Below are 113,508 nucleotides of genomic sequence, written 5' to 3'. Positions count from 1 at the left end.
GTCACCGTGTGCCGACGCAGATCGACCTCGACGGCACCGGATCGCAGCGTACCGGGCCCGGGGGGATCGCCGGCCGGAGCGTCCAGGTGCTGCCGGGCGCGGCGTTTGAGCACATTGCGTATCCGGGCCATCAGTTCACGAGGGCTGTACGGTTTGGTCATGTATTCGTCCGCGCCGAGGTCGAAGGCCAGCAGCAGGTCGTCCTCGGCGGTGCGGGCGGTGAGCATGAGGACCGGGAGGTCGGAATCCCGGCGCAGGATGCGGCAGACGTCGAGACCGTCCACCCTCGGCATCATCACGTCGAGGACGACCAGGTCGGGTGCCCGGCGCCGGACCTCCTCCAGCGCGGCGCGTCCGTCATGGACCACTCGGGCGGTGTGGCCTTCCCGCCGTAGGTAGTGGCCGATGATCTCGGCCTGTTTGACATCGTCTTCCGCAACCAGGACATCCGCGCACATGGCCAGGACAGTAATCGGGCGGACGGGACGCTGACAGCGGCCTGACCAGACCTTCATATCCGCTGGCGAGGCTGGACCGCATGGTTCCTCTCACCCTTGGCCGGTCCGCCCGGCGCCCGCAGGCGTTCCGCCTTCTCTCCTCCCTCTGCCTCGGTGCCACGGCGCTGGCCCTGCTGACAGCCTGCTCGCAGAGTGACGGCACCGGTCCGGGCGTCGTCTCGGTACCGGCGGCCACGTCCGACGCCACCTCCTCGTCCGGTGCCGAAGCCTCGTCCCCCACGACCGACGCCGTCGGCGACTCGGGGCGACCGCAGCTGCGCCTGGACACCTCCGACGAGGAGCGGGTCCGGCTGAGCAACGCCTGGTCGGCGTGCATGCACAAGAACGGAGTGGACTACCAGTCGGTGGTGAAGGACGGCATCCACGTTCCGGACAACACCGATCCCGACTTCGCGGCGGCCGGCCGGAAGTGTCTGTCGAAAGCGCCGCTCCCGCCGCCCGAGTTGAGTCCCGAAACCAATCCCCGCTACTTGGACGACTACCGCGAGCAGATCGACTGCCTGCACGAGCACGGCCTGATGGTCGAGGCCCTGCCCGACGGCGGCGGATACAACTATCCAGCGGGGCCCATGCCTCCCAACTCGCGTGACATCGAGGACCGTTGCGTGCTGGAGGCGTTCGGTGAACGCTAAGCACCGGCGGCGCACGGTGGTCGCGGCCGCTGCCGTACTGGCTGGCGGCACGCTGCTCGCGGCGGGCTTCTGGCCCCGCGGCAGCGCCCCCGCAACGGTACGGCCCGCGGCGACCACGCGTCAGGTGACCATCGCCAGGACCGATCTGAGCACCTCGTTCATCACCGACGGGACGCTCGGCCACGGCACCCCCCGCACCCTGCGCGGCGCCACCGACGGACGGGTTACCTGGCTGCCCGCGCAGGGCGTCACCATCACCCGCGGACACCAGCTCTACCGGGTCGACGACCGCCCCGCAGTGCTCTTCTACGGCTCCACCCCGCTGTACCGGCGGCTGGACACGGTGGGGCTGGTGGGGCCGGACGTGCGGGTCGTCGCGGACAACCTGCGGGCGCTGGGCTACGACATCGGGCCCCAGCCGGCGGTCGGCACCATGGTCACTCCCTCTTCCGCGCCGGCCGCCCAGAGCTCGGGTGCGGACTCCAAGACCTCGGCCGACGGCGCGCGGGAACCGAGCGCCGAGCCGGGACCGTCGGACGGCGAAGCGGCCGTGGAACCGACGCCCACGCCGACCGCCACCGCCGTACCGCAGCCGGTCGAACAGGGGGACGCGGTGCTCACATCCACTCTGCTGGCCGCCATCGGGCGCTGGCAGGCCGCGCTGCGGCTGCCCGCGACCTCCGTCCTCGACATCGGGGACATCGCGGTGAGCGCGGGCGCGGTCCGGGTGGACTCGCTGAAGGCACAGACCGGGGACGACGCCGCGGCGGACCTGATGACCGTGACGGGCACCCGAAAGGTCGTCACCGTGGAGCTGTCCGCCGACCGGTTCACCTCGCTCCGGCGCGGTGACCGCGTCACGGTGACACTGCCCGACGGCGCCGACACTCCAGGACGCGTCGACACCGTCGGCACCACACTGACCGGCGCCGATGACGCCGACGGGGCGGACACCGCCCCCACCCGCACCGTGACGGTCACTCTCGACCAGGCGAGCACCGCCGCTGGTGTGGACGCGGCACCCGTGCGGGTGCGGTTCGCCGGCACCACGAGGAAGGACGTCCTGGTCGTTCCGGTGGGCGCCCTCGTGGTGCCGGCCGGGGGCGGATACGCCGTGCAGCGGCCGGACGGCGGCTTCGTCAGGGTCACGACCGGGCTGTTCGCCGAGGGACAGGTCGAGATCAAGGGACCAGTGAAGGCGGGGCAGCGGGTGGTGACCACCTCATGAGCCGTGCCGACGGTCAGCGGGTGCTGATGGTCCGTCACATCGTCAGGACCTACGGCATGGTCACGGCGTTGGACGACGTCTCCCTGACGATCCACCGCGGGGAGTTCGTCGCTGTCCTGGGCCCTTCCGGTTCGGGGAAGTCCACCCTCCTGAACATCATGGGCACGCTGGACCGCCCCACCCAGGGCACGGTCGAGCTCGCCGGTCACGTGATCGCCGGACTCGACGACCGCGCACTGTCCGCGCTGCGCGGTCGTCGGCTCGGGTTCGTCTTCCAGCACTTCCACCTCACCGACGGGCTGACCGCCGCCGAGAACGTCGCCACGGGCCTGCTGTACGCCGGCGTGCCGCGCCGCCGACGCCGGTCGCTGGCCCGCGAGGCGCTGGCCCGGGTGGGTCTCGCCCGGCGTACCGAGCACCTCCCGGGCCAGTTGTCCGGCGGGGAGAAGCAGCGGGTGGCCATCGCCCGCGCGCTCGTCCACCACCCCGAACTCGTCCTGGCCGACGAACCGACCGGCGCCCTCGACACGGCCAACGGCCAGGCGGTGCTGGATCTGCTCGACGCACTCAACGCCCAGGGCACGACCATCGCCCTGATCACGCACGACCTCGACATCGCCCGGCAGTTGCCGAGGCGGCTGGAAATCCGCGACGGAAAGCTTGTCGCCGACACCTCATGGACCTGCTTTGACGACCACGACCCGACCCGCACCGGCACCCGAACCCCAGGCGCTGCCGGGCGGGACGACGCCCCCGCGCCCCGTCCGCCTGTCGGTCCTCGACATCCTGGGGCTCGGCCTGGTCGGCATCCGCACCCGTAAGGCACGCACCGTCCTGTCGGCGCTGGGGATCTCGCTCGGACTCGCCACGATGATCGTCGTGACCGCGATTCCCGCCTCCAGCCAACGGGCCCTGCTGGAGCGGCTGTCCGCGCTGGGCACCGACATGCTGCGGGTCCAGCCCCAGCCCGGCCACGACCCACCCGTCGCCCTCCCGGCGGAGTCCCTCGCGATGACCGGGCGCATCGGCCCGGTGACCGCGGTGAGCGCCGTCGCGAACACCCACGCCGAGGTGCACCGCTCCGACCGGTACGACCGCGCCGACTACACGGGCCTGAGCGTGCTGGCCGCCAAATCCGACCTGCTGCCCCTGATCAACGGGCGGGTAGCGGCGGGACGGTTCCTCGACCGCGGCTCCGGCGACTTCCCCACGGCCGTGCTGGGCTCGGTCGCGGCGGCCCGGCTGGGGTTCCCGGGCATCGAGCCCGATGCCCCGGCCCCGCAGATCCTCATCGACCACAGCTGGTTCACCGTCGTAGGGGTTCTGGAGCGCACCCCGCTCTCACCGGACATCGACCGCTCGGTCCTGGTCGGCTGGAACCCCGCAAGGGCCGAGCTGGGCTTCGACGGTCGTCCGACGGTCATCTACGTCAAGGCCGAGGAGGAGCACATCGAGGCCGTCAGCCAGGTCCTGCCCGCGACGGTCCATCCGGAGCTGCCCGGCATGGTCACCGTCAGCCGCCCCTCGGACGCCCTGACCGCCAAACAGCAGACCAGGAGCACCTTCTCCGCGCTCTTCCTGGGACTGGCCCTCGTCGCTCTGCTGGTCGGCGGGGTCGGTATCGCCAACACCATGGTCATCTCGGTGATCGAACGCCGCCGGGAGATCGGACTGCGGCGGGCCCTCGGTGCGAGTCGAGGTCAGATCCGGCTCCAGTTCCTCACCGAGTCGGTGGTGCTGTCCACCCTCGGCGGGCTGGCGGGCACGGCGTTCGGCGTCCTGGCCGCGCTCGCCTACGCCGCCTTCCACCAATGGCCTGTGGTCGTCCCCCTGCCGGTACTCACCGCCGGTCTGTCGGCCACCGTTCTCGTCGGTGCCCTCGCCGGCGTCTACCCCTCGGTGAGAGCTTCCCGCCTGTCCCCGACCGAGGCGCTCGGCGCGTCCGCATAGCTGTCCCGTTCAAGCCGGGTAATGGGCGTGACCGGCACGCATGGCCCTCTGGCCCACCCCGTAGGCTGAGGCTCCGCGTTGACACCCATGAGGAGAAACGATGGCGGGCATACTCGAACTGCCCCCGGACGACGTCCTGGTACAGCAACTGCGTGATGGTGACGAGCGGACCTTCGCGTTGGTGCTGGACAGTTGGTCCGGTGGCATGTTGAGGGTCGCGATGTCGTTCGTGTCGACGAGGGACTCCGCCGAAGAGGCCGTTCAGGACACCTGGCTGGCGGTCATCAAGGGCATTGCCGACTTCGAGGGACGCTCGAGTCTGAAGACCTGGGTCTACCGTATTCTGGTCAACACGGCCAAAGCGCGCGGCACGAAGGAGAGCAGGACCGTTCCCTTCGGTGATCTCCTGGCCGAGGAGGAGGGCCCGACGGTGGATCCCGCTCGGTTCCGCGGCCGTGGTGAACCGTATGCGGGGCACTGGGCCGTCGGGCAGGAGCCGCGCCCCTGGCACTTTCCCGAGGACCATGTGCTGCGTGGTGAGGTCCGCGGTGTGATCGAGGACGCGATAGACGGGCTTCCGCCGCGTCTCCGCACCGTGATCACGTTGCGCGATGTCGAGGGGTACGGCTCCGAGGAGGTGTGCTCCCTGCTGGACATCTCGCCCGGGAACCAGCGTGTTCTCCTGCACCGGGCGAGAGCTTTGCTGCGCGGCAAGTTGGAAACGTATCTGTCGGGAGCCCACGAGGTCGCGATCGGGAGGGAGCAGGCGTGAACTGCGATGAGTTCGTGGAGTTGGTGACTGATTTTCTGGACGGCTCCCTGTCCGAGGAGGACGAGCAGCGCTTCGTGGGCCACCTGGCCGAGTGCTCCAAGTGCGAGCTGTATCTGGATCAGTTCCGGCAGACGATCGCCACGACGGGTGAGCTGACCCCGGAAAGCATCTCTGACGATGCCCGGGGCCTGTTGCTCACCGCGTTCCGGGACTGGCGACGGTCGTGAACCGGGCCTGAAGCGTCCGTCAGGCCGCCTGGTTCAGTTCGGCCGCGCCGAAGGACACGCTGAAGCGTTCGCACCAGATCGTCACCGTGGAGAACCTGCCGAGGTCGGCGGTCGACGGAATCAGGTAGTTCTGGTTGCCCTCGTTGCCCTTCAGCGAGCCGAGGTCGATGTGCTCACCGTCGTCGAGGTTGCCACCGTCGCCCTCGACGCGCTGGTCGCTGAGCCACACGTGCAGAGCCGGGCCGTCGGAGGTGCGCAGGTTCGTCAGGCGCAGCGTCCGCACCCCGTCTCCGGACTCTAGAACCGCCACTGAGCCGCTGGTCTCGTGCTCGTGTGAGACGAACGTACCGCTCAGCGGTCGTGCCGCGGCGACGACGCCCGGCGGCGCCTCGTCCACCCGGACCGTGGTGAACGCCCGCCACGGCTGGAAGACGTAGAGACCGACGGCCGCGGCCACGACGACCAGTGCGGTGATGATCCAGAGAGCGGGGCGGCGGCGCTTGGTTCGGCACATTGGAGTTTCCGTTTCTGTTCGGTGGTCGCTGTGACCCGGCGTCATGGTCACTGCGCCTTCAGAGACGGAAGGGGCGCCGAACGTTACACACCCCTCGCGGAATTCGCCCCGCGAGGCATACGCGGAACCCGACGCCGGATCGGCTTGTAACGTTCGGCGGCTTCGGCGCACTGAGTAGGCACAAGCGACGACGCCCCCGGTCGCGCCGGACTGAACAACCGGGCACAGGGCGGAAGTTCAGCTTCGTGACGTACGACCTCCGGAAAACCCCCGAGCCAGCGACGAGAGGCAGAACCATGAGCACCAACGCCGTCGAGACCGCCGCCCCCACCTGTTCGTACCCGGACTGCACCCAGCCGGCCGACCCGGGCGCCCAGGGAGCGGGGCCCCACTTCTGCGGGCACCCGGAGCACAACGCGCTCGGCGCGTTCCGGAAGTTCCGCGCCAAGCGGCAGCAGCGCAAGGAGGAGAAGCGCGCGGCCGCCATGGCCAAGGAAGCGGCGAAGTTCGTACAGGCGCCGGCCGTCGAGGAGGCCCAGTCGGCGTCCCAGGGCCACCCGCATGGCTACGCGCAGGCGCCGGGCGCCTCCCAGGTCCCGGCGCAGGTCACGACTCCGGTGGAGGCCTCGGTCGCGATGGAGGCCCTGGTCGCGATGGAGGCCGCGGTCGCGATGGAGGCCGTGGACAGCGAGACGATGGAGCTCATGGCCTCGATGTCGGCGGCGGACGACAGCGGCCGGGCCGCGCAGTCCCGTGACGACCTGGTCGCCCTCATCAAGCAGCTCTCGGCCGAACTCCCCGCCCACATCGAGGAGTTGGCGATCTTCACCGACTCGGCCGCGGCCGAGGCCCGCATCGACACCGTCACCCGAGCCTCGGCACAGCGCATCCTGGCCGCCGAGGAACGGACCGCGCTCGCCGAGGCTGCGGCCGACATGGCCGTCACCGCCCTGGACGCCGCGGAGCAGAAGTTCGCGGAGGAGACCGCCGCGATCCGCGAGGACGCGGCCCGCCAGGTGGCGGACGCCGAGTTCGTCCGGGCCGAGCTGGAGCGCTACCGCGAGCGAGTGAGCATGTTGGAGGTCAGGCTCGACGCGGTCCGCGACGAGGCCGACGAACTGCGCCACGCGAGGGCTGCCCACTCCGACATGGCTTCCACCGCCCCCGAGAACCAGCCGAGCTCCACCGAGACCTGCTGACAACCGGCAGCCCCGAGGTAGCGCGGGGGCGCTTTCGGGGCGCTCGGGAAGGCGGCGAAGGCGGTCAGGTCGTCCTTCGCCGCCGGCAGCAGCCCCTTGACCTTGGGGAACTTGAATCTGTAAGGCAGGCCACAGAGGAACATGGGGGCAGAGTGAGTGGTATGTCGGGCACCTCGGACACCGGTTCGGCCGGGACCACGGGCAGGGAACCGGACCGTTCCGGGCACCGGATCGGCGTCGTGGTCCACGCGCGGGACCCAATCTCCGGGGCGGGGGCGGTCAGTCAGCTGCGGCAGCATCCGGTGATCGACCTTCGTGACGAGGCCCGGCCCGGGGCCGGGGCCGTGGCAGTGCTGGTCGAGGAGACACCGGACGAGACGACCTTCGCGCGGCTGCGCCGACTCGTGCGCGGAGAGGCCGCCCGCACGGTCCTTGTGGTGAGCGCACTTCGGGAGAGTGACCTCCTCACGGTCATCGAGTGCGGTGTCGGAGCCGTCGTCTGGCGTCACGAGGCGACCGCGCAGCGGCTGTTGCAGGCCGTCATCGCGGCATCGCGGGGCGACGGCGACCTGCCCGCCGATCTGCTCGGCCGGCTGATGAGTCAGGTGGGAACGCTCCAGCGCAGCGCCGCGGGAAACACCGGCGCCCCCGTGACGGGGCTGACGGCACGCGAGGCGGACGTGCTGCGGCTGGTCGCCGATGGACTGGACACCACGGAGATCGCCGCCAAGCTCGCGTACTCCGAACGTACCGTCAAGAACGTGCTGCACGGGCTGACCACCCGTCTCCACCTGCGCAACCGGGCACATGCCGTGGCCTATGCCCTGCGCGAGGGTTTCATCTGACCGCGAGGGCAACGACGCACGGCCGCCCGGGCAGGCCGCTCCACCCCGGCATTGTCCCTCCCGTGCCTGGGCACCTGGTGCGCGGACGCGAAGAATCGGACGCACACGCCCGTTCGGCGGACTCGACGGAGCGGCATGGCGGTACCTGAGCCAGGAACGGGAGACGACGGTGATCCACGAGGTGGACGAGGTCATCGAACGGCTTCTCAAGGGGGGCGCGTTGGCCGGTTCCGGCGTCGACGTCTCCTTCGAGGCCCCGACCCGCGACTGGGCCGCCCGACGCAACACCACCGCGGTCAACGCCTACCTGTACGACATCCGTGAGGACGTGCGACGACGGCACCGTGGCTCGGCTCCGGTCGAGGACGGCCGTGGAATCGTGCTGAAACGGCGCCAGCCGCCGCGCTGGTTCCGGCTGTCGTACCTCGTCACGGCCTGGACGAAGCAGCCGAAGGACGAACACAGACTGCTTTCCGCGGTGTTGGCGACCCTGCTCCCCCGTGAGCTCATTCCAGCCGACGAACTCCCGGGCGCGCTGCGTGCGTTGGGTTTGTCGATGCCCCTCACGGTCGCCGGTCTCCAGACCGAGGCACGGTCGCTGGCGGAGATCTGGTCCGCGCTCGGCGGCGAACTCAAGCCGTCCCTGGACCTGGTGGTGACCGCGCCGTTCCCGGCCTACCCCGAGTACGACGTCGGGCCGCCGGTCACGGAGGGCGCCGCCGTGCGGGTACGCGCGGTTGACGGCAGCGCGGAGGACTCGCCGGAGCGGCGGCACCGGCCGCGCCAGGTGGCGCAGGCCGCGGCGGCCAGGACGGCCGCACGTGGTCTGCCGGGCGAACACGGGTCGAACGCGACGGCGGCCGGCCACCCGAATCCGGAGCCGGCACAGAAATGACCCCGTACACCTCCGCGCTCCCCGAAGACGCGCCGACGTACTCCTGCGACCCCGTACCGGACGTCTCCCGCGCGCTGCTCGCCCGGCTGGACCTGATCCGTGACCGGGCCGCCCTGCTGGTGGAGCGGCGCAGCGCCACCGACCCCACCGCGGACGACCCACTGCGCGGCATGTGCCTCACCGAGGACGCGGTACGGCATCTGCTGGGCCGCGCGGACGCGGAGCCGGTGGACGCGCCCGTGCCTGCGCCCCCGGCCACGGCGTCGGGAAGCGACCGACTAGCGCTCATCGTGGAGCGGCACGCGCTCACCGAACTGGACACCGCCCTGCTCCTGATCGCCCTGGCGCCCGACGTCGACCGCGTCTTCGAGGCGCTGTACGGATACCTGAATGACGACGTGAGCCGCCGCCGAGCCACCACCGGACTGGCTCTCGACGTGTGCGGGGCACCCGTGCACCTGGCGTGGGCGCGGGCCAGGTTCCATCCGTCGGCCCCGCTGTGCGCGCTCGGACTGGTCGAGGTCGAGGAACCGGAACGGCCCTTCCTCAGCCGGACGTTGCGCGTCCCCGACCGCCTCGTGGCCCATCTGCTGGGCGACGACACCCCGGACGCCGCCCTCGCCGCGCACCTGCGCCCGCTCGACGAGCCCTCGGGCCCCTACGACGAGGAGTTCACGCGCAGACTCGCCGCGCGCCTGACCGTCGCTCCACTCGTCGCCTACCTGCGCGAACGCCGCGCGGGCGACGGACCGGCCCTCGCCGCGGCGGCGCTGGGCGCGGCGGGACTCAACGCGCTGCACGTCATCGCCTCCGGTGGGCTGCCGCTCCCGGAGCTGCTCCGCGAGGCCCGGCTGCGCGGCTGCGCGCTCGTCGTGTCCCGGCTCCCCGACGATCCGGCCCCACTGATCCGGGAGTTGACCACCCCCGACGTCCCGGTGCTGTTCGTCGGTGAGCGGCCCTACGATCCCCAGTGGTGTGACCGTGACCCACTGGTTCTGGAGGTGCCGCGCCGCTCGGCGGGGGCCGGGGCCGAGTGGTCGGCCGCGCTCGGCGAGGCACCGGCGTTCGAGCTGGCGGCGGCCGTGGCGCCGTACCGTCTCGGCGCCGACGGGATCGCCCGCGTCGCGCGGGCCGCCCAGGAGCTCGCCGCGTTCGACGGCACCCCCATGACCGCCGCCCACCTGCGGCTCGCCGCCCGCCAGCAGTCCGCGTCCGGTCTGGAGCGGCACGCCCGCCGGATCAGGCCCGACGTCGGCTGGGCGGACCTCGTCCTGCCGGACCAGCCGCTGGCCCAGCTGCGTGAACTGGCCCTGCGCGCCCGCCACCGCGACCGGGTCCTCGGTGACTGGCGGCTCAGCGCGGGCGGCGGGCGGGGCCGCGGCGTGCTGGGGCTCTTCGCCGGCGAGTCCGGCACCGGAAAGACGCTGTCGGCCGAGGTCGTCGCCGCCGAACTGGGCCTCGACCTGTACGTCGTCCAGCTCTCCTCGATCGTCGACAAGTACGTGGGCGAGACCGAGAAGAACCTGGAGCGGATCTTCACCGAGGCCGACCGCACCGACGCCGTCCTGCTGTTCGACGAGGCCGACGCCGTCTTCGGCCGACGCTCCGAAGTCAAGGACTCGCACGACCGCTACGCCAACATGGAGAGCGCGTATCTGCTGCAGCGCCTGGAGTCGTTCGACGGAATCGCGCTGCTGACCACCAATCTGCGGGCGAACATCGACGAGGCGTTCACCCGGAGACTGGACCTGGTGGTCGACTTCCCGTTCCCCGACGCGCAGCAACGACTGGCGCTGTGGCGGCACAGCCTGGCCGGGGTGCCCTGTGCGGCGGACGCCGACCCGGGCGGGTGCGCCCGCGACTTCGAGCTGGCCGGCGGGTCGATCCGCAGCGCCGTCGTCACCGCGGCCTACGCCGCCGCCGGCCGCGGTGAACCGGTCACCACGGCCGACTTGCTGGAGGGGGCCCGCCGCGAGTACCGCAAGGCGGGCCGCCTGGTGCCGGGCGAGGGCGGCTGGTAGCGGAGGCGGACCTCAGGGGTGCGCAGACCTCAGGGGTGGACGATCGTCCAGTTCGGGACGGTCGGGTTGACGATCTGCCACCTCTGGGCCTCGCCCTCGACGCAATCCCTGATGACGAGCCTGTCGGGATTCCCCCTGACGCTGCTGCCCGCCATGTCCAGGCAGGCACCGTGGCTGGCGAAGTTGCGGATCCAGTAGGTGTCCTCGTCCTGCTGGTCGAGCCACCACAGTTGGTTGTCCCCGGTGGTTCCATTGCAGCCGTACGTGAACACCGCGCTGGCCGCGGGCTTGGCCCCCAGCCCGTTGAGGTCCATGCAGAGCCCGCCTTTGACCTGGCGTATCTGGAAGAGGGCGGTGTCCCCGGGACCGGCCTTCGGTTTCACCACCTCGACGTTCCAGCGTTCGTTCTTCTCGGAGCTCGGGTTGCAGGTGCTCGCCGTGGCCAGATCGCCCCGCTCAGGCTCGTCTGTGCCCGGGACGTCCGCGCACCGCTTGACCGACCTGAGTCTGAGCAGGACGTTGTTCACGGTCCGCTGACCGGATTCCTTCTCGGCCCTCGGGGAGGTGGCTTCGCCTCCGCCGCTTCCCCCACCTTCCTTGCCGCCGCCCCCGCCTCCGCCTCCGCCTCCGCCTCCGCTGCCCCGCGGAGAGTCTTCGGGAGCCTCCTCCAGCGGCGGTTCGGCGGTCGGCTCCGAGCCTGGCGGCGAAGGCTCGCCGGCCACGTCGGTCTCCTCGGCGTCGGGCGGCGGCAGGGTGCTGACGCCGGCTTCCTGGAGCTGCTCCACGGCCGCGGTGCGGACCTGCGGTTTGTACGCGATCCAGAGCATCACGAAGGTGATGGCCAGTGCCAGGGCCACGCCCAGGGAGGTGGCGAGCCAGCCGGGCAGGAACCCGCGCTGGACATAGGTGCCGTCGACCTCCAGCGGCGTCGTCCCCGACCGTTGCACGGTCAGCGTGTAGGGGCGCCGCTGCTTCGAGCCGAACCAGATGATCTGGCGCGGCTTGAGCGTCGCCCGCACGAACGCGGCACGTCCCGGCTCGATCTGCACGTTGCTCGGAACAATGTCGTACGACAGTTCGTCACCGTTGTCGCCGCCGCTGACGGACGCCGTCAGGGTGGTGTTGCCGAGGTTGTCGACGGCGAGCCTGGGCCGTCCGCGGAAGCGGCCTTTGACGGTGGGCGGCACCAGCTCCGCGCGGACCTCGCTGAACGGGGTGATGGTGAGGTTGCCCTCGGGGACGGTGACCGCCTCGGGATGCTCGGTCGGCGTGATGCGTACGGCGTACGGGTTGGGGCCCGCTGTCGCGTCGGGTGTGCGCGGCGGCGCGAACGTCAGCTCCACCGTCCCCGTGGTCCCTGGATAGAGTCGGAGCGTGGCCGGTTCCACGGTGGTCCACGGTGCGATGTCGCCGACCGCCTCGAAGCGGTACTCGTCGACGACGTCACCGGTGTTGCGCAGCCGCAGCCGCACGGTGGTGCTGGTGCCCGGGTCCACGGTTGCGGAGGCGGGTTCCAGGGAAGTCCATAGGCTCACGCCGCGACGCTACGCGGACGCACCGAGCGTCGGTCAGAGGCCATGGGGCAGCCTTCGCTGCCCCTACGGGCACGGGAGAGCCGGGCCCTGGCCGAGCCGGGCGGGTCCGCGGGGCGTCGAACCCGGCGGGCAGCCGCGCGGGCAACGCCGCTGCCCGCGAAGAGGTACCCGAGGACGTTCCCGGGGAGCGGCCCGCGACCGACTCTTAATGACGACCTGTCGCGAACCCCGAGGAGAGCCGAGCATGCCGTCCTACCTGTCGCCGGGCGTCTACGTCGAGGAGGTGGCCAGCGGCTCCCGCCCCATCGAGGGGGTGGGCACCTCGGTGGCGGCCTTCGTGGGTCTCGCGCCGACCGGCCCGCTCAACGAGCCGACGCTCGTGACCAACTGGACCCAGTACGTCGCGTCCTTCGGCGACTTCACCGAGGGGTACTACCTGGCGCACAGTGTCTACGGCTTCTTCAACAACGGCGGTTCGGCCGCCTACGTCGTCCGGGTCGGCGGCGCCCCCGAAGGCGCGTCCGGCGACTCGGCCGCCCCCGCCGCGGCATTGAAGGGCTCCTCGACCCCCGCGGCGCTGCCGCCGGGCGAGCCGCAGCGGCTGGGCACCTTCACGGTGACGGCCGCCGCTCCCGGTTCGCTGAGCGTCGAGGTGGCCGACCCGGAGGGCGACGGCCCCGCCGAGCGGTTCAGGCTGATCGTCAAGGACGGCGGCAAGGTAGCCGAGACCTTCGACGTGACCGCCAAGAAGGGCGGCCGCAACTACGTCGTCACGCAGGTGAAGGAGCAGTCCAAGCTCATCACCGTGCAGGAGGCGGCGCCCGCCGGACAGTTGACCCGGCCCGAGAACCAGACGGTGTCCCTGCCGGCCCCGGCGCCCGCGCCGATCGCCCCGTCCGAGACGGACACCGCGCACCCCGGCCCCGCCGAGTACCTCGGCGACTCCGCCGACCGCACCGGCTTCGGTGGTCTGGAGGCGGTGGACGAGGTCTCGATGGTCGCGGTTCCCGACCTGATGGCCGCCTACCAGCGTGGCGCGATCGACCTGGAAGCGGTCAAGGCCGTGCAGCTCGGACTGATCGCGCACTGCGAGCTGATGGGCGACCGCGTCGCCGTCATCGACCCGCCGCCCGGCCTGAATGCCCGTCAGATCCGCGTCTGGCGCCAGGAAACGGCCGGCTACGACTCCAAGTACGCGGCCCTGTACTACCCCTGGATCAAGGTGTTCGACCCGGCCACCGGCCAGTCCCGGACGATGCCTCCGAGCGGCCACATCGCCGGGATCTGGGCCCGCAACGACTTCGAGCGCGGCGTGCACAAGGCGCCCGCCAACGAGGTCGTACGAGGTGCGGTGGACCTGGAGATGCAGATCACCCGCGGCGAGCAGGACCTGCTCAACCCCGTCGGCGTCAACTGCATCCGCGCCTTCCCGGGGCGCGGCATCCGCGTCTGGGGCGCCCGCACGCTCTCTTCCGACCCGGCCTGGCGGTACCTGAACGTGCGCCGCTACTTCAACTACCTGGAGGAGTCGATCCTGATCGGCACCCAGTGGGTGGTGTTCGAGCCCAACGACCAGCACCTGTGGGCCCGCATCCGGCGCAACATCTCCGCCTTCCTCGTCAACGAGTGGCGCAACGGCGCCCTCTTCGGCTCCCGGGCCGAAGAGGCCTACTACGTCAAGTGCGACGAGGAGACCAACCCGCCGGAGTCGGTCGATCTCGGCCGGGTCGTCTGCGAGATCGGCATCGCACCGGTCAAGCCGGCCGAGTTCGTGATCTTCCGGCTGGCCCAGTTCTCCAGCGGCAGCGGGGAGCTGGAGGAGTAGCGGATGACCACCCGTCCCAGCCCCCGCACCGCAAGTACCAAGTACCCCTCGGAAGGACAGAACACGGATGAGTCTGCAGCCGGGTGACGCCCTCACCTCACACAATTTCGGCCTCCAGATCGACGGCGTGATGGTGGAGTACCTCGCGGAGGTCAGTGGCCTCAGCCTCGAACAGGACGTCATCGAGTACCAGCAGGTCTCGTCGCAGGGCAGGGCGGTGACGAAGAAGCTGCCGGGCGTGAAGAAGGCGGGCACGTGCACCGTCGTCCGCGGTATGACACAGTCGGCCGCCTTCAACCAGTGGATCAGCGAGTCGGTCGCCGGGAACATGGGCAGCGCCCGCAAGAACGCCACCATCCTGGTGATGGACTACCAGGACAACCCCGTCAAGCGCTACAACATGCGCAACGCCTGGTGCAGCAAGGTCGACACCAGCACGGTGAAGGCCGGTGAGGCCGCCGCGCTCACCGAGACCGTGACCATCACGTTCGAAGAACTGGTCATCGAGTAATGCGTCGTTCGGCACGCGGGGCCGGGGCGACGATCGCCGAGCCGGGCCCGGCCACGGATGCGGTCCCGGCCGCCGGAGCCGTACCGGAAGAGGCCGTGGCGGCGACGGTGCCGGGGCAGCGGACCGGCGCTCCGGCCGCCGCCCCGGCACCGCAGCGGCTGCTCACGGAGTTCGCCTTCGAGCTGCCCCGCGGATTCGTCGACGAGGCCGGAGTCGTGCACCGCGAGGGAACCATGCGGCTCGCGACCGCGCGGGACGAGCTGATCCCGCTGCGGGACCTGCGGGTGCAGGAGAACCCGGCCTATCTGTCGGTGGTGCTGCTCGGCCGGGTGATCACCCGCCTGGGCACGCTGGCGGTGGTGCACGACGGCGTGGTGGAGAACATGTTCGCCTCCGACCTCGCGTTCCTCCAGGACTTCTACCGGCAGATCAACGCCGAGGGCCACACACGGGCGGGTGTCACCTGCCCGCACTGCGAGCAGCCGTTCGAGGTCGAACTCGGCGGGAGCCGCCTGGGGGAATCATGACGTACGCGACCGACCGGCTGCACGAGGAGATCGCGTACATCGCCTACCACTTCCACTGGAGCCTGGAGGAGATCCTGGACCTCGAACACCGTGACCGCCGCCGGTACACCGAGCAGATCGCCGGGTTCGTCGCCCGTGCCTCGGCGGAGGGGTGACGGCGTGGGACTTCTCGGTTTGCTGAGGAACGCCCTGACAGGTGAACCGGCGAAGGGCCGGGAGCGGTCGACGGGCGCGGCGGAACCGGACACCGGAGCGGTTCGGCCCGCTCCCGAGACACCCCGGTCGGCCGCATGGCCCACGCTGCCCCCCATTCAGCGGGCGATCACCGACGCGGCCGGGCCGGTCGCGGACGCGGGGTTCGGCGGCCGGCTGACGACCTGGCGCAACCCGTCGTTCCGCAGCGGAATGTCCCACGCCGTGCTCGACGACGCGCCGGGCGGCCTGGTCAAGGACGCGCTCACGGCGTCGGCGGTACCCGGCGCCGGGCTCGAACTGCCCTCTCTCGCCCTGCCCGTTGTGCCCTACGGCGAGACGCCCACTCTCTCCTCCGACACCACACCGGTCCAACGGGCGGCCCTTCCGGTCCCGGTGCCCCGCCCGACCGGCGTCGCGGTCACCCCGGCAGAGCCCTCGCTCACCCCGCCGACCACACTGACCAGGTCCCGGCAGGCGCCCCCGGTGCAGCGCCGGGCGCTGGAGGTGGTCCGCCGGGCGGCGTCGGCTGCCGGCAGCCAGGGTGCACCGGCACCCTCGGCTGCTACGACCTCCGGCCCGGACCGGGAGCCCTCGGACGGCCCCGCCACGGCCCCGGCGGCGGGTGCGTCCCGCTCCTCGGGCACATCGTCGGCCACCGTCCAGCGGAGTGCCTCCACCCCCGCCCAGGGGTCCTCCGGCAACCCGCTCCGAACTCCGATCCCTGACGTGGCGTCGCCTGGAGGTTCGGCCTCGGTCCAGCGGAGCGCGGTAGTGGGGCGTACGCCTTCCTCGGCGTCTGGGGGTACCTCCGCAGACTCGTTCCGGCCCCCGATGGCCGACAGTGAGTCGGACTCCGTCCAGCGGCGTACGCCCGCCGTGGGCCCAACGCGGGAGTCGTCCAGTGGCTCGGGCGCGGTTCCCGTTGCCGGCGTGTCCTCCTCCGCCTCCCTGTCAGGAAGGGCGCCGTCCGCCGGTGCGGTTGCGCCGGTTCAGCGGAGCGCGGCAGGTCGGACAGGGAGTACCCCGGTCGACTCGGCGGCCTCGGACCTCGGTCCGGCTCCCGATGCCCGTGTGGCCCGCGCGACCACGCCCGGGAATGAACCAACAGCGGGTACGACGGCCCCGGTCCAGCGAAACGCTGTCGACAGGGCTGCCGGGGCCAGGCCCCCGTCTTCGGCATCCGTCGGCTCCGCCTCGGCATCCGCGACCGCGTCCCACCACACATCGTCAGCCGGTCGGCAGGCCCCCGCAGGGCCCGGTCCCATCGGCCGCGTGCGGCGCGCGGGACTCGGCACACCGACGTCCGGCGGCCCGCCTCCGGCCGCGCCCGTGCCCGCGACCGTGCCTGGGGGGCGGCCGAATGCCCGGCCCGCCGACGAGGCGACTCCCCCGGTTTCTCCGTCACCCAGTACGGCGGCCCCGATCCAGCGCAGTGTGCCCGCCAGCCAGCGCAGTGTGCCCGTCAGTACGAGGCCCCAGACAGAACCGCCCACGGCACCGACCCATGCCGTACGGCGCTCGGGACTCGGCACACCGACGTCCGGCGGCCCGGCCCGGGTGACGGCCGAGGGTGTGGCCGTGTCCCGCGACACGCCATCAGCCGGTCAGGCCGCTCCGGTTCAGCGCCGTGCTGTCGACGACGTGCGGCGCGCGGGACTCGGCGCGCCGATAGCCGCCGACTCGGCCTCGATCCCGGTCCTGTCGGCGGCTTCCGAGCCGTTGTCCGGGCAGCCCGGCAACGCTTCCACGTCCCGGAGCTCTTCGGCACCCGCTGGGCCCTCGGTCCAGCGGACCGCCGTCGGCGGTGGGACACAGGCAGCACCCGGTCTCCCGCTGCCCACCGCCCCGACACCTGCGCCCACGCCGACCACGGGTCCAGGTCCGCAGTCGCACACGGCTCCAGCGGTCGGCACGGCCCCGATTCAGCGGAGCACCGCCGACGACACGCGGTTCGCCGGACCGGCCCCGGACGGGGCCAAGGCACCGACGCGCCCTACGCCGGGCGGGCAGACAGGCGTGCCGATCAGCGCCGCCGCCCTCACCACCAAGCCCGGCGAGGGCCACGCCGGAGAACCCCACCAGCAGACGCCGCGCGAACCCCGCACCGTCCAACGCGCGGTGAGTGGATCGGAGCGCCCGCCATCGGGCACCCCGCACAAGACCCACCGCACCGGAACACCCCTCCCCGCACCCGCGCCACCAACACGGCCGCACAGGCCCGGACACGCCGTTCAACGTGCTGCCACTCCAGGCGCCCCCGTCGTGTCCGAACACGATGCAGACCACCGGACGAGGAAGACCGGTGGAGGCACGGGTCACCCCCAGCCCGTGCCTCCACCCTTGCGTGCGCTCACTCCCGAACGGGCACTGACCTCCCTCGTCCCGACCACACCGGCCCCCGTTTCCCTTGCCCCGCCCCACCGCCAGGCCGGGGCAGCCGTACCACTGCGCCGCACCGCTCCCGGTCCGACGGTGCAGCGCGCCCCCGCGCCAGGCGTCGGCTCTGCCACCCCTGCCGTCCCCTCGAGTACCGGTCCCGCAGTCCGACAGGCCGACGCAACCGCCCCATTGCCACGCGCCGGTGCGCATCCAACAGTGCAGCGCACCCTCACCCCGGGCGCCGGTTCCCGTTCCCCTGCCGTCCCGCCGGGCGGGGGTTCCGCTGCCCCCGCCTTCCCCGTCCAGCGCATGGCCTCCGCCACGTCTCCGGTGACGCCCCGCACCGACGCGCACCCCGACGCCCACCTCAGCGGCGTCTTCGGCGGCAGGGAACGCCGACAGGTCGGCACCGCCCCCACTCCGATGAACCGCCCGGCCCTGGCGCCGTCCGGCGAGCCCGAGCCGTCCGCCCGGCGTCCGGCCGTTCAGCGGCTCGCTCACCCCGAGCGGCCGACGCGCGGCGACGCGGTTCCGGTCCGGTCGGCAGGTCCACGCGCACCCGTGCGACCGCCCGTCGGCGGCGTGGTACCCGTCTCCGTGCAGCGCGCCCCGATGCCCGTCGTCACACCTGTGCCGCCTCAGCCCGCCACCCCCGTCATGCCGGTGCAGCGGTTCCCGTCCACCCCGCACGTGCCGCCGCCGGTCACCCGTCCAGCGCCGGCTCCCGCACCTCCGCCGAGTCCTCCGGTCGTTCAGCGCGCCCCCGAACCCGGGCCGAACAGAACATCGGCCGCACCCACCTCGCGCAAAACGCCCCAGTCGCCGCCGAGGCACACCGACTCCCCTGCGTCCATGGCCGATCCGAGCGATCGGACCGGGGCGCCCGGCCCCGCCTTCGACCCCCGTTCCCTGACCGACTTCCAGCTCGACGACCTGACGCACCGGCTCGTCGGCCGGATCACACGGCACCTGCGTACCGAACTCCGGCTCGACCGGGAGCGCGTCGGAAGGCTCCGAGATCCGCGCGACTGACCCGCCCCCGCCCCTGCCCCCGTCCCCGTCCCCGCCCCACGGCTCGACCGACCAGCTACGTCCCAGAAAGGCCACCCGATGCCCCGCGATCTCGACCCGGGATCCACCATCTTCTTCACCCTCACCATCGACGGCGAAAGCCTCGGCTACTTCAACGGGTGCGAAGGGCTGGCCTCCACCGTGGAGATCGAGCAGCGCCAGGAGGGCGGGAACAACGGGTTCGTCTGGCAGCTCCCGTCCCGGGTGACGTTCTCAACGATCCGGCTGACCCGGCCCCTGACTCCGGACACGGCGAAGGTCGCGGCCTGGATCTCCTCCGTGAGCACGGGCATCACCCGGCCCACCGGCCAGATCGCGGCATTGCGCGCGGACGGCTCGGAGGTGGCGCGCTGGGGGCTGATCGACGTGCTGCCGGTCAGCTGGCAGGGGCCCTCCCTCGATCCGGCGAGTCCCGCCGTGGCGACGGAGGTTCTGGAAATCACGCATCACGGGTTCACGGACTAGGGGCGAGCGCACATGGCAGGCAAGGCAGGAAGAGGCGGCGCGGGCAAGAGCCTGGTGCGGGCCTCGCTGGCCATTCACGAGCCGCCGATCGGCCGCAGCACCACCCCGGGCGCGCTGATCAAGAACTTCACCTTCGAGTTCAACCCGTCCCAGCTCGCGCTCAGCCGGCAGGCCCAGTGGAAGAGCACCCCGACCGCCGCGGTGCGCGACGGTTCCGTACCGGAGTTCATGGGGCCCGAGCCACGGCAGATGACGGTGGAGATCTTCCTGGACTCCTCCACCGACCCGGGCGGCAACAGCGTGCTGAAGAAAGTGGAGGCACTGTTCTCGTGCTGTGAGGTGACCGCGAAGAGCATCGCCGCCAAACAGCCCTCCACCCCCTGGGTCGTCTTCCAGTGGGGGTCCTTCTCGACGGCCCGCTTCACCGCGTACGTCTCCTCCGTGGAAGCCGCCTACTCGCTGTTCGGCACGACAGGAGTACCGATCCGGGCCACCTGTCAGGTGCGGCTGCACGAGATCCCCAGCCGGACCAGGGGACAGAACCCCACCTCGGGAGCGCTCACCGCACGGCGGGTGCACCGCGTCGTCGCGGGCGACACGCTGCAGTCGCTGGCGTGGCGGGAGTACGGCGACGCGAACGTCTGGCGGGCGATCGCCGAGGCCAACGGCATCGACGACCCGTCCCGGCTGCGGACCGGCACTCAAGTGGTGCTTCCGGCGGCCGAAGAGGTGGGCGGTCACTGATGGCGCAGGCGTCCTTCTCCAACGTCGTCCATGTCTCGATCGGCGGCGGCAAGCTCCCGGACCACATCGCCGACGATCTCGTCGGGGCGTGGGTGGACCTCGGGTCCGGCGTCCCCGGCGCGTTCCGGCTCACCTTCCGGGACCCGCACGGCCTGCTGCTCGGCGAGCTGAACGTACGGTTCGGCACGAAGGTGGTCGTGGCGCCGGTCTCGGACAGCCAGGGCGCGGCATCGCCGTTGCTCACGGGCGAGGTGACCGGCATGGAGACCGACTACGACGGCACCGGCACGTTCACCGTGATCCGCGGATACGACCTGGGCCACCGTCTGATGCGGCAGCGCCGGGTCGCCGCGTACCGCAACCAGACCGCCGCCGACATCGCCCGCAAACTGGCCGCGCGCAGCGGCATCGCGATCGGCAGGGTGCGGTCGACCAAGACTGTCTATGAGTTCATCAGCCAGTCGAACGTCACCGACTGGGACTTCCTCTCCCGGCTCGCCGGCGAGAACGGCATGGTGATGTCGCTGGACTCCCGGGGCAAATTCCAGTTCGTCGAGGCGGCGCCGGCGTCCGGAGCTCCACCGACCAGCACCGACGGCGACAAGAGCCCGTTCGTGCTGCACGCCGGGCAGGACGTGCTGCGCTGCCGGGCCGCGGTCACCTCCGCGGACCAGATCGGCAGGGTCGAGTCGCGGGGCTGGGACGTCACCACGAAGAAGACCCTCACCGCGACGGCGCCCACGACCAGGACCCCGGCCGTCGCCATCGGCACCACCCCGGGCGCGGCAGCCTCGGCGTTCCCGCCCGGGAAACTGGTGGAGACCGAGACGCCGTACGACCGCCAGTCCGAGGTCCGCCACGCCGCCGACGCGCTCGCCGACGACATCGCGTCCTCCTTCGCCGAGCTGGAGGTCACCGTGCGCGGCAACCCGAAGCTGCGCCCCGGTGTGCCGGTCACGCTCAGGGACGTGGGCGTCCCCTTCGAGGGCAAGTACACGGTCACCTCCGTACGGCACGTCTTCGGCGACGACAGCCACTATCAGACCTGGGTGACCGTCAGCGGCCGGCAGTGGCGTTCCCTGTACGGGCTCGCCTCCGGCGCCGGCGGCACCACCGCGCCAAGGCTGCCGAGCGTGGCCAACGCCCTCGTCACCGACGTACAGGACCCGCTGAAGCAGGGCCGGGTGAAGCTGCGGTTCCCGTGGCTGGACGACACCTACGTCAGCGACTGGACCCGCACCGTGCAGTGGGGCGGCAAGTCGGGCGGCGGGATCTTCCCGCTGGACGTCGGTGATGAGGTGCTGGTGGCCTTCGACCGAGGGGCATTGGACCATCCGTTCGTCATCGGCGGCCTCTACAACGGCCGGGACGTGCCGACCCCGGTCCCGGACGTGCCCCTGCACGACGGACTGCGGCAGAAGGCCATCCGGCACACGCTGTCCGACCGGGACGGGAACCGGGTGGACCTGCTCAGCCAGACCACCGGCGCCCGCCAGCAGGGCGTGCGCGTCGCGAGCGGCGACGACCGGCTCACCATCAATCTCGACCGGACGAAGACCGAGATCACGGTGGACAGCAAGGGCTCCGTCACCATCAAGGGCGGCCGGTCGGTGTCGGTGGAGGCGGGCACGGACCTCACCCTGAGCGCGCGGCGATCCCTGACCATCAAGAGCGGCGGCCCCCTCACCCTCCAGGGCAGAGGTCTGGTCAACCTCAAGTCGCTCGCCGGGGCCGTCAACGTGGACGCGCTCGGCGCGCTCAGCCTCAAGGCAGCGGGCGCGGCAACGGTCACCGCGGGAGGGACCGTCCAGGTCAACGCCACCGCCAACGTGGGCATCCGGGCCGCCACGCTCATGCTGCAGGGCGTCGTGCTGGTCAACAACAAGCCGTATCCGATCCCGTGACGGCGGGAGTCCGGTGCGGTCCGCGCAGTACATGAGAGTCGTCGGGTCCGTGAAGTCCATGAAGTCCGTGAAGTTCATGACGTTCGTGATGTTGGTGAAGTCCGCCAGGAGCGGGAGAAGGCGGGTGGTCTGCTGATGGCCGAGCAGTTCGTCGGGGCCGGCTGGGCGTTCCCCCTGCGCATCGGGCCGACCGGGGGCATCGCCCTGGTCAGCGGGGAACGGGAGATCGAGGAGGCCATCCGGCTGGTGCTGTCCACGGCGCCGGGGGAACGGCCGATGCGGCCGGAGTTCGGCTGCGCCATCCACGACCTGGTGTTCGCGCCGGTCAACGAGGCGACCGCGGGCCGCATCCAGCACGAGGTGTACGTCAGCCTCGACCGGTGGGAGCCACGGATCGAGGTCACCGAGGTGGAGGTCACGGCGAGCACCGGCCAAGGGGTGCTCTTCATCGACGTCCGCTATGCGATCCGCGGCACCAACAACCCGCGCAGCCTGGTCTTCCCGTTCTACGTCATCCCGTCCCACGACGAGCCCGGCGACGACGGCTCGGACATCTCCCCGGAAGGCGCCCGCTGATGGCCCTGCCCTCCCCGAACCTCGACGACCGGCGCTTCCAGCAGTTCGTCGACGACGCCAAGCGCTACATCCAGCGGCGCGCCCCCGAGTGGACCGACCACAACGTCTCCGACCCGGGCATCACCTTCGTCGAGACGGTCGCCCACATGGCGGACCAGATCGTCTACCGGCTGAACCGGGTGCCGGAGAAGAACCACGTGGCCTTCCTCGACCTGGTCGGCATCCGGCTGTTCCCGCCGTCGGCCGCCCGGACCGAGGTCACCTTCTGGCTCTCCGCCCCGCAGGACGAACCGGTGGTGCTGCCCGTCGGCACCGAGGTCGCCACCGCTCGCACCGAGAGCGAGGAGGCGGTCGTCTTCGCGACCGAGCGTGAACTGGTCGTCGTACCCAGCGCGTTGCGCCATCTCATGGTGCAGCGACAGGGCGAGCCCGTCACCGACCTGACCGCCGATCTCGCCGAGGCGAAGGACGTGATGTGCTTCGCCGAAGCCCCACGCCCTGGTGACTGCATGCTGCTCGGGCTGGACGCCGCCGTGCCGCACTGCGCGGTGGCGCTGGGTCTGGACAGCCGGGTCGACGGCGTCGGCGTCGACCCGCGGCAGCCGCCGCTGGTGTGGGAGGCGTGGACCGAGGACGGCTGGGCCGCCTGTGAAGTGGACCGGGACGGCACCGGCGGCCTCAACCGGCCGGGCGAGGCCGTGCTGCACGTTCCCGGCGGGCATGTGCTGTCCCGTACCGGCGGGCGGGAGGCCGGCTGGTTGCGCTGCCGGGTCACCGAGCCGCTGCCGGGCCAGCCCTTTTACACCACCTCGCCGACCGTGCGTGCCGCCGAGGCGTTCACCGTGGGCGGCACCACCGGCGTGGTGCACGCCGAGACCGTGTACGACGAGTCCCTGGGCGAGTCCACCGGTCTGCCCGGCCAGCGGCTCCGGCTGGCTCACGCGCCCGTCGTGGGCGACGATCCGCCGGTGCTGTTGCAGACGGCCGAGGACGACGGCTGGCGGGACTGGGACGTCGTACCCCACTTCGCCGCCTCCGGACCGCACGACCGGCACATCACCGTCGACGCCACGACCGGGGAGGTCGCCTTCGGCCCGGCGGTCCGGGAACCCGACGGCACCCTACGCCAGTACGGGATGGTGCCTGCGCAGGGCGCGGTCGTACGGGTGCGCCGCTACCGGGTCGGCGGCGGCCGGGCCGGGAACGTGGCCCGCGGCGCGGTGCGGGTGCTGCGCACCTCCGTCCCGTACGTCTCCTCGGTCGTCAACCGGGAGGCGGCGCGGGGCGGGGTCGAGGGCGAGACGGTGGAGGAGGCCAAGACCCGGGCGCCGATCACCCTGCGGGCCCAGGAGCGCGCGGTGACCCTGCGCGACTACGAGGAACTCGCGCGGCGTGCCGCCCCGGAGACGGCCCGTATCTCCTGCCTGGAGGGCGAGGAGAGCGAGCACGGGGCGTACGCGGTACGGGTGCTGGTGGTCCCGCAGGCGGTGCCGGACCCGGGCGGCAGGCTGCGATTCGAGCAACTGGTCCCCGGGGACGGCCTGTTGCGACGCATCACCCGCTTCCTCGACGAGCGCAGGCTCATCGGGACCCGGCTGGCGGTGGGGCCGCCGTTCTACCAGGGCGTGACCGTCGTCGCGACCGTGCACGCCTTCCGGGGCGTGGACGCCGACCGGGTGCGGCGGCAGGCGCAGGACGCCCTCTACCGCCACCTCGACCCGCTGACCGGGGGTGCCGACGGGACGGGCTGGCCGTTCGGCCGACGGGTCCAGGCGGGCGAGATCTTCGCTGTGCTGCAGCGCGTGGCCGGTGTGGAACTGGTCGACGAGGTGCTGCTGCACCCGGCCGACCCACTGACCGGAAAACGGGGCGAGACGACGGACCGGATCGACCTGGACCCGGCGGCGCTGGTGTTCTCCTTCGACCACCGGGTGCGCGTGATGGGGGACGGCGCATGAGTGCGAGGGGTTCCGTCGACGGGCTGAGGTCCTCCGCACCGCTCGGCGAGATGCTGCCCGCCGTGTTCGCCGACGACGACCTGGCACAGCGTTTCGTCGCGGGTCTCGACGAGGTGCTCGCTCCGATCCTGAACGTCCTGGACTGCCTGGACTCCTACTTCACCCCCGCGCTCGCCCCGGCGGACTTCACCCGCTGGCTCGGCGGCTGGGTCGGCGCCGAGACCGACGGCACGGAGCCCGAGGAGTGGCTGCGGGCCGCCGTGGCGACCGCCGCGCATCTGCACCGGGTACGCGGCACGCGACGCGGACTGGCCGAGACGGTCCGGCTGGCCTTCGGTGTGGAGCCAGAGATCAGCGAGAGCGGAGCCGCCGACTGGAGCGCCGGGCCACTCGGCCCCGTCCCCGGCGAGCCCCGGCCACGGCTGCACGTCACCCTGCGGCTGCCCGACCCGGCCCCCGCGGACACACACCGGCTCGACAGCCTCGTGGCCGCGGCCCGCCCCGCCCATATGCCCTACACGGTCCAGGTGACCGCCGCGGAAAGGATTCCCGAGAGATGACCAGCCAGCCCCCCGCCACCGGTTCCGGCAGGGACGGGGCAGCGCGCTGCGCCGACTGCGGCACCCGGGCGGCGCCCGGCCAGTTCTTCTGCGACTCCTGCGGCGCCGTGCTGCGCTGGGCCCGCCACATGGCGGCGCGCGGTGAGACGGCCCAAGACACCCACGCCCGCGAGTCGGACGCCCCGCGCACCGAGGAGCCGACGTCCGGGCAGTTCGCCACCCGGACCGGCAACGCCCGTGGAACGGACGACGCGCACACCGCCGAAGCCCGCCCGCCGGCCGGGCGATCGGACTCCCGGGCCGAAGGCGACCGGGCAGCCGCGGGTGGGGTTGGCCGGGACACGGACCCGGACGACCGGGGCGGAAGTCGGTCGGTTGATCTCGGGGCGTCCGCGACCGGGAGCACTGAGCCGTCGCCTGGATCGGGGCGGGCCACCGGGCGGTACGCCGATGCCGAGGACAACGCGTACGCCGATCTCGTGGCCTCGTTCGGGCAGGCCCCGTCGACCGCGACGCGAACCTCGGAAACGGACGGCACCCCGTCCGGCACGCGCACCTCTGGAGAGCCTGGGCCGGACCCGGACCGTCCGAGCCCCGGCCGACCGGACACCAGCGCGTCGAGCACCGAGGACCCCGGCACGAGCGCGTCGCGCCGCAGCGAGCCGCTCACCCCAGATCCGCACACGACTGGGGCAACCGACGGGCCCACCCGCACCGGCGGGGCGGAAGCCGCCCCTACCTCACCGCGTCCCTCGGCGTCCTCCGCAACCTCCGCAACCTCCGCCGCCGGAGACGACACGGTCGCGCGGGCCAGGTCTCTGATCGTGCCGGTCGCCGACAGCGACCGCCGGGACGCGCCGACAGCGTCCGTCCCGCCTGTGTTGCCGGGCCGCCCGGTCGCGGACCGCCCGCAGGTCCGCAACCCCGGCCGGGAGCCCGGCGCCGACGGCGGCGTGCCCTGCCCTTGGTGCGGCACGTCCAACCGGCCGGACCGGCACTACTGCGTCCTGTGTGCCATGCCGCAATCCGGCGGCCCCGCGGTCCCCGGACGCCGCCCATGGTGGCGCCGCGTGCTGGACTTCCGTCAGCGGGAGGCACCGTGGGCCGGTGACCGGCCGCGTCTGAAGCGGGGTCTGGGCTACCTCATGACCTGGGCGCTCTGGGCGGTGCTGCTCACTGTGCTGATCACCGCCGTCGTCAACGCCGACGACGCCGTCAGCGCGGTCCGCGACCACTTCTCCAAGCGCGGCCCGGTCGGACCGGACAGCGTCAAAGCCTCGCGCTCCTATCCGCGGCACGGTCCGGAACTCGCTTTCGACAAGCTCAACAACACCTGGTGGGGGCCGGGGGTCAACCAGTCCGGTGAGGGCGAATGGGTCGAGGCCCGCTTCGACCAGCCCACCCGACTGCTCGACGTCATCATCACCCCCGGCGTCTCCGTGCGCGCCGACGAGCTCTCCGAGTCGGCACTCCCCCGGCGCGTCGAGGCCGTGATCACCACCGCGGACGGCAAGAAGGAATCCCGCTTCCTCACCCTCGACCAGGCCGCCGGGGGCCAGCGCCGCGCCTTCCGGGCCGATGAGGTCACCGCCGTACGTTTCATCGTGCGCTCGGCCTACGCGGCCTCCGCCGACAAACAGGTCGCCATCGCCGAGATCGAGTTCTTCGGCCCGTCCAACAGCGGCAGATCCCGGTAGCCCGGTCGTCCCGCCAAGGGGAAGCGAGACAGCGTGCGCAGTCACCAGCAGCCGGGAAGCGGCCGGAGCGGCGCTTCCCCACAGCGGTCCGGCTCCCGCCCCGATGCCCAGGAGAAGGGAATCGAGAGACCGGGGAGGGCTCCCCTCGCCGTGCGCGCCGTCCAGCAGACGGCGGGCAACAGGGCAGCCGCTGAGGCGATTCGGGCCGCGCGGAACGGGCAGGGGCAGCAACCGCGCTCAGGCAGCTGGAGCGGGTTCTCCGAGCGGCAGCCCGGCTCCGAGGAGGTCGGCGTCGGCCCGGACAAGGGAAAGGGCAGGGCGGGCGTTCTTCCGCCGGAAAAGCCGTTCGGCTTACCGGAAGAGCCGCATCTGACGGCGGTGTCCGGCATCAGGCCCGCCGCCCCCCAGGCCAAAGAGAAGGGGAAACCGAGCCCGCCCGCACCGAAGCGGTTCGAACTGCCGTCGTACCTGTTGAACCTGGAGGCGGGCGGGCTCTCCATGACGTACGGGCTGACCGGCGACGATCTGGTGCGATCCCGGATCGCCGCCCTCGTCGGACAGGACGACGGCGCCCTCGCCGACATCGAGGCGGAGCTGGCCGGGCGGCCGGAGAGCTTCTTCGGGGCGGGCCGCGCCTTCCCCGTCCCGGGCACCAGCGGCGCCGAGTGGTACGACGTCACCGTCAGCATCTCCCGGGCCCCCGACGACCGCCCTCCCCTCTTCCAGGCGGGACTCCCGGCCGACGTCACGGCGCAGCCGCTCGCCGAACTGGAGGATCCCGAGGGCAAGGACACCAAGCTCGACGTCCACCACACCAGCGCCGCCACCGTGAGCAGCACCGGCGGAGGCTCCTCCAGCAAGGGCGCCGGTGGCGTGGCCTTCGGTCTCGCGCCCGTCGTGCCGGGACTGTGGCTCGGCGGCGCCGTCACCGGCAACGTCCAGCCCTGGCAGTCCTCCCGCGAGTCCCGTCACCAGCGGAACGTGGCGGAGATCCGCGTACTGCGCAGCGAAAAGGGGACGGTCGAGGTGCACCGAAAGGTGCGGTACACGGTGCGGGTGCGCAAGGTCGGCGACGGGTTGACGCAGACCGCCCAGGTCCCGGGCGGGCTCACCCACCGGGTCCCGGTCGAGCACCTCACCCCGGCGGGCACCGGCGGGCCCGGAACGACACAGCGCTCCCGGCGTCCGGTGGGGTCGACCGCCCAGGCTCGGGTCGTCTCCCTCTCGGACTCCCTGGCCCCCATCGGGGTGACCGAGACGGCCGCACCCCATGAAGGCGGCGGCGGACTCTTCGACACGGTCGCCTCCGTCATGCATCCCGCCGTCACCTCACCCGGCGCCCCCGGCAGGGCCCGGCTGTACGCGGCGACCGCCACGGCGACGGTCCTGGAGGACCTGCCCCGGCTGCTGCGCGACGGCGTCGTCGGCGAAGACCTCGTGGCCAAGGACGGTAAGACGGTGGGCAGCTACCACCTGCGGGCGACGCTCGACCGGGTCGTCCCGGCCTGGGGAACCGGCAACACCCAGCTCCGCAACCACCAGCAGGCCCAGACGTCGGTCGCTCAGAGCGCGGGCAAGGGGCGTGCGCTCCAGGCCGGAGCGGGCCCGGCGATCGGGGTCGGGGCCGTGGCCAACGCGGCCGTCGTCCGTGGGAGCGCGATGCCGGTCGGCGGTGCCCGCAAGGCGCGCGGCTCCGCGGCCGAACAGGCCGTCTCCAGCCGGCAGGGCGCCGAGGTCCGCGGGGCGAAGGCCCTGTACTTCGGCAGGATGACCCTCACCGCGGAGGGCACGGGCCAACGCGCGGGGGACATGGCCCTGCGTCCCGGGCCCCGGGTGGCCCGTCACTCGATGGACGTCTGGTTCAGTCTGCGAGCCGACGAGGCCAAGGCACTGGGTCTGCCCCTGCCGCAGGGAATGACCGCCGGTGAGTTCACCGAGAAGCCGAGGACGACCGACGCACACGGCGCCGAGGTCGAAGTCGAGCGGTTCCTGCCCTTCGGCGGCAAGGGAGCGAACGTCGCGCTCAGCCGACTCGACACCGGGCCCATGGTGCGGACCGTACGCCAACTGTTCGCCACCGACCCCCGGCTCGCCGGCTACCTCCCCGCCTTCGGCACCGATCCCGCGCCCGCGGAGATCGGCCAGGAGGAGGCCGAGACCCAGCGGCAGAACTACCGTGCGCTGATGGCCGCCATGTCGGAGACCAACCTCCGGGTCAACAAGGACCAGCTGCTGTCCACCGGCATCCGGGTACGGCTGCGCCGCAAGACGAGCCTGCACGCGCACGACGTGCAACTCCTCTTCAAGGGCGCGCTGGGCGAGACCGCCTTCGAGGGCGACGTCAAGGACTGGTCGGTGCGCAGCCACGCCGGCGTCACCAGCAACTCGCAGAGCGGCCGGGGCAGTTCACGGTCCATCGGCGGTCTGCTCCTGGGCCAGGCACGGGTGGTTCCCGGCATCATGACCATGGGAGCCCGCTACGAGCATCACCGTAGCGGCGCCCGCCGCAATCAGGCCGGCCCCACCAGCCGTACGGACATCGTGTCCAACGGCTCCGACAGCGCGAGCGCGTTCACGGCGGCCCTGCGACTCGATGTGGAGGTCACCATGACCTCCAGGCCGCGCAAACTCGCCCGTGGTGTCACCCCGGGCACACCGGGCCGGGACGTGCCGGAGGCCGAGACGGTCGCCTACATCAACCTTGGTCCACAGGACATACGGCTGCTCACCCCGACCGAATTCACCGTGGACAGGGCGGACATGAACCGGATCGCCGCCGTGTCCGCCGCTCGCCGGAGCGCGCCCGCCGCCGCCGAGCACCAGTTCGAGGCCAAGGGGATCGGCGATCTGGCCGAGCTCACTCCGCGGCCGTCCGTCGGAGCACTGCTGACGCAGTGGCAGCTGGTGGAGTCGCTCGACGGGGAACCCGTACGGGACCTCGCCTTCCAGCTGCTGGCCCGGGCGGCGGCCCGCGACAAGGGTCTACGCGAGGACCCGGCGCTCGCGACGGAGGGGCTCGCGCCTCGACAGGCGATCGAGGAGCGGTTCGGCGAGCGGGCGATCCAGGGCGCGCTGCGGCAGGCCGCGTCCGCCGGCTGGGTCGTGAAGAACCTCACCTATCCGCGGCGCCTCGCCGGGCTCAACGGCGCGGTGGGGACCCGGATCTCCCTGGCCAACCCGAAGTTCCTGCACCTGGCGGAGGGGCCGGGCACCGAGACCTTCGTGCTCGGCGGGCACCAGTCCACCGGCCTGAAGGGCAAGGGCACCTCCCACGTCTTCCAATACGCGGTCGGTGGTGTGGAGACCGGTGCCAGCTGGCGCGCGGGCCAGGGCCTGGCGGTTTCCCACACCTCGGGCAGGAGCAACGCCGACGCGCTCACCGTGGCCGGTACGGTGGAGCGCAACGCCCACACCCCGAAGAAGGGCAAGCTGTACCTGGTGCAGTGCGATGTGCTGCTGAACATGGTCGCGGAGGTCAAGGTCACCGGGGCGGGCCCCTATGTCACCAAGGGCGTACGCACCCTGCCCGCGGCGGCGGGCGTATGGCTGACGGAGGCACAGCTGCCGGAGTCGGTACGGCAGGAGGTGGCCGCTCGGACAACGCCGCCCGCCGACCATGGCCACACGGCTCCGCATCCGAGCGGTGAGACGCAGGCGGAGAGTTCCCGGGCGGCCGCCGCCCGCACACCGGCCGCCCACACGGACACCGCGACGGCGACGGCGACGACCACGACCACCTCATCCGCACCGGCGCTCGCGGCGAACCGCGCCCTCGGCTTCGGCATCATCGAGGACCTGCCGGACTTCGTCCCCCTGCTCGCACAGCTGCGCGGCCGCCTCGCCCGGGGCCCGCACGCGAGCCTCGTGGAACGCCTGCTGCCCCGCCGCCAGACCGACGACCGCAACGACAACGTGCAACGGCTGTTGCGTGTTCTCGACCGGGACGGTTCCGCCGGGCTGCTGTCCAGTGCGATGGACGGCGGAGTCACCGTCGAGCTCCTCGACGACCGCAGGACACCGTACTGGGCGGTGTTCAAGATCGGCAGGGCGGGCGACGGCATGTCGACGGCGCCCGCGAGCGACGGCCGGGACATGGAGTACATCACCTCGGCCGTCGCGCAGCAGGCCACCTCCCGCGACAAGGGACACACCACCGGCGTCGAGGGCGTCCTCGCCGGATCCCTCAGACCCGAGAACGGCACCAGTCGGCTGAGGAACGTCGGCGGAGCGGGGGGCATGGGCTACGCGTCCGGCCACTCACGACGCGACGCCGACGTGCGCCGCGGCCAGCTCGGCATGAAGTCCGTCGCGGACAGCTCCTTGACCTCGGAGAAGGTGCGGGTGCCGATCCGTGCGAGCCTCGAACTCTACAAGGGCGACAAGCGGCTGGCCCGCGCCGATCTCGGCAGGACCGCACTGACCCATCGCATCCTGCGCTCGGACCTGGAGGCGCTCTCCCGGGTGCGGATGCCGGTGGAGGACCATGCTCTCTCCTCGCGGGGAAGCCGCGACGGCGGCGCCACGGCGTTCACCCCCGCCTGGCGGGACGCGGGTGTGAAGCTGCCCTTGGAAGCACAGGTCAACGGCTTCCAGGGGGCGCCCCAGGTCCGGGAGCTGGTCAGCTCCGCCGTACGGGCGGCCGGCGGCGGCGACCGGTTCCGCTCCAAGGGACAGGCGGCGGCCTACGCCCTCGACGAGGCGGTGTCCACCGAGTGGATGATCAGCGCGCTGCCGCTGCTCACCGCCGCCGGGGCCGACCTGCCGCCCGTGTACGCGACCGGCCTGGAGGGGCAGGACCTGCGCGCTTCCGTGCACGCGCGGTTGCGCAACGGGCAGGTCCTCGGTCTCGGCGGCAAGATGACCTTCGAAACTCTCGGGCAGAGCGATCTGGCCGCTCCCCGGCCGACCCAGGCCGACGGCCAGAGCAGCACCGATCACAGCAGGACCGCCCGTGCGCTGGTCGGCGCAGGAGTGCTCAACGCCACCGAGTTCCGCCTCAACCAGCTGATCGGCAACGCGGGCGGCGCCGGCGGCCCGAACGACGCCATGGCGAACTCCTCCGGCTCGATGCCCGTGACCAAACCGAAGATGAAGGCGGTCCTGGTGCAGTTCACCCTGGATGTCAGAGTGCAGGCCACCGTGACGGGCCGGGCGCGGGACCGCGCCGGCACGGCGGTACGGGAGCTGACCCTGCCGCACCCGGTGGTGATCCGTATGCCGGAGCCCGTCGTCCGCCACATGCTGGCCACCCAGGGCGACCGAGTGAAGGACGACGGCCACCACCTGGACCCGGCCGCACCGGCGCCCACTTCCTGAGTTCCGGCCCGAGCCGCCCGCTGAGGTCCCAACCAGGCGTCCCCACACGGCAGATGAGTAGGCGTACTCATGCCGGGCTTCGCGACGACCCCGAGGATGGCGGCACCACACAGACACGAGGAGCACACGATGTCCGCCATCCACATGTCCCTCAACCCCTCACCATCGGACGCACCGCCGGCCCCCGGCGGTACCGGTCGCCGACTGCCCGCCGTTCTCGTGGCCGTCGTGGCCGCGGCGCTCATGGCCTCGGCGTGGGGTGCCAAGGACCCGACCACCTGGCTGCTGGAGACGGTGTGGGTGATGGTGGGCCTGCCCCTGGCGATCCTGCTGCGGCGGCGGTTCCCGCTGAGCGGCCTGCTGTGCGGTCTGCTCGCCGTGCACGCACTGGTCCTGACCGTGGGCGGGCACTACACCTACGCGGAGGTCCCGGCCGGAGACTGGGTGCGCGACTGGTTCGGCCTGGAGCGCAACCCCTACGACCGCTTCGGCCACCTCATGCAGGGCTTCGTCCCGGCGATCCTGGTCCGGGAACTCCTCGTCCGCACCTCGCCGTTGCGCGGCAGCCGCTGGCTCGCCCCGCTGGCCGTCTGCGCCTGCCTCGCCTTCAGCGCCGTCTTCGAGATGCTGGAGTGGGCGGCGGCCGTGATCGGCGGACAGGCCGCCGACGCGTTCCTGGCCACCCAGGGCGATGTCTGGGACACCCAGTGGGACATGTTCTGCGCGCTGATCGGCGCCACCTGCTCACTGCTGCTCCTCAGCCGCCTGCACGACCGCAGCCTCACCCGCCTGCCGTTCGCGACGAAGGACTGAACCGGTCCCTCAGCCCGGCGTGCTGTGCGGAGCGAGGAGCCTCGCGGTGAAGGCCACGAGGTGTGCCCGCATCCGCTCACGGGACATGCTCTCCCCGAATACCGTCGCTGCACACAGGGGATCCGCTGCGCATCTTCTGTCACGTCCGTGTCACGAGCCCCATGGACGCTTGCGTGTCACAGGGCTCCGGCCTGGACTTACGCGCCCGTCCTGGACCAGCGGGACGCCCAGAGACGGCTTCTACGACATGTGCCGTGTCGTACCTCAGGACTCGCACGCCATCCACCACAGATCACGCACCAAGATCCGGACCAGGTGCGGACCAACTCGGCTCAGCAGCAGACGATTCCACCCTTTTGCCGCAGGTCAGAGGCGACGGTGAGCGTGTACCACCAACAGACCAAGAATCGGCTGGGACGAACGCGCACCACACCCAGTCGCAGCGCTTTGTCCGTGCCCGCAGAGCCGAGCGGCAATGCCAGACGGGAGTCAGTGCAACCACCGTTCCCCCACCACCCGGCAAAGTTGCGCGGTTGGCGACCTGACTGATGGGCCAACCCGGCCCTGAGTCGAATCAGCCCCAAGATGTCCGAATCTCAAGCGCATCGTCGCCGCCGGCCTCATCGGCACCACCATCGAGCGGTACGACTTCTTCCTGTAGGGCGAAGCGATTTGTGGCCATTTGAGCGTAGGCCCTGAGGCTGCGTAAACAGCGTTGCTTGCACAGCAGCTGGCGGGACCCGTCCGGGGCGAGCCGGGGTTGCGGCCGGACACCCAGTTCTCGATCGCCGGGTCCTGCGCGGTCTTCGTCACTGGAAGTAGGGCCGTCATCAGCTGCCGACTGGCCGTGTCGATGATGACGCACAGGGTGATGATGCGCTGGGAGTTGACGTCAGAGCGGGCGATGTCGGTCCACGCTCCGTAGGCCAGTCATCGGCGAGCTCGGCCAAATCAAGACTGAGTCGAGGAATCGACACCTGAGGGGCGGCTGGCGAGGTCACGCGCCGGTTGGCCGACCGGGTGGCCAACCGGCGCTCGAGCGCTCCCTGCGGGCGTGCGTCAGACCAGTTCGGGCTGCGGTTCCGGCTGCGGCACCGGTACTGCCTTCGGCTCCCACCGGCCGGTGGTGCGGAGGTAGGCGTAGATCACCGAGGCCATGGCCAGGACCACCAGCGGTCCGAACAGCCACGGATACGTGGCCATCTCCATCGGCAGGTAGCGGTAGGACAGCAGGAGTGCGGCGAAGACCGCCGTGCCGTGGGCGACCAGTTGGATCCCCGCCCGGTCCCAGCCTCGGTCGAGCGCGCGCAGGGCTGCCTCGATGGTGAGCGTGAACACCACGCCTGCCACGATGTCCACGCCGTAGTGGTAGCCGAATCCCAGGGTGGCGCCGAGGGTCGCGATCAGCCAGAAGGTGCCCGCGTAGCGCAGCAGCCGCGGGCCCTTGCGGGAGTGGATGAACAGCGCGGTGGCCCACGCGGTGTGCAGGCTGGGCATGCAGTTGCGCGGGGTGATCCCGTCGAAGGGGATGGAGTGGAGGGTTGTGAGCGGTGGTGGCGTCTCGGGCCAGAGGTTGCTCACCGCCCACTGTCCGCCGTCGGCGCCGTAGGCGAAGATCGGCCCGACCACCGGGAAGATCATGTAGATGCCGGGCCCCAGGAGGCCGATCACCAGGAAGGTGCGCACCAGATGGTGGCCGGGGAAGCGGCGCTCGGCCGCCACATGGCGCAGCTGGTACAGCGCGACGCAGACCGCGGCCAGCGCCAGTTGCACATAGACGTAGTCCAGCACATGGGCGCCGACGGGACCGGTGGCCCGTACGATCCGGCCGACCACCCAGGACGGGTTGCCGAGTGCGTGGTCGGCGGTCGCCACGTACGGGTCGAGGACCGTCGGGCGGGTCTTGGACGTGATCAGCAGCCAGGTGTCGCCGGTCTTGCGGCCGGCCACGAGCAGCAGGCCCAGCCCGACCCCCTTGAGCAGCAGCATCCGCTCCCGGCCGGTGCGGTGCGTGACGGCGATCACGGCGCACCCCACCATCACCCACAACGCGCCGTTCCCGAACGGGTGGCCCCCGGTCATCTTCACACCGAGCGCCAACCGCACCAGCAGCAGGACGATATCGATGCCGATCGCGGCGGCGAACGCGAGGAGCCTCTGCCGCCAGGTGAGCACGACCGTCATCAACGCCAGGCTGCCGTAAAGGAGAAAGCCCGACTTGGGCGGAAATATCACCTCTCGCGCCTGATTGGTGAGAGGCCCGCGCTCACCGTAGCGACGCGCGGCGACCTCCAGCGCGATCAGGAACCCGAGGGCGATCACGGCCGCCGCGCCCCACCCGAGTATTCGCGGTTGGCGCCATATGGAAATTTGGTTATTGCGGTCTATTCGCGGCTTTTGCGACAACAACCGCCTTGATCTATATATCAATTGTTAGCCATGGGTGTGTGAAGTTAGCCGGCAGGTAACTCGTTCGTAAGTTCGATCATGCTAACGGACTAACACACAAGAACCCCACAGCCCGGACGTACTCCGGCTGAATCAGTCGACCAGGACGCCCGGATTGAGGATGTGGCGAGGGTCCAGGGCGTCCTTGGCCGCGCGGAGAGCCAGCGCGAAGGGCTCCGGGCGCTGGAGGTCGTAACCGGGGCGGTGGTCGCGGCCGACGGCGTGGTGGTGGGTGATCGAAGCGCGGTGCCGGTGCAGGACATCGCTCGCGGCGGCCTTGATGTCGTCCCAGACCTCGACCTCGTCGCCGGGGCGGCCCGCGACGGCCACGGTGAAATAAGGGGCCGCTCCGTCGGGATAGACGTGGGTCAGACGGCAGTTGACGGTGGCCTCGTGTCCGGTGCACTTCAGCGCCGCGGCTTTGACCTCCTCGCGAACCGCCTCGATCAATGCGGGGATCCTGTCCCAGGTGGCTGCGGTTTCGAAGGTGTCGACGACCGCGCCCATACGGGCCAGGCCGTCCCGGAGGTAGGGCATGCGCAGGAACGCCGAGCGCCAGGCACTCACGGCCGCGTCAGCCGGGGCGTCGCCGGACATGCTCGGAGCCTCGCCGCGTCCGCCGTGTCCGCGGGCCATGTCCAGGGCCGTCGCGAGACGGTCACCGACGGGGGCGGTGGCGGATTCGAAGCCCAGGACCAGGACGGAGGATCCGTCGTGCGAGGCGCCGGAGAACAGCGCCTCACCGGGGTCCAGCAGCCGGCAGTTGGCCGGGGCGAGGTCGGACTGGGCGATGGCCCTCACGGCGTCGAGCGCACGGTGGAAGTCGGCGAAGGTCACGGATGCGGAGGCCTTGTGCCGGGGGCGTTCCTGGAGGCGCATCCATGCCTCGGTGATGACGCCGAGGGCCCCTTCGCTGCCGAGGAACATCCGGTCGGGCGACGGTCCGGCGCCGGAGGCGGGCAGCCGCCAGGACGTGCCGGTGCCTGCGGGTGTGACGACGCGCAGGGACTGCACGAAGTCGTCGATGTGGGTGTGAACGGTGGCGTAGTGGCCGCCGGCCCGCGTGGCCAGCCAGCCGCCGAGCGTGGAGAACTCGAAGCTCTGCGGGAAGTGGCGCAGGGTCAGGCCGTGCGGCCGCAACTGCTCCTCCAGCACCGGGCCGAGCGCCCCTGCCTGGATGAGGGCCGAGCGACTCGCGGTGTCGATCTCCACGACCCGGTCCATGGAGGTCAGGTCGAGCGACAGCACGGCGCGGTGCGCGTCGCCTCGGTACTCCACGCCGCCGACCACCGAGGAGCCACCACCGAAGGGGATGACCGCCACGCCCTGCTCGCCGGCCCACTCCAGCAGGTCGGCCACGTCCTGTTCGTCCGTCGGGCGGGCGACGAGGTCGGGGATGCGGCCGGGGCGTCCGCGCAGGGCCCTGGCGATATCGCGGTAGGCCTTGCCCATCGCATGGGCGGCGCGCGATTCGGGATCGGCGGTGACCACGTGCGCCAGGGCGGGCGGTGCGGTCACGCCGGGGCTGCCGATGGCGAGGTCGGCGACCCGGGGTACGGGCAGCGGCCGGGGCAGGGCGCCCGGCAACAGGGCGCCCAGCGCGAGGCATTCGTCGTCGTCCGGGTGGGAGTCGGCGTACCCCCAGCCCCACCAGGAGCGTGCGCGGGAGGCGGCGGGGTCGGGCGCGGTGGCGGGCATGAGGGTGCTCCCAGCGAGGTTCAGAGGAATTTACCTGACGGTAAATTACCGTAGGGTAAGATGGTGGCCATGACAATGCCCTCGCCCCCGTCCAAGGCCGGCACCAAGGGGGTGCCGAGGGCCGCGCGCGAACGACAGGTCCTGGCGGCGGCCACCGAGGAGTTCGGCCGCCACGGCTACGAGGCCACCACCGTCGCCGCGATCGCCGCGCGCGTGGGGGTCACCAAGCCGCTGCTGCACCAGTACTTCGGCAGCAAGCAGGACCTCTACCTCGCATGCCTGGAACCGATCGGCGACCGGCTGCTGAACGTCGTCCGCGACGCGATGGCCGACAGCGACAGCGGTGCGCCGCCCACCTCCCTGCGCGTACTGGACGCGCTGTTCACCGCGCTGGACGGGCGGCGCGAGGCCTGGTTCGTCCTCTACGACGCCACGCTGCCGCCCGGCAGCGACGCGGCCCGCCGCGCGGCGTACTACCGCGGCGCCATCGACGACCTCGCCGCGAGCGGCACGGCCGACCTCCTGCACACGGCCGGATCCGCGGACCCGCTCGACGCCGACGCCCTCAAATACGCCTGGCGCGGCCTGTGCACGGCCCTGGTCCGCTGGTGGATCAACCACCCCGACCAGTCACCCGAGGCCATGACGCGGCGGTGCGCGCGGATCTTCGCCGTGGCCCGCTCCATCGGGGGCGACGACGACCACACCTCGCCTCCTGGGGGCGTATGACGGCTGGCCGATGACGGCTGGGCTGACAACGGCTGGGCCGATGAACTCCCCTGGGCTATAGATGAAGTGAAGGAAGGCCGACGGGACGACATGGGGAGGGGGAAGACCCATGCGCAGGATCATCCGGGCGCGCCTGATCGTGCTGGCGCTGCTGATCGGGGCGCTCGCCTCGCTCGCGCCGGTCAGCCACGGCGGATAGCGGGCGGGTCGGGGAACCGCCGGCGCAGGCGCCGGGCCTCCTCGAAGAGGCGGTTCGTGTGGTCGGCGAGGACTCCGCCCAGGAGCAGCTCCGGCGTGTAGAAGGACCGTGCGGAGGCGGCCACCTGCCGTGCGGTCAGGTCGATCTGGACGATGTCGGTCCGCCGGATCTCGTCGATCGAACTGGCCCACACGACGCGGCGCAGATTCGCCCACGCCATCGCGCTCATGCACATCGAGCAGGGCTCACCGGTCGTATAGAGGGTGGTGTCGGCCCAGCCCTGGTTGCCCTGCCGACGTACGTAGTCGTTCATGGCGACCACCTCGCCGTGCAGCAGGGGGCTGTCCGCGCCGGTGTTGACACCGCTCCCCCGGACCTCGCCGGTGCGGGTGTCGACGATCACCGCGCCGAAGGGCCACTTGGGGTTCTTACGGGCCTGCTCGACGGCCAGCCACATGAAGCGCTCGTGCTGCCTGCCGCTCTCGTGTGCGTGACCCTGCTGGAGCGCGGGGCCAGGGAGTACGAACGGCGCCGCCGCCCCCGTAAGCGCGGCACCACACCTGCCCAGGAACTGCCGTCTGCCCGAGTCCATATGCTTCCTCTCACCCGACGTCAACGACTCCGCAAGGTATCCAAACCACTACGGATGGTGTCCAGTCAGGGAGGGGCTCATGCGGTCGGGGGCGACCTCAGCCCACCGCCTTCCTCACCAGCGCGTCAATGCGCTCTTCGGTCGCTGCCGTCAACTCGGTTAGGCCGAACGCGACCGGCCACATGGCGCCGTCGTCGAGCGCCGCCTGGTCGCTGAAACCGAGCGTGGCGTACCTCGTGCCGAACTTGTGCGCGCCCTGGAAGTGGCAGACGACCTTGCCGTTCCTGGCGTAGGCCGGCATTCCGTACCAGAGCTTCGGCGTGAGTTCGGGGGCGGCCGCCCTGACGATGGCGTGGATCCGCTCGGCGAGCACCCGGTCCGCCTCCGGCATCTCGGCGACCTTCGCGAGCACATCGCGCTCCGCCGCCGCCTCCTTCTCCGCCCTCGAACCGCGCCGCGCGGCCGCCTTCTTCTGCTCCTGCGCGTGTTCCTTCATCGCGGCGCGTTCCTCGGCGGTGAATCCGGTGTACCGCTCCTCGGCCGTGCCGGACTTCTCGGTCAAATCAGTGGTGATCGACTTCGTACGCTGCATCGCTGGTTTCCTCTCGTGCGAGATGAGGGGGCTCTGTGTCGGGGTGGTTCAGGCTTCCCTGGACGGCGCGGGGGAGTGCGACTCACCTCTCCCAGGCGAATCCGTCCGGGTCGGTGAACGATTCGGCGGTGCTGCCGAGGACTATGCGGTGGGAGCCGGAACCGTCCACGGGGACGCCGAGGTCCTTGGCCAGGCCGCGGCGCTTGTACAGCGCCAGCTTGACGGGGGCGGACGCGCCGGAGTCGAACTCGGCGTACTTGCCGCCGAAGCTCTTGGCCACGGTCAGGCCCCGGCCGACGTAGTACTGCTTGCTGGCCTTCACGTCGGCCACGCCCAGCAGCAGGACGACCTCGTCGATCTCGGTCGTGGCCGGGCCGTTGTCCTTCTTCGCCGGGGTCGCGACCTTCCAGATCGTCCCGTCCGGGGCCTGGACGACGCCGCCGTAGCCCCAGAGCGACTTCGCGGCAGGCTTCAGTACCGTGGCGCCGGCGTCGATCGCAGCGCCGAGGAAGTGGTCGACGGTGGCGGGGCCGGACACGGTCAGCGCCAGGGTGAAGCCGCGGAAGCCGGTGGACGGGGCTTCGGATGCCCGGAGGCGGATGTGCTTGTCCACGCCGAAGACGGCGTAGAAACGGTGGGCCGCCTCGACGTCGGCGACCTCGACCGTGACATAGGCGAGGGACTCGGTGGATGCGGTAGGTGCCTTGGTTTCTTCCATGGCCAACACGCTAGGCGCGGCCCTGTGGCCGGAGCTTCTCGATTCCTGACCGGTCGCGTGGCCGACGCCTCCAGCCCATACGGACACCACGGTCCGCAAGCGGAGGCGTCGGCCACGGCGCTCCGGGGCACGGATGCCGAGAAGGAGGTACACCTCGATGGAGCCACCAGCGGCACGAAGGCCATCCGGACTGTTCGTCGGCCTGTGCACCCTGGATGTCATCCAGCTCGTCGATCACGTCCCGGCCCCCGACGAGAAGCTCACCGCCCGCGAACAGACCGTGGCCGCGGGCGGCCCGGCGACGAACGCGGCCGTGACCTTCGCCCACCTCGGCGGCGCCGCCGGACTGGTCACCGCCATCGGCTCCCACCCGCTGTCCCTCGCCATCACGGCCGACCTGGACCGGGCGGACGTGTACGTGACGGACCTGGCGCGCGACTCGGCCGACCCGCCCGCCGTGTCCTCCATCATGGTCACCGCCTCCAGCGGGCAACGCGCCGTCGCCTCGACCAACGCCTCGGCGCATCGGCTCGCCCCGCCCGAGGACCTGGACGCGCTGGTGGCGGCCTGCGACATCGTCCAACTCGACGGCCACCACCGGGAACTGGCCACGGCCACCGCCCGCGCGGCGCGTGCCGCCGGGCGCCGCACCGTCCTGGACGCGGGCAGTTGGAAGCCGGGCACACCGGACCTGCTGCCCTGGATCGACGTAGCCGTCTGCTCCGCCGACTTCCACCCGCCCGGCATCCACTCCCCCGCCGACACCCTGCGCTTCCTCCGACAGCAGGGGGTCGCCTGGGCCGCGGTCACCCAGGGAGAACGGCCCATCGTGTGGGCGGGCCCCGACGGGGACGGGACCATCGAGGTGCCCCGCGTGCCGGTGGCGGACACGCTCGGCGCCGGGGACGTCCTGCACGGAGCGCTCACCCATCACCTCGCCGGCCTGCAGGAGCTGACCTCGGAGCGCTTCGCACAGGCGCTGCGCGCCTCCGCCCTGGTGGCCTCACGGGCGTGCGGTTCGTTTGGTACGCGGGCCTGGATGCGCTGAGCGCGTCGGGCAGGTTGCCCAAGAGCGCGGACGGATATCTGAGCGCTCGACTGTCGCGGCTGACGACTCCGGGGACCGCGGCCGCACTGTCCGAGGCACTCGGGCGGGTCTTCCGGCTTCCGTAGGGCCGTGGGTCCTCGCGGCCGCGTGCAGGAACCGCAGGAAGATCAGCCGACGTCTCCCAAGTGATCAAGCTTCGAGGAGGCTGCGCGGTGCGGATCTACATCAGTGTGGACATGGAAGGCGTGACAGGGCTCGTGGATGCCGACGATGTCCAGCCGGGCGGACGCGACTACGAGCGTGGTCGGCTGATGATGGCGGAGGACGTCAACGCCGCCATCAGGGGTGCCGTCGCGGCCGGTGCCACCGACATCACCGTCAACGACGCGCACGGCCCGATGCGCAACCTCCTGCCCGAGTCGCTGCACCCGGCCGCGCGCCTCATCCGCGGCAAGCCCAAGCAGATGGGCATGCTTGAAGGCCTCACCCCCGAGCACGACGCCGTGATCTGCGTCGGCTACCACTCGCGGGCCGGGGCGCTCGGCGTCCTGAGCCACAGCTTCATGGGGCACGAGATCGAGGACATGTGGCTGGACGGCCGACCCGTGGGTGAGATCGGCCTGGCTCACGCCACCGCGGGGGCGATCGGCATGCCGGTGGCGGTGCTCACCGGTGACGACTGTGCCTGCGCGGAGATGGCGGAATGGGATCCCTCCGTGACGACGGTGGCCGTGAAGTACGCGCGAGATCGGTTTGCGGCGGAGCTACGACCGGCCGACGAAGCGCGTGGGGCGATCGAGGAAGCGGTCGCTGCCAGTCTCTCCGTGCCGCCGAAGTCCTCAGCCCCCGCGGCGGGCCCGTCCACTCTCGCCGTCCGCTGGCAGTCCGCCTCGGTGGCCTCGATGCTCCTGGGAATTCCCGGAGTTACCGCGACAGACTCCCGGACCGTCGAGGCGCAGGGCGGTGTGCCCGGCCTGTATCGGCTGTTCGGCGTGTGGATGCGCGTGGCGGCGTCCCTGACCAACCAGGCGCCGTACTGCTGAGAAGAGCTCAACCGGTCGGTGTGACCGGCGACCACATGCCGAACCACTGCTCGGCGCCGTACTCCTCGAACCGCTCCACCTCGGTGAATCCCAGCTTCGCCGCGAGGCGCATCGCGCGGTCGTTGGCGGTCTGGGTGCAGAGCACCACCGGCTCGCCGGGAAGCGCGTCGGCGAACCAGTCGAGTGCCGCCGCGCACGCCTCGGCGGCGTAGCCGCGTCCCCACGCCTGCGGCAGGAGCATGTAGCCGAGCTCGGCCGTTTCGGCGTCGCGCCGTACGTGACCGGGGCGTTGTCCGTCACGCCGTTCGAGCGTGATCATGCCGATCATCGCCCCGTCGAGATCGATCACGAACGTGCCGGGGCCCCGTCCGGGCACCTCGGGCACCGCGCGTTCGAGCTCAGTACGTGGTCGAGGGCCGCCGATGTAGGTGCCGACCTCGGGTGAGGCGAACAGCTCGATGAACGCCGCACGGTCGCCGGCCTCGGACTCGCGGAGCACGAGCCGTTCGGTCCTGATCGGGGCAGGTGGCCAGGCGACGGGTAGAGGTCCAGGCACGGCGTGCAACCTATCGCACGCCCGTCGGAGTGATCGGGCGTCGGTGCGGGCGCCGGGGCGCGGCAGGGTGTATCCAGAACATATGGTTCCGAGACGCCTCAAAGATCTTCGTTGGTCACAGGAGCCACCTCAGGCACTGTTGGCGGTGCCGCTCGCGCTGATCGTGATCGTCACGGTGGTCGACATCCTGGCTCCGTCCGACGTCCATCTCGGGCCGTTCCTGGTGGCGGCGCCCGCCGTCACCGCGTCGTTCGCCGGTCCCCGGGCGACGGCGTGCGTCGGGGCGATCGCCGTCCTGGCTCAGGCCGTGGTGGCGGTGGTGCGCACCACGCTCATCGACATGAACCACTCGGTTCAGCTGATCACCCTGATCCTGATGTCGGCGTTCGTGACCTCTTTCGCCGCCCGGCGGGAACGTCATGAGAAGGAACTGATGCAGTTGCGGTCGGTGGCGACGGCCGCGCAGGAGGTCGTGCTCAAACCGCTCCCCCAACGGGTCGGCCCCCTGCGTATCGCTTCGGTCTACCTGGCCGCCGAGTCCGAGGCGCAGATCGGCGGTGACCTGTACGCCGCCGCACGCACCGAGCACGCGACCCGGCTCGTCATCGGCGACGTCCGGGGCAAGGGTCTGGAGGCGGTCGGGGACGCCGCCCTGCTGCTGGGCGCCTTCCGGGGAGCGGCCCACAGACAGGCGGATCTCCCGGCGCTCATGACCTTCCTGGAGGGAACCGTCTCCTCGGACCTGGATGACCCCGCGGCCCCTGCCGCGGCTGAGGATCGTGGCGAGGCGTTCATCACCGCCGCCGCGCTGGACATCCCGGACGACGACCCGGTCCTGCACCTGATCAACTGCGGCCACCCTCCGCCGCTGCTCCTGCGTCATGGCCGGGTCACCGCGCTCGAAGTGGGCCGGCCGGCTCCGCCGCTGGGCCTCACCGAATTCGTGGAGACCGAGCTGTCCGAGGAGACCTTCTCCTTCGAGTACGGCGACATCGCCCTCCTCTACACGGACGGTGTCATCGAGGCCCGCGACCACGAGGGCACGTTCTACCCGCTCGCGGAACGGCTGGCCGACATGGGCGGCAAGGGGCCGGACGCTCTCCTGACCCACCTGTGCAAGGACCTGCGGCGGCACGCGGGCGGGTATCTGGGGGACGACGCCGCGATGGTGGCCATCGAGCGGGTGCCGGGGACCGTCTGAAGGTGCCTGCGCGGGCGGTTCGGTCCCAGGGGCAAGCGTTCACACTCAGGTTCCGTCATCAGTTCCGTCATCAGTTCGGTCATCCGTTCCGTCATCCGACCTGCGGCTCGGGTGGCCGGTACCGGCCTTCGGGGGAATTCCGGGTCGGTTCCGCGGTCCGAGGGTCGGTGGGTGGTAACGGGGATGAGATGTCCACGTCCCCTGACCCGCCAGCCCCTGATCCGCCGCCTCGTGATTCACCACCCCTTGATCCGCCATCCCGTGATTGGGCCGCCTCGCCGCCCGGACCCCTCGGCGGCGCGGAGTCGCGTGTACCGGGCCTGCTGCGGACCGCAGCCGCGTACGCGTGGCGGATCATCGTCGTGGGCATCGTCGTGCAGGCTCTCTTCTCCGTGCTCGGGCAGTTCCACCGGATCGCCGTCGCGGTGTTCCTCGGTCTCGTCCTCACCGCCGTGCTCCGCCCCGTGGCCGACCTCTTCGCCCGGTTCGTGCCCAGGCTGCTCGCGGTTGCCGGGGCGGTCATCGGCGGCATCGTCCTCGTCCTCGGGGTGCTGGCCCTGGTGGGTGAGATCGTGGCGGATCAGCGGGCCGGGCTGCAGAGGGAGTTCGTCGCGGGGATCGACCGGATCGAACGGCGGCTGGAGGACCCGCCCTTCCGGCTTCCCGCCAACGTGTTCGACGATCTGCAGTCCCGGATCGGCAAGCTCCTGTCGAGCCACCGCTCCACGCTGATCAGTGAGGCCGTCAGCGGGGCGAGCCGCCTGCTCGAAGTGCTGACGGTGCTCGCCTTGGCCCTGTTCTGCGCGGTCTTCTTCACGCACTCCGGCGACCGGCAGTGGCAGTGGCTGTGCGACCAGCTTCCCCCGGCGGCGCGGCAGCGGTCCACGGTCGCAGGCCAGGCCGCCTGGCGGACTTTTACGGGTTACACGCGTGGCATTCTGCTGGTGGCGGGCACCAACGCGATCCTCGTGGGCATCGCTTTGTCCATCCTCGGTGTGCCGCTCGCCATGCCGTTGGCGCTGCTGGAGTTCGTGGCCGCCTTCGTCCCGCTGATCGGTTCGCCGATCGCCCTCGCGGTCGCGGCCGTCGTCGCGCTGGCGACGAAGGGCCCGCTGATCGCCCTGCTCGTCGTGGCCCTGATCGTGATCATCGGGCAGATCGAGGGGCACGTACTGCACCCCGTCGTAATGAGCTGGGCGGTCCGGCTGCACCCTGTCGTGGTCGCGCTGGCGGTCGTCGGGGGCGCGGTCGCGGCGGGGGTGATCGGTGCGGTGGTGGCCGTACCGCTGGTGGCCGTGCTGTGGTCGGTGTGCCAGACACTGCGGGGTCGTTCCGGTGACGCGGCGGGGCGTGAGGTCGTCCGGGCCGAGGGCGGGGGTTTCTAGGCGCGGTGGGGGATGCCGGTGCCACGTCGAGCGCGGGGGTTTCTAGGCGCGGTGCGGAGTGCCGGTGCCACGTCGAGCGCGGGGGTTTCTAGGCGCGGTGCGGAGTGCCGGTGCCACGTCGAGCGCGGGGGTGCCTTGGCGCTGTGGGGGTGCCCGTGCCACGTCGAGCGCGGGGGTGCCTAGGCGCGGTGGGGGTGCCGGTGCCACGTCGAGCGCGGCGTGGCGGACGCCGTACTGTTGCGGTGATCACCATCGCACACCAAGTACACACGGGGGCGCGCATGACCATTCACCGTCCGGGGCTGCCGGAGGACCTTCCGCCGGGCCAGGTGCTGTGGGCCCGCTGGGCGCTGCTCGCCGCCGTGGAGGCGACCGCCGAGAAGGAGCAGACCCCGAGCCACCACCGCATCGGTCGCTGGATCGACGAGGCGGGTCTGCACTGGGACGACGCCGGGTGCACCTGGTGGATCCTGTCCGACAGGGGCGAGGGCAGGTTCGTGCTCTACGGCGAGGACGAGTCGAGCGACGTGAAGTGGCACGAGCCGCCGGTCGACATGCTGGCCGGCGCTCCGAACTGGCTGCCTTACGAGGAACTGCGCGACCGGCTCGAAGGGAACGAGCTGGGCTGCGTCTACTGGTACGAGAACGGCGCCTGGAGTCGCGCGTCTTACCCCGACACCCTCCAGGACGACGGTCTGGACTGCGGCGTGAGCTGCTTCGTCGACCGGGGTCGTCTGCTGGGCGAACTGGAGGACCACATCGACGACAGCGGCGACGGGCCGAGCGCCGACAGCCTTCTGGCCGACGCCGAGGAAGGACGGCTGGAGCCGCGGGCGCTGATGGAGCGTCTGCGTCCCGTCGACCCCGACGGTGATCCGCGCGACCTGCCGGCGGTCGCGAGGTCACTCGCGCGGGCGGGGTTCGCCGAGCGGGCCGCGGCCCAGTAGGCGCAGGCCTGGTGGACCGCGGCTCAGCAGGGTCAGGCCGCAGTATGTAACGGGCGCCTACGAGGAAGGGACCGACCCCGCCGCAGAAGTCGCCGGCTCGTCGGTCCCGTCCCCTCGGCGCGTCATCACACGCAGGGTCACCGCGGCCGCCGCTCCCGCAAGCAACCCGAAGGTCACGGCGGCCGGCACGCCGCCGCCCAGGCCGGCGAACAGGTGCAACGGGCCGTACGCCAGGGCGTACCTGTCCGTCGCCATCCTCAGCAACTGCCCCACCAGCAACCCCAGGACGACCACGCACACCGCGCACACGGCCATCGCCGGGAGCGTGGGGCGCGAGAGCAGGGCGGGCAGCCGTCGTAGGGACCACCACACCAGTACGAGCAGCAGCACATCGGCGGCCCGGTACAGCAGCCAGTCGCCGAGTTCCGCGCCCGACGGACCCGACCACGCCCCCAACAGCAACCACTGGCGCAGCAGATCGCCCGGTTCGGCGAACAGCCCGCTGGTGCCCGAGATGGTCTGGATGGAGGCGGCGACCGGCTGGTACGACAGCACGAGCAGCGACACGGCGACCACCGCGGTCCCCACGGTGGCGGCCAGACGGGCGGCCCGTGCCGAGATGGCCTGGCGCACGACTTGCGCGGTGTCGTCGACGGAGACACGGGCGACGAGCACCGTGCCCAGCGCCGCCACCAGCGCGGCCACGACGAGGACCGGTCGCCCGGAAGCGGCCGTACTCGCCAGATTGGGCAGGAAGCGATAGCTGCCGTGCCCCTGCGCGGCGATCCACCACGGTGCGGAAACGGTCAGTGCCACCACCCCGGCCACCAGACCCCACGCCCACAGAGCGAGGAAGGCCGCCGTCATCCGGCCCTTCACCGGCGGCAGTCGGCGCACCAGGAGCACTGTCCCGGCGGCGAAGAAGGCGAAGACCGCGGCGAACCGGATCTGCAGGGCCGTGTGATGCAGATCCGTGTAGTGCCCGGCGCCGACCCCGGAACCGCCGGTCCCCCTGTCGAAGCCGGCCGAGGTCGGCGGATCGTAGGACCAGGGGCCGAGCCATCCTCTGAGTTCGCCGACGGACTGGGCGCCGAACACACTCGAGGCCCCCGGCAGATCCAGCGCGTTGGTGCTCGCCCCCGCCCACCACAGGAGGACCGTCAGCAACAGCCCTCCTACCAACGCCGGTATTAACGCACGCCGATACGTCATTTGTCCGTCCCCCGCCTTCGGTACCGCATCCCCGTTTCCCCTGATTCACCGAAGACTACGGGCTGTTGATCACACCCAGATCACGGCTTGCGCCCCCGCGTCGACCGGGCGCGGTCCGCACCACCACCGCCGAGGCCGGCCCATCAGGCGCGCAGAGTGACGCCGAAACGGGTCCTCATGCGCCGCAGTTCCCACAGCGAGACCGCGGTCACCGTCAGCGGCCCGCCCAGCGTGGAGCACAACTGGACGATGGGCGGGCCTGACGGCATGCCGTCGCCGATCGCGTTGAAGGCCGCGAAGACCCACACCAGGGCCACGGTGAGGATGGGCGGCAGCATCGGGTGGACCTGGGCGCTGTTGAAGGCACTGCGGGCCGAGTAGAGCGACGCCATGAAGAAGAAGGGAAAACCCCACACGATCACGATCAGTGACGCGACGGCCAGGGCGTACTCCCACCAGTCCTTCCCGTCGTTGGCGTCGACGGTCAGGGCCGTCGGGACGAGGACTCCGCCGATGACGACCAACGTCAGCACGTACCAGCCGACCGCCTTGAGTGGAGCGCGCAGCCGGGAGCGCAGATGCGGCCGCAGGTGCGGGGGCGCGTAGTAGATGAATCCGATGATGACCAGGGGCGCGGCGATCATCAGCACGAACGGGGCGACGATGAGTTGGGCGGCACCGCTCCACGCGGCGTCCTCCCAGCGGTTCGGGTCGACGTTGTAGGCGAGGACCAGGGCGATGGTGGCGAAGGCACCGAGCACGGTGCGGGCCACCTGGACCCGGTCCACGGTGCGGTCCTCGATCCGGCCTTCACCCTCCTGCGCGAAGAGCCTGGTGGCGGCGCGGTGCGCGGAGCGCAGGATCACGCCGACGAGTCCGAAGCGGAAACCGAACGACAGGCAGCCGCCGCGGCGCCGGGCGGCGGGCCTCGCGGGCTGGGGGCCGTAGGGGTACGGAGGCTGGTTCGGGTACGGGCCCGGATGCGGTGGTGGCGGACCGTACGGGCCGCCCTGCGGTGGTCCGTACGGAGGGCCCTGCGGTGGTCCGTAGGGAGCCCCCTGCGGTGGTCCGTACGGAGCGCCCCAACCGCCTTGGCCTCCCGGGCCGTTGCCGCCAGGCTGACCCTGGCCGTTTCCCGGCCCCCATGCCCCCGTAGCCATGCCTCTCCCCGTTCACTTCCGGCCAGTTGCCGTGTGTGTCCTGTGGTGCCACGGCGCAGTGTAGTGACACGCCGGTTGACGGAGGCCGCGCGCGTTGCCGGTCACGCCACCTAGCCCGTCGCGCCACATGCGTGCATACCCGTCAGCCCTCCGGCGAAGCGCCGAGGGCGGTCAAGGTGCCTGGCGACTCAGGTCAAGGGTGGCAGTTCTCCGCCAGAGGTGCCGCCGCTCTCCGATGACAGCGACTCCTTGATGGCGCGCAGGAACGACCGCCGCTCCACCACCTGCGCCCCTCGAGCCTCGGCCAAAGCCTCCGGTCGGTGCCCGAAGCCGGCGGGGAGGGGCGGCAGCCCCAGCGCGGCGAAGGCCTCGTCGAGGTGGTGCCGTGGATCGCCGGTGCCGCGCAATGCGGCGGCCAGGGGCCGGTGGTCCTTCTTCCCGTAAGCCGCCGTCAGCGCGGTGGCCCGCTCAGCCGCTTCCTGTTGTGTAGGCATCTCCGCGGGGTCCGCCCACCACACGTGGGCGGCCACCAGACGGCCGTCGCGGTAGAGCTGGAGCGTGTAGTCGGCTCCCTCCTTGGCCGCGACCAGGACGGGCCATTTCTCACCCCGGCTGAACGTGGCGGCCAGGCGGGGCAGTCCGCCTTCCCCGAGCAGCGTCGTACGCATGCCCTTGCGCCGGCCCGGAGGGTCGACCGAGGGTGCCGTCTCGACGAACGTGCCGCCGCCCGGCGCCGGCGCGAGACGCATGGTGGTGCCGGTGATCAGAACAGCCTCGCGGACGTCACGCAGCGGCGCACCGGCGTGCGCGACGGCCGGGGCAGCGGCAGGAAGCTTTGCGGCGGTCGCCGCGTCCGTGGGTTCCGACGGGCGGTTTGTGTCGCACTCGGGCACGGAGCCGGCGAAGTACGGTGTCCGGCGGGCGACATGGGCGCGCACTCCCTGGCGCATCAGCAGGAACGTCTCCCGGGGATCGCCCAGGTAGGCCCACGGGAACGTGCGCGCGTCGGTACCGATCAGCCGGAACACCTCCAGTGCCTCGGCCTCACGGTCGGAGCGGATCAGCGCGAGCGCCAGGTGATTGCGGAAGCCGGCGGCCCGTCGGTCACCCGGCTCGAACTTTGCCGACAGTTCCAGTCCCGCCTGGACGAGCCCCTCGATCCGGGACCAGGCCACCGGCCCCTTCCCGATCCCTGCCTCATGCTCCAGCGCGTACTCGGTGACCGCATGCAGTGGCAGACCGCGCAGGGGTGACCCCTCGGGTGCCGCGGCGGCGGCCGACTCGGCGAACTCGAACATCTCCGCGTGCGAGCCGTACCACTTCTGCGCCAGGTACTGCACCGCGCGGGCGTGCAGCCCCATGTGATGCGGGTCCGCCGCGCGCCCCCGAGCCAGGTGCTCGTCGAACACGTCGCGCGGAGCTCCGAGTCCCATGGCGTGAGCGATGAACACCCGCCAGGGAACGGGGTCTTCGGGGTTGAGGTCGGCTGCCGTACGCAGGACCGGTATCGCGTCGCGCAGGACCGTGTGGAACGCCTGGAACTGCTCCCGCGACACATGCCGGGCGCGCGCGGCGGTACGGATCTCCCAGGCGCGGTCGATCTCCAACTCGGCGGCGACCAAGGCGGCGTCGGGGTCGCCGGGTCGCGCTCGCCGCCACTCGTCGAACCATCCGGTGTGGTGCAGAGCGAGTTCGGCGAGACCCGCGCTGTACTGGCCTCGCCGGTCCCAGTCCCGGTCGACGCGTGTCCGCGCCAGCAACTCCGCCGCCGGCTCCCAGGCTCCCGACCGCGCCGCGGACAGCGCGGTCCGCAGATCGGCATCCGGTGCGTCCACTTCCACCGCTCCGTCCGGCGGCAGTCCGTCACCGGTGGCCGCGAAGTGCCGCAGCATTCTGGGCAGCGTGAATACGCCGGGCATCCTGCCCACAACCAGCCCCTCCCCAGCGGCTCGTGGCCGCGCACAGTCGATCATCGACGAGCGCACACCTTATCGATCGAGTGTGCGGCGTACGTGGCTCTCCGTCGGTTCAGGGAGTCGGGCGCCGTCAGAACCACCTCCTGCGCGGTCGACGTTGCCTCCGAGGCATGGGCGCACGTGCGTCACGGTGCCGGAAGGAGTTGGACGACGCCCACCCAAGGAAAGTCGCCGGTCTGGTGGAACGCGCGGACGCTCCAGCGTCCGGCGGGCACAGCGACGGCAGCCTGCTCTGGCCGGCCTGACTGACCGGGATACTCGATACCGAGGTCAGCTCCCGCTGTCACAGAGTCCAGGAGAACCGCCGGCCCGTCGGTCTCCCAAACTCCGCAGTCCTCCCACTCCGTTGAGGGGTTGGTGAGGAGGTCGTTGGCGGCTTCCAGGAGCGCGGCGTCGGAATTGGCCGCGAGCCATCGCACGAAGACGTTCTGCTCGGCCAGGTAGCAGGTCGTGGCCGGCTCGTCGGCCAGCACCAGCCCTGAGCCTTCCGCCCCGACCTTGATCGTCCCAGCCCAGCCCTCCACATCACATGCACGGTCGTAGTCGTCAGGAACATCGCTGCCGCCGATGATCACGCCCTCTTCCGTGCAGCCACCCCACTGATCGAGCACAGAGACCGGAACGACGATCAGCGGGCCACCCATCGACTGCACCCATGCGAGATCAGGGTGAAGGTGTCGAGAGCCGTTGCGGGACGTGGTCATGCGATCAGTCTGCCCCTGCCCACTGACAAACCCTGGGGGGCGGAATCCAATCAACGGGTCACGAGTTGATGATCTTGCTGATTACGAGGAGTACCAAGAGGCAGCCCGCTGGAAGGGCACAGGCTATGAGCCCCAGTTTGGCGTTACGGCGGCGATGCCCCCGCACGGCCAGCCAGCCCCCCACGAGGGCTACGGCGGCGAGCACTGCACCCAACAGGCGTGGCAGGGCGGCCGAGAAGAGGCCGGCGAGGAGCATCAGCCCGTTGAGCATGCCGGCACCGATCGTGATGTTGACCCGCGTGCGTTCGTCCGTACGTGCGTCGGTGTCGTCGCCCATGTCGTTCATCAACATCGTGGCACGCTACCAACACGGAGCCGATCTGCATCGCCCGGCCGATGCCTCGACGTGCCGGATGATCGACCGATAGCCGCGTGCCCCGGGACCGCTGCTGTCCCGGGGCTGTCAGAGACCTGACGGATGCGCGGAGAGCCAGTCGGTGTGCCGATCGCGCATGCGGTCCCGTTCCTCCGGTGTGGGCAGGAAGACGTCGGCGCCACCGTCGTAGGGGTGGTGGATGCGCCGCATCCGTGTGTCGGTGATGAGGACGCCGGCCACCTTGTCGTCGGCGATGTCACGGAGCAACTCGTCGATGCAGCCACGTTGCCATGGCCGGCGGGCGGCGAAGAGGTGACAGTAGGTGCGGAACTCCGGCTCTGGGTCGTCCTCCGCCAGCAGGCTCTGCCAGTAGCCGGCGCCGGGTGGGAGCGGCGGGACTTCGGCTTCGGCCGACCAGTGGGGAGTGATCACGTATACGTCCGTGCCGGCGAACAACTCGTCGAGGACGGTGTTGTAACGCTCCAGGACGACGGCGTACTCGCTCTCGTCCTCCGCGTACCGCTTCGACTGCGGCAGGCTGTGAAAGCGCACCCAAACTTCTCGATACGGGTCACGAAGCTTGTAACCCACCGGCGGACAGTGGGGCCATCGCCGCTGCCACAGCTCTGTCAAAGCCCGCTGCCCGCCTCCAGACACCCGGCTCACTCGCCCTCTCGTGTATGGAACGTCTCGACGACCATGATGGTCGGCGCCTACTCGTCAAGAGAAACGACTTTCTCGAAGGCCCTCTACGCCAGCTGCCGCAGCCCGTTCTCCAGCAGCCCGAACGCGTGCTCCGCGTCGGCCACCGCTCCCGCATGGCGTGCGTCGGCCGACTCCCCGTGTACCAGTCGGTCCGCGTTGTCCTGGGCCAGGGCCCAGTGGACGCCGACGATTTGTACGGCCGCGAGTCGCGCGGTGAGTTCGGGAGTGTCCGCCGTTTCCCGCAGGGCTTCGGCGAGTGCGCGTTCGGCGGTGGTCTTGAAGCGCTCCATCCGGGCCACCAGGGAGGGCGCGTCGAGGATCATGCGGTGGAGTCGGCGGACCTGGGGGTGGTCGTTGAGGCCCGTGATCGGGTCCCGTTCGCGCAGTCCCGCGAGGAAGTGCTCGCGCACCGCGGTCAGCGGGGCGGTGCCCGGCGGACGGGCCCGTACGACGCGGGCGATCTCCGTCTCATGGTCGGCGAGGCGGTGCAGCACCAGGTCTTCCTTCGTGGGGAAGTAGGCGAACAGCGTCCGTTTGGACACCTCCGCGGCCGCCGCCACCTGGGCCACCGAGACCTGGTTGAAGCCGTGTTCCAGGAACAGCGCGATCGCCGCGTCGGAGATCGCCGCGTGGGTCCGCTGCTTCTTTCGCTCCCGTAGCCCTGGCTCGCCGTTCACGGCACCCAACCTAGCAGATAGCTACCCCGAGGGCATTTCTGCACCTGGTATACATTTACTCCGAGTCGAGGGTTGAGAGGGAGTGAGGGTCTTGTTCGACATGGAGACCGAGGTCGTTGTCGTGGGCGCCGGCCCGACGGGGCTGACGCTGGCGTACGAGTTGGCCCTGGCCGGGGTCGGGACGCTGGTGCTGGAGAAGCTGTCGCAGCGCGTCCAGCAGGGTGAAGGGCGGCGGGATCCAACCCCGTACGGCGGAGCTGCTGGACTTGCGCGGGCTGCTGGAGCCGTTGCTGAAGCGGGCCCTGCCGCGCGATCCGGCGGGCGGGCACTTCGCGACCCTGCCCGTGCCGCTGGACTGCACACCGTGGCGCACCCGGCACCCGTTCCCGATCGCCATCCCTCAGTGGGAGATCGAGGAGGTGATCGAGGAACGGGCGGCCGAGGCCGGAGCGCGGGTTCTGCGTGGGACCGCCGTCACCGGGGTCGAGTCGGACGACGACGGCGTGATCGTGACGGCGGGCCCGACGCGGGTGCGGGCCGGATATCTGGTGGCGTGCGACGGCGGGCACAGCACGGTGCGCAAGCTGCTCGGGCTGCCGTTCCCGGGCCGGCCCGGCACGCACCAGGCCGTGCTGGCCGACATCCGACTGACCGCCGTATCGGCGCTGGTGCCGCGGCAGATGGGGCACATCAGCGACCTGACCCGGCACGCGGGCGGCTACTGGGCCATGCTGGTGCCGCTCGGCGACGACCGGTACCGGTTCACGTTCGGGCGCGCGGAGCAGGCCGGCACCGACCGCGAGAGCCCGGTCGCCCCCGAGGAGATCACCGCCGCGCTGACCGCGGTGTACGGCCATGAGGTCACCCTCGGCGCGGTGGACAACGCGTCCCGGTTCGGCGACGCGACCCGGCAGCTGGAGCAGTACCGCGCGGGCCATGTCCTGTTCGCGGGCGACGCCGCGCACATCCACTCACCGCTGGGCGGTCAGGGGCTCAACCTCGGCATCCAGGACGCGTTCAACCTCGGTTGGAAGCTGGCCGCGGTCGTCCAGGAGCGGGCGCCCGGGGAGCTCCTGGATGCTTACCACGCCGAACGCCACCCCGCCGCGGCCCAGGTCCTGCACCACACGTCCGCCCAGCGCGTCCTGGCGGCTCCCAACCCGAGCGAGGACGTGGCCGCCCTGCGTGACATCTTCGTCGACCTGCTGCGGCTGCCCGACACCAACCGCCACCTCGCGGGCCTGATGTCCGGCCTCTCGCTGCGCTACGCGCTGCCCGGCGACCACCCGCTCACCGGGCAGCGCATGCCCGACGCCGACCTCGTCACCAAGACGGGCCCCATCCGGCTCTCGGCGCTGTTCGGCTCGGGGCACTCCGTCCTGCTCGATCTCGCCGGAACCGTCCCCGCCGACCTCCCGCTCCCGCCCCGCGTCGACCTCGTCCACGCCACCTGCGCGGACGACCTGGGCGCCGCGGCCCTGCTCATCCGTCCAGACGGGTACGTCTCGTGGGCCGCGGACGACTCGGCCGCCTGCGCCGACACCCTGCCCGCCGCGATCGCCGGCCTGGTCGGGGAGGGACGCGGGCTCCCGGCCGAGCGGGTGTGACCGGCCCGCGGCCGAGCGGGTGTGACCGGTGGGCCGGGCGTGGGAACACGCGCGACGGGGGCCAGACGCACCGGCTGTCCGATCGCGGCCCCGCTCCCCTCCAGGTGACCATGGCAAGGGAAAGCGAGCTCGGCCTCGCGGACCCGCCGATCCGGGAGGTGGCCACGCTGCACATCGTGTCCGTCGTCTTCGCGCTCTGCGCGGCCTTCAGCAACGCCGTCGCGACGGTGCTGCAACGCAAGGCGGCACTCACCGTGCCGAGCTCACAAGGGCTGCGGGCCGGGCTGATCCTCGATCTCCTGCGCCGGCCCGTCTGGCTGGCCGGCATCACCGCCGTGATCGCGGCCGCCGTCTGCCAGGCGGTGGCGCTGGCGACCGGGCCGCTGACGATCGTGCAGCCGCTGTTCGTGCTGGAGCTGCCGCTCACCCTCATCGTCGCCTCCTTACTGCTGCAACGGAATCTGTCGAGCACGGGCTGGCTCGCCGTGGCCGGCGTCGTGGCAGGGCTGGCGGTCGCCCTGGCCGCGGCCGCCCCCTCCGGCAATCGCACTCATGTGCCACTGGACCGCTGGATTCCGGCGCTCGCCGTGTGCATGGGGCTGGTCTTCGCCCTCGCCGTCGCCGCGCTCCGACGCCGGCAGGGCCGTGCTCGTGCGGCCGCCCTGGGTGCCGCGACGGCCATCAGCTACGCGGTGACGGCGGCGCTGATGAAGGCGGCCACGCACATCCTCGACGACGACGGGCTCGCCGGCTTCTTCTCCGCCTGGCAGACGTACGCCTTCGCCGCGACCGGTGTGTGCGCGCTGTTCCTGCTGGAGAACGCCATGCAGGCCGGCCCGCTGGTCGCCTCCCAGCCCGCGCTGACCCTCGGCGACGCGCTGGTCAGCCTCGCGCTCGGCATCACCCTGTACGAGGAGGAGATCCGCTCCGGGTGGTGGGTGCTGCCCCAGCTCCTCGGGGTCGCGGCGATCGCCGCCGGTGTCTTCGCACTGGCGCGGATTCCCCTCACCCAGGCGGTCGTGGCACCGGACGAGGAACGGCAGGAGACGTAGACCGGGTCCGGCGATCCGCGTGCGCGCCCTGAACCAACCGGTGCGCGACGAGGAGCCCTGCCGCTACCTTGCGCCCATGAAGGCAGCGGTGCACAGCCGGTACGGGCCACCTGCCGTGGTCCGGGTCGCAGAGGTGGACCAGCCGTCGGTCGGGGACAAGGACCTCCTGGTGCGGGTGCACGCGACCACCGTGAATCGCACGGACTGTGCGTACCGGGCGGCCAGGCCGTTCTTCGTCCGCGCGCTGACCGGCCTCGCCCGCCCCCGGCGTGCCGTGCTCGGGACGGAGTACGCCGGGGTGGTGGAGGCCGTCGGCGGCGGCGTCACGTCCTTCTCCGTCGGCGACCGGGTGTTCGGCTACAACGAGGGCGCGTTCGGAACCCACGCCGAGTACCTGGCGGTTCCGCACGACGGCCCCGTCGCCACCATGCCCGCCGGCATGACCTTCGAGGAGGCCGCACCCGGCACCGAAGGCGCGCACTACGCGATGGCGTTCATCCGGGTCGCCCGTGTGCGGGCCGGACAGGAGGTCCTGGTGTACGGCGCGACCGGGGCCATCGGCTCGGCGGCCGTGCAGTTCCTGAAGCACCACGGTGCCACCGTGACCGCCGTGTGCGGCACCGCGCAGCTGGAGTTGGTGAAGGGCCTGGGCGCGGACCGGGTCGTCGACCACACGGCTCAGGACTTCACCCGGGACGAGCGGCGCTACGACGCGGTGTTCGACGCCGTCGGCATGAGCACGTTCGGCCGCTGCCGACGGCTGCTGCGGCGGGCGAGTTCAGGCCGGTGATCGACCGACGCTGTCCGCTGGAGCGGATCGTCGAGGCCTACGAGTACGTCGAGACCGGACGCAAGATCGGAAACGTCGTCGTCGTACCGCAGGCCTGACAGCCGGCGCCCGGGAGCCGTTCGGAGCGTTAGCCCAGGCGTCGTACCGCCTGGGCCTCGGCGCGCTCCACCGCGCCGCGGCCGTGGGTGTGGACCAGGGCCAGGTGGAACAGGGCCGGGGTGACGGGGGCCCAGCGATGGAGGCGGTCCGGGCGCAGGAGGTAGCGCACCACGTCGGCCGGGCGGAACGGCACGTACTCGATGCTCTGGTGCTCCCATCTGTCGGCCACTCCGTGCGAGATGCGTGATCGCAGGGTGTCGCCGGTCAGGCCGGTGAGGTGGGCGGCGAAGTGGGCGCTCCACTGACGGCGTTCGACGTCGAGGACGAAGGCCAGCAGGGTGAGGGTGTACTCGTGCGGTTCCAGGGAGAGTTCCTCGCGCATGCCGCGCCGGGCGACCTCGTGCAGGTCGGGTGCGTTGCGGCCGGCCGAGTCGATGTGCCGGGACAGGCCCTCGTTCACCGAGGAGCCCCACAGGCCGGGCCCGGAGCGTACGGCGTCGGCGCGCCGGCTGACGACGAGGAGATGGTCGGTCGTGACCACGGCGACGTTCACGCCGAAGCTGCACTGCAGGAAGGCAGGGGCTTCCAGCGGACGGTCCGGGTCGAGGTAGCGGCCGCGCGGCGTGGTGCCGTCGGGGAGCCGGCGGTCGAGTTGCTGGGCAGCGAGGAAGGTGAAGTAGTCGGTGGGGCGCAGCCGCAGTCGGACTTCCGGGTGCTCTTCGAGCTCGGTGCGGGAGATCTCCAGGCCTTCGACGGCGTACCGGGGTCCGTTCCAGGTACGTACCCGCGTGCCGGACGTCTCCGCCCGCTCCTCCGCCTCCTGGATCTCCGCCCGCCAAGGCGCCATGTCCTCGGGCAGGGTCACCTCGCCCTCCAGCACCTGGACCCGGACGGACTCGGGTGCGATGGGCTGTTGGCCGTCGCCCTCGACGATCAGCGCCGTGGTGTGCAGCGGCCCGATGGAGAAGGTCGCCCAGGTGGTGGTCGGGCCGACGTCCTCACGGTACGTCAGACTCCGCAACCTGGTGGCGAGTCGGCGGCGGAGCCTGAACCAGGCGTCCTGCAACGGCTGTTGGAACAGGATCGCCACGATGACACCGCAGACGGCGCCGACTATCCCATTGACAAGATCGATTCCGGTCACAAAGGCGCAGCGTACCCACGACTGTTGACGCGAGCCCGCCACAGGTCGCGCAGCAGCGCGATCTCCGCCATGTGGTGGATGAGTTCGAGATTGGCGCCCCACAGCACGGAGATGAACGGCTCGTCGGGGTCGGAGCCGTACGGGTACTGCGAGAAGCCGACCGTGTCGAGCTGTTCCTCGGTCATGGCGCCGACGCTGTCGCGCCAGCGGTCGACGAGGGCCCAGAAGCGTTCCACGGCGAGGGCGGCGGACGGGGTGAAGTCGACCAGCAGCTTGGGCTCTTGGCGTCGTTCGCCGAACGTCCACTCCCATTGACCCGCGAAGCAGTAGTGCAGGTGCCCGAGCCGCCAGGCGATGGTGGTGACCGGGGTGTCGTCGGGTTCGGGCTCGCCGGTGTGGTCGAGGATCTGCCGGACCCGCTCGACGCTGACGCTCCAGTCCTCGGCGATCTTGGCGACGCTCATGCCGGAGGCGGCCTGCCGGGCGACTTCGGCGTACTCGTTCGCCGGGATCTCGGGGGCGCCGAGGTCCAGGACCCAGTCGCCGGGGCCGAACGCCCTGGCCGTCGTCGCCTCGCTCCGGCGCCGGATCGACCAGCAGCCGGGCACCGGCTCCCACAGGTACTCGTCGTCCGTGAGCCCGGTCAGCCGCACCTGGGCCATCTCCCTGGCGCGGTCGAACTGGTCGAGCAGCAAGCCGAATCGGTCCGTTCGTGCGCCCTCGGTCTCCATGCCTGGCTCCCTCCGGGGTCCACCGCCCCGCTGCGCCCAGCCGGAGGCTAGCGGCTGCCGCGTCCGGGGCGCGACCGAATTTGTGCGCGATCACGGCGGCGGACCGGCACGACGACACAGGTCCCGCTCACGCTACGGATATGCGGAATTCCCCGCTCCTGACAGGTGTCAGGGACCTCGACGCCGCTCCTGCGCCTACCTTCCTCCTGTCCGCGGCACGGGGGTCCGCGGACACCACTTCACGCAGGCCGGGAAGGGAGCCATGCGCGCACACACAGCCAGGTCCGCACCGCCGAAGGCACGGGCACGCATCGTCCACGCGGGCGCCGTCGTCGCCATGTGTTCCCTGCTCGCCACCGGATGCGGCGACGACGGGCCGGCCGCCACCCCGCGGCTGGCCGATAGCGAACTGCGCACCCAGCTCAGCCAGCCGGAGAAGGACCTTCTCTACCTCGCCGAGCAGGAACTCATCAGCTCCTGCATGCGCGAACGGGGCTTCCGGTACACGGTCGTCCCGCCGCGGAAGTCCGCCGACACCGCCCCGGAGCCGCGTCCGTTCGGCAACGACGACGTCGCCTGGGCCCGGTCGCACGGCTACGGCCTGTCCGAGGCCGCGACCGCGGGCGCGGACGGGGCCAACGGCGACGGCAAGGGGGCCGAGGCGCGGCCTCAGGGGCCCAACGGGCGCTACCTCGCGTCGCTCGGCCCCGCCCAGAAGGCCGCGTTCCAGCGCGCGCTCGACGGCACGAACCCGGCCGCCATCACCGTACGCATCGGCGACCGCGGCTCCGTCTTCACCAGTGCGGACGGCTGCCAGGCCGAAGCGCGCGAGCACCTGTACGGAGATCTGCGGACCTGGACCCGGGCCAAGGCCACCGTCGTCAACCTCGCCGCGCTGACCCGGTCGCAGCTGGACAGCGACTCCCGCTGGACCGCGGCACAGCGTGACTGGCGGGCCTGCATGGCGAAGCGCGGCCTCCCCTATCGGAGCCCTCAGGACGCCATGGACGCGGCCGCGGCCGACGGGCGCCGGGAGCGCGAGATCGCCGTCGCGGACGCGCGGTGCAACCGCGACAGCGCCCTGGCCACCACCGGTGCGGACACCGAGCGCCGCATCATCCGGGCCGCCGCCCGCGGCCCCCACCGAGACGCCGTCACCGGCTACACCCTCGCCGTGAACCGGGCCCTGCCCGAGGCACGCAGGATCACCCACCTCTCCTGACAGGAGTGCGTCATGCGCATCCCCAAGCGGCTCCTCGCGGCCGCGACCGTCGCCGCCGGGCTCATCGCCCTCTCGCCCTCGCCGGCCCAGTCGGCACCCACCTGGTACAGCGGCCCCGCCCCGGCCGGCTGTGCGTCCGGTGCGCTGTGCGTGTACCGCGACATCAACTTCCAGCAGGGCGGCTGGGGCGTCGCCCAGTTCTTCTACAGCAACGCCGAGTGGAGACAGACCTCCAACGCCTACATCGCGGACAACGACTCGTCCTGGTTCAACAACGGCACGCCCGACTACCCCAGTTCCGTGCGCGTCATGACCTACCCCGACCTGCCGGGCAACGGCTCGACGAGCTTCTGCCTCGACCGGGGCTGGGGGAACACGTGGGACCCGGTCGCCAATGACAGCGGTGAGTCGAACCGCTGGGTCGGCAGCTGCTGACACCGCGGACACGGGGAGGGGCCCGGCACGGCCGTACGCACACCGTCGGCCGCTGCGGGGCCCCGTCCGCTCGGTGCCGTGGCACCCCACACCAACAAAAACGGATACGTCATCCGTATCTGTTATCGTGGCGACAACCGGATAGGTCATCCACATAGGCAGAACGGATCACGCGATGCAGCGAACAGCACTGATCACGGCGGGTACGGCGGGAATCGGACTGGAAACCGCCCTGGGCCTCGCCGAGGCCGGCCTCGCGGTCACCGTGGTCGGGCGCGACGCCGAGCGCGGCGCCCGCGCGGTCGAGCGGATCAACGCCACCGGACCGCTGCACTCCGCGCGGTTCCTGCCCGCCGACCTCTCCTCCCTCGACGCCGTGCGCGCGCTCGCCGCCACCATCGCCGCGGACGGCCCCCTGAGCGTCCTCGTCAACAATGTCGGGGCGATGTTCCCGGACCGGCGGAACTCGGTCGACGGGATCGAGGCGTCCTTCGCCGTCAACCACCTCTCGCCGTACCTGCTGACCGAACTCCTGCTGCCCACCCTGCGCGCGGGCGCGCCGAGCCGGATCGTGAACGTCACCTCGGGCGCGGTCGGCACCGCCAAGCGCACCTTCGACGCGGTCGAACCGCCGGGCGGCTACTACGGCTTCCACTGGTACGGCCGCGCCAAGCTCGCCAACCTCGCCTACACGCTGGAGTTGGCCGGCCGGCTCGACGGCACGGGCGTCTCCGTCTTCGCGGCGGACCCGGGCGGCGCCGCGACCGACATGACCAACGGCACCATGCGTGACCCGAAGATCGTCTCACCGGGGCTGCGGCTGCTCTGGCCGCTGGTCCGGCGCAAGTTCGAGCGCTCCACCTCGGGTCCGGCGTCGGTGGCGGCCCAGCCGTCGGTCTTCGCCGCGACCGACGACTCGCTGAGCGGCCGCACCGGCGTCGTCGTCGGGCCCCAGGCGCAGCCGGTCCCCCCGTTCCGCCCGGCGACGGATCCTCGTATCGCGGACGCCGTGCGTCGCCTCAGCGAGCGCCTCGCACCGAAGTGAGGACCTCGGGCCGGAGCGAGCGCCTCGCGCCGAACTGAGGGAGCCTCACACGAATCCGGATTATCCATCCAGATAGACTCCCGCCATGCCGACCAGCCCTCTGCGCAAGGACGCCGCCCGCAACTGGGAGCGGATCGTCGCCGTGGCCCGCGAGCTCGTGGACGAGGGCACGCCCCTGCAGCTCAACGACATCGCCCGCCGCGTGCAGATGGGTGTCGGCACCGTCTACCGCCACTTCCCCACCGCCGAGGCGCTCCTGGAGACCCTCGCGACCCCGACGCTGGAGGCACTGGTCGCCCACGGCGAGGGCGCGCTGGCCGACGACGACCCCGGGCGCGCCCTCGCCGGCTTCCTGACCCGCACGATCGAGGCGCAGGTCACCGATGCCGCTCTGCCGCCGGTGGCGGCCGCACCCACCGACGCCCTGCCGCGCACCACCGAACTGAAGGAGGCCATGTGGTCGATCGGCAGTCAGTTGCTCGGGCGGGCCCAGGAAGCCGAGGTCGTACGCGCCGACCTGACCTCCGCCGATCTGGTGCCGCTGATGTGCGGCGTGGCCTTCGCCGCCACCGTGCACGGCGGACCCGACTCCCGCGTGGAGACGGCCCGCCGCTATCTGACGACGCTGCTGGAGGGGTTGTACGTCCATTGAGGGCGGCGATACCGGTCAAGATCGGACGAACAGGCAGGGAGTGGTGATCGCCACGCCGGGCCTGTTCGACCTGAAGCCGTCTCTCGTGGAGAATCCGCGGCATGAGCGAGAACGTTTTCTTCAAGATTTCGGCCAATGGCGAGGACATGGGCCGCATCGTCTTCCGCCTGTTCGACGACGTCGTACCCAAGACCGCACGCAACTTCCGTGAGCTGGCCACTGGTCAGCACGGCTACGGCTACAAGGGTGCGCCCTTCCACCGGGTGATCCCGGAGTTCATGCTCCAGGGCGGTGACTTCACCAACGGCAACGGCACCGGCGGCAAGAGCATCTACGGCGAGACGTTCGCGGACGAGAACTTCCAGCTGAAGCACGACAGGCCGTTCCTGCTCAGCATGGCCAACGCGGGCCCGGGCACCAACGGCTCGCAGTTCTTCATCACCACCGTGGTCACGCCGTGGCTCGACGGCAAGCACGTCGTCTTCGGCGAGGTCGTCGAGGGCGAGGACGTCGTCAAGGCGATCGAGGCCCTCGGCACCCGCTCCGGCTCGACGAGCAAGAAGATCGTCATCGAGGACAGCGGTATCGCGTAACGACGTATCGCGTAACGACGTTCGCGTAACCACCCCTTAGTCCTCGGCGGCCCCGCGTGCGGCCGCCCAACCGGTCCGCCGTGCCCGCGTCATGGGCTCGGCGGACCTTTTGTTCGCCGACCGCATGGTCAGTGCGACTCCCGGCTCACCTCGGACCGCTCGATCCGACCAGGAAGTCGAGATCGGCGCCGGTGTCGGCCTGCAGGACGTGGTCGACGTAGAGGCGTTCCCAGCCGCGCCGCGGGTCGGCGTAGGCGGTGACGGTGGACTTGGTCGGGGTTCTGCGGGCGAGTTCGTCCGCGGGCACGTCGACGTCGATGCGGCGGGCGTCGACGTCCAGGATGATGTGGTCCCCCGTCCGCACGAGCGCGAGCGGGCCGCCGGCCGCGGCCTCCGGGGCGACGTGCAGGACGACCGTGCCGTACGCCGTGCCGCTCATCCGGCCGTCGCAGACGCGGACCATGTCACGCACGCCCTGTTCGAGCAGCTTCTTCGGCAGGGCATGTTCGAGACCTCGGGCATGCCGGGGTAGCCCTTGGGCCCGCAGCCGCGCAGGACGAGGACGGAGTCGGCGTCGACGTCGAGTTCGGGGTCGTCGACGCGGGCGTGGAAGTCCTCGATGGAGTCGAAGACGACGGCCCGGCCGCGGTGCCGCAGCAGGTGCGGGGAGGCGGCGGCCGGTTTGACGATCGCCCCGTCCGGGGCGAGGTTGCCGCGCAGCACGGCGATGCCGCCCTCGGCGACCAGGGATTCGGCGCGGGCCCGGTGAAGGCGTCGCCGGGGACGCCTCTGCGCATCCACGCGCGATGGATGTAGGCGTTGCGGTCCTGTCCCTCGTACCACTGTGCGCTGCGCAGTCTCGTCATGGGCCCTCTTCCGGCAGTCGGTCGGGGATCTACAGTCTGGAGCGCCGTGACTCCCCCGGATAGGGCCAGAGGCTTCTCCCGTCGTGTGCGGCTGTCAGACCCACGCGCCCGACAGCCGCCGTGTCACGACGGTGCTGAGTGTGCGTATGCCGTGTGTGGAGCCGGGTTCGATGCCGGTGAGTTCGGCGACCCGGCGCAGGCGGTAGTCCAGGGTGCGTGGGTGGACGTTGAGGGACGCCGCCGCCGCGCCGCGGTTCATGTCGTGGCGGTAGTAGGCGTCGAGCGTGGTCACGAGGTCCGGGCCGGTTTCGAGGCTCCGGGCCACCGTGTGGAGCCAGGCGTCGACGAACGGCACGTCCGCGACCGCGAGTTCGACGAAGACGTCCGCCATGGTGTGCGGCCGCGGTCGGCGGGACGGCTTCCCGAGCGGGGCCGACTTGCTGATCCGGCGGGCCCGTTCGAGGGCTTCGGGCAGTTCGGCGAGTGGCGTGGTGGCGGTGCCGGCGGCGCAGGGGCGGCCGAGTGCCTCGGCGAAGTCCCCGACGAGGGCTGCTACGGCGTCGGGTGCGGAGGGCAGCCGTATCGCCTCGTCGGCACAGGGAACGACGGCGATCAGCTCACCGCCTCGCGTGCCGCGCTCCGGGCACCAGACGGCCGGCACCCGATGTGTCTTCACCAGTGATTCGACCTCGATCTCCAGGTCACGGTCGCCCGGGGGGCGGTCCGGCACGCGGATCACCGTCACGGCGCAGAATTCGGGGAGTTCCAGGTCGAGGGCGGCGGCGAGGTCCGCGGCCATGGGGTCGCCGGTCAGCAGGGATCTGGCGAGCAGGGCGACCTGTTCGAGGTACGGCAGCCGGCGGCGCAGCACCGTCACGAACCCCTGGCGGTAGGCGACGATGCCGCGGTCGCCCTGCGGGGCGAACCAGGTCATCACCCGCATGAGTTCCTCGACCTCGCCGCCGCGCAGGCTCTCGGCCGCCTCGTGGATGTCGCGCAGCATGAGCGTGGTGTGCAGCCGCAGCACCTGCTGTCGCGAATCCGAGGACATTCCGGCACCGGCCCGCACCTCGCCGATCGCCGCGATGTAGCGAAGGTCGTCATCGGTCAGCTCGCTGTTGTCCGGAGACAGTTCGATCGTGCGGCGCCGCAGCCACACCGAGTATTCCATCGTCTCGGCCTTGGCCGTTGGCTTGGTTTCCCACGAACGGAACTCCGGAATCTCGGTCATATACGCATCGACCTCCCGGCGGGCGTTGGTCGGCGCCTGCCGGGCCAGTTCGGCGAAGAGGCTCCCCATGGGCGTGAGCCTGCCATCGCAGGTGAGCGGGTCGACAGACGAAATCCGGACGCGGTTTGTCACTTCGCGTGAATCGACGCCCTTTGCCTCGCCCGCGCATTTGTCACAGTGCGCAAAGTTCCCGGACCGAGGCGGAGTTATCCCTCGATCCGGTTGTGGAGCTGCGGTGAAGGCGGCTAAATAGTGGTCGTCAGCATGCCGAAATTCGCATTCGCAGAGATTCACATAGCGTGTGCAATTTCCCTGGATGGCATTCGATCGAACGGGAGGGGAACACCGATGAAAGCAGGAATCAGAAAGAGACTCGCGGCTGCTGCCGCGGTCCTGTCCGTCTCCGCGGCCCTGCTGGTGAGCGCGCCCGGCACCGGCTCGGCCGCCGCCACCGCCACGCCCAGCCTGCGGGCCTTCGGGATCACCGGCGACGGCACCCTGATGGCCACCTTCACCACCGACCGGCCGAACGTGCTCGACTGGGTCCGGGTCATCACCGGCCTGAGCGGCGACACCAAGCTGCTCGCGATCGACCACCGGGTCCAGAACGGTCTGATGTACGGCCTCGGCGAGAAGGGCGGCATCTACACGATCAAGACCCCGCCGCAGACCTCCGACGTGGTGGTCACCAAGGTCTCCCAGCTCAAGGTCGCGCTGTACGGCACCAACTTCGGCTTCGACTTCAACCCGGCGGCCGACCGGCTCCGAGTGGTCAGCGACAACGGGCAGAACCTGCGGCACAACCTCAATGACCACACCACCGTCGAGGACACCACGCTCACCACCCCGCCGCTCACCGGGCCGACCCGGGGCGTCACCGCGTCCGGCTACACGAACAACGACCTCGTCGCCGCCACCGGTACGCTCCTGTACGGCATCGACACCACGACGGACAGCCTCGTCCTGCAGGCCCCGGCCAACAACGGGACCCTGACGACGGTCGGTTCCCTCGGCTTCGACGCGCAGCCCAACGCGGGCCTGGACGTCTTCAGCTACCTGACCGGCGGCAAGACGACGTCGGTCGCCGCGTTCGCCTCGCTCACCCCGTACGGCGCGAGCAACCCGACGCTCTACAGCGTCAACCTCGTCACCGGCGAGCCGACGCCGATCCTTCAGTTCCCGCTGAACATCACGTCCCTGGCGATCACCCTCACGGGGAGCTGACCGTCACCGGCGCGAAACGGCGGCCCGCCGGACAGCCGCGTCCCCGGCGGGCCGCACGTTCCGTTCTCCCGGGTCCACTGGCCGAACCCCACTCGTGATGCGACCCTGACACTCCGAGGCGGCATCGGCCCGTCACCACCCCGCTCGGGAGGCCCCGCCCCATGCGCGCGTTCGTGCTGACCGGCCCCGGTACCTACGAGGTCCAGGACGTCCCGGAGCCGGTGGCGGCGCCCGGTGAGGTCGTCGTCGACGTCGAGCGGGTCGGTGTGTGCGGGACCGACATGGAGTTCTACACCGGTCACATGGCCTATCTGCACCAGGGACACTCCAGCTATCCGATGCGCCTCGGGCACGAATGGGCCGGGCGGGTGGCGGCGGTCGGCGAGGGCGTCGACGCGGGGTGGATCGGCCGCCGGGTCATGGGGGACACGATGCTCGGCTGCGGCAGTTGCCGCCGCTGTCTGCGGGACCGTCAGCATGTGTGCGAGAAGCGGCAGGAGGTCGGCATCCGGGGTGGGCGGGCTGGCGCGCTGGCGGAGCGACTCGCGGTACCGGCGGCCTCGTTGCACGCCCTGCCCGACTCGGTCGACGCCGCACTGGGAGCGCTCGTCGAACCCGGCGGCAACGCTCTGCGCGCTGCGCGGGCGGCCGCACCGCGTGCCGGGGACCGGGTGCTCGTGCTGGGGCCCGGGACCATCGGGCTCCTCGTCGCGATTTTCCTGCGGGCGGCCGGCGCGGAGGTCCACCTGCTGGACCGCCCGGGCAGCTCCCCCGCGTTCGCCCACACCCTGGGCTTCGAGCACGTATGGGACGAGCAGACCCTTCCGGAACTCCCCTTCGACGCCGTCGTGGACGCCTCGAACGCCGCCCATCTGCCGCCTCGCGCACTGGAGTTGGTCGAACCGGCCGGCCGTCTCGTGTACATCGGGCTGGCCGCCGAGCCGGGCGCCATCGACACCCGCCGCCTCGTTCTGAAGGACATCACCGCGGTGGGCGTCCTGTCCGCCTCCCCTGGCCTGGACGCCACCATCAGCGCGTACGCGTCCGGCACCGTCGACCCCAGGCCGCTCGTCGCGGCCACCGTGTCCCTGGACGAGGTCGGGCCGGTATTGGCGGGCGGGCGGCCCAAGGGCGCCGGGCCCGGCCCCAAGATCCACGTGGACCCTCGTCCGGCGACAGCCTGAGCCACTCCGATGGAACGAAGCCGAATGCCCGGATAAGGTCGATTGGTACCGCTGTCGCAGGCTGCGGTACGGGGCACCGAGGAGGCTGGAGCGGGTATGGCAGACCTCGCAGGCACGGACCCCCGTCGCATCGACGTCCACCAGCACGTGATCCCACCGGCCCGCGCCCGCGCGATGACCGGCCGTGCCGCGGCCGTCGGCTGGCCCGCTCCCTCCTGGGACGAGCGCGGCGCGATCGAAATGATGGACCGGCGGGCGATCGCCACCGGGATGCTGTCGTACGCCGCCCCGCTCGCCGGCCCGGACGATCCCGCCGCGGCGCGCGAGACGGCCCGGAGCGTCAACGAGTACACCGCCGAGCTCGTCAAGAACCGTCCGGACCGGTTCGGCCACTTCGCCGCCCTCCCGCTGCCCGACGTGGACGACGCTCTCGCCGAGGCGGCCCACGCCCTGGACGAACTGGGGGCGGACGGCGTCGTCGTCCTGTCCAACGCGCACGGCCGCTATCTCGGCGACCCGGCGTTCGAACCGCTGTGGGCCGAACTCGACGCCCGCCGCGCCGTCGTCCTCGTCCACCCCACCGCCCCTCCGGGCACCCCCATCCCGCAAGTGCCGCTTCCGCTGGCGGACTTCCCCTACGACACGACCCGCGCCGCGCTGCACATGACCATGCGGGGTGTGCCGCGCCGGTACCCCCGGATGAAGGTGATCCTCCCGCACGCCGGCGGCTTCCTGCCGTACGCCGCGCACCGCTTCGCCCTCGCCGCGCGCCTGCCCGACGGCGAACGGAGCACCACTCCCGAGGACTTCCTCGCCGACCTGCGGCGCTTCTACTTCGACACCGCCATCTCCACCGGAGCCTCGACCCTGCCCTCGCTGCTCGCCTTCGCCGAGCCCGGGCACCTTCTGTACGGCAGCGACTTCCCGATGCTGCCCGAGGAGTGGGGCACCGACTTCGACACCGCGCTGGACGGCTCGCCGCACTGGGACGCCGGGCGCCTGCATGCCGTCAACCGGGGCAACGCCGAACTCCTCTTCCCGCGCCTGGCGGACGGCGACCGGCCCGGATGACCTCTCCGGAGCATCGTCTGCGATGCCCCCGTGTACTCTGCACCGCTTCGGGTAGGCCCTTGCTCTGACCGACGAAACCCAGGCCGCAGTCCACGGCGAGACTCAAAGGGTGACGGACCATGCGCCGCGAACAGGATCCCCAGGTCCCCTCGCACCTGGTCGGCGAGCAGGTCGTCGACATCGTGGAGGACCTGGTGGGGCTGTGGTTCTCGGCCGTCGAGGAGGTCCGTCCGCGCCTGCCCCCGCGTCAGATACGCGCCCTGCGGGCCGTACGCCGGCGGCCGGCGCTCAATCTCACCGGCCTGGCCGAGCACCTGCGGGTCGGGCTGCCCACCGCCAGCCGGCTCTGCGACCGGCTCGAAGCCGCCGGACTGCTCCGGCGCGGCGTGCGGCCCGACGACCGGCGCGAGGTGAGCCTGGAGGTGACGGACGCGGGGCGTGTGTTCCTGGCCGACATCACGGAGCTGCTGTCGCTGCGGCTGGCGACCGCCCTCGACGAGGCTCCGCCGACGGGGCGCGCCCGGCTGGAACAAACTCTGCACGTCTTCGACGACGAGGCGCCTGCCGACGCGACGGAGCCGGATACGGAAGCCTTCACCGAGCGCTGACCGCCCCGCTGTGCACATGGCACAGCAACAGGCATACGTCGTCGTCGTGTTCGGAGTCTTCCAGGAGCGGGTGCAGCAGCCGGTCCGCCGACACCTCAAGGTTCTGGTCGAGTTCGGCCGGGCCGAAGCCGCCCAGCTCATCGGCGAGCCGCTGGATGCCGGGGTCGATGCCATGGGCGCGGCGCTCCACCAGCCCGTCGGTGTACAGCGCCAGCGTCGAGCCGGGCGGCAGCGGCACCGTGTGGTCGGCGATCTCCTGTCTCAGCGGGATGCCCAGCATGGCGCCCGGCTTGTCGTCGAGGGTGCGCACCTGACCGTCGGGGGTGCGCAGCACCGGTGGTGGATGGCCGGCTGCGGCCCAGGTCAGCGTGGGCTCGTGCGGGTGGAAGCGGGCGATGACCGCGGTGGCGTAGAGGTCGAGGCGCAGGCGGTGCAGGAACAGGTGCAGGCGGGTCAGGAGCTGGCCGGGGCTGCTGCCGTCGACGGCGTAGGCGCGCAGGGCGGTGCGCAGCTGGCTCATCATGACCGCGGCGTGCAGCCCGTGCCCGGTGACGTCGCCGACGACGGTGATCAGGCTGCCGTCGGGCTGGCGGAAGGCGTCGTACCAGTCACCGCCGATGTTCAGACCCCGGGTGGCCGGCAGGTAACGCGCGGCCAGGCTCAGGCCCGGTGTCGTGGGCAGGTCGGTGAGCAGGGCGCGTTGCAGGGTCTCGGCGATGTCCCGGTTGTGCTCGAAGCGCCGGGCGTTCTCCAGGGCGATGCTGGCCCGTCGGGTCAGCTCGATCAGCATGACGGTGTCGTCGGCGTCCCAGCGCTCGTCGGGCGCCCACAGGGTGAGCACACCCTGCGGTGCCCAGCGGGTGAGCAGGGGGATGCACAGCAGGGGCCGGCCGGGGTCGAGGGCCGAGGGCGGCTGGTCGTCGACGCCGGGCAGCCGGCCGGGGTGGTCGGCTGCGTACTGGGGTCTGCCGCGGCGGGCCGCGAGGACGGCGGCGGCCGGATGGGGGCCGCTGCGCAGTGCGGCGTCCACGTCGTCGAACAGCCATACGTCGACGGAGTGGGCGTAGCGCGGCACGAGCAGGGCGGGCAGCAGTCCCACGATGGCCTCGTGGTTCAGGGACGCCGTCAGGGCCGCGCTGGCGTCGGCGAGGAAGGTCAGCCGGCCGCGGGCGTTCTCGGCCTCCTGGCGGGCCTTCTGTTCGGCGTCGAAGAGTTCGCGCTGGGCCCGGCCGGCGGCGTCGAGTTCGGCGTGGAGCGCCAGCACGCCCTGGTTGGTCTGGTGGAGCTCCTCGCGGTGGAAGGCGACCAGTGCCTCCTGTTCGTCCAGCCGCTCCAGCAGCAGGGCCGCGTCCTCGTCCGCGCCGAACAGGGCCTCGGCCAGGGCGTCCGGGTCGTCGGCCGCAGGCTCGGCACCGGAGAGGCCGAAACCCTCGGCGCAGGGCACCGACGCCTGCCAGGGGGGCCGCGGGTCGTCCGGGCGGCGTTGGGCCGAGGTGACCTCGACGCGGAAGTCGCCGCCGGGGGCCGGGGGGACCACGACGCCGACCCGCCATTCGCCTCCCTTGGTGAGGCACTGCCGTAGCTGTGCGGTCAGGGCGGCCGCCAGGCGCGTGCGCTCGACGGTGCTCACCCCGCTCGCGGCGGCCAGCCGTGCCGTGCCGATGCGGGCCTGCGCGGCGTCGGTGATGTTACGGACGTGCCAGGTGCGGTTCATGGATTGCGGTCCGAGGTACAGGGGCTGAGGACGACGACGGCGGTGTCGTCGCGTACCGGTCGGGCGGAGCTGCTGGCGTCCCGCACGATCGAGGCGGCGGTCACAGCGGGGTCGAGGGAGGAGTGGGCGTCGACGGCCGGGCCGGGGCTCCATCGGCTCGGCAGGCCGTCGCTGTGCAGGACCAGGAGGCAATCGTCGGTCCAGGCCTCCTGGTGCCGGGGCAGGTGCGCGGGGAAGTGGGAGCCGATGATGCCGGGGTGGGAGACCAGCCCCTGCCAGCTGTCCCCGCGGCGCAGCCGGACGCCCACGTTGCCCACTCCGGCGAAGGACAACTTCCTCGCGCCGAGGTCGAGTTGGGCCACGGCCACGGCGGCGCCCCGGGTGTCGCGCAGGGCGCCGTGCAGGCGCCGCAGCAGCTCGGGCGGGGGCAGATGGGGCGCCTGGCGCAGTGCCTCCACCGCGGCGGTGGAGGCGCGGGCCGCTTGGGGGCCGTGGCCGAGGCCGTCGGCCAGCAGCACGGTCACGCGCTCCGAGGCCCTGACGCACGCCCACGCGTCGCCGGAGAACTCCCCGCCCGCCAGAGGGATGTTGACGCCGCCCGCACGCACGGGAAGCGAGCCGGCAGGCTTGTGGCCGGTGCGGGCGCCTATCCTCGCCATGACGATCGTGCCGCGGCCGGGCACGCTGTGCAGGCCGAAGTCGTCGGCCGTGCGCAGGCAGGTGCCGAGGCCGGCGCCGAGGGAGGCGGTGGTCGAGTAGCCGTCGCGCATGGCCGCGCCGGTGTCGGCCATGCCGGGACCGTGGTCGACGGCCAGGATCTGCAGGAGCGGCGCCCGCTCGTCGGCGTAGGCCGGGACCGCCGGGCCCACGAGGTCGAGCAGTATCCGTCCGCCGCCGGCGTGCTTCAGCAGGTTCGTGGCGAGTTCGGTGGCCACGAGCTCGGCGGCGGCGACGCGGCTCTCGGGCAGCCGGGCGTGGTCGGCGGCCTCCCGGGCCGCGACGCGGACGTCGCGGACCCGGGTCGAGTCGTGCACCGGCACCTCCCAGACGCGCGGCATCAGAGCGCCTCGCGCGGGCGGGGCGGCCCGGAGATCCAGGAGGTCACCGTCACCGTGGTGCCGACACCTCGGCGGCTGTCGATGGAGAACTCGTGGACCAGGCGCCGGGCGCCGCCCAGACCCATCCCGAGACCGTCGCCGGAGGTGAACCCGTCGGACAGGGCCTGGTCCAGATCCGCGATGCCGGGCCCCTCGTCGCTGAAGACGAGGCGCAGTCCCCGTCGCCCACCGCTGGTCACCTCGGCGCACTCCATGCGGCCCCCGCCGCCGTGCACGAGGGCGTTGCGCGCCAGCTCGCTGGCCGCGGTGACGAGTTTGGTCTGTTCGACCAGACCGAACCCGAGCTGCGCGGTCATCTGCCGCACATGCTGCCGCGCCCGCACCAGATCGAGGTCCGAGTGGATCGGCAGGCAGGCGGAGACGCTGCCGGTCTTGTGGGTCACTGGAGCTCCCGGCGTGCACGGCCGTCGCGGGGCAGGGCGGACACTTCGGCGCCGAGCAGGTGCATGGCCTCCTCGGTGCTCAGCGCGGTGCGCAGCCCGGGCAGGGTCAGCCCGAGTTCCACCAGCGTGATGGCGACCGCGGGGCGCATGCCCGCCACCACGGTCTGCGCGGCGAGCAGCCGGGTCATGGCCGCGACGTCGCTGAGGACGCGGCCCATGAAGGAGTCGACGATCTCGACGCCGGAGACGTCGATGACCACCCCGGTGACCGTGCTGTCGGAGACGGTCTCGCCGATGTCCTGCCGGAGCTGCTCGGCCGTGCTGTCGTACAGGTCCCCTTGGAGGGTGACGAGGAGGACTCCGCCGAGCCGCAGAACGGGCACATGCCCTTCGTACGGGAAGGTGGCGGCGCTCGTCACTGGGGCTCCGCGGCCGGCGCGGCTTGCGGGACGATGTGCGCGCCCTGCTGCTGCAGCGCGTAGCCCAGGGCGTCCGCGAGGCTGGCGCGGGTGAGCACCGAGCTCAGGTCGATGCCGAGGTGGACGATGGTCTGCGCGATGGCCGGCCGGATACCGGAGACTATGCACTCCGCCCCCATCAGCCGAGCCGCTGCCACGGTCTTCATCAGATGCTGCGCCACCAGGGAGTCAACCGTGGGTACCCCGGTGATGTCCAGGATCGCGAAGCGGGCGTGCTGTTCGACGACGGCGTCCAGGAGCGTCTCCATGACCACCTGGCTGCGGGCGCTGTCGAGCGTGCCGATCAGCGGTACGGCGACGATACCTTCCCACAGTTTGATGACGGGGGTGGCGATCTCGAGCAGTTCGAGCCGCTGGCGGTTGATGAGTTCCTGGCCGGCGATCGACGTCGTCTCCAGCATGACCAGGCGCAGCGTGCCCATGAGCACGGTCAGCGCCGTCACGCACTCCCGCTGGTGCTCGGCGGGCGCCTCGGCGAGTTCGTCCAGCAAGAGGTCGGTGACGGGCGGGCGCAGGGCGTCCATCTCGGCCGAGATCTGTCCGACGGTGGCGCCGGCCCGGGTCCGGGACTGGGCCGTACGGGCCAACTGCTCGCGTACGACCATGAATCCGTCGGCGTCGGAGTCCTCCAGGCGCTGCGCGGCGGCCACGGCGGCGAGCGCCTCGGCGACGGCGCGGCCGGCTTCCACGGCCTCGTCCCGGGAGACGGTGAACACGGTGCGGAACACCGCCGCGTCGGCCCAGCGCTGGGCGATCTGCTCCCGGCGCCGCCGCAGGAATTCCGCGACCACCTCCGCCGGGCCGGACCGGTCCTTGTCCGATTGCTGCTCCGGCACTTGTTTCCCTCCTCCTACGTGGTGCGCCGCCCCCAGCCGTCGGGGCGGCGCCGGATGGTGCGGTCAGGACGCCTGGGGCGGCCCGAACCAGTCGAGGCACACGACGAGCGCGTCGTCCTCGGCCACCGGTGTGCCTCGGTGACCCGACAGTTCTCTCAGGACGGCCCGGGGGACCTCGGCGGCCGGCAGCAGGCTGGTGGACACCAGGGCGCGGGCCAGGGCGCGCTCACCGTAGCGTTCGCCGCCCGGCGCCACCACGGCGTGCACCCCGTCGCTGGCGAAGAGGAGCCGGTCGCCGGGCTCGAGGTCGATCTCGTGGGAGACGTAGTCCGTCTCCTCGAACATGCCGAGCGGAAGCTGCGCCTCCAGGTCGACGACGGCGGCGTGCCGGCCGCGCAGCCGCAGCATCTGCGGGGAGCCCGCGTCGACGATCCGCAGCCGGCCCGTGCGCAGGTCGAGGTCGATCAGGAGGACGGAGAGATAGGCGTCGCCGCGGTACTGGGCGAAGACGGCCTGGTCGGCGAGGGCGGCCTGGTCCTCGATGGACAGGCCGGCACGCCGTGCGTTGCGCAGCGCGTTGATGCCCAGGTTGGTCAGCAGGGAGGCCTCGATGCCCTCCCCCATGCCGTTGGTGATGTAGAGCATCAGGCCGTCGGCGCTGGCCGACCAGTCGAAGTTGTCGCCGAAGATGGCGTAGGCGGGCTCCAGTTGGGCGCCGAGCGCGTACTCGGGGCGGGTGCAGGACCGGCCGGGCAGGAGCTGCCACTGCATCTCGGCCGCGAGCGTGAGCCGGTCGGTGCGGCGCGCCCGGACGTAGAGGTCGGTGTCCCGGTCGGCGACGATCACCTCGTGCCCGAGCACCTGCGCCACCTCGGCCAGTTCGTCGCGGCACTCCTCGGCACGGTCCGCCGACGGCATCGTGACCGCCAGGACGCCGAGCCGGTCGCCGCGCACCGTCACCGGCAGGTACAGGCACACCCGGCCGTCGGTCAGCTTCTCGACGAACGGTTCCTGGGATCCGAAGGCCCGTCCGGCGGGGCCGGCGTGCGCCGGGACGGACTGGGGCGTGCCCGGTGCCGGCAGGACGGGCTGGAGCGTGGCGAGGCCGTAGTCGGCCAGGAAGAGCTGGACGCTCAACGCCTCGTACTCGTCGCACAGTACTTCACGGACCGCGTCCACCAGCCGGTGCGGGGCCGCGGCGCGAAGCGCCCGCTCGGCTGCCACGAATCTGTTCACGATGTTGGATACGCCATTCCTGTCACAGTGACGGCGTCGGACCCGCGCTGCCGCGGACGCCATCCGTCGGTCCTTCGTCTCGATATCTAGTGTTCTGCACGTATTGCCTGAACCGGTGAGCTGACAGTGCCCGTGAAGCCTGAAAGAGTGGGAGCGTGACTTCCTCCTACTCGCAACCGCGTCCGGACGAGGTGGCGCGTGTGACCTCCGAGGCCGCCGAGTTGCTGGAGGTCCTGTGGGGCCGCGCTTCGACCGCCCCGGTGTCCGCCTCCCAGATCCGTGTGCTCTTCATCCTGGAGCACAGCGACGGCATCAACCTGCGCATGCTCGCCGAGGCCCTCGGCTCCACACCGCCGTCGACCAGCCGGCTGTGCGACCGGCTCCAGGCGGTGGGCTTCGTGGAACGGGCGCCCAGCACCTCCAGCCGCCGCGAACTGCGTCTGCACCTGAGCCGTCGCGGGCGGTCGTTCCTGGCGGAGCTGCGCGCCCGCCGCGAGGCCGCCCTGCAGTCCGTACTGGAGCAGATGCCCGCCTCGAAGCGGACCGCACTGCTGGAGGGTCTGGAGGCGTTCTGCGCCGCGGCCTCCGCGGAGATCCATGAGGGCGACGAGACCTCCGACGTCAGGAGTGCGTGAATCGCGCCCCCGCCCCGGTGCGTGGCCGGGACGGGGCTGTGTGCGCGTCGCCGCCCGGCGACGCGGGCTGCCGCGGTCGATGCTGACCGGCACGTTCCACACCCCTCCCCGCGCTTGACCCGCTCACTCTGTTGCCTCATGACCATAGTTGTCAAACGGCAACTGTTGCCGCTGCGGGCGCGGGGCGGCGATCGACGAACTGCCTCTTGGCCAGGCTGCCTTCACTCCTCCGCTCGGGCGAGCGGCTCCTGGCCCGGCCCGGAATCCGCCACGGCGAGGGCCTCCTCGACGCTGTGCACGATCGGCACGGTGATGCTGACGCCCGTGAGATCCATGATCCGGCGCACGGCCGGTGTCGGGGAGATCACGTACACACCCCCGGGAATCTCCCGTACCTCCTGGTAGGCCCGCAGGACGATGTTCATGCCGGACGAATCCATGAAGGGCACGCCCGCGATGTCGAGCAGGAAGTGCCGGCGGCCGTGATGGAGCTGGTTGGCGAGGTGGTGCTGCAGCTCGGTGGCCGTATCCATGTCCAGGTCGCCCTCGACCCGCAGCAGCACGGCGTCCTCACGGGGCACTTCCACCTTGATCGACAGGGGATTCTGGGCAACGGACACAAGTACCTCCACAGACGTTGGCGATCGTGACGGGTGCCCCGACGGACGCATTCAATGCGTCGTGGAACGAAGAAATCCGCGACGGGTCCGTCGATGCGTTCGGCCGTCTACCCCTGAATTCCCGCAGCACACAGAGCTGGTGCGAGGCGCCGGCATGTGGTCACCCTTCTGGCTGTTTTTGCCCGCGTCGGCCCGAACGGCGGTTTGGCGGCCGGTCGACTGGTCACGCGAATGAGAGAGAAAGCACACACGTTGTGAGGGAGGGACGGGACCTTGCCCGGACCCCTCCTCCGCGTCAGGGGAGCGACCTGTGTCAGGGAGCGAAAGGATGATCGAGAAGCACCGGACCGGCGCCGCCTCGGATTCGACGGTCCGAGCGGGCGGCGCACCGCGCACTCCGGCCGAGGCGCGCGGAGCCGTGCGGCGGGTCCTGTCCGAGCAGTCGCGGGTACGGGGCTGCCAGTGTCCCGCTGAGACGCTCTCGGACGCGCTGCTGGTGGCGTCGGAGCTGACGACCAACGCGATGCTGCACGGCGGCGGCATCACCGGCTTCGACGTGGAGGTCGTGGGCCGGAACCTGTACGTGTCCGTCAGCGACCGGGAGCGGCGACGGCCGGTCGCCCTGGACCCGGTCGACCGGCACGGACGGCATCGCTGCGGAGGCCGCGGCTGGCCGATCGTCTGCCGGCTGTCGCGCAGCGTGCGGGTGGCCGATCTCCCGGCCGGCGGCAAACGCGTCACCGCGGTCATCGCCCTGCCGGCGGAGAGCCGGCGTCCGGTCGGCAGACACTGACCCCGGACCCGGATCGGCCGGGTGGCCCGAGGCCACCCGGCCGATACCGCCGAGGACGTGGATCCGCGCAGCAGGGGGGTCAGGCCACCCCGGGCTCCAGCAGTCCGGCACGCAGCTGCTTGATGATGCGGCTGATGAGCCGCGAGACATGCATCTGGGAGACACCGATCCGCTCGGCGATCTGCGCCTGGGTGAGCTCCTCGACGAACCGCAGATGGATGATCCGGCGCTCACGCTCGTCCAGCCCCGCGATCAGGGGCGCCAACGAGTGGAAGTCCTCGACCAGTTCCAGGGACGGATCCTCCTCGCCGAGCAGGTCGGCGAGCACGGACTCGCCGTTCTCGGCGTCACCCGTGACGGCCGCGTCGAGGGAGGCGGACTGGTAGCAGTTGGAGGCCTTGCGGGCCTCGATCACCTCTTCCTCCGACAGCGACATCAGCTCCGAGAGCTCGCGCGTGGTCGGCGTGCGGCCCAGCCGGGAGCTGAGCTCCTCGGTCGCCTTGGCCAGCTCCACCCGCGCCTCCTGCAGCCGGCGCGGCACATGCACCGCCCAGCTCGTGTCGCGGAAGAAGCGCTTGATCTCGCCGACGATGTACGGCACGGCGAACGTCGTGAACTCCACCTCCCGGGACACCTCGAACCGGTCGATGGCCTTGATGAGCCCGATGGTCCCGACCTGGACGATGTCCTCCAGGGAGTCCCCACGGGCGCGGAAGCGCGACGCCGCGTACCGCACGAGCGACAGGTTCATCTCGATCAAGGTGTTGCGCACGTACTGGAACTCGTGCGTGCCCTCCTCAAGGGTGACCAGCCGGTCGAAGAACTGCCGCGACAACTCGCGTGCGTCCTGGGGCCTCACTCTCGTCGGGTCCTCGATCAGCGGCAGCGCCGCCCCGTCCGTCGTGACCGTCTCCTCTGCCGTGGCCGTTGCCTGCGCCACCGTCACGGCTGCCATGCCGCCCTCCCCAATCGCCGGAACCCGTTGCCTCCCCCCGTGTGCCCGAGTTCGCGCCGCTCACTCCTCCCCATTGCGGAAATCACACAATGGTGCCCGTCTCTGGCGTGAAGTCGCCTCCCTCCGCGCCCGGTTCCGCCGCCGGCGGTCCGTAACGGCCCTGGCCCGTTCCTGGTCTTCCGTCACCTCATTCTGCATCCGGGGTCGTTTGCGCCGGGAGTCGTGGGGCATGCGGGATCTCGTGCTTCGGACCAGAGGCGCACCGGTGCGATGGACGTGAGCGCTCCGGGGCCTGAGAGCCCCTGCACCGTTTCCCACGGAGACCCCCTGAGAGATCCGTTCAGGAGTTGTTCCCTCATGCTGGTTGAGACGTCCGCACATGGTTCCGACAACCCCGCACAACCCCGCGTGTCCGGTGGCCGCGTCCACAACGACGCCCCCGACACCGCCGCCGACTTCCACCGGCTGGCCGCCCTGCCCGACGGGCCCGAGCGGCAGGCGGTCCGTGACGAACTGACCAGGGCCTGGCTGCCCATGGCCCACCGCATCGCCGGCCGGTTCCGCAACCGCGGCGAGTCGCTGGAGGACCTGCGCCAGGTCGCCGCCCTGGGTCTGGTCAAGGCGATAGACCGCTACGAGCCGGGGCGCGGGGCCTTCGAGAGCTACGCCGTGCCCACCGTCACCGGCGAGATCAAGCGGCACTTCCGCGACCGGATGTGGGCCCTGAGGGTCCCCCGTCGCGTCCAGGACCTGCGCAACAAGGTGCGCATCGCACGGCGTGAACTCACCCAGACCTCCGGCGGTTCCACCCCCTCGGTCGCCGAGATCGCCGCCCACACGGGGCTCACCGAGGAGGAGGTCAAGGCGGGCCTGGAGGCGCTGGACAGCTTCAGCACCCTGTCCCTCGACGCCGAGATGTCCTCCAGCGACGACGGCTTCAGCCTCGCCGACACCATCGGCGGCTGCGAGGAGGCGTACGACGTCGTCATCGACCGGGAGGCGGCGAAGGAGGGTCTGCGGCGGCTGCCCGAGCGCGAACGCACCATCCTGTACCTGCGGTTCTTCGAGGACATGACGCAGAGCCGGATCGCCGAGCAGCTGGGCATCTCCCAGATGCACGTCTCCCGCCTCATCACCCGGTGCTGCGCGCGGGTACGGGACGAGGCCCTCGACCGGAGCACCGAGGCTGAGCAGCACGGCGACGACGGCCGGTCCGCGTGACGCACGAGCGGCCGGAGGCCGTGAGCGTCACCTCCCCCCGCCCGGCCTTCCCGAGCGACGCCGGGCACGACGATCACTTCACCCAGGAGCGGACACCCATGCTGATGCCCCATCCGGCGATGTTGCGCAGGCTTGTCGAGGAGTACGAGGCGCTCATGGCCCACGAGGGCGACGGCGCGGCCGGCCGGGGCGGGCGCGACCTGCGCGCGCAGGACCTCGCCTACACGTTGTGCGTGTCGACCGGAACGCGCGAGGTGGGACAGGCGCTGCGGACGGCCCGTCGGCTGCTCGCCGCCGCCTACGACCCGGTCGCACCGGCGAGGCGGCCCGCGGTCACCGCGGGTCCGGGCGAGCCGCCGGCGCACGGATCGGTGATAGCCGGCTGAACCGCGCCGGAGCATCTCGTTTCCGGTGCGCACACGCCTTATGACGACAGCGAGGACGGGAAGGGGGAACGATGTGAGCACCGGCAGAATCTGGTCGTACCCGCCGGGCAGCGGCCACCAGGAGGGGCGGACACTCACCGGGTTCACGGTGCAGGCGACCGACGGGGTCATCGGCCACGTGGACCGGCAGGCCGACGACACGCCGCACCGGCACCTGGTCGTCGACACCGGCGCGTGGGTGTTCGGGCGGAGCCTGCTGATACCCGCGGGCACGGTCACCGGCATCGACACGGAGGCCCGCACGATCACCGTGGGGTGCACCCGGGCGGCGGCGAAGGCGGCGCCCCGGTTCGAGACGGACCGCGAGACGCTCGATCCGGAGTATCTTTCCGCCGTTGGCGCCTACTACGCCGCCTTGCCCCATGATTCCGGCGCCCCCGGGTAGCCGAGCCTGTGAAGGCGGACGAACGACGAGAAGCGGAGACGACAACGTGCGAGGAATGGTGAAGTGACCGAAGCCACAGCCCTCTTGGGGCCTGCCCGCGGTGCTCGGGGAACGACGAGCATCCCGTCGGCGGCGCACGAGCAGCCATGATGCCGGCGGAGCGCCGTCCTGCCCGGGACAGCCGGACGGCGCACACCCGGTCGCTCCCGATCAGCAGCGCGGCGGCGGCCCGGAGTTACGTGCGCTCGGTCGTCGCCGCACACGGGTACGACACGTCGTGCCCGACGACCGAGCGTGCCCTCATGGATCTGCAGCTGGTCGTGTCGGAACTGGTCACCAACGCCATCCGGCACGGCGGTGGCCTCGCCGGGTTCGAGGTGGACCTCGTCCCCGACGGCGTGCGGCTGACCGTCCACGACTACAGCGAGACCGTGCCCTCGGCCGCGTACGGGCCAGGCACGCTGCCCCAGACGCACGAGGGCAGCGGATACGGATGGCCGCTGATCATCAGGCTGTCCCGCGAGATCCACATCGAACGCCGCCGCGGGGGCGGCAAGACCGTCAGCGTGCTGGTGCCGCTGGCGTGAGGGCCCGCCCACGGGCGGGGGGACTCACCACGGCAGGAACGCGTGCACGTCCTTGCCGTCGTCCCGCACGACCACGCTGACCTGGTCGCACAGCGTGTGGATGAGGTACCAGCCGATACCGCCGCCGCTGCCGGTGCCCGGGTGGAAGGGGCGCGGCGCGGGAGGCGTGGTGCTCGTGTCGCTGAGCGTCACGTGCACGCCGTCGAAGGTCCTGCGCATCGTCAGGACGAGCGGCCCGGGAGCGTACTGGATGGCGTTGGCGGCGAGTTCGCTGACGACCAGCAGGATGTCGTCGCGGTACTCGGGCGTCGCGGGCGGCGAGGACCGTTCGAGGGCGCTGAGGAATTCCTCCGCGCTGAGGCGAGCTCTCGTCACATCTCCGAACCCCCCGTCAAAGCCGGCCTCCCAGTCCTGCGTCTCCTCGGAAGTCGGTTTGTCGCCGCTCCCGCGCGATTCGGTCGCCATCACACCTTCTTCGGACCGTCCACTGTCGGCGGCCGTGACGTGTCGTGCTGCTTCCACCGCTGCTGGTTCCCCGTCCGGGCGCGCCTACTCGTCCGAAACCGCAGGAACCGGCGGGGCGTCTTGGAAAAGAGAGGCCACGGAGGCCGCGGTGGGCCGCTCGCGCAGGACTGGCTCGCGGTGGGGGCCGCCTTGGCCTGTCCATACCGCACCTACGCCTATACAACTATGACAAAATCGCGTATAGGCATCAAAGGAGAGTCGCTGTGAGCAGCCCCGCCGACGAGGTCGGCTACGGGAACATCCACCTCGACCGTTCCGGTCAGGCCGAGGCCTTCGACGCCATCGGCAAGCGCTATGACGAGGCCTTTCCGCACAAGGAGGGGCAGGTCGCCTCGACCGAATGGCTCGCCGCGTCCCTGCCGGCCGGCTCCCGCGTCCTGGACCTGGGGTGCGGCACGGGGATGCCGACCGCACTTCAGCTGACGGAGGCGGGGTTCGAGGTCGTCGGTGTCGACCTGTCCATGGGGATGGTCGCGCTGGCACGGGAAAACGTACCCGCCGGGCAGTTCCATCGCGCGGACATGGCGGACCTGCGGTCCGGGGGGTCGCTCGACCTCGGCCGCTTCGACGCGGTGGCCGCCTTCTTCTCCCTGCTGATGCTGCCGCGCGCCGAGATCCCCCTCGCGCTGCGCATGGTCCACCACCTGCTGGTTCCCGGCGGTCTGTTCACTCTGTCGATGGTGGAGGCGGACGTGGACGACTTCTCGATCCCCTTCATCGGCGAGAACATCCGGGTGTCCGGCTATCTGCGGGACGAACTGCGCGAGGTCGTCGAGGCGGCGGGCTTCGAGATCTCCGACGAGTCCTCGTACACCTACGCTCCGGCGAGCGCGGACGTCCAGCCCGAGGTACAGATCTTCCTGCGGTGCATACGGCGGCAGGTCTGACGCCCGGTGATCCACCCGCTTCGGCGCGGGCCCGCATCGCGGGAAGGACGTGCACGAATGACGAAGCGCCTCGGAGCCGGCAAGGGCGCCGACGGGCCCGCGGCGGGCGGGCAGGGGCGGGCGGCACGCCCGCAGGGGGCACCTGGCCCCGCTTCGTCACCGTCGGGAGCCGGCGCGGGGCACGACCCGCCGGTCGAGGAAGTTCCCGGCGCACTCCAGGGGAACCCCGGGCCGGCTCTCACCGGGCCGCAGACCGACCGGCTCCGCTATCTCGACGCGGCGACCCGGCAGATCGCCCGCGGCATCGACCTCGACGAGACGTTGCACGAGCTGTGCCGGGCGGCGGTCCCGGCCTTCGCCGACGCGGCGTTCGTCCATCTGTACGATCCGCTGCCGGTCGAGGACGAGGTCAGCGCCACCCCGGGCGTCCTGCGGCTGCGCACCGCGGACCGCGTCACCCCGTGGAATCCGGACACCGCCCCGGCGCGGGCGGCGGAGGTCGTGCACCCGGCCGCCGACGGTCCCCTGGTCAGGCTGCTGGAGGGCGGCCGGCCGGTGTTCGGGGACGCCCCGGGCAGCGCGGCCACGGCGGCCGAGCTGCTGGGCGGTGCCGAGCCGCCGCGGACGGCCGTACGAGCCGGGCGACGGCTGATCATCGCCCCGCTGCACGGCCGCCACCATGCCCTCGGCAGTGTCGTCCTGCTGCGCGGCCCCGGCCGGCCCGGCTTCACCGGCGACGACATGCTCGTGGCCTCCCAGCTCGCCACGCACACCGCGCTGGGTATCGACAAGGCGACACTGTTCGCGCGGGAGGCGTCGGTCGCGGACACGCTGCAGCGCACGATGCTCCCGCCGTCCCTGCCCGAGACCCCCGGAGTGCGGCTGGCCAGCCGCTACCTGCCGTCCTCGCGGACCGCGCAGGTCGGCGGCGACTGGTACGACGCGATCCCGCTGCCCGGCAACCGGATCGCGCTGGTCATCGGCGATGTGATGGGCCACTCCATGACGTCGGCCGCCATCATGGGCCAGCTGCGCACGACCGTGCAGACCCTGGCCCTGCTCGACCTGCCGCCCGTCGAGGTGCTGCACCACCTCGACGAACAGGCCGCACGGCTGGGCACCGAGCACACCGCGACCTGTCTGTACGCCATGTACGACCCCGTCCTGCACCGGCTGCTGATGTCCAACGCCGGCCACCTGCCGCCGCTGCTGCTGCACCCCGACGGCCACGGCGAGGTCCTGCGGGTCCCGCCCGGAGCGCCCATCGGCGTGGGCGGCGGCGGCTTCGAGACCACGGAGATGCACGCGCCTGCCGGGGCGACGCTGCTGCTCTACACCGACGGCCTGGTCGAGTCCCGCGACTCCGACGTGCTCACGGGGATGGACGGCCTGCGGGCACGACTCCAGCGGGCCGCGCCCGGACCCGCTCCCCCGTCGCTGGAAGTGCTGTGCGACGAAGCGCTGGGCACCCTCGGAGCGGGCGACCGGGACGACGACGTCGCGCTGCTCGCGGCCCGCTTCGAGGGTGTCCAGCCGGAGGCCGTCGCCTACTGGTACCTGGCCCCGCGCCCCCAGACCGCGGGCCAGGCCCGTCGGCTGACCCGCAGGACCCTGCACCTGTGGCAGCTCGACTCCCTGGTGGAGTCCACCGAGCTTCTGGTCAGCGAGGTCGTGGCGAACGCCGTGCGTTTCGCCTCCCGGCCGATCACACTGCGGCTGCTGCGCACGGACGTGCTCCGCTGCGAGGTCGGCGACGACTCCTCGGTGGTGCCGAGGATGCGGCACGCCCGGCTGAGCGACGAGGGGGGCAGGGGGCTGTTCCTGGTCGATCAACTGGCACTGCGCTGGGGTGCGACGAGGGTGAGCACGGGCAAGGTGGTGTGGTTCGAGCAGCCGCTGCCGGGCGATCAGGGCGCCGGCTGAGGGTCCTTCGTGGCCACGGCCGGCCGCTCGGTGCGGTGCCCTGCGCGCCGTGACTCGCGTCCACAATGCCCGTATCCTCATCAATGCCAGATTCTTTCGATGAACGCCTTGTCGAAGGCGCGAGTGAGGCGAAGCGTGGTTCGGTCCGGCGACGAACCGATGTCGGCGGGGCGTGCGACAGGCGGCACGGGACCCGTCCACTTCCGTGAGCGGTTTCTGCAGGGCGAGCCGGTCTCGACGGGCGTACGGGCCCCGATCCTGAACTCCTGGCAGCGCTCCCGTGCCCTCGGTCTGTCGCCGACCCAGACCGAGCTGCCGTTCCGCGAGGACTTCGAGCCCGACGGACGGATCGTCCGGGCCGCCGTGCCGGTGCTCGACCGGCTGCAGTCGAGGTTCGCCGGCAGCGAGATGAACATCTCCGTCGCCGACGCGAACGGCACGGTCCTGCTGCGCCGCTTCGGAACGACGGCGCTGGCGAGGAGCCTCCCGCCGATCCAGAGCGTGCCGGGGTTCGTGTTCGCCGAGCGCTTCGCCGGCACCAACGGCATCGGCCTCGCCCTGGCGGAGCGGCAGCTCATCCGGGTCTACGGTGCCGAGCACTTCGCCGAGCGCTCCCAGGGCAGTGCCTGTCGCGCGCTTCCCGTGCGCGACCCGCTCAGCGGGCGCATCGAGGGCGTCCTGTGCCTCGGCTACCCGCGCAGTGCCGAGGACCCATCGCTGGACGGCGTCATCCGCAAGGCGGCCGAGGCCATCGAGCGGCGCCTGCTGCGGCAGAGCTCCACGCGGGAGCAGGCTCTGCTGCGGGCGTATCTCGACGCCGGGACGCGGGCCGCCGCCGGGGTGCATCACCGCGTCGGCGTGGAGGAACTGGCCTCCGCGCTGCGCCCCGGGGACCGGGCGATCCTCATGGAGAAGGCCGCCGAGCTGATTGCCCGCGCCCAGCGGGCCGCCGTCGAGGTGGCGCTGCCCGACGGGCGGTCGATCACGCTGATGAGCCGTCCGATGACGAGTGCGTCCGGGGTGGCGGGATTCGCCGTCGAGGCCGTTCTCCCCGGCCCTCCGCCCGGCCTGGCCGATGCCATTCCGCACCAGGTCGACGAGCGGCTGGGGCTGTCCGCCGCGCCTGCGGTGCCGCCGGTGACCGACATCGCCTCCCTGCCCGGCCTCGCCTCCACGCCCGAGGCCGCGTCCGTGTTCGAGCCCGTAGCGGTCGCCGCGGCGGCTGGAGGACCGTCCGCCGGACCGCCCTCCGGTGATCTACCCGGCGGGGCCCTGGACCGGGTCGACCTGGACGCCGAGGGCGCCGAGGCCATGACGACCGGCGGCCCCGGCGATCCCGACGGCTCGGGGGGCCGTCACCGTGGGCTGGTCATGGTCGGGGAACCCCAGGTGGGGTCCTACGCGCTGGCCGCGCGGCGCCGCCTGGAACTGCTGTCCGAGGCGGGCACGCGCATCGGGAGCACCCTGGAGGTGCGCCGTACCGCCCAGGAACTCGCCGAGACGGCGGTGCCGACGCTGGCGGACTTCGTCACCGTCGACCTGCCCGAGCCGGTCCTGCGCGGCGAGGAGTCCGCCGCTCCACTGGACGACATGCAGCGCGCGGTGGTCCACGGCTTCCGCGGCGACTGTCCCGTCAAGCCGGTCGGCCGGCACGTCGACTACGGCTCGACCACGCCCCAGCTGCGGTCGCTGACCGAGGGGCGGGCGGTACTGGAACCGGACCTCGCCGCCGCCGCGGGCTGGCTCGCGCATGACCCCGAGCACTCCGAGCGGCTGCTCGGCCACGTCCGCTCCCTCATCGCCGTACCCCTGGTCGCGCGCGGTGTCGTCCTCGGCGTCGTCAGCTTCTACCGCGCGCCGGACTCCGCTCCGTTCGAGGACGACGACCGCTCGCTGGCCCAGGAACTGGCCACCCGCGCGGCCCTGTCCCTCGACAACGCCCGGCGCTACACCCGGGAGCGGACCATGGCCCTGGCCCTGCAGCGCAGCCTGCTGCCGCACGGCCTGCCCGACCACACCGCCGTCGACGTCGCCCACCGGTATCTGCCCGCCGAGTCCGACGTGGGCGGGGACTGGTACGACGTGATCCCGCTGTCCGGGATGCGCATCGGTCTCTTCGTGGGCGACGTCGTGGGCCACGGCATGCTGTCGGCCGCCACCATGGGGCGCCTGCGCACCGCGGCACGCAGCTTCGCCGAGCTCGACTTCCCTCCGGACGAGGTCCTCACCCACCTCGACAACCTCGTGGGCCGTCTGGACCGGGAGGACCCCGCCTCCGACGGAGCCGGGATCATCGGCGCGACCTGTCTGTACGCCGTCTACGACCCGACCTCGCAGCGCTGCACCCTGGCCCGCGCCGGGCACCCGCCGCCCGCGCTGGCGCTGCCCGACGGCACGGTGTCGTTCCCGGACCTGCCGGCCGGTCCGCCGCTCGGCCTCGGGGGCCTGCCGTTCGAGGCGGCCGAGATCGACATGCCCGAGGACAGCACGCTGATCCTCTACACCGACGGCCTCATCGAGGACCGCAAGCGAGACGTCGACGTGGTCCTCGACCAGCTGTGCGGCGCCCTGGCCCACTCGGCGCGCACCCCCGAGGAGACCTGCCAGGTCATCCTGGACACCGTCGCGCCCACCTGTCCGTACGACGACATCGCGCTGCTCGTCGCCCACACCCATGCCCTCGAACCCCACCGGATGGCCACCTGGGACGTGCCCAGCGACCCGGCCGTCGTCAGCGACATCCGGGCGTCGGCGATGCGGCAGCTGGCGGACTGGGGGCTCGACGAGGCCGCGTTCGCCGCGGAACTGATGCTGAGTGAGCTGGTCACCAACGCCATCCGGCACGGCACCGGACCCATCCAGGTCCGGCTGCTGCTCGACCGCACCCTGATCTGCGAGGTCTCCGACAGCAGCGACACCGCGCCCCACCTGCGTCGGGCGGCCACCACGGACGAGGGCGGCCGGGGGCTCTTCCTGGTCGCCCAGCTGTCACAGAGCTGGGGGACCCGCTACACACCGCAGGGCAAGGTCATCTGGGCCGAGTGCGGGCTGCTCGGGGCGGGCGGGGCCGTCGACGCCCGCTGACGCCAGGCCACACGTGCGCGCAAATATCGGAAATACGGATATACATACCGTTAATATCGCTCGTGGAAGTCGGGAAAGACCCCGCCAGGCCGACCACCGGAGTTGTCCGTGGAACCTCTGGTCCGTGTCCGTGGGCTCGCCAAGCGGTTCGGCGGGACCGTCGCGCTGGCCGGGGTGGACCTCGACGTCGACGCGGGCAGCGTCCTGGCCCTCCTCGGTCCCAACGGGGCCGGAAAGTCCACGCTCATCAAGGTGCTCGCCGGCGTCCACGACGCCGACGCGGGGCGGATCACGGTGGACGGGCACCCACTCGGGAGCGACGAGGCCGCGCGCCGCATGTCGTTCATCCACCAGGACCTCGGCCTCGTGGAGTGGATGACGGTCGCCGAGAACATCGCGCTCAGCACCGGCTATTCGCGCCGCGCCGGGCTGATCTCCTGGCGGCGGACCCGGGAGCGCTGCGCCGAGGCCCTGCGGACCGTCGCCGGGCATCTCGACCCGGACGCACCGGTCGCCCTGCTCGCGCCCGCCGAGCGTTCCCTGGTCGCCATCGCGCGCGCCCTCGCGGCACGGGCGCGGCTCGTCGTCCTCGACGAGCCGACCGCACGGCTCCCCGCCGCGGACTGCGCACGGCTGTTCGCCGTCCTGCACGCCCTGCGCGACAGCGGGCACGGCATCCTCTACGTCACCCACCGGCTGGACGAGGTGTACGAGGTGGCCGACCGCTTCGCCGTCCTGCGCGACGGCCGGCTCGTCAGCCAGGGGCAGTTGGCGGGACACAGTCCGGCCCGACTGGTGCACGACATCACCGGCGAGGAACCTGCCGGCCACCGCCCCGCTCCCGCCCCAGCGGGCCATCCGCCGGTGCTGACCCTCGACGGCGCGCGCACGCCGGGCACGGGACCGGTCGCTCTGGAGCTCAGGGCCGGGGAGGTTCTGGGCCTCGTCGGACTGACGGGCGCCGGACACGTGGAGCTGGGCCGTGCCGTCGCGGGAGCGCGACGGCTGCTCGGCGGGCGGGCGCTGCTCGGCGGGCGGCCTTACCGTCCCCGCACGGTCGGCGGCGCGGTCGCGCAAGGCGTCGCCCTCGTGCCCGGCGACCGGCAACTGGAGGGGTGCCTCGCCGAACTGACCGTACGGGAGAACCTGCTGGCCAATCCCCGCGCGGGCGGCCTGCCCGCGCTGAGCTGGATCGGTCCGCGCCGAGAGCGGCGCGACGCGGCGGCTCTGATCGCGCGGTACTCGGTGCGTCCCCCGGACAGCGAAGCCCCCGTCGCCGTCCTGTCCGGCGGCAATCAGCAGAAGGTCATGGTCGGCCGGTGGCTCCGGGTGGACCTGCGCCTGCTCGTCCTGGAGGAGCCCACGGCGAGCGTGGACGTCGGTGCCAAGGCCGCGATCCACCGGCTGCTCGACGAGGCGCTGGCGGCCGGGCTCGCGGTCCTCCTCATCTCCACCGACTTCGAGGAGGTCGCGGGCTTGTGCCGGCGCGCCCTCGTCTTCGTCCGTGGGACCGTCACGACGGAGCTGAGCGGCACTTCCCTCACCGTCGCCGGACTGACCCGGGCGGCCTCGGCCGTGCCTCCCGCCGACCCGGCGACGAAGCGGTGACGGCCTCGCCCTCCCCGTCCTCCCCCGGACCACGGCCTCCTCGTCCGAGGGACCGACCCGGCCGGCGCGGCGGAGCGAGCCTCACGGCCCGGTTGCGCGGCGGCCCGGCCGGACACCTCGTCGGCGCCTACGGCCTTCTCGCGTTCACCGCGCTGCTCTTCCTGATCTTCTCCCTCACGCTGCCGCGCACCTTCCCCACCCGGGACACCGTCGACTCGATCCTGTCCACCCAGTCGATCCCGGCGGTGCTCGCGCTCGCCGCGATGGTGCCCCTCGTGACCGGCGCGTTCGACCTCTCCATCGGTTACGGCCTCGGCCTCGCGCACGTGCTGGTGCTGCAGCTCGTCGTCCACGAGGGGTGGCCCTGGCCGCTGGCCTGCGTCACGGTGATCGCCGGCGGCGGCGTCGTCGGCGTGCTCAACGGAGTCGTCGTCGAGTTCGGGCGGATCGACTCGTTCATCGCCACGCTCGGGACCGGCAGCATGATGTACGCGCTGACCGGCTGGATCACGGACGGCGGCCGGATCGTTCCGGGCCCGCAGGGGCTCCCGGCCGCCTTCACCGACCTCTACAACTCCACGTTCCTCGGCCTCCCCGTGCCCGCCTTCTACGTGCTCGCGCTCGCGGCCGTTCTCTGGCTGGTGCTGGAGCGGCTGCCGCTCGGCCGGTACCTGTACGTCGTCGGGTCGAACCCGCGCGCGGCCGACCTGCTCGGCATCCCGATCCGGAAGTACACGGTGTACACGTTCGCCACGTCCGGGCTGCTCGTCGGGTTCGCCGGAGTGCTGCTCGCGGCCCAGCAGCAGATCGGCAATCCGAGCGTCGGACTCGACTACCTGCTGCCCGCTTTCGTCGGCGCCCTGCTGGGCTCCACCGCGATCAAGCCCGGCCGCCCCAACGCCCTGGGCACCCTGGTGGCCGTCGCCGTCCTCGCCGTGGGTCTCACCGGCATCGGCCAGATGGGCGCCGACTTCTGGACGGTCCCGTTGTTCCACGGCGGCACCCTGCTCCTCGCCGTCGGCCTCGCCGGTTACACCGCCCGCCGGCGGCTGCGCATCGGCGTCAGCACGGCCCGCGACTCCCCCGCCGTACCGCCGGATCCGCCGCCCGGCCCGCCTCGGGACGGCGAAGCGTCACCGGGCCCCGCCTGACACCGCCCCCGCCTTCTCACCCGCACCCGTTCGCGCATCCCTCCGCGAGGAGCTTCCGTGCACCCCACCCGCAAAGCCCCGACCCCCGGCGTCGTCGGCGCCAGGTCGGCCGCCGCTGTCCTGCTGGCCGCGGCGACCGTCCTCGTCGGCTGCGAACGCGGCTCGCAGAGCGGGCAGGAGGAACCCACCTTCGGCCCCAACGGCTGTCCCGAGGCCTACGCCAGGGCGCGGGCCGCCGTCGACCGGGCCCAGCGCACGGACGTGCCCTGGAACGGACCGACCACCGGCCCCGCCGCGGTCCCGGCCCGGACCCTCGTCTACGTCGCCCAGACCATGACCAATCCCGGCGTGGCGGGCGCGGCCGAAGGGGTGCGGGATGCCGCCCGCGTCATCGGCTGGAACGTCCGGGTGATCGACGGCGGCGGCACCCCCGCCGGCATCCAGGCGGCGATGAGCGAGGCGGTGACCCTCAGACCGTCGGGCATCGTCATCGGCGGCTTCGACCCCAACGCGACGTCCCAGCAGGTGGCCCGGGCGGACGCGGCCGGCATCCCGCTCGTCGGCTGGCACGCGGTCGACGCCCCGGGGCCCAGCCGACGCCCGCCGCTCTTCACGAACGTCACGACCAACGTCGGGGACGTGGCGAGGATCAGTGCGCAGTGGGTTATCTCCCACTCCCGCGGCAACGCGGGCGCCGTGATCTTCACCGACGCCTCGATCCCCTTCGCCCGGAACAAGTCCGAGCTGATCAGGAAGGAGCTCGCCACTTGCTCGGGCGTGCGGCTGCTGGCGTACGAGAACATCCCGATTCCGGACGCGAGCAGCCGTACGCCCCGCGAGGTCTCCTCCCTGGTCTCCCGTTTCCAGGACAGGTGGACGCACTCCGTCGCCATCAACGACCTCTACTTCGCCGACGCCGCACCGGCGTTGCGCGCGGTCGGCAAGGAGGGGTCCGGCCGGCCGTACAACATCGGCGCCGGGGACGGCGACCCGTCCGCCTTCCAGCGCATCGACAGCGAGCAGTACCAGGCGGCGACCGTGCCCGAGCCGCTGTCGCTCCAGGGGTGGCAGATCGTCGACGAGTTCAACCGGGCCTTTTCCGGTCGTCCCGCGAGCGGTTACGTGGCCCCCGTCCACGTCAGTACGGCCGACAACACCGACGGGGCCACGACCTGGGATCCGTCGGGGTACCGGGAGGCGTACCGGAAGATCTGGGGCAAGCAGCCGTGACCAGTAGCCCGCCCGACAACGGACCCCGCGTCTCGCGCGACGAGTTCGACGCCCTCTTCGAGAACGTGCGGACCTGGGGGCGCTGGACGCCCGCCGACCGCGGAGCGTGGAACCGGGTCACGCCCGCGCACGTCCGGCGTGCGAGCGCCCTCGTGCGCAGCGGCACGACCGTCCCGATGGCCCTGCCGTGGAACACGGTGCCGGGCCCGGACAACGCCAAGCCCGCCCTGCACTACATGTCGGACCTCGGGGACGTGGAGGCGCCCGAGCCGTCCTGCCACAAGGACTTCATCGGCGTCGACTACCACGGCAAGGGCGTCAGCCACCTCGACGCGCTGTCCCACATCGCCTACCGGGGGCAGCTCTACGACGGCCGCGCCGCCCGCGAGGAGGTCGACGCCGCCGGCGCCCGCTTCGGCGCGGTCTCCTCGCTCGGCCCCCTCGTCACCAGGGGCGTCCTGCTCGACCTGCCGAAAGTCCTCGGCACGGACTGGCTGGAGCCGGGCACGGCCGTGCACGCGGCGGACGTGCACGCCGCCGAGCGGGCGCTGGGGGTCACCGTCGGCGAGGGCGACGCCCTGCTGCTCCGCTCCGGCCACTTCCGCCGCCGTGCCGAAGCCGGCCCGTGGAACCCAGATCTCGGCAGCGCCGGCTTCCATGTGGACGCGGTACCCCTGCTGGCCGAGCGCGGCATCTCGCTGCTCGGCGGCGACGGAGACAGCGACGTGCGCCCCTCCCCCGTGGAGGGCGTGCACTCCCCCGTGCACGCGCTGGCCCTCACCGCCATGGGGGTACCGCTGCTGGACAACCTCGACCTGGAGCCGCTGTCCGCCGCGTGCGCGGCGGCAGGCCGCTACGAGTTCCTGCTCGTCGTGGCGCCCCTCAACGTCCCCGGCGGCACGGGCTCCCCGGTCAACCCGGTCGCGGTGCTCTGACGACAGAGCCCCTCGATCGAACTCATCGGTCGTAATTGCCTGGCGTCCTGGGCGTTCAGCGGCACAGACTCGTCTCATGGCTGACATGGGGGCGTTTCGGGAAGCGGTCACCGCATGGGCGGCCGGCGGCCCCGCGGACCCCGCGCGGGAGCTGGCCGCGCGGCTGGAGGTACGGACGGCCGTTCTGCTCGAAGGCCCCAGTGACGTGGCGGCGGTGAACGCGCTCGCCGAGCGTCACGGCCGGGATCTCGCGGCCGAGGGAATTTGTGTGCTGGCGATGGGCGGTGCGATGAGCGTCGGGCGCTTCGCCCCGCTGCTCGGCCCGCCGGGCCTCGGCCTGCGTCTGACCGGGCTGTGCGACGAGGGCGAGCGCCACTACTACGCCCGTGGCTGGGAACGGGCCGGCGTGCCCCAGCAGGGCTTCTTCGTCTGCGCCGCGGACCTGGAGGACGAACTCATCCGTGCGCTGGGTGCGGCTCGCGTGGAGGAACTGGTCCGGGCGGAGGGCGATCTGCGCCCCCTGCGTACCTTTCTGTCCCAGCCGGCCCAGCGCGGCCGTACCTCGCAACAGCAGCTGCGGCGCTTCCTGGGCACGAAGAAGGGCCGCAAGATCCACTACGGCCGCGTCCTCGTCGAGGCGCTGGATCCCGGTCAGGTGCCGGCGCCGCTCGACGATCTGCTGGCATCCGTCTCGTGATCGCCGTGGCGCGTGGTGCCGCGGCTTCCTAGGGTCGCTCCCATGACCTCCTCGCGCTCCGACGCCCCCGCGCCCCGCCGTACCCTGACCGCCGCCGTCGTACAGGCGTCCGCCCCGCTGTTCGACACTCCGGCCGCGCTGCGCCGGGCCGAGGAGCTCGTCCGGGAAGCGGTCGAGGAGCGTGGAGCGCAGGTCGTCGTGCTGCCGGAGGCGTTCCTCGGCGGGTATCCCAAAGGGCTGGACTTCGGTGTCGTCGTCGGCAGCCGCAGTCCGGCGGGGCGTGAGGTGTTCCGGCGGTATCACGACGCCGCGATCGAGGTTCCCGGGCCCGAGGTCGCCGCTCTGGCCGCGCTGAGCGGGGAGTTGGGCTGCCATGCCGTGGTCGGTGCCGTCGAGCGGCGGGGCGGGACCCTGTACTGCGTCGCCCTGTTCTTCGGTCCCGACGGCTATCTGGGTCTGCATCGCAAGCTGATGCCGACCGCCGCCGAGCGTTTTCTGTGGGGTCAGGGCGACGGTTCCACCCTCCCGGTGGTCGACACCGGCGCTGCCCGCCTCGGGTCGGCCATCTGCTGGGAGAACTACATGCCCCTGTTCCGTACGGCGATGTACGCCAAGGGAGTCGACCTGTGGTGTGCGCCGACCGTGGACGACCGGGACGCCTGGCAGGCCACCATGCGGCACATCGCCCTCGAGGGGCGTTGCTTCGTCCTGAGCGCCTGTCAGTTCCTGCGCCGCGACGGCCTGCCCGCGGACCTCCACCCCGTCCAGGGCGACGCGCCCGACACAATCCTGATCGGCGGTGGTTCGGTCATCGTCTCCCCGCTCGGTGAGGTGCTCGCCGGTCCGCTGCGGGACGGCGAGGGCGTCCTGACCGCCGAGCTCGACCTCGACGAGCTCGGACGGGCCCGCTTCGACTTCGACCCGGTCGGCCACTACGCGCGCCCCGACGTCTTCACCCTCCACGTCGACACGTCCGCCCGCGGGGCCGTCGTCGCCAAATGATGGGCGGACCGGCGTCCCGTTCAGCCCAGGTACGGCGTGTCCCGGTGCTCCAAGGCGTGCCGGGGTCTGATGCGTTGGGTGTCGTGCAGGGGCAGGGAGTCCAACTCGCCGGGGTGGACGAAGCGGACCTCGGTGGATTCGCCGGAGATCGCCGGCTCGCCGCCGACGATGCGGGCGCGGAAGCAGATGTTGAACTGACGTCGCACCTCCCCGTCGCTGTAGGCGATCACATGGCGCGGGTCGGTGTAGGTGCCGATCAGCCCGGTGATCCGAATGTCGTAGCCGGTCTCCTCCTTGACCTCCCGCACCGCGCACCCGGGGAGGCTCTCGGTCAGCTCCATGCCGCCACCGGGCAGCGCCCAGAGCCCGCTGTCGGAACGGCGCTGGAGGAGGATGCGGCCCGCGTCGTCGGTGACCACCGCGGAGGCCGCCACGACCAGGGCGTTCGGCTCGGGCGCCGCGGGGTCGTCGTAGTAGTCGGTGCGTGTCAACGCCGCCATGTCCTTTCGCGGTCGGGGGGTGTCGCGTGGGGGATCTCTTCCCCGCGCGAGGTGAGTAGCCGTCACATCCGGTTAGCCTGCTCGCATGCCCCACCACCACCTCACGCCCGGGCAACGCGACGACACCCCTGAGGAATCCCGGCGGGCGCGACTGAGCCGGACGTTCGACGAGGACGCGGAGCTGTACGACCGGGCCAGGCCGGGGTATCCGCCGGAGCTGTACGACGACCTCGGCGAGCTCGCCGGTGCCGGAGCCGGCAGGCACGTGCTGGAGGTCGGCTGCGGGACCGGCCAGGCGACGGTGCCGCTGGCCGAGCGGGGCTGCCGGGTCACGGCCGTGGAGGCGGGAGCGCGGATGGCCGCCGTGGCCCGTCGCAACGTGGCCGGGTTCGCGGCGGTGGAGGTGGTGACGGCGCGGTTCGAGGACTGGCCGCTCCCCGAGGCGCCTTTCGACGCGGTCGTGTCGGCCACGGCGTTCCACTGGATCGACCCGGCCGTACGGGTGACGAAGGCCGCCGGTGCGCTGCGGGCGGGTGGTGCGCTCGCGGTGGTGCGCACGCAGCATGTGCGGGGCGGTACGGAGGAGTTCTTCGTCGGGGTCCAGCGCTGCTACGAGCGGTTCGACCCGGAGACACCGCCCGGCCTGCGGCTTCCCGCGGCCGCCGACATCCACGGGTCGGACCACGCGCGGGAGGTGGCGCGCGACGGCCGGTTCGGGCCCACCGTCTTCCGCCGCTACGAACGCGAACTCACCTACACGACAGCGGAGTACCTGGAGCTGCTGCGGACGTACTCCGGGCATCGAGCGCTCCCGGAAGCCGCCAGGAACGGGCTGTTGGGGTGCATCGCGGAACTGATCGACGGGTCGTACGGCGGGGTCGTGACCAAGCGCTATCTCATCGAGCTGGGCGTTTCCCGGCGCCGGTGAGGCGCCAGTGACGAGCCACGCCCCCGAAACATCGTGTTCACGACAAGATGAATCCGGTGGAAACGAGCGCTTCCTAACGTGACCGGCTGTGGGTTCACCCAGTCGTACACAGGCCGCTCCCCCCCATAACGGCCCTTCGACTGCCGCCCTCCTGCCGACGACGCCATGCGGGGCCGCCCACTTCACCGCAGCACCCGCACCCAGCCCCACCGGGAGGCGTGGCATGAGCACCACCGAGTCACGGTCGACGACGTCAGGACCGAGCGACAGCACCACGGCCGCGGCGCCGACATCCGCCGACCAAGCGGTCAAGGAGACGCTGGAGGACTACACCCTCCGTTTCGCGCCCCGCAGTTACCGCCGCTGGAGTCCCATGGTCGTGGCCACGACCGCCCTCGGCGGCATCGCCTACATGGCCGACTTCTCCATCGGCGCCGGCATCGGCCTGGCGCACGGCACCGGCAACGCGCTGATCGCGATCGCCGTCGCCGCCGTCGTCATCTTCGTCACCGGATTCCCGCTGGCCTACTACGGCGCCCGCTACAACATCGACCTCGACCTGATCACCCGCGGCTCCGGCTTCGGCTACTACGGCTCGGTGCTCACCAGCGTCATCTTCGCCAGCTTCACCTTCATCTTCTTCGCCCTCGAAGGCTCGATCATGGCCCAGGGCCTCAAGCTCGGACTCGGGCTCCCGCTGTGGCTGGGCTATCTGGTCTCCACACTCATGGTGATCCCGCTGGTGATCTACGGCATGAAGGCGCTCAGCAAGCTCCAGGTGTGGACCACCCCGATCTGGCTGCTGCTGATGGTCGGCCCGCTGGTCTACCTGGTCGTCAACGACCCCGGCACGGTCGACCGCTTCCTCGCCTACGCCGGCACGGACGGCGACGGCGGCGTCAACACCGCGTCCGTGCTGCTCGGCGCGGGCGTGTGCCTCTCCCTCATCGCGCAGATCGGCGAGCAGATCGACTACCTGCGCTTCATGCCGCCCAAGACCGAGGAGAACAAGCGCGGTTGGTGGACGGCCGTGGTGATGGCCGGGCCCGGCTGGGTGGTGCTCGGCGCGCTGAAGCAGGCCATCGGTGTCTTTCTCGCCGTGTACATCCTCGCCGAGGTGGGGCCGGCCGCCGCTCCGGAGCCGATCCAGCAGTTCCGCAGCGCCTTCGACGCGATGATGCCGTCCTGGATGGTCGTGCCGCTGGCCGTGGCCCTGGTGGTGATCAGCCAGATCAAGATCAACGTGACGAACGCGTACTCCGGCTCGCTGGCCTGGACGAACTCCTTCACCCGCGTCACCCGGCACTACCCCGGCCGCATGATCTTCGTCCTGGTCAACCTGGCCTTCGCGCTCGTCCTGATGGAAGCCGACATGTTCAGCTTCCTCAACAGCATCCTCGGCTTCTACTCGAACTGCGCCATCGCCTGGGTCGTCACCGTCGCCACCGACATCGGCGTCAACAAGTACCTGCTGAAACTCTCGCCGCTCCAGCCGGAGTTCCGCCGCGGCATGCTCTACGCCGTCAACCCCGTCGGAGTCGTGGCGTTCACCGCCGCCTCCGGTCTGTCCATCGCCATGTACTTCCACGCTCTCGGCGACACCCTCCAGCCGTACTCCCCCGTCGCCGCGGCCGTGATCGCCTTCGTCCTCACCCCGCTGATGGCCGTCGTCACCAAGGGCAGGTACTACCTGCGCCGCGCCGAGGACGGCATCGACGAGCCGCTGCTGGACGCCGACGGCAACCCGAGCGCTCTCGTCCTCGACTGCCACGTCTGCCGGCAGCCCTACGAGCGCCCGGACGTCACCGCGTGCGCCACCCATGACGCGGTGGTCTGCTCGCTGTGCCTGAGCACGGACAAGGTGGGCGATCACGTGCTGCCCTCCGCCACAACCGCCTGACACGCGTCCGGCACTTCCAGCGGCCCGCTCGTCGCGGCGGGCCGCTCGCCACGGCGGGCCGCTCGTCATGGCGGGCCGCTCGTCATGGCGGGCCGCCGGAACCGTGGAGCCCGTGCTCCCCGCAGTCGTCGAGATGACCGCGCGGGCCGATGTCGGCGACGGCGGCATCACGTATCTCAGCGACCTCAACATGCCGGTGAACGTGGGCGGCCGGGAACGCACCCGCGAGGACTTCCGAGGATTCGAGGAGGTGTGCGGCCGCGCCGGCCTGTCCGTCACCGCCGTGACGCCGCTCGCCGAGGCCGCGCCCTTCTCCCTCATCGAGGCCGAGGCCGGCTGACGGCGACGGCGTCTCCTGGCAGTCAGCCCTCCGCCGGCGACACCCTGGTCACCTTGCCCCGGGTGTCCGCCTCCAGGTAGCCGGCCTGGCCGTATTCGTCGCTGAGGTAGACGGCGAGGCCTGCCGGGGTGTCGAAGATGTCGTTCGGCTGTCTCACCATGACGTAACGGGCGTCCGGATTCTCGACGTTGAGCTTCTTGTCGGCCTCGGCGAGCAGCGCGGGAACCGCGTCCCAGTTGAAGCCGTCGAGGCTGACGGGCTGCTCGCCGCCGGCCAGGGAACTCTTGATGATGCCCTTCTCCACGCCTCGTCCGGGGCGGTAGGTGTAGGAGTCGTACCTGGTGTCACTGCCCTTGACCATCACCTCGGCCGACACGTACTCCTCGTACACCGTGAAGTCGCCGAACCGGTCCCGGCCGGTCTCCTTCTCCAGGGCCTCGATGGCGGTACGGATGCCGTCCGGGGTGAGCAGGTCGGTGCTCTCCGGCTCGGTGGAACGCTCCGCATCCGGGTCCGCCTCGGTTGCCGAAGCGGTCGTTTCCGGGGCCGAGGTCCTGGACGACGCCCGGTTGTCCGCATCGCCGTCGCCGCCCCCGATGGGCAGCAGCCACCACATCAGGACCAGGGCACCGGCCAGCGAGGTCCCCGAGACACTCAGCAGGACGGGCAGGCCGAGCGTGCGTCGACGTCCCGCTCGCACGGGTGCGGTGACCGGCTGGGGCCCGGGGAACACGGCGCCGGGCGGAATCGGCGGGCCGAAGCCGGGCGTCGGGGTGGGCGCGCCGAACGGCACGGACGTGGTCGACGAGGCGGAAGCCGCCGGATACGAGGAGGCGGTGGTGCCGGACGGCGTCGGCGGGTTCAGCGAGTAGGAGGTGGGCGTGTCCCAGGTGGGCGCCGGACCGCTCGGCAGGGACTCGATCCCGGCCAGCCCGCGGTCGAGTTCGGCGGCGGAGGGTCGTGCCGACGGGTCCCGCACCAGCACGCTCATCAGGACCCCGCCCAGGGCGCCGGCCCGCACCGGCGGCGGCACGGGCTCGCTGAGGACGGCGGCGAGCGTGGCCAGGCTCGTACCCCGGCGCAGCGGGTGGTGGCCCTCCACGGCGGTGTACAGCATCATCGCCAGCGACCACAGGTCGGAGGCGGCGCCGCCCTCCTGTCCGGAGATGCGCTCCGGGGCCATGAAGTCGGGCGTGCCGATGATGGAACCGGTGGCGGTGAGGTTGGTCGTCTCGCGGATCGCGGCGATGCCGAAGTCGGTGAGGACGGGACGGCCGTCGGTGCGCATCAGGACGTTGGCGGGTTTGACGTCCCGGTGCTGGATCCCGGCGTCGTGCGCGGCGGCCAGCGCGGCCAGCACGCCCCGGCCGATCCGCGCGGCCTCGGCCGGGGGCATCGGCCCCCGTGCCAGCAGGTCGGCCAGTGAGCCGCCGCTGACGAGTTCCATCACGATCCACGGGTAGGTGGCGTCGCCGCCGTCGACCACGTGATGGATGGTCACGACGTTCGGATGGTCGATCCGGGCCAGGGCCCTGGCCTCGCGCAGCACACGCTCGCGCAGCATCCGGGCGCCTTCGGGGTCGTACTCGGCCAGGTCCCGGTCCGGCGGCCGGACCTCCTTGACCGCCACCAGCCTGTGCAGCACCAGGTCCCTGGCGCGCCAGACCGTCCCCATCCCGCCGCCGCCGAGGCGGGCCTCCAACTCGAAGCGCCCGTCGACAACTCGTCTGCCGGGGCCTCTGTCTGCCTCACTCATGGGCCGGAGCATAACGGGCGCCTCCGACACCGTTCACCGGCCCCGACCAGGCCCGCACGCCCACTCCCGGGCGAGGGTTCACGCCCCGTCGGTCCGCGCCTCCAACGCGTGCAGTACGGCCACCATGTCCTCGCCGCCGTGCCCGCGGGCGACGGCCTCCCCGAACAGGGCGTGGCAGACGTCGAGAAGCGGGGACGCGACGGCGGCCTTGCGGGCGGCCTCGGCGATCAGCCGGTTGTTCTTCAGGACGTCCGCTGCCGCCGCCTGGACGGCGAAGTCGCGGGCCAGCAGCTTGGGACCCTTCCCCCGGGACACGGCGCTGGCCATCGGTCCGGCGTCGAGGACGTCCCGCAGCAGACGCTGGTCCAGTCCGTGCCGGTCGGCGAAGTGGAACGCCTCGGTCAGGCCGGTGACCAAGGTGATCAGAAAGAGGTTGACCGAGAACTTCATCAGCAGGGCACCGGGTACGCCCCCGCAGTCGAACGTCTCACGGCACATCGGCGCCAGAAGAGGGCGTACGGCCGCCACGGCGTCGGCGTCGCCTGCCAGCATCGCCACGAGTTCGCCCTGTTCCGCGGGGATCCGCGAGCCGGAGACCGGGGCTTCGACGTAGCGTCCGCCCGCGGCTCGTACGGCGTCCTGGAGGGCCGCCGAGTACTCCGCCGCGGTCGTGCCCATGTGGACCACGGTGCGCCCGGCCACGCGCGCGGCGAAGTCCGGGGTGCCCCGCCCGAGGACCGCGTCCACGGCGGTCTCGTCGGCCAGCATCAGGATCACCGTGTGCGCCCGGTCGAAGACCTCGGCCGGGCCCGCCGCGACCTCGGCACCGGCCGCGCGAAGGGGCGCGCTGCGGTCCCGGGTGCGGTTCCAGACGACGAGGGGCGTTCCCGCGCGGGCCAGTGCGAGCGCCATGGGCTGCCCCATGACGCCGAGGCCGATGAAACCCACGTGCACGATGCACCGCCGTTTCTTCACCAGCGCCGACGGGATACCGCCACGCGACGCGTCCGCACGACTATGACAGCGGTCATAGTAGTCGACATCTATGACGGCGGTCATAGGATGGGCTGCGGAACGCGAAGCGGATCCCCGCGGAACAGGGCGAAGCGGGGACGGTTACGGAGGGCGGAGATGGCGGTGTCCGAACGGGGACCGCGCGAGCGGATGGTCTTCAGCGCGGCCCAGCTCATCCGGCGTGACGGGGTCGCCGCCACGGGGATGCGTGAGGTCGCCGCCCATGCCGCCGCGCCTCGCGGTTCGCTCCAGCACTACTTCCCCGGCGGCAAGGAACAACTGGTCAACGAGGCCGTGGGGTGGGCGGGCCGGTACGCGGGCAAGCGTGTCGCCCGGTTCGTCGCCGCGCTGCCCGAGCCGACGCCCGGGGGGCTGTTCGCGCAGATGGTGGGCCAGTGGACCGACGAGTACGAGGCCGCCGGGTTCGCGGGCGGCTGCCCCGTGGCGGCGGCCACGGTGGACTGCGCGGAGTCCGCCGAGTCCACGCGGGAGGCGGCGGCCGCGGCGTTCGCGACCTGGACGGGGCCGGTGGCCGGGGCCCTGGTGGACATGGGCGTGCCGCGGGAGCGGGCCGACGCGCTCGCCACGCTCATGATCAGCGCGCTGGAGGGGGCGATCCTGATGGCCCGGGCCGAGCGGGACGCAAGGCCGCTGCGGACCGTGGCCGAGGAACTCGGCCCGATGCTCGACGCCGCGGTGAGCAAGGCGGGTTGAGCATTCCCGGTCGTCCGCCGACCGCCAACGGGGCTCGGGTGTTCTACGGCATGGCGATCGCCCCGGGCGTCGGCTTCCTGTGCGCCCTGCGCCATCAGGGCGGCCGAGCCGTGACTCCCGAGGAGACGGAGGGGACACCGGCGTACGCGGGCACACGTCGAACGCCGGAACCGGACCGGCCCGCCGCCTCCCGCCGACGCGACCGCTCAGAGGAAGCTGACCCCCTGCGCGAGCGGCAACTCACTTGAGTAGTTCACCGTGTTGGTGGCCGAGCGCATGTACGACTTCCAGGCGTCGGAGCCCGACTCGCGGCCGCCGCCGGTGTCCTTCTCGCCGCCGAACGCGCCGCCGATCTCGGCCCCGGACGTGCCGATGTTGACGTTGGCGATGCCGCAGTCGGACCCGGCCGAGGACAGGAAGATCTCGGCCTCCTGCTGGTCCCGCGTGAAGATGCTGGACGACAGCCCCTGGGGGACGTCGTTGTGCAGCGCGATCGCCTCGTCGAGGGTGTCGTAGGTGAGGACGTACAGGATCGGGGCGAAGGTCTCCTCCCGTACGACGTCCGTCTGTTCGTCGACGCGGACGAGGACCGGCTCCACATAGGCGGCTTCGGACGCCTGCTCGGTCAGCCGGCGATTGCCGCCGACCAGGATCTTGCCGCCCTGTGCCTGGACGCGGGCCAGGGCGTCCCCCATGCGCGTGTGGGCCTCGGCGGAGATGAGCGGGCCGACGAGCGTGGTGTCCTGGAAAGGGCTGCCGATCGGGAGCCTGCGGTAGGCGGCGGTCAGCCGTTCGAGCAGGGGGTCGGCGATGTCCCGGTGGACGATGAGGCGGCGCAGGGTGGTGCAGCGCTGGCCCGCCGTGCCGGCCGCCGCGAAGACGATGCCCTGGACGGCGAGATCCAGATCGGCGGACGGGGCGACGATCGCGGCGTTGTTGCCGCCGAGTTCGAGCAGGGTGCGGCCGAAGCGCGCGGCGACGCGCGGGCCGACCTCGCGGCCCATGCGGGTGGATCCGGTGGCGCTGACGAGGGCGACGCGGGGGTCGTCGACGAGCTTCTCGCCGACCGCGCGGTCGCCCAGCAGGAGGCGGTGCACATCGCCCGGCGCGCCGGTCTCCTCGGCGGCCCGGGCCAGCAGGCGGGCGCAGGCCAGGGAGGACAGCGGGGTGAGTTCCGACGGCTTCCAGACCACGGTGTCGCCGCAGACGAGGGCGACGGCGGTGTTCCACGACCATACGGCCACGGGGAAGTTGAACGCGGAGATCACCCCGACCACGCCGAGCGGGTGCCAGGTCTCGGCCAGCCGGTGTCCGGGCCGTTCGGAGGCGATCGTACGGCCGTACAGCTGGCGGGACAGGCCGACCGCGAACTCGCAGATGTCGATCATCTCCTGGACCTCGCCGAGCGCCTCCGAGCGGATCTTGCCCGCCTCGATGGTGACGAGGTCGGCCAGCTCGCCCTTGTGCTCACGCAGCAACTCGCCGAGCCTGCGGACGAGTTCGCCGCGACGCGGTGCGGGTGTCGTGCGCCAGGTCAGGAAGGCCGTGCGGGCCGCCGCGACGGCCTCCTCGGTGTCGGCGGCACCCGCGGCCCGCAGTCCGAAGAGATTCTCACCGGTGACGGGGGTGCGGGCCTGGAGGTCGTCGCCCTCGGGAACGGTGACCCCGATGTGCTCCAGGGCCCGGAGTGCGCGGGCGCGCAGGTCGTCCGTGGTGGGCAGTGCGGTGCTGGTCATGATGGTCGGTCCCTTGCAGGTGTGAGGGGTCAGCCGAGGGTGTCGGGGAGGTCGAGGGCGCGGGCGACCCGGGTGAGGGAGTCCTCCTGCTGCCGGGCGTAGAGGGCATAGGGGTCCAGTACGTCACGGCCCACGGCGCCGGAGAGCCAGGCGGCGTCGTAGGCCGTGCCTTCCTGGTCGTTGTCGCGGGTGCCCTCGCCGCTGACGTTGGACTGGAAGATCCCGGCGGCGGAGCGGGGCAGGAAGTCCTCGTAGACGATGGGTTCGGCGTGCACCCAGCCCTGTCGCAGCAGTTCGGCGAGTGTGTCCGGCGGGCGGCTGCCGTCGCGCGGGCGGTCCTCGGCGAGGCGGTAGGTGAAGTAGGCCAGGCCCCCGGCGGCCAGTTCGGTTTCGCCGGCCGGCATGTGCCGTTCCCACAGGGCGCGTGCGAGATCGCCGCGGGACGCCGTGGGGTTCGCGGACGCCTGCTCGTCGACCCGGCCGAGGAGGTCGTCGTAAAGAGTGCGGCCCGCACGGGTGAGGGCGATGCCGCGGGCCTCGACCTCGCCGAAGCGCACCCGCAGGGCGCCGCTGACGACGCTGCCGTCGGCGAGCCGCATCGCGCGCGGCTCGGCCAGGGCCCGGAAGGAGGTCTGGCGCAGCAGGACGTCGGGGCCCTTCCAGGCGGGCGGGCCCTGGATGGTGTCGATCATCTCGATGCCGCGGTCGGTCATACGGCGGTACAGCTCGTCGATGTCCAGGACGCGTGGGGTGAGGTGGTTGATGTGGGTGCTGCGCACGCCTCCGATGTCCGCGGCGACGGCGGAGACGCGTTCCAGGGTCCGGTACCACGCCTGGTCGACCGGTTCGCCCGACAGTTCGAAGGCGCCCACCGCGAGCCGCAGGAACCGCTCCGCGTCGGCCTCGGACAGTTCGCGCAGGTCCGCGGCGCGGTCGGCCAGCACGAGCAGTTCCGGCGGGAACAGTTCGCGCGCGTCGAGGAACGCTTCGAGGCGGGCGCGCAGGTCGGCGTCGAAGAAGCGCGGGTCGGCGGGGGTGAGCAGGGAGGTGAAGACGCGGAAGGGGTTGCGGGCGAGTTCCTCGCCGTCGACCGGGCGGAAGGCGGTGGAGACGACGGGGACGGCGCTGGCTGCCGCCTCCCGCAGGTCGTAGAAGCCGACGGGGTGCATGCCGAGGGCGCCGAAGACACGGGCGACCTGCGCGAGTTCGCGGGGCGTGCCGACGCGGATCGCTCCGTGCCGCTCCGCGGTCACCCGGCCGATCGAGCCGAGGCGTTCGGCGTCGGCACCCCGGGCGCGCAGGACGTCCTCGTTGACCTCGCGGGAGACGTCCACGAGCGTGTTGTACGCGGGAACCTCCTGCCCGTACATCCGCGACAGTCGTTCCGCGAAGGCGGCTCGCAGTCGCCACTGACTGATCGTCGACATGGTGCGGCCTTTCGGTCGGGGGTGCCGAGTGCGGAGGGATGTCGATCAGCTGTCCGTTCGCATCGTGCAGCAACGCCACCGCCGCCGTCCATCGACGATGGACTGGACGAGTGCACGACCAGGGCAGTTGGCGCGTTTCGACAGGGTGGCGAGTTCCGCCCGGAGATCGTGAAAGGCCGACAGCCGTGCGGGAAGTGGCGTGCCACGAGGTCGGGGAGGTGCCGGACGACATCGGCCGACGGACGTGGGGACGGCGGCACTCGATGCGCTACGACGGCGTGTCACTCGCGAAACTGCGGTCGATGGGCGACGACCTCCTCGACGACGTCGCCGCCAGCGGCCTGAAGGACCCCGCGCTCGGCAACGCGGGGTCCTTCAGGCTGCGGGCGGCGGGTTCCCAACGCGGTGCCATACGCCAAGTGTTTTAGGATCAAGGGAGGCGGCTGAGCAGGGGGGGTGGGCCGGGTGATTCGTGCGTACAAGTTCCTCATGCGGCCCACCGTGGGTCAGACGATTGCGCTCGGCGAGATGCTGCGCGATCACTGCTCTCTCTACAACGGGGCATTGCAGGAGCGCCGTGACGCCTATCGGCATGTGTCGAAAAAGAGCATCAAGTACGGGCAGCAGTCGGCGCAGCTCAAGGAGATCCGGGCGTTCGACCCGCAGCGTCAGGGCAGGTGGTCTTTCTCCAGCCAGCAGGCCACCTTGCGCCGTCTGGACAAAGCGTTCGCCGCGTTCTTCCGCCGGGTCAGGTCCGGCGATACGCCGGGCTACCCGCGCTTTCGGGGTGTGAACTGGTTCGACACGGTGGACTTCCCCAAGGACGGCGACGGCTGCCGCTGGGACTCCACCCCGCATGACCCCGTGACCCGCGTACGGCTCCAGGGTGTCGGGCATGTCAAGGTCAACCAGCACCGGCCGGTGGTCGGCAGGGTCAAGACCGTGTCCGTCAAGCGTGAGGGCAAACGCTGGTACGTCATCCTGACTGCCGAGCAGCCCGAGCCCGAGCCGCTGCCCAGGACGGGCAGCGTGGTCGGCATCGACATGGGCCTAGCCAACTACCTCGCCGATTCAGGCGGCGGGTTCGTTCCCCACCCGCGTCACGGGCGCAGGGCCGCCGCGAAGCTTCAAGCCGCACAGCAGGCCCTCGCCAGGTTCCCGCGAGTTGGGCGCGACAAACGGACCGCCAACCACCGCCGTGCCGTCCAGAAGGTTGCCGACCTGCACCGCAAGGTCCGCCGTCAGCGGCTCGACCACGCACACAAGACCGCCTTGGGCCTGGTCCGCGAACACGATGTCATTGCGCACGAAGACCTCAAGATCCGCAACATGGTCAAGGCTCCCAAGCCGAAGCCCGACCCCGTACAGCCGGGTGTGTTCCTACCGAACGGCGCGGCGGCGAAGGCCGGACTCAACCACTCGATCTCGGATGCCGGTTGGGGGGTGTTCCTGACGATCCTGCACGCCAAGGCTGAAAGCGCCGGACGAGAAGTGATCGCCGTGGACCCCCGTAATACCTCCCGGACCTGCCCTGAATGCGGGCATGTCTCGGCGGAGAACCGGCCCACCCAGGCGAAGTTCCACTGCGTCTCGTGCGGCCACTTTGCGCACGCGGACACAGTGGGCGCCCTGAACGTTCTACGGGCCGGGCTGGTCCGTCGCGACGCCCGCCAGGGTTAGCGAGAAGCCCCCGCGTCCACGCGGGGGAGGAGTCACGTAGGACCAGTGCCGCTCCAGCAGTGCCAGGGAGTCGGCCCGGTCACGGTGGTAGCAGAAGAACTCCATGCCCGAATTCTGGGCCATTGCCTCACTCACTGTGGCAGGATCCGCTGTCATGCCGTCGATTCCCGCGTGGACGTCAAGTACCTTCACCCGTCTGCTCGTTGTGCTGCTGGCGTTGCTCGTGACACTGGGCGGCACGGGGGCCGACGCCCTCACGAAGGCTGGCGACGCCGCAGCAGCGACGCCCGATCGACCGCGCTATGACGTGGCCTTGCACGGCAACGCCGACGGCTCCCGCTGGGCCGGCCGGGAGCGGGTGTCGTTCCGCAACGCCTCGGACCGTCCGCTGCGCGAGGTGTACCTGCGTCTGTGGGGCAACGGCGTGGACAAGTGCGGCACGGCCGGCACGCCGCCGCCGGTCAGGGTCTCCCACGTGCGCGGGGGCGCCGCGGGTCCGCTCACCGTGAACTGCACGGCACTGCGGATCGCCCTGCCGCAGCCGCTCGGGCACGGCGAGCGCGCGACCGTCTCCTTCAACGTGTCCGTCACCGTGCCGGGACGCAACGACCGCTTCGGCCGCGAGGGCGCCTTCCGCTTCCTCGGCAACGCGCTGCCCGTGCTCGCCGTGCACGACAGGAAGGGGTGGCACCTCGATCCGTACGTGTCGACCGGCGAGAGCTTCTACACCCTGGCGGGCGACTTCCGCGTGGCGCTCGACCACCCCACGAGGCTCAAGGTCCCCGCGACCGGCCGTACCCGGACCCTGCCGGCCGGACCCGGCCGCAGCATCACCCTCAGCGTCGCGCGGAGCGTGCGGGACTTCGCCTGGGCGGCCGGCCCGTTCCGGACCGCCGTCGAGACCTCGCCCGGGGGTGTACGCGTGCGGTCGTACTGGGCGCCGACCACCTCCCCGACTGGGGTGCGCCTGACACGTCAGGACGGTCTCCTGGCCGTCGACCGGTTCGGCGCGGAGTTCGGCCGCTATCCGTACGGCGAGATCGACCTGGTGATGACCAGCGAGTTCGGCGGCGGCATGGAGTACCCCGGCCTGGTCCTGCTCGGCACGACCGACGAGGGCAGCGCCGTCGTGCACGAGGTCGCCCACCAGTGGTGGTACGGCATCGTCGGCAACGACCAGTACGGTGCGCCGTGGCTGGACGAGAGCTTCGCGCAGTACGCCAACGCGCGCTTCTACGGCTGGGAGACCCGCGACTGCTGGTCGGATGAGGAGTGGCCCGACGACCGCGCGGCCCTGACCAACTCGATGGCGTACTGGGCCGGACACCGGGGCGAGTACCACCTCATCTACACGGCCGGCTCCTGCGCCCTCGCCGACCTGGAGCGCACGCTCGGCTCCCGCACCATGGCCCGCCTCCTCAAGGCCTACGCCCACGACCACTGGTACGGCGTCTCCACCACCGCGGACTTCAAGAAGGCCGCACAGTCCGTGACGGAGAAGGACCTCGGCCCCTTCTGGAAGCAGCACCGCATCCGCTGACCACGTAGGGCGAACCTCCAACACGCCCACACTTTGTGGAAGTCGGTTCCGGCGATCCGGTGCGAGGCCTGCTGGGCATCTTGTCCCCCGACTTCCGCTGCGTCGCCCCCGACCTCCCGGGCCTCGGTCTGTCCCCCCGCTCCCCCGGAACCCGGCGGGGCGGCCACAGGTCCGCCCCGTCCACCTCAACGGCCGAACCCCCGCGCCTCTCGCCGACCTCATCCGAACGCGCCCGGCCCAGGAACTGCGACTCGCCGTGCGGGTCGTCATCGTCGGACCGATGAGCGTGCCCCCGGACGACCAGCGGCAAGATCCAGCGCTCACGAACACGGGAGGAAATCCGCGCGGCTCGCCTCGATGCGCTGTACTCCGACCTCTCGCCCGGTGACCGCCCGCCCGTCCCCGGCCCGTCCGTCACTCCCGAGCGAACCGGCGCCGCACATCGGGCCGGGACTTGAGCCGGTCCGGATAGCCGGGGCCCATCCGCGCGGTGGTGTCGTCGGCGCGCATCGGCGCGCCGCAGGCGGAGCACACCACCTCCGCGTGGGCGTCGTGGCCGCAGGCCTCGTGGTACAGGGTGATCGGAGGCCCTTCGGCCCCGGCGAGCCACCGGTCGCCCCAGTGGGCCATCGCGGCGAGGACCGGGAAGAGGTCACGGCCCCGCTCCGTCAGCAAGTACTCGTGCCGGGGCGGCTCGCTCTCGTAGAGCCGTCTCTCCAGCAGTCCCGCGTCGACGAGGCGGCGCAGCCGGTCGGTCAGGGTGTTCCGGGCGATCCTCAACTCGCCCTGGAACTCGTCGAACCGGCGGCTGCCGTAGTAGGCCTCGCGCAGGACGAGGGGGGTCCACGCGTCGCCGACGACGTCCAGGGTGCGGGCGATGGAGCACGGCCAGTTCGCGAAGGACGTACGAGCGCTCATGACTTCTCTCCGACCTCGTGGACCAGTTCGATCGCCCGGCCCAGCGTGTCGAGCCGGGCGTCCAGGTCGGCACCGGCCGGGTACAGCCGTACGGTGTCCACGCCCGCGTCGCGCCAGACGCGCAGCCGCTCGCGCACCATGCTCTCGGTGCCGATCAGCGTGGTCGCGAGCACCATGTCGTCGGTCACCAGGGCCGCCGCTGCCTCCCGGTCCCCCGCCTGCCAGCGCTGCCGTACCTCGGCGGCGACCTCGGCCCAGCCCTGGCGGCTGTAGGCGCGGTTGTAGAAGTTGGTGGAGGCCGAGCCCATGCCGCCGAGGCTGAAGGCCAGTTCCTTCTTGCGGCCGGCCACCATCGCGCGCAGCGCCTCCTCGTCGGCGGCGAAGGCCACCTCGGCGCCCTGGCAGATGTCCAGGTCGGCGCGGGAGCGCCCGCCGCGCGCCAACCCCTCGTCGAGGTGGGCGAAGTAGGCGTCCGCCGACCCCTCGGGCACGAAGCTGGTGCCGAGCCAGCCGTCGGCGACCTCGCCGGTGAGCTTGAGCATGGCGGGCGACAGCGCGGCCAGGTGGACCGGCACGGGGTGCTCGGCCCGCATGGACAGCCGCATCGGTACGGCGTCCCCGCCCGGCAGCGGGATGCGGTACTCCTCGCCGGAGTGGTCGATCTTGCCGCCGTTCAGGACCTGCCGGACGATCTCCACCGTCTCCCGGACGCGTGCCAGCGGGTGGGCGAAGGGCACGCCGTGCAGTCCCTCCATCACCTGGGGGCCGGACGGGCCGAGGCCGAGCAGGAAGCGTCCCTGGGAAAGGTTGGACAGGGTGATCGCGGTCTGTGCGAGGGCCACGGGGCTGCGGGTGCCGACCTGCATGACGCCGGAGCCCAGCAGCATGCGCTCGGTGCGGGCGGCGTAGTAGCCCAGGGCGGAGGGCGCGTCGGAGCCCCAGGCCTCGGCGACCCAGCAGATGTCGAGGCCGAGCTTCTCCGCCTCGACGACGAAGTCCGCCTGCCGGGTCCAGGAGCCGAGACCGGACGCCTCGATCGTCGTCGCGGTCCTCATCACGCCTCCGCCATCTTCTTGATGTGGCCGAGCGTCGCGGTCATGTTGCGCTCGAACTCCCGCATCCGTACGAACACGATCTTCTGTTCCTTCTCAGGCATCGCGTCGATGGCGAAGGACAGACCGGAGCGGCCGGGTCCCATCTGCATCCACTCGGTCAGCTCGGTGCCGCCGTCCTTGGCGTCCAGCCGGAATCGCCAGACGGCGCTGGGGCGGGCGGGGTCCTCCACGGCCCAGGCGAGGACGTGCGGGGACGCGCACTCGACGACGTGCGAGGTGGTCTCCCACTCCCCCAGGGACTCGTGCCTGCTCCGGCCGACGAACCGGGCGCCCACGGCGGGTCCGGCGGCGCCGTCGAGCCAGTGGACGGCCTGCAGCTCCTCGCTCATCTCCGGCATCAGCGTCACATCGGAGACGATCTCCCACACCCGGCCCGGCGGTGCTTCGATCCACGCCCGCACCTCGACCGTCGGCGTGTCCGCGTAGCGTGCGCCCGTCCACTCCACTTCGCACCAGCCTCTTCTCCGAGATCGCCGTTGAGCTCCAGAGTTGCGTAACGAGACTGACTGCGTCAAGAGCAGTGCGGAGGGCCGGGAGCCCGCTTTCCTAGGCCCCGGCGCCACCGCTCTCCGTATGCCAGACCGCCTTCTTCACCTGCTCCTCGACGTCGCCGCGCTTCTCGCCCTGCGCCCTGGCGTACTCGGCCAGCGCGACCTGAACCTCCCGGGCCAGGTCCCGCCAGGCCCGCAGCGCGGTGTTGTACGTCTCGGTCTGCCGCGGGCTCCAGCCGCCCTGCTGGGTGGGCGAGCCGTACATGCCCCGCAGCTCCTCCACGCGGTCGTGCGCCTGCTCGGCCGCGCGCTCCTTCGCCACCAGTTCTTGGAAGAGAGTCGTCACACAAATGGAGCATAGGCGGGCAATTCACCGGTCGCGCGTCGATCACCGTGCGGATCGGGCCGAGGGAGACGGGGTGGCCCGTTCCTCCCACTCGCGCGCCGACAGGGCGAGCAGCGCCGCCATCTCCCGCGGATCGGGCAACGGGCCGTGGTCTGCGGCGACTTGGAGCGCGGAGGCGGCGGTGATGTGGCCGAGCCGGAGCGCGTCGGTGATCGTCGCGCCCCGCATCAGGCCCGCGAGGAACCCGGCGGCGAAGGCGTCGCCGGCGCCCACGGCCTCCACCACCGTCGCGCGCGGTGTCGGCACCGTGACGGCACCGTCGTCGCCGAACGCGGTCGCGGCGTTCGCCCCGTCCTTCACGACGAGGACGCGCGGACGCGGAAGCAACGCCCGGACCTCCGGCGCGGTAAGCCGCCCGCCCCACAGCACCTGTGCCTCGTCGAGGCCGACGAAGACGATGTCGGCGCGGTCGGCCAGTTCGCGCAGCACGGCCTGGGCGGTGCCGTCCGGCCAGAGCGCCGCGCGGTGGTTGACGTCGAAGCTCACCGCGTACGGGCGGTCACCGGGCTCGGCGGCGAGCGCCTCGGTCACCAGCCGGCGGCAGGACTCGGACAGGGCCGGGGTGATGCCGGTCAGGTGCAGCAGCGAGGCGGTGCGGACGGGCGGGCCGTCCAGCAGGTCCGGCCCGAGCGCGGAGGCGGCCGAGCCGCGCCGGTAGTAGTGAACGCGTGTTCCGGCGGGGTCCGGGTCCTTGACGAGCAGGCCGGTCGGGCGGTGCGGGTCCATGCGCACGTGCGAGACGTCGACGCCGGGCGCGGCGACGGCGGCGCGGACGCGGTGGCCCAGCGGGTCGTCGCCGAGCGCCGAGAGCCAGGCGACGTCGATGCCGTGGTCGGCCAGGTACATGGCGACGTTCGACTCGGCCCCCGCCACCGACAGGCGCAGCCGCTCCGCGCCCCGCAGGGTGTTCGGCGGGTCGGGGGCCAGGGCCGCCATCGTCTCGCCGACGCAGACGACGCGGCCTTGGGCGGGACGCCACGGGGTGGCCGAGGGGGATGTCCGTGCACGGGTCATGCCGGTACGGCACCCCCCGCCCGCCGCGCCGTCCGGAACGCCGGCGTCGGGGTCCCGGGCACCTCGACGCGCGCCGTGAACAGGGCGCCGTCCGCGTCGTCGGGTGCCGTCAGTCCCACGCGGGCCGTCGTGATGTGCAGGACGTCGTCGGCGAGGCACACACCGGCCGGTTGCCGTGCCGGCAGTCGCAGGGTGCGGTCGAGGGTGCCGTCCGGCAGGTGGCGGCGGACGGTGCCGGTGCCCCACACGGCGATCCAGACCGCGCCCTCGATGTCGACCGCCATGCCGTCGGGGCTGCCCTCCCGGATCCGTACGAAGTCCTGCGGTGCGCCGAGTTCGCCCGTGACGGGGTCCACTGACCAGCGCCGGACCACGCCCCGCGCGCTGTCGGCCAGGTACATGAGGCTGCCGTCGGGGGTGAAGGCCGGCCCGTTGGGCACGGTGATGCCCTCCAGGACCCGTACGACCGTGCCGTCCGCGTCGACGCGGTACAGCGAACCGGCGCCCTCGTCGGCGTCGTACGCCATGCTGCCCGCCCAGAACCGGCCGAACGGGTCGGCGACGGCGTCGTTCATGCGCATCCGGACGGGGGCGTTCTCCTCCGGCCGGGCCAGCCAGTGGAGGGTGCCGTCGGCGTGGAGCAGGCAGATTCCGGTGCCGGCGGCGGCGATCCAGGTGCCGTGGTGACCGGCGACGGGTGCCACGGCGCCCAGCGGGACGGGGAGTCGGGCCAGGGTGCGCAGGGGCGCCGTCGGATCGGGCGGTGCGGACAGCAGCCGCCCCGCGAGGATGTCGACGAGGACGACCTCGGTGCCGGTCCAGCGGACGCCCTCGCCCAGTTCGAGACGGTCGGGGCGGGTGGTTCGAAGGTCGGACGTCATGGCGTCGCCTCCGCCACGACGGCGCGGAACCGGCGGGCGCGCTCCCTCAGGGCGTCGATGCCGCCACCGTCGGCGGCGTCGCCGACGAGGGGCGAGCCGACACCGACGGCGAGGGCACCGGCGGCGAGACAGGCGCGGGCGGCGTCCTCGTCGATCCCGCCCACGGGGACGAAGGGCGTGTCGGGGAACGGACCGCGCAGGGCCTTCAGATAGGCCGCTCCCCCGGCCTGCGCGATCGGGAAGATCTTCAGCGCGGCCACTCCCATGGTCCGGGCGGCGATGATCTCGGTCGGGGTCAGCACCCCGGCGAGGACCGGCATGCCGAGCTCCCGCGCGGCGCCGATGCCGTCGCCCAGTCCCGGCGTGACCGCGAAGTCGGCTCCGGCGCGGTGTGCCGCGCGGGCGTCCTCGGCGGTCAGCACGGTGCCGGCGCCGAGCGGGCGGTCGGGGCCGAGCGCGTGCCGGGCGCGTTCGATGACGGAGAGGGCGTCCTTGCCGGAGAGGGAGACCTCGACCAGTTCGACGCCTTCCTCGACCAGCGTCAGCACGGTGTTCACCGCGGCGTCGGGGTCGTCGCCGCGCACGATCGCGACGAGGCGGTGGGTGGCCAGCGCGGCTGTCAGGTCCACGAGCGCTGCTCCTTGCGGGTGGGGGTCGAGGGGCATCGGCAGGCGGCGGTCAGCGTGAGTCGCCAGCGGATCTCGCCCGACGCCGGTACGCGCGCGGCGTCGTCGGGGCCCGCCTCGGCGAGGTCGAAGACGCGGCCGAGCATGGGCTCCACGCCCGTGCTGCGGTAGGGGTCCGGCTGGGGATAGCCGCCAAGGTTGCGCCACAGGGCGATCGACACGGGTGGTCCGTCCGCCGCCAGTTCCAGGGCCAGTCGGTCGCCGCCGTCGTGGACGCAGCACAGGGAGCTGTCGACGACGGCGCCGACCGCGGTGCCGTCGTCAGGGCCGAGCCGGTGCAGGGGCAGGCCGCCGGGCGTGGGCCATGGGCACGTGATCCACGGGGCTCCGGTGGGCCAGGGGTCGGCCAGGAGCGGGGCGGCCTCGGGGAACAGGCGGGTGCCGGCGCCGGCCCGCATGTGCAGGGTGGCCCTCCCGGAGAGGTCCAGCAGGGCGTGGGCCGCCCAGACGAAGCGGAAGCCGGGCTGTGCGGTCAGGGTGTAGTCGACCCGGGCGCCGTCGGCCGTGGGGCGGACGGAGCGTGCGAGGGTGAAGGACTCGCCGCGCACCCGTTCCGTGTCGCCGGTCCGGGTCCACGGGCGTGACCAGACGTCTCCGTGGTCGGGGACGCCTCGGACGGTGGGGACGCACTCCTCCAGCCCGCCCGCGTCCACGAACGCGTCGCCGGGCGCGGCCGCGTCGCGTTCCGGGGCGGGCCGGTGCCAGAGCCATTCGCGGCCCGCCGAGCGCAGCGAGGTCCAACGGCCGCCGTGCGCGGGGTCGGTGGTGATCTCCAGCACCGTCACCACTCGGCGAAGGAGTCGTCGGAGTGCCGCCAGACGGGGTTGCGCCAGGCGTGTCCGGCGCGGTCGGCGGCGCGTACGGCGCTCTCGTCGACGGTGATGCCGAGGCCGGGGGCGTCGTTACGCGGGGCGTGGCCGTCCACGAACCGGAAGGGGGCGGGGTCGGCGAGGTAGGACAGCAGGTCGGCGTCCTTGTTGTAGTGGATGCCCCGGCTCTGCTCCTGGATCAGGAAGTTCGGTGTGGCGAAGGCGACTTGGAGGCTGGCGGCCAGCGCGATCGGGCCGAGCGGGCAGTGCGGGGCGAGCTGGGCGCCGTAGGTGTCGGCGAGGGAGGCGATGCGGTGGACCTCGGAGATGCCGCCGGCGTGGGACAGGTCGGGCTGGGCGACGGAGATGCCGGCGGTGAGGGCGGGCAGGAACTCGCCGCGTGAGTAGAGGCGTTCGCCGGTGGCGAGCGGAATCGGGGTGGAGGCGACCAGGCCGGGCAGCAGATGGCCGTGTTCGGGGACGACGGGTTCCTCCACGAACAGCGGGTGCAGCGGAGCGAGTTCGGCGAGGACCCGGCGGGCGCTGGCGGCGGTGAGGCGGCCGTGGAAGTCGACGGCGACGTCCCGGTCCGGGCCCAGGGCCTCGCGCGCCGCGGCCACACGGGCGACGACGGCCGCTGTCTCGGCGGCGGTGGCGATCGGTGAGGTGGCGCCGGCGGCGTTCATCTTGACCGCGGTGAAACCGGCCTCGACCTGAGCGGTGATCTGCTCGGTGAGCTCGGCGGGTTCGTCGCCGCCGACCCAGGCGTAGACGCGGACGCGTTCGCGCACGGGTCCGCCGAGCAG

At 71.8% G+C, this 113,508-nt stretch carries 107 protein-coding genes and 3 pseudogenes (2 of these 110 cut by a window edge); 65 read left to right on the top strand and 45 right to left on the bottom strand.

The window, feature by feature from the left end; all coding sequences use genetic code 11:
* Positions 1-458, bottom strand: partial view of a response regulator transcription factor gene (locus ACIRD7_RS08820; protein WP_403451407.1) — the 5' portion only. The gene continues 295 nt to the left of window position 1, outside the view; the window shows 458 of its 753 coding nt (coding positions 1-458); the start codon lies at positions 456-458; the stop codon falls past the left edge of the window.
* 80 nt (positions 459-538) lie between these two features.
* Here ACIRD7_RS08820 and ACIRD7_RS08815 point away from each other — a divergent pair, with 80 nt between their 5' ends.
* The 6 genes from ACIRD7_RS08815 (at position 539) to ACIRD7_RS08790 (ending at position 5,327) form a co-directional block, all read left to right on the top strand.
* The gene (locus ACIRD7_RS08815; protein WP_403451405.1) at positions 539-1,150 is read left to right on the top strand and encodes a hypothetical protein; all 612 of its coding nucleotides are present in this window, start codon (positions 539-541) and stop codon (positions 1,148-1,150) included.
* Positions 1,140-2,378 (top strand): hypothetical protein, encoded by a 1,239-nt coding sequence (locus tag ACIRD7_RS08810; RefSeq protein WP_403451403.1) that lies wholly within the window; start codon positions 1,140-1,142, stop codon positions 2,376-2,378. Before ACIRD7_RS08815 ends, ACIRD7_RS08810 begins: the two co-directional genes overlap by 11 nt.
* Before the next feature lie 26 nt (positions 2,379-2,404).
* Entirely contained in the window at positions 2,405-3,199 is a 795-nt protein-coding gene (locus ACIRD7_RS08805; RefSeq protein WP_403451739.1) for an ABC transporter ATP-binding protein, read from the top strand.
* Positions 3,111-4,328, top strand: a complete 1,218-nt coding sequence (locus ACIRD7_RS08800; RefSeq protein WP_403451737.1) for an ABC transporter permease — start codon at positions 3,111-3,113, stop codon at positions 4,326-4,328. Before ACIRD7_RS08805 ends, ACIRD7_RS08800 begins: the two co-directional genes overlap by 89 nt.
* 100 nt (positions 4,329-4,428) lie before the next feature.
* Entirely contained in the window at positions 4,429-5,100 is a 672-nt protein-coding gene (locus ACIRD7_RS08795) for an RNA polymerase sigma factor (RefSeq protein ID WP_403451401.1), read from the top strand.
* Complete coding sequence (locus ACIRD7_RS08790) at positions 5,097-5,327, top strand: anti-sigma factor (RefSeq protein ID WP_126396210.1); 231 nt, start codon at positions 5,097-5,099, stop codon at positions 5,325-5,327. Before ACIRD7_RS08795 ends, ACIRD7_RS08790 begins: the two co-directional genes overlap by 4 nt.
* Before the next feature lie 19 nt (positions 5,328-5,346).
* Here the strand turns inward: ACIRD7_RS08790 and ACIRD7_RS08785 are convergent, their stop codons facing one another.
* Positions 5,347-5,841: a DM13 domain-containing protein gene (locus ACIRD7_RS08785; RefSeq protein ID WP_403451399.1), complete on the bottom strand. Its 495-nt coding sequence runs from the start codon at positions 5,839-5,841 to the stop codon at positions 5,347-5,349.
* A gap of 296 nt (positions 5,842-6,137) precedes the next feature.
* On the opposite strand from ACIRD7_RS08785, the gene ACIRD7_RS08780 reads away from it, so the two are divergent.
* The 4 genes from ACIRD7_RS08780 (at position 6,138) to ACIRD7_RS08765 (ending at position 10,801) form a co-directional block, all read left to right on the top strand.
* Positions 6,138-7,040, top strand: a complete 903-nt coding sequence (locus tag ACIRD7_RS08780; RefSeq protein WP_403451397.1) for a hypothetical protein — start codon at positions 6,138-6,140, stop codon at positions 7,038-7,040.
* Positions 7,041-7,201: 161 nt separating this feature from the next.
* Positions 7,202-7,885, top strand: coding sequence for a response regulator transcription factor (locus ACIRD7_RS08775; RefSeq protein ID WP_403451395.1), 684 nt, complete (start codon positions 7,202-7,204; stop codon positions 7,883-7,885).
* Between the two features lie 169 nt (positions 7,886-8,054).
* A complete protein-coding gene (locus tag ACIRD7_RS08770; protein ID WP_403451393.1) occupies positions 8,055-8,780 on the top strand; it encodes a DUF4255 domain-containing protein in 726 nt (241 codons plus the stop codon).
* Complete coding sequence (locus ACIRD7_RS08765) at positions 8,777-10,801, top strand: ATP-binding protein (RefSeq protein WP_403451392.1); 2,025 nt, start codon at positions 8,777-8,779, stop codon at positions 10,799-10,801. Before ACIRD7_RS08770 ends, ACIRD7_RS08765 begins: the two co-directional genes overlap by 4 nt.
* Positions 10,802-10,830: 29 nt before the next feature.
* On the opposite strand, the gene ACIRD7_RS08760 is transcribed toward ACIRD7_RS08765, so the two are convergent.
* On the bottom strand, positions 10,831-12,336 hold the full coding sequence (locus tag ACIRD7_RS08760) for an RICIN domain-containing protein (RefSeq protein WP_403451390.1): 1,506 nt from the start codon (positions 12,334-12,336) through the stop codon (positions 10,831-10,833).
* 244 nt (positions 12,337-12,580) lie between these two features.
* On the opposite strand from ACIRD7_RS08760, the gene ACIRD7_RS08755 reads away from it, so the two are divergent.
* The 4 genes from ACIRD7_RS08755 to ACIRD7_RS08740 all read left to right on the top strand — a co-directional run bounded on the left by ACIRD7_RS08755 (position 12,581) and on the right by ACIRD7_RS08740 (position 15,354).
* Entirely contained in the window at positions 12,581-14,161 is a 1,581-nt protein-coding gene (locus tag ACIRD7_RS08755) for a phage tail sheath family protein (protein WP_403451389.1), read from the top strand.
* A gap of 67 nt (positions 14,162-14,228) precedes the next feature.
* Complete coding sequence (locus tag ACIRD7_RS08750) at positions 14,229-14,672, top strand: phage tail protein (protein WP_067228587.1); 444 nt, start codon at positions 14,229-14,231, stop codon at positions 14,670-14,672.
* Positions 14,672-15,199 carry a hypothetical protein gene (locus tag ACIRD7_RS08745; RefSeq protein ID WP_403451387.1) on the top strand — a complete coding sequence of 176 codons (528 nt, stop codon included), beginning with the start codon at positions 14,672-14,674 and terminating at the stop codon, positions 15,197-15,199. The genes ACIRD7_RS08750 and ACIRD7_RS08745 overlap by 1 nt, the downstream gene beginning before the upstream one ends.
* Positions 15,196-15,354 (top strand): DUF6760 family protein, encoded by a 159-nt coding sequence (locus ACIRD7_RS08740; protein ID WP_175647664.1) that lies wholly within the window; start codon positions 15,196-15,198, stop codon positions 15,352-15,354. Before ACIRD7_RS08745 ends, ACIRD7_RS08740 begins: the two co-directional genes overlap by 4 nt.
* 156 nt (positions 15,355-15,510) lie before the next feature.
* Here ACIRD7_RS08740 and ACIRD7_RS08735 read toward each other — a convergent pair whose 3' ends face one another.
* Both ACIRD7_RS08735 and ACIRD7_RS08730 read right to left on the bottom strand, forming a co-directional pair.
* Positions 15,511-15,660, bottom strand: a complete 150-nt coding sequence (locus ACIRD7_RS08735; RefSeq protein ID WP_403451385.1) for a hypothetical protein — start codon at positions 15,658-15,660, stop codon at positions 15,511-15,513.
* Positions 15,661-15,720: 60 nt separating this feature from the next.
* Positions 15,721-16,095, bottom strand: a complete 375-nt coding sequence (locus tag ACIRD7_RS08730) for a hypothetical protein (protein WP_403451383.1) — start codon at positions 16,093-16,095, stop codon at positions 15,721-15,723.
* Positions 16,096-18,625: 2,530 nt separating this feature from the next.
* Between ACIRD7_RS08730 and ACIRD7_RS08725 the strand changes: the two genes are divergently transcribed.
* The 10 genes from ACIRD7_RS08725 to ACIRD7_RS08680 all read left to right on the top strand — a co-directional run bounded on the left by ACIRD7_RS08725 (position 18,626) and on the right by ACIRD7_RS08680 (position 32,877).
* Positions 18,626-18,805, top strand: a complete 180-nt coding sequence (locus ACIRD7_RS08725; RefSeq protein WP_403451382.1) for a hypothetical protein — start codon at positions 18,626-18,628, stop codon at positions 18,803-18,805.
* A gap of 78 nt (positions 18,806-18,883) precedes the next feature.
* The gene (locus tag ACIRD7_RS08720; RefSeq protein WP_126396200.1) at positions 18,884-19,309 is read left to right on the top strand and encodes a phage tail protein; all 426 of its coding nucleotides are present in this window, start codon (positions 18,884-18,886) and stop codon (positions 19,307-19,309) included.
* Between the two features lie 12 nt (positions 19,310-19,321).
* Positions 19,322-20,053, top strand: coding sequence for a LysM peptidoglycan-binding domain-containing protein (locus tag ACIRD7_RS08715; RefSeq protein ID WP_403451380.1), 732 nt, complete (start codon positions 19,322-19,324; stop codon positions 20,051-20,053).
* Complete coding sequence (locus ACIRD7_RS08710) at positions 20,053-21,957, top strand: VgrG-related protein (RefSeq protein WP_403451378.1); 1,905 nt, start codon at positions 20,053-20,055, stop codon at positions 21,955-21,957. Before ACIRD7_RS08715 ends, ACIRD7_RS08710 begins: the two co-directional genes overlap by 1 nt.
* Before the next feature lie 135 nt (positions 21,958-22,092).
* A complete protein-coding gene (locus ACIRD7_RS08705; RefSeq protein WP_403451376.1) occupies positions 22,093-22,533 on the top strand; it encodes a GPW/gp25 family protein in 441 nt (146 codons plus the stop codon).
* Entirely contained in the window at positions 22,533-24,491 is a 1,959-nt protein-coding gene (locus ACIRD7_RS08700) for a putative baseplate assembly protein (RefSeq protein WP_403451374.1), read from the top strand. Before ACIRD7_RS08705 ends, ACIRD7_RS08700 begins: the two co-directional genes overlap by 1 nt.
* Complete coding sequence (locus tag ACIRD7_RS08695) at positions 24,488-25,051, top strand: phage tail protein (protein ID WP_403451373.1); 564 nt, start codon at positions 24,488-24,490, stop codon at positions 25,049-25,051. The genes ACIRD7_RS08700 and ACIRD7_RS08695 overlap by 4 nt, the downstream gene beginning before the upstream one ends.
* Positions 25,048-26,748, top strand: a complete 1,701-nt coding sequence (locus tag ACIRD7_RS08690) for an NADase-type glycan-binding domain-containing protein (RefSeq protein WP_403451371.1) — start codon at positions 25,048-25,050, stop codon at positions 26,746-26,748. The genes ACIRD7_RS08695 and ACIRD7_RS08690 overlap by 4 nt, the downstream gene beginning before the upstream one ends.
* Positions 26,749-26,898: 150 nt before the next feature.
* Complete coding sequence (locus ACIRD7_RS08685) at positions 26,899-32,064, top strand: hypothetical protein (protein ID WP_403451369.1); 5,166 nt, start codon at positions 26,899-26,901, stop codon at positions 32,062-32,064.
* A 144-nt stretch (positions 32,065-32,208) separates the two neighbouring features.
* Complete coding sequence (locus tag ACIRD7_RS08680) at positions 32,209-32,877, top strand: DUF2238 domain-containing protein (protein WP_403451736.1); 669 nt, start codon at positions 32,209-32,211, stop codon at positions 32,875-32,877.
* Positions 32,878-33,936: 1,059 nt separating this feature from the next.
* Here the strand turns inward: ACIRD7_RS08680 and ACIRD7_RS08675 are convergent.
* Together ACIRD7_RS08675 and ACIRD7_RS08670 are read right to left on the bottom strand one after the other, a co-directional pair.
* Complete coding sequence (locus ACIRD7_RS08675; protein ID WP_403451734.1) at positions 33,937-35,247, bottom strand: phosphatase PAP2 family protein; 1,311 nt, start codon at positions 35,245-35,247, stop codon at positions 33,937-33,939.
* A 171-nt stretch (positions 35,248-35,418) separates the two neighbouring features.
* A complete protein-coding gene (locus ACIRD7_RS08670; RefSeq protein ID WP_403451367.1) occupies positions 35,419-37,023 on the bottom strand; it encodes an FAD-binding oxidoreductase in 1,605 nt (534 codons plus the stop codon).
* A 75-nt stretch (positions 37,024-37,098) separates the two neighbouring features.
* On the opposite strand from ACIRD7_RS08670, the gene ACIRD7_RS08665 reads away from it, so the two are divergent.
* A complete protein-coding gene (locus ACIRD7_RS08665) occupies positions 37,099-37,752 on the top strand; it encodes a TetR/AcrR family transcriptional regulator (RefSeq protein WP_403451732.1) in 654 nt (217 codons plus the stop codon).
* Between the two features lie 182 nt (positions 37,753-37,934).
* Here the strand turns inward: ACIRD7_RS08665 and ACIRD7_RS08660 are convergent, their stop codons facing one another.
* The 3 genes from ACIRD7_RS08660 to ACIRD7_RS08650 all read right to left on the bottom strand — a co-directional run bounded on the left by ACIRD7_RS08660 (position 37,935) and on the right by ACIRD7_RS08650 (position 39,853).
* A complete protein-coding gene (locus ACIRD7_RS08660; protein ID WP_403451365.1) occupies positions 37,935-38,543 on the bottom strand; it encodes a nucleoside deaminase in 609 nt (202 codons plus the stop codon).
* A 97-nt stretch (positions 38,544-38,640) separates the two neighbouring features.
* Positions 38,641-39,039, bottom strand: coding sequence for an iron chaperone (locus ACIRD7_RS08655; RefSeq protein WP_403451730.1), 399 nt, complete (start codon positions 39,037-39,039; stop codon positions 38,641-38,643).
* A 178-nt stretch (positions 39,040-39,217) separates the two neighbouring features.
* Positions 39,218-39,853, bottom strand: coding sequence for a glyoxalase (locus tag ACIRD7_RS08650; protein ID WP_403451364.1), 636 nt, complete (start codon positions 39,851-39,853; stop codon positions 39,218-39,220).
* A gap of 157 nt (positions 39,854-40,010) precedes the next feature.
* Here ACIRD7_RS08650 and ACIRD7_RS08645 point away from each other — a divergent pair, with 157 nt between their 5' ends.
* Together ACIRD7_RS08645 and ACIRD7_RS08640 are read left to right on the top strand one after the other, a co-directional pair.
* Positions 40,011-40,901, top strand: coding sequence for a PfkB family carbohydrate kinase (locus ACIRD7_RS08645; protein WP_403451363.1), 891 nt, complete (start codon positions 40,011-40,013; stop codon positions 40,899-40,901).
* Between the two features lie 212 nt (positions 40,902-41,113).
* On the top strand, positions 41,114-41,944 hold the full coding sequence (locus ACIRD7_RS08640) for a M55 family metallopeptidase (RefSeq protein ID WP_403451361.1): 831 nt from the start codon (positions 41,114-41,116) through the stop codon (positions 41,942-41,944).
* A gap of 7 nt (positions 41,945-41,951) precedes the next feature.
* Here the strand turns inward: ACIRD7_RS08640 and ACIRD7_RS08635 are convergent, their stop codons facing one another.
* The gene (locus tag ACIRD7_RS08635) at positions 41,952-42,500 is read right to left on the bottom strand and encodes a GNAT family N-acetyltransferase (RefSeq protein ID WP_403451360.1); all 549 of its coding nucleotides are present in this window, start codon (positions 42,498-42,500) and stop codon (positions 41,952-41,954) included.
* Positions 42,501-42,582: 82 nt separating this feature from the next.
* Here ACIRD7_RS08635 and ACIRD7_RS08630 point away from each other — a divergent pair, with 82 nt between their 5' ends.
* From ACIRD7_RS08630 to ACIRD7_RS08620, 3 genes are all read left to right on the top strand, one after another.
* The gene (locus tag ACIRD7_RS08630) at positions 42,583-43,701 is read left to right on the top strand and encodes a PP2C family protein-serine/threonine phosphatase (protein ID WP_403451358.1); all 1,119 of its coding nucleotides are present in this window, start codon (positions 42,583-42,585) and stop codon (positions 43,699-43,701) included.
* A gap of 362 nt (positions 43,702-44,063) precedes the next feature.
* Positions 44,064-45,086 (top strand): AI-2E family transporter, encoded by a 1,023-nt coding sequence (locus ACIRD7_RS08625; RefSeq protein ID WP_403451356.1) that lies wholly within the window; start codon positions 44,064-44,066, stop codon positions 45,084-45,086.
* A 281-nt stretch (positions 45,087-45,367) separates the two neighbouring features.
* Positions 45,368-46,033, top strand: coding sequence for a hypothetical protein (locus ACIRD7_RS08620; RefSeq protein WP_403451354.1), 666 nt, complete (start codon positions 45,368-45,370; stop codon positions 46,031-46,033).
* Positions 46,034-46,090: 57 nt separating this feature from the next.
* Here the strand turns inward: ACIRD7_RS08620 and ACIRD7_RS08615 are convergent, their stop codons facing one another.
* From ACIRD7_RS08615 to ACIRD7_RS08585, 7 genes are all read right to left on the bottom strand, one after another.
* Entirely contained in the window at positions 46,091-47,245 is a 1,155-nt protein-coding gene (locus ACIRD7_RS08615; protein ID WP_403451353.1) for a hypothetical protein, read from the bottom strand.
* A gap of 143 nt (positions 47,246-47,388) precedes the next feature.
* On the bottom strand, positions 47,389-48,111 hold the full coding sequence (locus tag ACIRD7_RS08610) for a hypothetical protein (RefSeq protein ID WP_403451351.1): 723 nt from the start codon (positions 48,109-48,111) through the stop codon (positions 47,389-47,391).
* Positions 48,112-48,593: 482 nt separating this feature from the next.
* The gene (locus ACIRD7_RS08605; protein ID WP_403451349.1) at positions 48,594-50,297 is read right to left on the bottom strand and encodes a hypothetical protein; all 1,704 of its coding nucleotides are present in this window, start codon (positions 50,295-50,297) and stop codon (positions 48,594-48,596) included.
* A gap of 209 nt (positions 50,298-50,506) precedes the next feature.
* On the bottom strand, positions 50,507-51,085 hold the full coding sequence (locus ACIRD7_RS08600) for an Imm21 family immunity protein (RefSeq protein WP_403451347.1): 579 nt from the start codon (positions 51,083-51,085) through the stop codon (positions 50,507-50,509).
* A 58-nt stretch (positions 51,086-51,143) separates the two neighbouring features.
* A complete protein-coding gene (locus ACIRD7_RS08595) occupies positions 51,144-51,437 on the bottom strand; it encodes a hypothetical protein (RefSeq protein WP_403451345.1) in 294 nt (97 codons plus the stop codon).
* Between the two features lie 111 nt (positions 51,438-51,548).
* Positions 51,549-52,013, bottom strand: coding sequence for a hypothetical protein (locus ACIRD7_RS08590; protein ID WP_403451344.1), 465 nt, complete (start codon positions 52,011-52,013; stop codon positions 51,549-51,551).
* Between the two features lie 197 nt (positions 52,014-52,210).
* Entirely contained in the window at positions 52,211-52,843 is a 633-nt protein-coding gene (locus tag ACIRD7_RS08585; protein WP_403451342.1) for a TetR/AcrR family transcriptional regulator, read from the bottom strand.
* Between the two features lie 100 nt (positions 52,844-52,943).
* Between ACIRD7_RS08585 and ACIRD7_RS08580 the strand changes: the two are divergent.
* The 4 genes and pseudogenes from ACIRD7_RS08580 (at position 52,944) to ACIRD7_RS08565 (ending at position 56,390) form a co-directional block, all read left to right on the top strand.
* A pseudogene (locus ACIRD7_RS08580) lies at positions 52,944-54,450 on the top strand (FAD-dependent monooxygenase).
* 110 nt (positions 54,451-54,560) lie between these two features.
* A complete protein-coding gene (locus ACIRD7_RS08575) occupies positions 54,561-55,502 on the top strand; it encodes a DMT family transporter (RefSeq protein WP_403451340.1) in 942 nt (313 codons plus the stop codon).
* A gap of 76 nt (positions 55,503-55,578) precedes the next feature.
* The gene (locus ACIRD7_RS08570) at positions 55,579-56,292 is read left to right on the top strand and encodes an NAD(P)-dependent alcohol dehydrogenase (protein WP_403451338.1); all 714 of its coding nucleotides are present in this window, start codon (positions 55,579-55,581) and stop codon (positions 56,290-56,292) included.
* Entirely contained in the window at positions 56,289-56,390 is a 102-nt protein-coding gene (locus ACIRD7_RS08565) for a zinc-binding dehydrogenase (RefSeq protein ID WP_403451337.1), read from the top strand. The genes ACIRD7_RS08570 and ACIRD7_RS08565 overlap by 4 nt, the downstream gene beginning before the upstream one ends.
* Before the next feature lie 29 nt (positions 56,391-56,419).
* Here ACIRD7_RS08565 and ACIRD7_RS08560 read toward each other — a convergent pair whose 3' ends face one another.
* Positions 56,420-57,535: a hypothetical protein gene (locus tag ACIRD7_RS08560; RefSeq protein WP_403451335.1), complete on the bottom strand. Its 1,116-nt coding sequence runs from the start codon at positions 57,533-57,535 to the stop codon at positions 56,420-56,422.
* On the bottom strand, positions 57,532-58,266 hold the full coding sequence (locus ACIRD7_RS08555; RefSeq protein ID WP_403451334.1) for a DinB family protein: 735 nt from the start codon (positions 58,264-58,266) through the stop codon (positions 57,532-57,534). Before ACIRD7_RS08555 ends, ACIRD7_RS08560 begins: the two co-directional genes overlap by 4 nt.
* Before the next feature lie 262 nt (positions 58,267-58,528).
* On the opposite strand from ACIRD7_RS08555, the gene ACIRD7_RS08550 reads away from it, so the two are divergent.
* From ACIRD7_RS08550 to ACIRD7_RS08530, 5 genes are all read left to right on the top strand, one after another.
* Positions 58,529-59,488: a hypothetical protein gene (locus tag ACIRD7_RS08550; protein ID WP_403451332.1), complete on the top strand. Its 960-nt coding sequence runs from the start codon at positions 58,529-58,531 to the stop codon at positions 59,486-59,488.
* Between the two features lie 12 nt (positions 59,489-59,500).
* Positions 59,501-59,923, top strand: coding sequence for a peptidase inhibitor family I36 protein (locus tag ACIRD7_RS08545; RefSeq protein WP_403451331.1), 423 nt, complete (start codon positions 59,501-59,503; stop codon positions 59,921-59,923).
* Positions 59,924-60,098: 175 nt separating this feature from the next.
* Positions 60,099-60,968, top strand: a complete 870-nt coding sequence (locus ACIRD7_RS08540; RefSeq protein WP_403451329.1) for an SDR family NAD(P)-dependent oxidoreductase — start codon at positions 60,099-60,101, stop codon at positions 60,966-60,968.
* A gap of 85 nt (positions 60,969-61,053) precedes the next feature.
* Positions 61,054-61,620 carry a TetR/AcrR family transcriptional regulator gene (locus tag ACIRD7_RS08535; protein ID WP_403451327.1) on the top strand — a complete coding sequence of 189 codons (567 nt, stop codon included), beginning with the start codon at positions 61,054-61,056 and terminating at the stop codon, positions 61,618-61,620.
* Positions 61,621-61,721: 101 nt separating this feature from the next.
* A complete protein-coding gene (locus ACIRD7_RS08530; RefSeq protein ID WP_403451325.1) occupies positions 61,722-62,213 on the top strand; it encodes a peptidylprolyl isomerase in 492 nt (163 codons plus the stop codon).
* A gap of 128 nt (positions 62,214-62,341) precedes the next feature.
* On the opposite strand, the pseudogene ACIRD7_RS08525 reads toward ACIRD7_RS08530, so the two are convergent.
* Both ACIRD7_RS08525 and ACIRD7_RS08520 read right to left on the bottom strand, forming a co-directional pair.
* Positions 62,342-62,978, bottom strand: a pseudogene (locus ACIRD7_RS08525) (dihydroxy-acid dehydratase); the annotation flags it as partial.
* A 195-nt stretch (positions 62,979-63,173) separates the two neighbouring features.
* Positions 63,174-64,379: a PucR family transcriptional regulator gene (locus ACIRD7_RS08520; protein WP_403451323.1), complete on the bottom strand. Its 1,206-nt coding sequence runs from the start codon at positions 64,377-64,379 to the stop codon at positions 63,174-63,176.
* 279 nt (positions 64,380-64,658) lie between these two features.
* Between ACIRD7_RS08520 and ACIRD7_RS08515 the strand changes: the two genes are divergently transcribed.
* From ACIRD7_RS08515 to ACIRD7_RS08500, 4 genes are all read left to right on the top strand, one after another.
* Positions 64,659-65,534 (top strand): DUF4394 domain-containing protein, encoded by an 876-nt coding sequence (locus tag ACIRD7_RS08515; RefSeq protein ID WP_403451321.1) that lies wholly within the window; start codon positions 64,659-64,661, stop codon positions 65,532-65,534.
* Between the two features lie 161 nt (positions 65,535-65,695).
* The gene (locus tag ACIRD7_RS08510) at positions 65,696-66,718 is read left to right on the top strand and encodes a zinc-binding dehydrogenase (protein ID WP_403451319.1); all 1,023 of its coding nucleotides are present in this window, start codon (positions 65,696-65,698) and stop codon (positions 66,716-66,718) included.
* Between the two features lie 96 nt (positions 66,719-66,814).
* Complete coding sequence (locus tag ACIRD7_RS08505; protein ID WP_403451318.1) at positions 66,815-67,789, top strand: amidohydrolase family protein; 975 nt, start codon at positions 66,815-66,817, stop codon at positions 67,787-67,789.
* A 119-nt stretch (positions 67,790-67,908) separates the two neighbouring features.
* Positions 67,909-68,397: a MarR family winged helix-turn-helix transcriptional regulator gene (locus ACIRD7_RS08500; protein WP_403451316.1), complete on the top strand. Its 489-nt coding sequence runs from the start codon at positions 67,909-67,911 to the stop codon at positions 68,395-68,397.
* Here ACIRD7_RS08500 and ACIRD7_RS08495 read toward each other — a convergent pair.
* The 6 genes from ACIRD7_RS08495 to ACIRD7_RS08470 form a co-directional block, all read right to left on the bottom strand.
* Positions 68,384-70,111: a PP2C family protein-serine/threonine phosphatase gene (locus ACIRD7_RS08495; RefSeq protein WP_403451315.1), complete on the bottom strand. Its 1,728-nt coding sequence runs from the start codon at positions 70,109-70,111 to the stop codon at positions 68,384-68,386. The two genes, ACIRD7_RS08500 and ACIRD7_RS08495, sit on opposite strands and share 14 nt — an antisense overlap.
* The gene (locus ACIRD7_RS08490) at positions 70,108-71,169 is read right to left on the bottom strand and encodes a SpoIIE family protein phosphatase (RefSeq protein ID WP_403451313.1); all 1,062 of its coding nucleotides are present in this window, start codon (positions 71,167-71,169) and stop codon (positions 70,108-70,110) included. Before ACIRD7_RS08490 ends, ACIRD7_RS08495 begins: the two co-directional genes overlap by 4 nt.
* The gene (locus ACIRD7_RS08485) at positions 71,169-71,612 is read right to left on the bottom strand and encodes an anti-sigma regulatory factor (RefSeq protein ID WP_403451311.1); all 444 of its coding nucleotides are present in this window, start codon (positions 71,610-71,612) and stop codon (positions 71,169-71,171) included. Before ACIRD7_RS08485 ends, ACIRD7_RS08490 begins: the two co-directional genes overlap by 1 nt.
* Positions 71,609-72,031: an STAS domain-containing protein gene (locus ACIRD7_RS08480; protein ID WP_403451309.1), complete on the bottom strand. Its 423-nt coding sequence runs from the start codon at positions 72,029-72,031 to the stop codon at positions 71,609-71,611. Before ACIRD7_RS08480 ends, ACIRD7_RS08485 begins: the two co-directional genes overlap by 4 nt.
* Positions 72,028-72,927 (bottom strand): STAS domain-containing protein, encoded by a 900-nt coding sequence (locus tag ACIRD7_RS08475; protein WP_403451307.1) that lies wholly within the window; start codon positions 72,925-72,927, stop codon positions 72,028-72,030. The genes ACIRD7_RS08480 and ACIRD7_RS08475 overlap by 4 nt, the downstream gene beginning before the upstream one ends.
* Positions 72,928-72,990: 63 nt before the next feature.
* Entirely contained in the window at positions 72,991-74,163 is a 1,173-nt protein-coding gene (locus ACIRD7_RS08470) for a PP2C family protein-serine/threonine phosphatase (RefSeq protein ID WP_403451305.1), read from the bottom strand.
* Between the two features lie 200 nt (positions 74,164-74,363).
* Here ACIRD7_RS08470 and ACIRD7_RS08465 point away from each other — a divergent pair, with 200 nt between their 5' ends.
* Positions 74,364-74,798 carry a MarR family winged helix-turn-helix transcriptional regulator gene (locus ACIRD7_RS08465; protein ID WP_403451303.1) on the top strand — a complete coding sequence of 145 codons (435 nt, stop codon included), beginning with the start codon at positions 74,364-74,366 and terminating at the stop codon, positions 74,796-74,798.
* Between the two features lie 221 nt (positions 74,799-75,019).
* Here ACIRD7_RS08465 and ACIRD7_RS08460 read toward each other — a convergent pair whose 3' ends face one another.
* Complete coding sequence (locus tag ACIRD7_RS08460) at positions 75,020-75,418, bottom strand: STAS domain-containing protein (RefSeq protein ID WP_403451301.1); 399 nt, start codon at positions 75,416-75,418, stop codon at positions 75,020-75,022.
* Positions 75,419-75,746: 328 nt separating this feature from the next.
* On the opposite strand from ACIRD7_RS08460, the gene ACIRD7_RS08455 reads away from it, so the two are divergent.
* Entirely contained in the window at positions 75,747-76,211 is a 465-nt protein-coding gene (locus ACIRD7_RS08455) for an ATP-binding protein (protein WP_403451299.1), read from the top strand.
* A 79-nt stretch (positions 76,212-76,290) separates the two neighbouring features.
* On the opposite strand, the gene ACIRD7_RS08450 is transcribed toward ACIRD7_RS08455, so the two are convergent.
* Positions 76,291-77,166, bottom strand: a complete 876-nt coding sequence (locus tag ACIRD7_RS08450; protein ID WP_403451298.1) for an RNA polymerase sigma factor SigF — start codon at positions 77,164-77,166, stop codon at positions 76,291-76,293.
* A gap of 357 nt (positions 77,167-77,523) precedes the next feature.
* On the opposite strand from ACIRD7_RS08450, the gene ACIRD7_RS08445 reads away from it, so the two are divergent.
* The 4 genes from ACIRD7_RS08445 (at position 77,524) to ACIRD7_RS08430 (ending at position 79,805) form a co-directional block, all read left to right on the top strand.
* Complete coding sequence (locus ACIRD7_RS08445) at positions 77,524-78,387, top strand: SigB/SigF/SigG family RNA polymerase sigma factor (protein WP_403451296.1); 864 nt, start codon at positions 77,524-77,526, stop codon at positions 78,385-78,387.
* Between the two features lie 20 nt (positions 78,388-78,407).
* Positions 78,408-78,773, top strand: coding sequence for a DUF5133 domain-containing protein (locus ACIRD7_RS08440; RefSeq protein WP_403451294.1), 366 nt, complete (start codon positions 78,408-78,410; stop codon positions 78,771-78,773).
* Positions 78,774-78,846: 73 nt separating this feature from the next.
* A complete protein-coding gene (locus ACIRD7_RS08435) occupies positions 78,847-79,218 on the top strand; it encodes a PRC-barrel domain containing protein (protein WP_403451292.1) in 372 nt (123 codons plus the stop codon).
* 239 nt (positions 79,219-79,457) lie between these two features.
* Positions 79,458-79,805 carry an ATP-binding protein gene (locus ACIRD7_RS08430; protein WP_403451729.1) on the top strand — a complete coding sequence of 116 codons (348 nt, stop codon included), beginning with the start codon at positions 79,458-79,460 and terminating at the stop codon, positions 79,803-79,805.
* Positions 79,806-79,829: 24 nt separating this feature from the next.
* Here ACIRD7_RS08430 and ACIRD7_RS08425 read toward each other — a convergent pair whose 3' ends face one another.
* The gene (locus ACIRD7_RS08425; protein ID WP_403451290.1) at positions 79,830-80,270 is read right to left on the bottom strand and encodes an ATP-binding protein; all 441 of its coding nucleotides are present in this window, start codon (positions 80,268-80,270) and stop codon (positions 79,830-79,832) included.
* A gap of 263 nt (positions 80,271-80,533) precedes the next feature.
* On the opposite strand from ACIRD7_RS08425, the gene ACIRD7_RS08420 reads away from it, so the two are divergent.
* The 9 genes from ACIRD7_RS08420 (at position 80,534) to ACIRD7_RS08380 (ending at position 92,847) form a co-directional block, all read left to right on the top strand.
* Positions 80,534-81,217, top strand: coding sequence for a class I SAM-dependent DNA methyltransferase (locus tag ACIRD7_RS08420; RefSeq protein ID WP_403451289.1), 684 nt, complete (start codon positions 80,534-80,536; stop codon positions 81,215-81,217).
* A gap of 57 nt (positions 81,218-81,274) precedes the next feature.
* Positions 81,275-83,140, top strand: coding sequence for a SpoIIE family protein phosphatase (locus ACIRD7_RS08415; RefSeq protein ID WP_403451288.1), 1,866 nt, complete (start codon positions 81,275-81,277; stop codon positions 83,138-83,140).
* Positions 83,141-83,275: 135 nt separating this feature from the next.
* Positions 83,276-86,224, top strand: a complete 2,949-nt coding sequence (locus tag ACIRD7_RS08410; RefSeq protein ID WP_403451286.1) for a SpoIIE family protein phosphatase — start codon at positions 83,276-83,278, stop codon at positions 86,222-86,224.
* Between the two features lie 108 nt (positions 86,225-86,332).
* Positions 86,333-87,832 carry a sugar ABC transporter ATP-binding protein gene (locus tag ACIRD7_RS08405; RefSeq protein WP_403451284.1) on the top strand — a complete coding sequence of 500 codons (1,500 nt, stop codon included), beginning with the start codon at positions 86,333-86,335 and terminating at the stop codon, positions 87,830-87,832.
* Positions 87,829-88,983, top strand: coding sequence for an ABC transporter permease (locus ACIRD7_RS08400; RefSeq protein WP_403451282.1), 1,155 nt, complete (start codon positions 87,829-87,831; stop codon positions 88,981-88,983). Before ACIRD7_RS08405 ends, ACIRD7_RS08400 begins: the two co-directional genes overlap by 4 nt.
* 57 nt (positions 88,984-89,040) lie before the next feature.
* A complete protein-coding gene (locus tag ACIRD7_RS08395) occupies positions 89,041-90,213 on the top strand; it encodes a substrate-binding domain-containing protein (protein ID WP_403451280.1) in 1,173 nt (390 codons plus the stop codon).
* A complete protein-coding gene (locus tag ACIRD7_RS08390) occupies positions 90,210-91,148 on the top strand; it encodes a cyclase family protein (protein WP_403451278.1) in 939 nt (312 codons plus the stop codon). Before ACIRD7_RS08395 ends, ACIRD7_RS08390 begins: the two co-directional genes overlap by 4 nt.
* Before the next feature lie 76 nt (positions 91,149-91,224).
* Complete coding sequence (locus ACIRD7_RS08385; protein WP_403451276.1) at positions 91,225-91,845, top strand: TOPRIM nucleotidyl transferase/hydrolase domain-containing protein; 621 nt, start codon at positions 91,225-91,227, stop codon at positions 91,843-91,845.
* Between the two features lie 42 nt (positions 91,846-91,887).
* Complete coding sequence (locus ACIRD7_RS08380; protein ID WP_403451275.1) at positions 91,888-92,847, top strand: nitrilase-related carbon-nitrogen hydrolase; 960 nt, start codon at positions 91,888-91,890, stop codon at positions 92,845-92,847.
* Positions 92,848-92,867: 20 nt separating this feature from the next.
* Here the strand turns inward: ACIRD7_RS08380 and ACIRD7_RS08375 are convergent, their stop codons facing one another.
* On the bottom strand, positions 92,868-93,338 hold the full coding sequence (locus tag ACIRD7_RS08375) for an NUDIX hydrolase (RefSeq protein WP_403451727.1): 471 nt from the start codon (positions 93,336-93,338) through the stop codon (positions 92,868-92,870).
* A 94-nt stretch (positions 93,339-93,432) separates the two neighbouring features.
* Here ACIRD7_RS08375 and ACIRD7_RS08370 point away from each other — a divergent pair, with 94 nt between their 5' ends.
* The 3 genes and pseudogenes from ACIRD7_RS08370 to ACIRD7_RS08360 all read left to right on the top strand — a co-directional run.
* Positions 93,433-94,275: a class I SAM-dependent methyltransferase gene (locus ACIRD7_RS08370; protein WP_403451274.1), complete on the top strand. Its 843-nt coding sequence runs from the start codon at positions 93,433-93,435 to the stop codon at positions 94,273-94,275.
* 223 nt (positions 94,276-94,498) lie between these two features.
* Entirely contained in the window at positions 94,499-96,175 is a 1,677-nt protein-coding gene (locus tag ACIRD7_RS08365) for a purine-cytosine permease family protein (RefSeq protein ID WP_403451273.1), read from the top strand.
* Between the two features lie 103 nt (positions 96,176-96,278).
* Positions 96,279-96,515 (top strand): annotated as a pseudogene (locus ACIRD7_RS08360) (methyltransferase); the annotation flags it as partial.
* Positions 96,516-96,537: 22 nt separating this feature from the next.
* Here ACIRD7_RS08360 and ACIRD7_RS08355 read toward each other — a convergent pair.
* Together ACIRD7_RS08355 and ACIRD7_RS08350 are read right to left on the bottom strand one after the other, a co-directional pair.
* A complete protein-coding gene (locus tag ACIRD7_RS08355; protein WP_403451271.1) occupies positions 96,538-98,271 on the bottom strand; it encodes a serine/threonine-protein kinase in 1,734 nt (577 codons plus the stop codon).
* A gap of 78 nt (positions 98,272-98,349) precedes the next feature.
* Positions 98,350-99,225 (bottom strand): NAD(P)-dependent oxidoreductase, encoded by an 876-nt coding sequence (locus ACIRD7_RS08350; RefSeq protein ID WP_403451269.1) that lies wholly within the window; start codon positions 99,223-99,225, stop codon positions 98,350-98,352.
* 177 nt (positions 99,226-99,402) lie between these two features.
* Here ACIRD7_RS08350 and ACIRD7_RS08345 point away from each other — a divergent pair, with 177 nt between their 5' ends.
* Positions 99,403-99,999, top strand: a complete 597-nt coding sequence (locus ACIRD7_RS08345; protein WP_403451267.1) for a TetR/AcrR family transcriptional regulator — start codon at positions 99,403-99,405, stop codon at positions 99,997-99,999.
* 206 nt (positions 100,000-100,205) lie between these two features.
* On the opposite strand, the gene ACIRD7_RS08340 is transcribed toward ACIRD7_RS08345, so the two are convergent.
* Positions 100,206-101,735: an aldehyde dehydrogenase family protein gene (locus ACIRD7_RS08340; RefSeq protein WP_403451266.1), complete on the bottom strand. Its 1,530-nt coding sequence runs from the start codon at positions 101,733-101,735 to the stop codon at positions 100,206-100,208.
* Between the two features lie 29 nt (positions 101,736-101,764).
* Positions 101,765-103,162 (bottom strand): 2-oxoadipate dioxygenase/decarboxylase family protein, encoded by a 1,398-nt coding sequence (locus tag ACIRD7_RS08335; protein WP_403451264.1) that lies wholly within the window; start codon positions 103,160-103,162, stop codon positions 101,765-101,767.
* Positions 103,163-103,347: 185 nt separating this feature from the next.
* Here ACIRD7_RS08335 and ACIRD7_RS08330 point away from each other — a divergent pair, with 185 nt between their 5' ends.
* From ACIRD7_RS08330 to ACIRD7_RS08320, 3 genes are all read left to right on the top strand, one after another.
* Complete coding sequence (locus ACIRD7_RS08330) at positions 103,348-103,590, top strand: hypothetical protein (RefSeq protein ID WP_403451262.1); 243 nt, start codon at positions 103,348-103,350, stop codon at positions 103,588-103,590.
* A 37-nt stretch (positions 103,591-103,627) separates the two neighbouring features.
* The gene (locus tag ACIRD7_RS08325) at positions 103,628-104,842 is read left to right on the top strand and encodes an RNA-guided endonuclease InsQ/TnpB family protein (RefSeq protein ID WP_403451261.1); all 1,215 of its coding nucleotides are present in this window, start codon (positions 103,628-103,630) and stop codon (positions 104,840-104,842) included.
* 154 nt (positions 104,843-104,996) lie between these two features.
* Positions 104,997-106,382, top strand: coding sequence for a M1 family metallopeptidase (locus tag ACIRD7_RS08320; protein WP_403451259.1), 1,386 nt, complete (start codon positions 104,997-104,999; stop codon positions 106,380-106,382).
* Positions 106,383-106,796: 414 nt separating this feature from the next.
* On the opposite strand, the gene ACIRD7_RS08315 is transcribed toward ACIRD7_RS08320, so the two are convergent.
* The 9 genes from ACIRD7_RS08315 to dgoD all read right to left on the bottom strand — a co-directional run.
* Entirely contained in the window at positions 106,797-107,300 is a 504-nt protein-coding gene (locus tag ACIRD7_RS08315; RefSeq protein ID WP_403451257.1) for a winged helix-turn-helix transcriptional regulator, read from the bottom strand.
* Entirely contained in the window at positions 107,297-108,355 is a 1,059-nt protein-coding gene (locus ACIRD7_RS08310) for an LLM class flavin-dependent oxidoreductase (protein ID WP_403451255.1), read from the bottom strand. The genes ACIRD7_RS08315 and ACIRD7_RS08310 overlap by 4 nt, the downstream gene beginning before the upstream one ends.
* Entirely contained in the window at positions 108,355-108,861 is a 507-nt protein-coding gene (locus tag ACIRD7_RS08305; RefSeq protein ID WP_403451254.1) for an SRPBCC family protein, read from the bottom strand. The genes ACIRD7_RS08310 and ACIRD7_RS08305 overlap by 1 nt, the downstream gene beginning before the upstream one ends.
* A 100-nt stretch (positions 108,862-108,961) precedes the next feature.
* Positions 108,962-109,252 (bottom strand): hypothetical protein, encoded by a 291-nt coding sequence (locus tag ACIRD7_RS08300; protein ID WP_403451253.1) that lies wholly within the window; start codon positions 109,250-109,252, stop codon positions 108,962-108,964.
* A 42-nt stretch (positions 109,253-109,294) separates the two neighbouring features.
* A complete protein-coding gene (locus tag ACIRD7_RS08295) occupies positions 109,295-110,326 on the bottom strand; it encodes a sugar kinase (RefSeq protein ID WP_403451251.1) in 1,032 nt (343 codons plus the stop codon).
* Entirely contained in the window at positions 110,323-111,207 is an 885-nt protein-coding gene (locus ACIRD7_RS08290; RefSeq protein ID WP_403451250.1) for an SMP-30/gluconolactonase/LRE family protein, read from the bottom strand. The genes ACIRD7_RS08295 and ACIRD7_RS08290 overlap by 4 nt, the downstream gene beginning before the upstream one ends.
* Positions 111,204-111,836, bottom strand: a complete 633-nt coding sequence (locus tag ACIRD7_RS08285) for a bifunctional 4-hydroxy-2-oxoglutarate aldolase/2-dehydro-3-deoxy-phosphogluconate aldolase (RefSeq protein WP_403451248.1) — start codon at positions 111,834-111,836, stop codon at positions 111,204-111,206. The genes ACIRD7_RS08290 and ACIRD7_RS08285 overlap by 4 nt, the downstream gene beginning before the upstream one ends.
* Positions 111,827-112,672 (bottom strand): hypothetical protein, encoded by an 846-nt coding sequence (locus ACIRD7_RS08280; protein WP_403451725.1) that lies wholly within the window; start codon positions 112,670-112,672, stop codon positions 111,827-111,829. The genes ACIRD7_RS08285 and ACIRD7_RS08280 overlap by 10 nt, the downstream gene beginning before the upstream one ends.
* 2 nt (positions 112,673-112,674) lie before the next feature.
* Positions 112,675-113,508, bottom strand: partial view of a galactonate dehydratase gene (dgoD, locus tag ACIRD7_RS08275; protein WP_403451246.1) — the 3' portion only. 312 nt of this gene lie beyond the right edge of the window; 834 of the gene's 1,146 nt are visible here — the last part of the coding sequence; the start codon falls outside the window, past its right edge; it ends in the stop codon at positions 112,675-112,677.

It is taken from the genome of Streptomyces sp. NPDC093568 (assembly GCF_044764945.1).
Taxonomy (GTDB): domain Bacteria; phylum Actinomycetota; class Actinomycetes; order Streptomycetales; family Streptomycetaceae; genus Streptomyces.
This window is presented reverse-complemented; position numbering and strand designations above follow the sequence as displayed.

Coding starts and splice junctions, on each gene's coding strand:
- ACIRD7_RS08815 (WP_403451405.1), top strand. CDS start 539: ATGGTTCCTCTCACCCTTGGCCGGTCCGCCCGGCGCCCGCAGGCGTTC.
- ACIRD7_RS08805 (WP_403451739.1), top strand. CDS start 2,405: ATGGTCCGTCACATCGTCAGGACCTACGGCATGGTCACGGCGTTGGAC.
- ACIRD7_RS08795 (WP_403451401.1), top strand. CDS start 4,429: ATGGCGGGCATACTCGAACTGCCCCCGGACGACGTCCTGGTACAGCAA.
- ACIRD7_RS08785 (WP_403451399.1), bottom strand. CDS start 5,841: ATGTGCCGAACCAAGCGCCGCCGCCCCGCTCTCTGGATCATCACCGCA.
- ACIRD7_RS08780 (WP_403451397.1), top strand. CDS start 6,138: ATGAGCACCAACGCCGTCGAGACCGCCGCCCCCACCTGTTCGTACCCG.
- ACIRD7_RS08775 (WP_403451395.1), top strand. CDS start 7,202: ATGTCGGGCACCTCGGACACCGGTTCGGCCGGGACCACGGGCAGGGAA.
- ACIRD7_RS08765 (WP_403451392.1), top strand. CDS start 8,777: ATGACCCCGTACACCTCCGCGCTCCCCGAAGACGCGCCGACGTACTCC.
- ACIRD7_RS08755 (WP_403451389.1), top strand. CDS start 12,581: ATGCCGTCCTACCTGTCGCCGGGCGTCTACGTCGAGGAGGTGGCCAGC.
- ACIRD7_RS08750 (WP_067228587.1), top strand. CDS start 14,229: ATGAGTCTGCAGCCGGGTGACGCCCTCACCTCACACAATTTCGGCCTC.
- ACIRD7_RS08745 (WP_403451387.1), top strand. CDS start 14,672: ATGCGTCGTTCGGCACGCGGGGCCGGGGCGACGATCGCCGAGCCGGGC.
- ACIRD7_RS08740 (WP_175647664.1), top strand. CDS start 15,196: ATGACGTACGCGACCGACCGGCTGCACGAGGAGATCGCGTACATCGCC.
- ACIRD7_RS08725 (WP_403451382.1), top strand. CDS start 18,626: ATGGCCGATCCGAGCGATCGGACCGGGGCGCCCGGCCCCGCCTTCGAC.
- ACIRD7_RS08720 (WP_126396200.1), top strand. CDS start 18,884: ATGCCCCGCGATCTCGACCCGGGATCCACCATCTTCTTCACCCTCACC.
- ACIRD7_RS08715 (WP_403451380.1), top strand. CDS start 19,322: ATGGCAGGCAAGGCAGGAAGAGGCGGCGCGGGCAAGAGCCTGGTGCGG.
- ACIRD7_RS08710 (WP_403451378.1), top strand. CDS start 20,053: ATGGCGCAGGCGTCCTTCTCCAACGTCGTCCATGTCTCGATCGGCGGC.
- ACIRD7_RS08705 (WP_403451376.1), top strand. CDS start 22,093: ATGGCCGAGCAGTTCGTCGGGGCCGGCTGGGCGTTCCCCCTGCGCATC.
- ACIRD7_RS08700 (WP_403451374.1), top strand. CDS start 22,533: ATGGCCCTGCCCTCCCCGAACCTCGACGACCGGCGCTTCCAGCAGTTC.
- ACIRD7_RS08695 (WP_403451373.1), top strand. CDS start 24,488: ATGAGTGCGAGGGGTTCCGTCGACGGGCTGAGGTCCTCCGCACCGCTC.
- ACIRD7_RS08690 (WP_403451371.1), top strand. CDS start 25,048: ATGACCAGCCAGCCCCCCGCCACCGGTTCCGGCAGGGACGGGGCAGCG.
- ACIRD7_RS08680 (WP_403451736.1), top strand. CDS start 32,209: ATGTCCCTCAACCCCTCACCATCGGACGCACCGCCGGCCCCCGGCGGT.
- ACIRD7_RS08670 (WP_403451367.1), bottom strand. CDS start 37,023: ATGCCCGCCACCGCGCCCGACCCCGCCGCCTCCCGCGCACGCTCCTGG.
- ACIRD7_RS08665 (WP_403451732.1), top strand. CDS start 37,099: ATGCCCTCGCCCCCGTCCAAGGCCGGCACCAAGGGGGTGCCGAGGGCC.
- ACIRD7_RS08660 (WP_403451365.1), bottom strand. CDS start 38,543: ATGGACTCGGGCAGACGGCAGTTCCTGGGCAGGTGTGGTGCCGCGCTT.
- ACIRD7_RS08655 (WP_403451730.1), bottom strand. CDS start 39,039: ATGAAGGAACACGCGCAGGAGCAGAAGAAGGCGGCCGCGCGGCGCGGT.
- ACIRD7_RS08650 (WP_403451364.1), bottom strand. CDS start 39,853: ATGGAAGAAACCAAGGCACCTACCGCATCCACCGAGTCCCTCGCCTAT.
- ACIRD7_RS08645 (WP_403451363.1), top strand. CDS start 40,011: ATGGAGCCACCAGCGGCACGAAGGCCATCCGGACTGTTCGTCGGCCTG.
- ACIRD7_RS08630 (WP_403451358.1), top strand. CDS start 42,583: ATGGTTCCGAGACGCCTCAAAGATCTTCGTTGGTCACAGGAGCCACCT.
- ACIRD7_RS08620 (WP_403451354.1), top strand. CDS start 45,368: ATGACCATTCACCGTCCGGGGCTGCCGGAGGACCTTCCGCCGGGCCAG.
- ACIRD7_RS08615 (WP_403451353.1), bottom strand. CDS start 47,245: ATGACGTATCGGCGTGCGTTAATACCGGCGTTGGTAGGAGGGCTGTTG.
- ACIRD7_RS08605 (WP_403451349.1), bottom strand. CDS start 50,297: ATGCTGCGGCACTTCGCGGCCACCGGTGACGGACTGCCGCCGGACGGA.
- ACIRD7_RS08600 (WP_403451347.1), bottom strand. CDS start 51,085: ATGACCACGTCCCGCAACGGCTCTCGACACCTTCACCCTGATCTCGCA.
- ACIRD7_RS08595 (WP_403451345.1), bottom strand. CDS start 51,437: ATGTTGATGAACGACATGGGCGACGACACCGACGCACGTACGGACGAA.
- ACIRD7_RS08575 (WP_403451340.1), top strand. CDS start 54,561: ATGGCAAGGGAAAGCGAGCTCGGCCTCGCGGACCCGCCGATCCGGGAG.
- ACIRD7_RS08570 (WP_403451338.1), top strand. CDS start 55,579: ATGAAGGCAGCGGTGCACAGCCGGTACGGGCCACCTGCCGTGGTCCGG.
- ACIRD7_RS08555 (WP_403451334.1), bottom strand. CDS start 58,266: ATGGAGACCGAGGGCGCACGAACGGACCGATTCGGCTTGCTGCTCGAC.
- ACIRD7_RS08550 (WP_403451332.1), top strand. CDS start 58,529: ATGCGCGCACACACAGCCAGGTCCGCACCGCCGAAGGCACGGGCACGC.
- ACIRD7_RS08545 (WP_403451331.1), top strand. CDS start 59,501: ATGCGCATCCCCAAGCGGCTCCTCGCGGCCGCGACCGTCGCCGCCGGG.
- ACIRD7_RS08540 (WP_403451329.1), top strand. CDS start 60,099: ATGCAGCGAACAGCACTGATCACGGCGGGTACGGCGGGAATCGGACTG.
- ACIRD7_RS08535 (WP_403451327.1), top strand. CDS start 61,054: ATGCCGACCAGCCCTCTGCGCAAGGACGCCGCCCGCAACTGGGAGCGG.
- ACIRD7_RS08530 (WP_403451325.1), top strand. CDS start 61,722: ATGAGCGAGAACGTTTTCTTCAAGATTTCGGCCAATGGCGAGGACATG.
- ACIRD7_RS08520 (WP_403451323.1), bottom strand. CDS start 64,379: ATGGGGAGCCTCTTCGCCGAACTGGCCCGGCAGGCGCCGACCAACGCC.
- ACIRD7_RS08515 (WP_403451321.1), top strand. CDS start 64,659: ATGAAAGCAGGAATCAGAAAGAGACTCGCGGCTGCTGCCGCGGTCCTG.
- ACIRD7_RS08510 (WP_403451319.1), top strand. CDS start 65,696: ATGCGCGCGTTCGTGCTGACCGGCCCCGGTACCTACGAGGTCCAGGAC.
- ACIRD7_RS08505 (WP_403451318.1), top strand. CDS start 66,815: ATGGCAGACCTCGCAGGCACGGACCCCCGTCGCATCGACGTCCACCAG.
- ACIRD7_RS08500 (WP_403451316.1), top strand. CDS start 67,909: ATGCGCCGCGAACAGGATCCCCAGGTCCCCTCGCACCTGGTCGGCGAG.
- ACIRD7_RS08495 (WP_403451315.1), bottom strand. CDS start 70,111: ATGAACCGCACCTGGCACGTCCGTAACATCACCGACGCCGCGCAGGCC.
- ACIRD7_RS08490 (WP_403451313.1), bottom strand. CDS start 71,169: ATGCCGCGCGTCTGGGAGGTGCCGGTGCACGACTCGACCCGGGTCCGC.
- ACIRD7_RS08455 (WP_403451299.1), top strand. CDS start 75,747: ATGATCGAGAAGCACCGGACCGGCGCCGCCTCGGATTCGACGGTCCGA.
- ACIRD7_RS08450 (WP_403451298.1), bottom strand. CDS start 77,166: ATGGCAGCCGTGACGGTGGCGCAGGCAACGGCCACGGCAGAGGAGACG.
- ACIRD7_RS08445 (WP_403451296.1), top strand. CDS start 77,524: ATGCTGGTTGAGACGTCCGCACATGGTTCCGACAACCCCGCACAACCC.
- ACIRD7_RS08425 (WP_403451290.1), bottom strand. CDS start 80,270: ATGGCGACCGAATCGCGCGGGAGCGGCGACAAACCGACTTCCGAGGAG.
- ACIRD7_RS08415 (WP_403451288.1), top strand. CDS start 81,275: ATGACGAAGCGCCTCGGAGCCGGCAAGGGCGCCGACGGGCCCGCGGCG.
- ACIRD7_RS08385 (WP_403451276.1), top strand. CDS start 91,225: ATGGCTGACATGGGGGCGTTTCGGGAAGCGGTCACCGCATGGGCGGCC.
- ACIRD7_RS08380 (WP_403451275.1), top strand. CDS start 91,888: ATGACCTCCTCGCGCTCCGACGCCCCCGCGCCCCGCCGTACCCTGACC.
- ACIRD7_RS08370 (WP_403451274.1), top strand. CDS start 93,433: ATGCCCCACCACCACCTCACGCCCGGGCAACGCGACGACACCCCTGAG.
- ACIRD7_RS08365 (WP_403451273.1), top strand. CDS start 94,499: ATGAGCACCACCGAGTCACGGTCGACGACGTCAGGACCGAGCGACAGC.
- ACIRD7_RS08355 (WP_403451271.1), bottom strand. CDS start 98,271: ATGAGTGAGGCAGACAGAGGCCCCGGCAGACGAGTTGTCGACGGGCGC.
- ACIRD7_RS08345 (WP_403451267.1), top strand. CDS start 99,403: ATGGCGGTGTCCGAACGGGGACCGCGCGAGCGGATGGTCTTCAGCGCG.
- ACIRD7_RS08340 (WP_403451266.1), bottom strand. CDS start 101,735: ATGACCAGCACCGCACTGCCCACCACGGACGACCTGCGCGCCCGCGCA.
- ACIRD7_RS08335 (WP_403451264.1), bottom strand. CDS start 103,162: ATGTCGACGATCAGTCAGTGGCGACTGCGAGCCGCCTTCGCGGAACGA.
- ACIRD7_RS08320 (WP_403451259.1), top strand. CDS start 104,997: ATGCCGTCGATTCCCGCGTGGACGTCAAGTACCTTCACCCGTCTGCTC.
- ACIRD7_RS08315 (WP_403451257.1), bottom strand. CDS start 107,300: ATGAGCGCTCGTACGTCCTTCGCGAACTGGCCGTGCTCCATCGCCCGC.
- ACIRD7_RS08310 (WP_403451255.1), bottom strand. CDS start 108,355: ATGAGGACCGCGACGACGATCGAGGCGTCCGGTCTCGGCTCCTGGACC.
- ACIRD7_RS08295 (WP_403451251.1), bottom strand. CDS start 110,326: ATGACCCGTGCACGGACATCCCCCTCGGCCACCCCGTGGCGTCCCGCC.
- ACIRD7_RS08290 (WP_403451250.1), bottom strand. CDS start 111,207: ATGACGTCCGACCTTCGAACCACCCGCCCCGACCGTCTCGAACTGGGC.